This window comes from Corynebacterium glyciniphilum AJ 3170 (genome assembly GCF_000626675.1).
Lineage (GTDB): Bacteria > Actinomycetota > Actinomycetes > Mycobacteriales > Mycobacteriaceae > Corynebacterium > Corynebacterium glyciniphilum.
Window position 1 is genome coordinate 971540 of the sequence record NZ_CP006842.1, and the last position, 115343, is coordinate 1086882.

At 65.6% G+C, this 115343-nt stretch carries 103 protein-coding genes and 1 tRNA gene (2 of these 104 running past the window's edge); 69 read left to right on the plus strand and 35 right to left on the minus strand.

Annotation, left to right across the window (positions count from 1 at the left end):
- On the minus strand, window positions 1-162 hold the 5' portion of the coding sequence (locus CGLY_RS04525) for a TIGR03089 family protein (protein ID WP_038546669.1). Its footprint begins 549 nt before the window's first position; the window shows 162 of its 711 coding nt (coding positions 1-162); the start codon lies at window positions 160-162; its stop codon lies beyond the left edge, outside the window.
- Between the two features lie 19 nt (window positions 163-181).
- Window positions 182-769 (minus strand): VanZ family protein, encoded by a 588-nt coding sequence (locus tag CGLY_RS04530; protein ID WP_081803769.1) that lies wholly within the window; start codon window positions 767-769, stop codon window positions 182-184.
- Between the two features lie 34 nt (window positions 770-803).
- Here CGLY_RS04530 and CGLY_RS04535 point away from each other — a divergent pair, with 34 nt between their 5' ends.
- On the plus strand, window positions 804-2669 hold the full coding sequence (locus tag CGLY_RS04535; RefSeq protein ID WP_038546672.1) for a bifunctional ADP-dependent NAD(P)H-hydrate dehydratase/NAD(P)H-hydrate epimerase: 1866 nt from the start codon (window positions 804-806) through the stop codon (window positions 2667-2669).
- Window positions 2670-2684: 15 nt separating this feature from the next.
- Here the strand turns inward: CGLY_RS04535 and CGLY_RS04540 are convergent, their stop codons facing one another.
- Window positions 2685-4601, minus strand: coding sequence for an LCP family protein (locus CGLY_RS04540; RefSeq protein ID WP_038546677.1), 1917 nt, complete (start codon window positions 4599-4601; stop codon window positions 2685-2687).
- A 198-nt stretch (window positions 4602-4799) separates the two neighbouring features.
- Between CGLY_RS04540 and rfbD the strand changes: the two genes are divergently transcribed.
- The 4 genes from rfbD to CGLY_RS18030 all read left to right on the plus strand — a co-directional run bounded on the left by rfbD (window position 4800) and on the right by CGLY_RS18030 (window position 8463).
- Window positions 4800-5681 (plus strand): dTDP-4-dehydrorhamnose reductase, encoded by an 882-nt coding sequence (gene rfbD, locus CGLY_RS04545; RefSeq protein WP_227590375.1) that lies wholly within the window; start codon window positions 4800-4802, stop codon window positions 5679-5681.
- A 6-nt stretch (window positions 5682-5687) separates the two neighbouring features.
- Entirely contained in the window at window positions 5688-6566 is an 879-nt protein-coding gene (locus CGLY_RS04550; RefSeq protein WP_038546680.1) for a glycosyltransferase family 2 protein, read from the plus strand.
- A 36-nt stretch (window positions 6567-6602) separates the two neighbouring features.
- Complete coding sequence (manB, locus tag CGLY_RS04555; RefSeq protein ID WP_052539670.1) at window positions 6603-7733, plus strand: mannose-1-phosphate guanylyltransferase; 1131 nt, start codon at window positions 6603-6605, stop codon at window positions 7731-7733.
- Between the two features lie 442 nt (window positions 7734-8175).
- Complete coding sequence (locus CGLY_RS18030; RefSeq protein ID WP_139311863.1) at window positions 8176-8463, plus strand: WhiB family transcriptional regulator; 288 nt, start codon at window positions 8176-8178, stop codon at window positions 8461-8463.
- A 15-nt stretch (window positions 8464-8478) separates the two neighbouring features.
- On the opposite strand, the gene CGLY_RS04565 is transcribed toward CGLY_RS18030, so the two are convergent.
- Complete coding sequence (locus CGLY_RS04565; RefSeq protein WP_052540679.1) at window positions 8479-8880, minus strand: metallopeptidase family protein; 402 nt, start codon at window positions 8878-8880, stop codon at window positions 8479-8481.
- 223 nt (window positions 8881-9103) lie between these two features.
- Here CGLY_RS04565 and CGLY_RS04570 point away from each other — a divergent pair, with 223 nt between their 5' ends.
- From CGLY_RS04570 to manA, 3 genes are read left to right on the plus strand one after another with little or no spacing between them, the layout of a single operon-like run.
- Window positions 9104-9640: a DUF3499 family protein gene (locus tag CGLY_RS04570; protein ID WP_038546687.1), complete on the plus strand. Its 537-nt coding sequence runs from the start codon at window positions 9104-9106 to the stop codon at window positions 9638-9640.
- A 27-nt stretch (window positions 9641-9667) separates the two neighbouring features.
- Entirely contained in the window at window positions 9668-11044 is a 1377-nt protein-coding gene (locus tag CGLY_RS04575; RefSeq protein WP_038546692.1) for a phosphomannomutase/phosphoglucomutase, read from the plus strand.
- Window positions 11037-12278, plus strand: coding sequence for a mannose-6-phosphate isomerase, class I (gene manA, locus CGLY_RS04580; protein WP_227590376.1), 1242 nt, complete (start codon window positions 11037-11039; stop codon window positions 12276-12278). Before CGLY_RS04575 ends, manA begins: the two co-directional genes overlap by 8 nt.
- Window positions 12279-12329: 51 nt before the next feature.
- Here the strand turns inward: manA and CGLY_RS16670 are convergent, their stop codons facing one another.
- The gene (locus CGLY_RS16670; protein WP_052539671.1) at window positions 12330-13244 is read right to left on the minus strand and encodes a hypothetical protein; all 915 of its coding nucleotides are present in this window, start codon (window positions 13242-13244) and stop codon (window positions 12330-12332) included.
- Between the two features lie 344 nt (window positions 13245-13588).
- Here CGLY_RS16670 and CGLY_RS04590 point away from each other — a divergent pair, with 344 nt between their 5' ends.
- The 9 genes from CGLY_RS04590 (at window position 13589) to secA (ending at window position 25555) form a co-directional block, all read left to right on the plus strand.
- Window positions 13589-13975 (plus strand): DUF4259 domain-containing protein, encoded by a 387-nt coding sequence (locus CGLY_RS04590; RefSeq protein WP_038546694.1) that lies wholly within the window; start codon window positions 13589-13591, stop codon window positions 13973-13975.
- 125 nt (window positions 13976-14100) lie between these two features.
- Entirely contained in the window at window positions 14101-15609 is a 1509-nt protein-coding gene (ahcY, locus tag CGLY_RS04595; protein WP_038546698.1) for an adenosylhomocysteinase, read from the plus strand.
- On the plus strand, window positions 15609-16286 hold the full coding sequence (locus CGLY_RS04600; protein WP_038546701.1) for a dTMP kinase: 678 nt from the start codon (window positions 15609-15611) through the stop codon (window positions 16284-16286). Before ahcY ends, CGLY_RS04600 begins: the two co-directional genes overlap by 1 nt.
- 58 nt (window positions 16287-16344) lie before the next feature.
- On the plus strand, window positions 16345-17019 hold the full coding sequence (mtrA, locus tag CGLY_RS04605) for an MtrAB system response regulator MtrA (RefSeq protein WP_038546704.1): 675 nt from the start codon (window positions 16345-16347) through the stop codon (window positions 17017-17019).
- A gap of 15 nt (window positions 17020-17034) precedes the next feature.
- Window positions 17035-19332 carry an MtrAB system histidine kinase MtrB gene (gene mtrB / locus CGLY_RS04610; RefSeq protein ID WP_081803770.1) on the plus strand — a complete coding sequence of 766 codons (2298 nt, stop codon included), beginning with the start codon at window positions 17035-17037 and terminating at the stop codon, window positions 19330-19332.
- A complete protein-coding gene (lpqB, locus tag CGLY_RS04615) occupies window positions 19319-21064 on the plus strand; it encodes an MtrAB system accessory lipoprotein LpqB (RefSeq protein WP_038546707.1) in 1746 nt (581 codons plus the stop codon). Before mtrB ends, lpqB begins: the two co-directional genes overlap by 14 nt.
- 44 nt (window positions 21065-21108) lie before the next feature.
- Window positions 21109-21816, plus strand: coding sequence for a ComF family protein (locus CGLY_RS04620; protein WP_038546710.1), 708 nt, complete (start codon window positions 21109-21111; stop codon window positions 21814-21816).
- 170 nt (window positions 21817-21986) lie between these two features.
- Complete coding sequence (hpf, locus tag CGLY_RS04625) at window positions 21987-22658, plus strand: ribosome hibernation-promoting factor, HPF/YfiA family (protein ID WP_038546713.1); 672 nt, start codon at window positions 21987-21989, stop codon at window positions 22656-22658.
- A gap of 269 nt (window positions 22659-22927) precedes the next feature.
- The gene (gene secA / locus CGLY_RS04630) at window positions 22928-25555 is read left to right on the plus strand and encodes a preprotein translocase subunit SecA (protein WP_038546715.1); all 2628 of its coding nucleotides are present in this window, start codon (window positions 22928-22930) and stop codon (window positions 25553-25555) included.
- A 7-nt stretch (window positions 25556-25562) separates the two neighbouring features.
- Here the strand turns inward: secA and CGLY_RS04635 are convergent, their stop codons facing one another.
- Window positions 25563-26108 (minus strand): Rv3235 family protein, encoded by a 546-nt coding sequence (locus CGLY_RS04635; protein WP_144313627.1) that lies wholly within the window; start codon window positions 26106-26108, stop codon window positions 25563-25565.
- Window positions 26109-26148: 40 nt separating this feature from the next.
- Here CGLY_RS04635 and CGLY_RS04640 point away from each other — a divergent pair, with 40 nt between their 5' ends.
- Together CGLY_RS04640 and CGLY_RS04645 are read left to right on the plus strand one after the other, a co-directional pair.
- Window positions 26149-26559 (plus strand): HAD family hydrolase, encoded by a 411-nt coding sequence (locus CGLY_RS04640; protein WP_038546718.1) that lies wholly within the window; start codon window positions 26149-26151, stop codon window positions 26557-26559.
- 1 nt (window position 26560) lies between these two features.
- The gene (locus tag CGLY_RS04645; RefSeq protein WP_038546721.1) at window positions 26561-27067 is read left to right on the plus strand and encodes a DUF6912 family protein; all 507 of its coding nucleotides are present in this window, start codon (window positions 26561-26563) and stop codon (window positions 27065-27067) included.
- 76 nt (window positions 27068-27143) lie between these two features.
- Here CGLY_RS04645 and katG read toward each other — a convergent pair whose 3' ends face one another.
- Window positions 27144-29414: a catalase/peroxidase HPI gene (katG, locus tag CGLY_RS04650; RefSeq protein WP_407080808.1), complete on the minus strand. Its 2271-nt coding sequence runs from the start codon at window positions 29412-29414 to the stop codon at window positions 27144-27146.
- 4 nt (window positions 29415-29418) lie between these two features.
- Window positions 29419-29898 (minus strand): Fur family transcriptional regulator, encoded by a 480-nt coding sequence (locus CGLY_RS04655; RefSeq protein ID WP_052539676.1) that lies wholly within the window; start codon window positions 29896-29898, stop codon window positions 29419-29421.
- Between the two features lie 143 nt (window positions 29899-30041).
- On the opposite strand from CGLY_RS04655, the gene CGLY_RS18080 reads away from it, so the two are divergent.
- A complete protein-coding gene (locus CGLY_RS18080; protein ID WP_227590377.1) occupies window positions 30042-30431 on the plus strand; it encodes an elongation factor Tu in 390 nt (129 codons plus the stop codon).
- Here CGLY_RS18080 and CGLY_RS17350 read toward each other — a convergent pair.
- Window positions 30428-31171 carry a TetR/AcrR family transcriptional regulator gene (locus CGLY_RS17350; RefSeq protein ID WP_038546726.1) on the minus strand — a complete coding sequence of 248 codons (744 nt, stop codon included), beginning with the start codon at window positions 31169-31171 and terminating at the stop codon, window positions 30428-30430. The genes CGLY_RS18080 and CGLY_RS17350 overlap by 4 nt on opposite strands.
- Window positions 31172-31277: 106 nt before the next feature.
- Between CGLY_RS17350 and CGLY_RS04670 the strand changes: the two genes are divergently transcribed.
- Both CGLY_RS04670 and CGLY_RS04675 read left to right on the plus strand, forming a co-directional pair.
- Entirely contained in the window at window positions 31278-32276 is a 999-nt protein-coding gene (locus CGLY_RS04670; RefSeq protein ID WP_038546728.1) for a daunorubicin resistance protein DrrA family ABC transporter ATP-binding protein, read from the plus strand.
- Entirely contained in the window at window positions 32273-33127 is an 855-nt protein-coding gene (locus tag CGLY_RS04675) for an ABC transporter permease (protein WP_038546731.1), read from the plus strand. Before CGLY_RS04670 ends, CGLY_RS04675 begins: the two co-directional genes overlap by 4 nt.
- 24 nt (window positions 33128-33151) lie before the next feature.
- Here the strand turns inward: CGLY_RS04675 and rsgA are convergent, their stop codons facing one another.
- Together rsgA and aroA are read right to left on the minus strand one after the other, a co-directional pair.
- Window positions 33152-34174 (minus strand): ribosome small subunit-dependent GTPase A, encoded by a 1023-nt coding sequence (gene rsgA / locus CGLY_RS04680; RefSeq protein ID WP_038546733.1) that lies wholly within the window; start codon window positions 34172-34174, stop codon window positions 33152-33154.
- 8 nt (window positions 34175-34182) lie between these two features.
- On the minus strand, window positions 34183-35466 hold the full coding sequence (gene aroA / locus CGLY_RS04685) for a 3-phosphoshikimate 1-carboxyvinyltransferase (RefSeq protein ID WP_038546736.1): 1284 nt from the start codon (window positions 35464-35466) through the stop codon (window positions 34183-34185).
- Window positions 35467-35543: 77 nt separating this feature from the next.
- Here aroA and CGLY_RS04690 point away from each other — a divergent pair, with 77 nt between their 5' ends.
- The 3 genes from CGLY_RS04690 to rsrA all read left to right on the plus strand — a co-directional run bounded on the left by CGLY_RS04690 (window position 35544) and on the right by rsrA (window position 37293).
- On the plus strand, window positions 35544-36221 hold the full coding sequence (locus CGLY_RS04690) for an SOS response-associated peptidase (RefSeq protein ID WP_265101959.1): 678 nt from the start codon (window positions 35544-35546) through the stop codon (window positions 36219-36221).
- A gap of 112 nt (window positions 36222-36333) precedes the next feature.
- Complete coding sequence (locus tag CGLY_RS04695) at window positions 36334-36948, plus strand: sigma-70 family RNA polymerase sigma factor (protein ID WP_038551374.1); 615 nt, start codon at window positions 36334-36336, stop codon at window positions 36946-36948.
- A 15-nt stretch (window positions 36949-36963) separates the two neighbouring features.
- Window positions 36964-37293, plus strand: a complete 330-nt coding sequence (rsrA, locus tag CGLY_RS04700) for a mycothiol system anti-sigma-R factor (protein WP_227590378.1) — start codon at window positions 36964-36966, stop codon at window positions 37291-37293.
- A gap of 101 nt (window positions 37294-37394) precedes the next feature.
- Here the strand turns inward: rsrA and CGLY_RS18085 are convergent, their stop codons facing one another.
- On the minus strand, window positions 37395-37469 hold the full coding sequence (locus CGLY_RS18085) for a 50S ribosomal protein bL37 (protein WP_369803638.1): 75 nt from the start codon (window positions 37467-37469) through the stop codon (window positions 37395-37397).
- 99 nt (window positions 37470-37568) lie between these two features.
- Entirely contained in the window at window positions 37569-37832 is a 264-nt protein-coding gene (locus tag CGLY_RS04705) for a WhiB family transcriptional regulator (protein WP_038546744.1), read from the minus strand.
- A gap of 409 nt (window positions 37833-38241) precedes the next feature.
- Between CGLY_RS04705 and CGLY_RS04710 the strand changes: the two genes are divergently transcribed.
- Window positions 38242-38691 carry a hypothetical protein gene (locus tag CGLY_RS04710; RefSeq protein WP_038546747.1) on the plus strand — a complete coding sequence of 150 codons (450 nt, stop codon included), beginning with the start codon at window positions 38242-38244 and terminating at the stop codon, window positions 38689-38691.
- Here the strand turns inward: CGLY_RS04710 and CGLY_RS04715 are convergent.
- Window positions 38679-39983: an Rv3212 family protein gene (locus CGLY_RS04715; RefSeq protein ID WP_038546750.1), complete on the minus strand. Its 1305-nt coding sequence runs from the start codon at window positions 39981-39983 to the stop codon at window positions 38679-38681. The two genes, CGLY_RS04710 and CGLY_RS04715, sit on opposite strands and share 13 nt — an antisense overlap.
- Window positions 39980-41272, minus strand: a complete 1293-nt coding sequence (locus tag CGLY_RS04720; protein WP_407080804.1) for a DEAD/DEAH box helicase — start codon at window positions 41270-41272, stop codon at window positions 39980-39982. The genes CGLY_RS04715 and CGLY_RS04720 overlap by 4 nt, the downstream gene beginning before the upstream one ends.
- A 92-nt stretch (window positions 41273-41364) precedes the next feature.
- On the opposite strand from CGLY_RS04720, the gene CGLY_RS04725 reads away from it, so the two are divergent.
- The 7 genes from CGLY_RS04725 to CGLY_RS04755 all read left to right on the plus strand — a co-directional run bounded on the left by CGLY_RS04725 (window position 41365) and on the right by CGLY_RS04755 (window position 54087).
- On the plus strand, window positions 41365-41598 hold the full coding sequence (locus CGLY_RS04725; protein WP_038546756.1) for a DUF3107 domain-containing protein: 234 nt from the start codon (window positions 41365-41367) through the stop codon (window positions 41596-41598).
- Window positions 41599-41720: 122 nt separating this feature from the next.
- Window positions 41721-42737 (plus strand): DUF3152 domain-containing protein, encoded by a 1017-nt coding sequence (locus tag CGLY_RS04730; RefSeq protein ID WP_052539678.1) that lies wholly within the window; start codon window positions 41721-41723, stop codon window positions 42735-42737.
- A gap of 71 nt (window positions 42738-42808) precedes the next feature.
- Entirely contained in the window at window positions 42809-43831 is a 1023-nt protein-coding gene (locus CGLY_RS04735) for a TIGR02569 family protein (protein ID WP_052539680.1), read from the plus strand.
- A gap of 3 nt (window positions 43832-43834) precedes the next feature.
- Window positions 43835-47239: an ATP-dependent helicase gene (locus CGLY_RS04740; RefSeq protein ID WP_052539681.1), complete on the plus strand. Its 3405-nt coding sequence runs from the start codon at window positions 43835-43837 to the stop codon at window positions 47237-47239.
- A complete protein-coding gene (locus tag CGLY_RS04745) occupies window positions 47240-50812 on the plus strand; it encodes a UvrD-helicase domain-containing protein (RefSeq protein WP_227590379.1) in 3573 nt (1190 codons plus the stop codon). It abuts the gene before it with no gap.
- The gene (locus CGLY_RS04750; RefSeq protein WP_038551389.1) at window positions 50809-51882 is read left to right on the plus strand and encodes a potassium channel family protein; all 1074 of its coding nucleotides are present in this window, start codon (window positions 50809-50811) and stop codon (window positions 51880-51882) included. Before CGLY_RS04745 ends, CGLY_RS04750 begins: the two co-directional genes overlap by 4 nt.
- A gap of 69 nt (window positions 51883-51951) precedes the next feature.
- Window positions 51952-54087, plus strand: a complete 2136-nt coding sequence (locus tag CGLY_RS04755; protein WP_038546759.1) for an ATP-dependent DNA helicase UvrD2 — start codon at window positions 51952-51954, stop codon at window positions 54085-54087.
- Window positions 54088-54125: 38 nt separating this feature from the next.
- Here the strand turns inward: CGLY_RS04755 and CGLY_RS04760 are convergent, their stop codons facing one another.
- Window positions 54126-54992 (minus strand): TOMM precursor leader peptide-binding protein, encoded by an 867-nt coding sequence (locus tag CGLY_RS04760; protein WP_038546762.1) that lies wholly within the window; start codon window positions 54990-54992, stop codon window positions 54126-54128.
- Window positions 54993-55091: 99 nt separating this feature from the next.
- Here CGLY_RS04760 and CGLY_RS04765 point away from each other — a divergent pair, with 99 nt between their 5' ends.
- Window positions 55092-55676, plus strand: a complete 585-nt coding sequence (locus tag CGLY_RS04765; protein ID WP_038546766.1) for a M48 metallopeptidase family protein — start codon at window positions 55092-55094, stop codon at window positions 55674-55676.
- Window positions 55677-55682: 6 nt separating this feature from the next.
- Here CGLY_RS04765 and CGLY_RS04770 read toward each other — a convergent pair whose 3' ends face one another.
- Window positions 55683-57167, minus strand: coding sequence for a zinc-dependent metalloprotease (locus tag CGLY_RS04770; RefSeq protein WP_038546769.1), 1485 nt, complete (start codon window positions 57165-57167; stop codon window positions 55683-55685).
- A 218-nt stretch (window positions 57168-57385) separates the two neighbouring features.
- On the opposite strand from CGLY_RS04770, the gene CGLY_RS04775 reads away from it, so the two are divergent.
- Window positions 57386-58471 carry a YlbL family protein gene (locus CGLY_RS04775; protein WP_038551391.1) on the plus strand — a complete coding sequence of 362 codons (1086 nt, stop codon included), beginning with the start codon at window positions 57386-57388 and terminating at the stop codon, window positions 58469-58471.
- Window position 58472: 1 nt separating this feature from the next.
- On the opposite strand, the gene CGLY_RS04780 is transcribed toward CGLY_RS04775, so the two are convergent.
- Window positions 58473-59009, minus strand: a complete 537-nt coding sequence (locus CGLY_RS04780; protein WP_038546772.1) for a PPA1309 family protein — start codon at window positions 59007-59009, stop codon at window positions 58473-58475.
- A 161-nt stretch (window positions 59010-59170) separates the two neighbouring features.
- Here CGLY_RS04780 and CGLY_RS04785 point away from each other — a divergent pair, with 161 nt between their 5' ends.
- From CGLY_RS04785 to CGLY_RS04795, 3 genes are all read left to right on the plus strand, one after another.
- Complete coding sequence (locus CGLY_RS04785) at window positions 59171-62248, plus strand: UPF0182 family protein (protein WP_038546775.1); 3078 nt, start codon at window positions 59171-59173, stop codon at window positions 62246-62248.
- 155 nt (window positions 62249-62403) lie between these two features.
- Window positions 62404-62477, plus strand: a tRNA-Met gene (locus CGLY_RS04790).
- A gap of 192 nt (window positions 62478-62669) precedes the next feature.
- Window positions 62670-63980 (plus strand): acid phosphatase, encoded by a 1311-nt coding sequence (locus tag CGLY_RS04795; RefSeq protein ID WP_227590380.1) that lies wholly within the window; start codon window positions 62670-62672, stop codon window positions 63978-63980.
- A gap of 109 nt (window positions 63981-64089) precedes the next feature.
- On the opposite strand, the gene CGLY_RS04800 is transcribed toward CGLY_RS04795, so the two are convergent.
- The 3 genes from CGLY_RS04800 to CGLY_RS04810 are packed head-to-tail and all read right to left on the minus strand — an operon-like array spanning window position 64090 to window position 68041.
- On the minus strand, window positions 64090-66255 hold the full coding sequence (locus CGLY_RS04800; RefSeq protein WP_052539683.1) for a PTS fructose transporter subunit IIABC: 2166 nt from the start codon (window positions 66253-66255) through the stop codon (window positions 64090-64092).
- Between the two features lie 2 nt (window positions 66256-66257).
- On the minus strand, window positions 66258-67265 hold the full coding sequence (locus CGLY_RS04805; RefSeq protein ID WP_038546779.1) for a 1-phosphofructokinase family hexose kinase: 1008 nt from the start codon (window positions 67263-67265) through the stop codon (window positions 66258-66260).
- Complete coding sequence (locus CGLY_RS04810; protein ID WP_038546783.1) at window positions 67262-68041, minus strand: DeoR/GlpR family DNA-binding transcription regulator; 780 nt, start codon at window positions 68039-68041, stop codon at window positions 67262-67264. The genes CGLY_RS04805 and CGLY_RS04810 overlap by 4 nt, the downstream gene beginning before the upstream one ends.
- Before the next feature lie 260 nt (window positions 68042-68301).
- Here CGLY_RS04810 and CGLY_RS04815 point away from each other — a divergent pair, with 260 nt between their 5' ends.
- Window positions 68302-69111 (plus strand): S1 family peptidase, encoded by an 810-nt coding sequence (locus tag CGLY_RS04815; RefSeq protein ID WP_038546786.1) that lies wholly within the window; start codon window positions 68302-68304, stop codon window positions 69109-69111.
- A gap of 2 nt (window positions 69112-69113) precedes the next feature.
- On the opposite strand, the gene CGLY_RS04820 is transcribed toward CGLY_RS04815, so the two are convergent.
- A complete protein-coding gene (locus CGLY_RS04820) occupies window positions 69114-69407 on the minus strand; it encodes a chorismate mutase (RefSeq protein WP_038546789.1) in 294 nt (97 codons plus the stop codon).
- Window positions 69408-69475: 68 nt separating this feature from the next.
- Here CGLY_RS04820 and CGLY_RS04825 point away from each other — a divergent pair, with 68 nt between their 5' ends.
- A complete protein-coding gene (locus tag CGLY_RS04825; RefSeq protein ID WP_038546792.1) occupies window positions 69476-72223 on the plus strand; it encodes a UvrD-helicase domain-containing protein in 2748 nt (915 codons plus the stop codon).
- Window positions 72224-72311: 88 nt separating this feature from the next.
- Here CGLY_RS04825 and CGLY_RS04830 read toward each other — a convergent pair whose 3' ends face one another.
- Window positions 72312-73064, minus strand: coding sequence for a M23 family metallopeptidase (locus CGLY_RS04830; protein ID WP_038546795.1), 753 nt, complete (start codon window positions 73062-73064; stop codon window positions 72312-72314).
- A gap of 299 nt (window positions 73065-73363) precedes the next feature.
- Here CGLY_RS04830 and CGLY_RS04835 point away from each other — a divergent pair, with 299 nt between their 5' ends.
- From CGLY_RS04835 to purH, 3 genes are all read left to right on the plus strand, one after another.
- Window positions 73364-75169, plus strand: a complete 1806-nt coding sequence (locus CGLY_RS04835; protein WP_227590381.1) for a cell division protein PerM — start codon at window positions 73364-73366, stop codon at window positions 75167-75169.
- Between the two features lie 164 nt (window positions 75170-75333).
- Window positions 75334-75888: a phosphoribosylglycinamide formyltransferase gene (gene purN, locus CGLY_RS04840; RefSeq protein WP_265101965.1), complete on the plus strand. Its 555-nt coding sequence runs from the start codon at window positions 75334-75336 to the stop codon at window positions 75886-75888.
- Window positions 75881-77464 (plus strand): bifunctional phosphoribosylaminoimidazolecarboxamide formyltransferase/IMP cyclohydrolase, encoded by a 1584-nt coding sequence (purH, locus tag CGLY_RS04845; RefSeq protein WP_038546798.1) that lies wholly within the window; start codon window positions 75881-75883, stop codon window positions 77462-77464. The genes purN and purH overlap by 8 nt, the downstream gene beginning before the upstream one ends.
- A gap of 1 nt (window position 77465) precedes the next feature.
- Here the strand turns inward: purH and CGLY_RS04850 are convergent, their stop codons facing one another.
- Together CGLY_RS04850 and CGLY_RS04855 are read right to left on the minus strand one after the other, a co-directional pair.
- A complete protein-coding gene (locus tag CGLY_RS04850) occupies window positions 77466-79187 on the minus strand; it encodes an ABC-F family ATP-binding cassette domain-containing protein (protein ID WP_081803774.1) in 1722 nt (573 codons plus the stop codon).
- Window positions 79188-79489: 302 nt separating this feature from the next.
- Complete coding sequence (locus CGLY_RS04855; protein WP_038546813.1) at window positions 79490-80947, minus strand: phytoene desaturase family protein; 1458 nt, start codon at window positions 80945-80947, stop codon at window positions 79490-79492.
- A gap of 133 nt (window positions 80948-81080) precedes the next feature.
- Between CGLY_RS04855 and CGLY_RS04860 the strand changes: the two genes are divergently transcribed.
- Window positions 81081-82283: an acetyl-CoA C-acetyltransferase gene (locus tag CGLY_RS04860; protein WP_038551407.1), complete on the plus strand. Its 1203-nt coding sequence runs from the start codon at window positions 81081-81083 to the stop codon at window positions 82281-82283.
- A gap of 17 nt (window positions 82284-82300) precedes the next feature.
- Here the strand turns inward: CGLY_RS04860 and CGLY_RS04865 are convergent, their stop codons facing one another.
- The 6 genes from CGLY_RS04865 to rpmB form a co-directional block, all read right to left on the minus strand.
- Window positions 82301-83269: an AEC family transporter gene (locus tag CGLY_RS04865; protein WP_038546817.1), complete on the minus strand. Its 969-nt coding sequence runs from the start codon at window positions 83267-83269 to the stop codon at window positions 82301-82303.
- A gap of 82 nt (window positions 83270-83351) precedes the next feature.
- A complete protein-coding gene (locus CGLY_RS04870; RefSeq protein ID WP_052539685.1) occupies window positions 83352-84023 on the minus strand; it encodes an RDD family protein in 672 nt (223 codons plus the stop codon).
- Between the two features lie 168 nt (window positions 84024-84191).
- Entirely contained in the window at window positions 84192-84440 is a 249-nt protein-coding gene (gene rpsR, locus CGLY_RS04875; RefSeq protein ID WP_038546820.1) for a 30S ribosomal protein S18, read from the minus strand.
- A gap of 14 nt (window positions 84441-84454) precedes the next feature.
- Window positions 84455-84760: a 30S ribosomal protein S14 gene (gene rpsN, locus CGLY_RS04880; RefSeq protein WP_038546823.1), complete on the minus strand. Its 306-nt coding sequence runs from the start codon at window positions 84758-84760 to the stop codon at window positions 84455-84457.
- Window positions 84761-84763: 3 nt separating this feature from the next.
- Entirely contained in the window at window positions 84764-84928 is a 165-nt protein-coding gene (rpmG, locus tag CGLY_RS04885; protein ID WP_010187624.1) for a 50S ribosomal protein L33, read from the minus strand.
- On the minus strand, window positions 84928-85164 hold the full coding sequence (rpmB, locus tag CGLY_RS04890; RefSeq protein ID WP_038546829.1) for a 50S ribosomal protein L28: 237 nt from the start codon (window positions 85162-85164) through the stop codon (window positions 84928-84930). The genes rpmG and rpmB overlap by 1 nt, the downstream gene beginning before the upstream one ends.
- 425 nt (window positions 85165-85589) lie before the next feature.
- Here rpmB and CGLY_RS04895 point away from each other — a divergent pair, with 425 nt between their 5' ends.
- The 6 genes from CGLY_RS04895 to CGLY_RS17355 all read left to right on the plus strand — a co-directional run bounded on the left by CGLY_RS04895 (window position 85590) and on the right by CGLY_RS17355 (window position 89503).
- Complete coding sequence (locus CGLY_RS04895) at window positions 85590-85865, plus strand: type B 50S ribosomal protein L31 (protein WP_038546832.1); 276 nt, start codon at window positions 85590-85592, stop codon at window positions 85863-85865.
- A 5-nt stretch (window positions 85866-85870) separates the two neighbouring features.
- A complete protein-coding gene (rpmF, locus tag CGLY_RS04900; protein ID WP_038546835.1) occupies window positions 85871-86038 on the plus strand; it encodes a 50S ribosomal protein L32 in 168 nt (55 codons plus the stop codon).
- 171 nt (window positions 86039-86209) lie between these two features.
- Window positions 86210-86905, plus strand: a complete 696-nt coding sequence (locus CGLY_RS04905) for a response regulator transcription factor (protein WP_038551413.1) — start codon at window positions 86210-86212, stop codon at window positions 86903-86905.
- Between the two features lie 184 nt (window positions 86906-87089).
- Entirely contained in the window at window positions 87090-88517 is a 1428-nt protein-coding gene (locus CGLY_RS04910) for a S1C family serine protease (RefSeq protein ID WP_227590383.1), read from the plus strand.
- Between the two features lie 117 nt (window positions 88518-88634).
- Window positions 88635-89312 carry a MogA/MoaB family molybdenum cofactor biosynthesis protein gene (locus tag CGLY_RS04915; RefSeq protein ID WP_081803775.1) on the plus strand — a complete coding sequence of 226 codons (678 nt, stop codon included), beginning with the start codon at window positions 88635-88637 and terminating at the stop codon, window positions 89310-89312.
- Entirely contained in the window at window positions 89309-89503 is a 195-nt protein-coding gene (locus CGLY_RS17355) for a hypothetical protein (RefSeq protein ID WP_144313630.1), read from the plus strand. Before CGLY_RS04915 ends, CGLY_RS17355 begins: the two co-directional genes overlap by 4 nt.
- An 11-nt stretch (window positions 89504-89514) precedes the next feature.
- Here the strand turns inward: CGLY_RS17355 and mscL are convergent, their stop codons facing one another.
- Window positions 89515-89991 (minus strand): large conductance mechanosensitive channel protein MscL, encoded by a 477-nt coding sequence (mscL, locus tag CGLY_RS04920; RefSeq protein ID WP_038546841.1) that lies wholly within the window; start codon window positions 89989-89991, stop codon window positions 89515-89517.
- A 48-nt stretch (window positions 89992-90039) separates the two neighbouring features.
- Complete coding sequence (locus tag CGLY_RS04925) at window positions 90040-90696, minus strand: 5-formyltetrahydrofolate cyclo-ligase (protein ID WP_038546849.1); 657 nt, start codon at window positions 90694-90696, stop codon at window positions 90040-90042.
- A gap of 125 nt (window positions 90697-90821) precedes the next feature.
- Between CGLY_RS04925 and CGLY_RS04930 the strand changes: the two genes are divergently transcribed.
- The 6 genes from CGLY_RS04930 (at window position 90822) to CGLY_RS04955 (ending at window position 96477) form a co-directional block, all read left to right on the plus strand.
- Window positions 90822-91778 (plus strand): UTP--glucose-1-phosphate uridylyltransferase, encoded by a 957-nt coding sequence (locus tag CGLY_RS04930; RefSeq protein WP_081803776.1) that lies wholly within the window; start codon window positions 90822-90824, stop codon window positions 91776-91778.
- Between the two features lie 186 nt (window positions 91779-91964).
- Entirely contained in the window at window positions 91965-93215 is a 1251-nt protein-coding gene (gene glp, locus CGLY_RS04935; protein WP_038546852.1) for a molybdotransferase-like divisome protein Glp, read from the plus strand.
- Window positions 93216-93228: 13 nt separating this feature from the next.
- Window positions 93229-93828: a GNAT family N-acetyltransferase gene (locus CGLY_RS04940; RefSeq protein WP_081804027.1), complete on the plus strand. Its 600-nt coding sequence runs from the start codon at window positions 93229-93231 to the stop codon at window positions 93826-93828.
- Between the two features lie 126 nt (window positions 93829-93954).
- Entirely contained in the window at window positions 93955-95172 is a 1218-nt protein-coding gene (sepX, locus tag CGLY_RS04945) for a divisome protein SepX/GlpR (protein ID WP_038546855.1), read from the plus strand.
- A 43-nt stretch (window positions 95173-95215) separates the two neighbouring features.
- The gene (locus tag CGLY_RS04950) at window positions 95216-95626 is read left to right on the plus strand and encodes a DoxX family protein (RefSeq protein ID WP_038546858.1); all 411 of its coding nucleotides are present in this window, start codon (window positions 95216-95218) and stop codon (window positions 95624-95626) included.
- A gap of 5 nt (window positions 95627-95631) precedes the next feature.
- Window positions 95632-96477 (plus strand): zf-HC2 domain-containing protein, encoded by an 846-nt coding sequence (locus tag CGLY_RS04955; RefSeq protein WP_227590385.1) that lies wholly within the window; start codon window positions 95632-95634, stop codon window positions 96475-96477.
- A 10-nt stretch (window positions 96478-96487) separates the two neighbouring features.
- Here CGLY_RS04955 and CGLY_RS04960 read toward each other — a convergent pair whose 3' ends face one another.
- Window positions 96488-98077: a dolichyl-phosphate-mannose--protein mannosyltransferase gene (locus CGLY_RS04960; protein WP_052539687.1), complete on the minus strand. Its 1590-nt coding sequence runs from the start codon at window positions 98075-98077 to the stop codon at window positions 96488-96490.
- A gap of 72 nt (window positions 98078-98149) precedes the next feature.
- Between CGLY_RS04960 and rsmI the strand changes: the two genes are divergently transcribed.
- The 11 genes from rsmI (at window position 98150) to CGLY_RS17535 (ending at window position 112420) form a co-directional block, all read left to right on the plus strand.
- Window positions 98150-99067 carry a 16S rRNA (cytidine(1402)-2'-O)-methyltransferase gene (gene rsmI, locus CGLY_RS04965; protein ID WP_052540688.1) on the plus strand — a complete coding sequence of 306 codons (918 nt, stop codon included), beginning with the start codon at window positions 98150-98152 and terminating at the stop codon, window positions 99065-99067.
- 200 nt (window positions 99068-99267) lie between these two features.
- Window positions 99268-100920, plus strand: a complete 1653-nt coding sequence (locus CGLY_RS04970; RefSeq protein ID WP_038551433.1) for a BCCT family transporter — start codon at window positions 99268-99270, stop codon at window positions 100918-100920.
- Between the two features lie 93 nt (window positions 100921-101013).
- The gene (gene metG, locus CGLY_RS04975; RefSeq protein ID WP_038546861.1) at window positions 101014-102843 is read left to right on the plus strand and encodes a methionine--tRNA ligase; all 1830 of its coding nucleotides are present in this window, start codon (window positions 101014-101016) and stop codon (window positions 102841-102843) included.
- 5 nt (window positions 102844-102848) lie between these two features.
- On the plus strand, window positions 102849-103529 hold the full coding sequence (locus CGLY_RS04980; RefSeq protein WP_038546864.1) for a TenA family protein: 681 nt from the start codon (window positions 102849-102851) through the stop codon (window positions 103527-103529).
- 38 nt (window positions 103530-103567) lie between these two features.
- Window positions 103568-104410, plus strand: coding sequence for a TatD family hydrolase (locus tag CGLY_RS04985; protein ID WP_038546867.1), 843 nt, complete (start codon window positions 103568-103570; stop codon window positions 104408-104410).
- Between the two features lie 216 nt (window positions 104411-104626).
- Window positions 104627-105778 carry a resuscitation-promoting factor gene (locus tag CGLY_RS04990; protein ID WP_038546870.1) on the plus strand — a complete coding sequence of 384 codons (1152 nt, stop codon included), beginning with the start codon at window positions 104627-104629 and terminating at the stop codon, window positions 105776-105778.
- A 79-nt stretch (window positions 105779-105857) separates the two neighbouring features.
- Complete coding sequence (rsmA, locus tag CGLY_RS04995) at window positions 105858-106790, plus strand: 16S rRNA (adenine(1518)-N(6)/adenine(1519)-N(6))-dimethyltransferase RsmA (RefSeq protein ID WP_038546875.1); 933 nt, start codon at window positions 105858-105860, stop codon at window positions 106788-106790.
- Window positions 106787-107872 (plus strand): 4-(cytidine 5'-diphospho)-2-C-methyl-D-erythritol kinase, encoded by a 1086-nt coding sequence (locus tag CGLY_RS05000; RefSeq protein WP_038546878.1) that lies wholly within the window; start codon window positions 106787-106789, stop codon window positions 107870-107872. The genes rsmA and CGLY_RS05000 overlap by 4 nt, the downstream gene beginning before the upstream one ends.
- 43 nt (window positions 107873-107915) lie before the next feature.
- Entirely contained in the window at window positions 107916-109754 is a 1839-nt protein-coding gene (locus CGLY_RS05005; RefSeq protein ID WP_038546882.1) for an ABC-F family ATP-binding cassette domain-containing protein, read from the plus strand.
- A gap of 91 nt (window positions 109755-109845) precedes the next feature.
- On the plus strand, window positions 109846-111648 hold the full coding sequence (locus tag CGLY_RS05010; RefSeq protein ID WP_227590386.1) for an alpha/beta hydrolase: 1803 nt from the start codon (window positions 109846-109848) through the stop codon (window positions 111646-111648).
- Between the two features lie 628 nt (window positions 111649-112276).
- The gene (locus tag CGLY_RS17535) at window positions 112277-112420 is read left to right on the plus strand and encodes a hypothetical protein (RefSeq protein WP_158407372.1); all 144 of its coding nucleotides are present in this window, start codon (window positions 112277-112279) and stop codon (window positions 112418-112420) included.
- A 398-nt stretch (window positions 112421-112818) separates the two neighbouring features.
- Here the strand turns inward: CGLY_RS17535 and CGLY_RS05015 are convergent, their stop codons facing one another.
- Window positions 112819-113907 carry a type I restriction enzyme HsdR N-terminal domain-containing protein gene (locus CGLY_RS05015; protein ID WP_038546885.1) on the minus strand — a complete coding sequence of 363 codons (1089 nt, stop codon included), beginning with the start codon at window positions 113905-113907 and terminating at the stop codon, window positions 112819-112821.
- A 343-nt stretch (window positions 113908-114250) separates the two neighbouring features.
- Between CGLY_RS05015 and CGLY_RS05020 the strand changes: the two genes are divergently transcribed.
- Window positions 114251-114574, plus strand: a complete 324-nt coding sequence (locus tag CGLY_RS05020; protein WP_038546888.1) for a putative quinol monooxygenase — start codon at window positions 114251-114253, stop codon at window positions 114572-114574.
- Between the two features lie 18 nt (window positions 114575-114592).
- On the plus strand, window positions 114593-115343 hold the 5' portion of the coding sequence (gene ppk2, locus CGLY_RS05025) for a polyphosphate kinase 2 (protein WP_038546903.1). Its footprint extends 143 nt past the window's final position; 751 of the gene's 894 nt are visible here — the first part of the coding sequence; its start codon is at window positions 114593-114595; the stop codon falls past the right edge of the window.

A 115343-nucleotide genomic window follows, 5' to 3' on the forward strand; every position in this document is an offset into this window, starting at 1 on the left:
GTCGCCGGGAGATAACCCTAACTGGCCGGCCATGAGGTTGCCGCCTTTCGCGGCCCAGTTCGCCAGCGTTGCGGCGGACAACTCCATTCGTCCTGCGTCGGTGTACGTCGTCAGGCGCGGCGATGCGGCGTCGGTCTGGAGGAACGGGGACAGGAGATCCATGGCGACCAGACTAACCTGGTCAGCCTCCGACGACCTTGTCCGGGTCGCCGAGGGCCGGTCCTAGAATCACCAGCACGAGGAAGACGAGCACCGCGAGCCCGACCACCGTGGTGAGGACGGTCTGCCACCGCCGGGACCAGCTGGGGTTGCGGGAGAACCAGCATGCGATCCAGGCGCCGACGGCCGCCCCGACCGTGTTGCAGATCAGGTCCGTCACATCGGTGCGTCCCAGCGAGAAGATGTACTGGGAGACCTCGATACCGAGGCTGAACACGGCGGCGATGCCCACCGTCCACCACCACCGGCCCGACAGGATCATCAGCAGGATCCCGAATGGGACGAAGAAGGCGAGGTTGCCGAGGATGTCGAAGACCCAGCCGAAGGTGGTGGACGAGTCCGTGACGATGCCGAAAGGAACCAGCCGCAGCTCCCTGACGCGCTGGTTCTCCGGTTTCCACAGCAGCCCGATGGTGTAAAAGGCTTTCAACGTCGTCAGCGCGACGATCACCGCAGCGTAACCGACCAGCGTGACGGTGACCCACGTCCGCCACGGGGTGCGCACGGTCGGTGCGACAGGGGCGGGTGCGGGAGCGGTGGGAGTGTCCATGCGAACACACCCTAGCGGTCCGTAACGTGAGGGTATGAATAGCAGCACCATCGATACGCATCTCCGTGCCCAGGTGTACACGGTCGAACAGGTCCGTCATGCAGAACAACCCTTGCTCGATCTGCAGACCGAACCGGATCAGCTGATGCGCTCTGCGGCCTCTGCGGTGGTCGACGCTGCGGAGGTGATGCTGAAGCGTAAGTCCATCACCCCGGCACAGACGAAGGTTCTGCTCGCAGTGGGAGCGGGAGGCAACGGAGGTGATGCGCTCTACGCCGGTGCAGCGCTCGCTGACCAGGGCTGGCCGGTGGAAGCCGTGCTGTTGGGACGCGACAGGCATGCCCACGCCCGCGCTCTCGATGCATTCCAGGATGCCGGTGGCGTGGTTGTCGACCTCCAGGGGGTGTGGAGAACCCCAGCTCAGTACCTCCTTGTCATCGACGGCGTTCTCGGCATGGGGGGTGACGGCGGCCTGGGTGAAAACGCCGCCGTGCTCTTCTCTTTCATCTCCGCCTGGTTCATTCCCGTCCTCAGCATTGATGTCCCCTCGGGTATCGGGGCGGACTCCGGGAGCACCCCGCCGATGATCGACGTCGACGATCCGCTGGACCCCTATGCGACTGAAAAGGGGCTCCCGGGGATGACGGTACTGATGCGCGAGCGGGTTCCCGCGCACGTCATTGCTGATGTGACGGTGACCTTCGGGGGGCTGCGCCGGGCCCATGCGGTCAACGCCTACTGCGGCCAGGTGATGCTCGCGAATCCGGGACTGGAGGGTGGCCGCTCAGGGACGATCGGTGCTCAGCTCGCAGAGGAGTGGAAGCGGAATCGTCGGGGCAAGGGGGCGCTCGACGTCCGCGCCGGACGGGCCGTGGTGCCGCCCCGTGATCCCCGCAGTGATCCGGAAACGACGGCGGGGCCCGTTGATCTGGGAGGAGAGTTCGACTTCTCATCGACTGCTTTAACTCCTGTGCCCACGGCCCACGCCGGAACCGTGCGTGCGCCGGGCCCCTATGACGACAAGTACTCCGGTGGAGTGGTGGGGATCTGTGCGGGGTCGGAGACGTATCCCGGCGCAGCGATTCTGACGACCACGGCTGCCGTGCGCACGACCAGTGCGATGGTGCGTTATGTCGGCGGGGCCTCCGGCGATGTCGTCCAGGCGTGTCCCGAGGTCGTGTGGGCGCCGTCGGTGTCGCGGTCCGGACGTGTCCAGGCATGGGTCGTGGGGCCCGGTCGCGGAACCGGCGCCGAGGCAGCGGAGGAGGTGGAGACACTCCTGAAGCGTCCCGAACCATTGGTGGTTGACGCGGACGCGCTGACGGTGCTCGCCGAGCACAAGGAGCTCCGGGATCTGCTGGCGGAGCGAGGTGCCTCGGGATCGAACACCGCCCCGACGATACTGACGCCGCATGCCGGGGAGTTCCGGCGTCTGGCGGACGCCGTCGGTGGTGTCCCGGACCCGGATGACGACCGGATCGGCGCAGCAGCGTCGTTGTCGCGGGCGTTGAGCTGTGTGGTGCTTCTCAAGGGACGACACACTGTCGTGACGGACGGCGAGGATGTCCAGTGCACTGACGCAGGAACATCGTGGGCCGCTACGCCGGGATCAGGCGACGTCCTTTCCGGGATGATCGGTGCCCTGCTGGCGGAAAATGAGGCCCGGCACGGCCCCGATGCGGAACAGTCCGGGGGACGCTCCGAGATGCCGCAGCAGGAAGGGCGGGTGTCCTCAGCGAAGTTCCCCGCGAATGACGCGGTCGCCCTCCATGCCATCGCCGCGTCGATTTCGGCGCAGACTCCGGAAGGGGAGGCTCCTACGTCCGCCTCACGGATCGCGGAGGCTGTTCCGCGCGCGAGGGCCACGGCGGGCCGTCCGCACTCCCGGCGGGCGTACTGACGGAGTCCTCGTACCCTAGTTGATGCACATCGGGCCGTCGCCGCCGGCGTCGATCGCGCCCCGGTCGGTGGTGGCGGAGTCGGATTCTTCCGAGGTCCCTACTGCACCGACATCATCGCCAGATTCTCCCGACGCACCATCGGCGTTCTCGTTCTCCCCGAGAACGTCTCCACCGGTGGCATCCGTGCCCGGCGTACCGACATTCTCCGATGAATCGCCGGAAGAGCCCGAGCCAGATTCGCCGACCGCAGGAAGGGGCTCATCGATGCCGGATGTCGACGTCCCGGGGCCGTCGTACGTGCCGGACAGTGTGACCCGGATTTCCCCGGGTTCGAGACTGGAGTCCTCGACCACGCTAAGCCCACCGAGCTGCTCTGCCAGCCCACGCGCCGCAGGGTCGTCGGTGTCAGCGACATTGACCTGGCTCTCCGAAATACCGGTCTCCGTGGCGTTCCCCACCTCGCCCATGCCGTATCCCGCACCGGAGATGAGATCGCCAACACGCGAGGCGAGGCCCCCGATCTGGCTGGCGTTGTAGACCGAGACGGTGGACTCGGACGGCTCGTAGTCCTCGATGTCGCTGGAAGAGTCGGTGTTGTCGGAGTCGTCGGAAGAGCCGTCCTTGTCCTCGCTGTCCCCGTCGCCAAGGAGGTTCTCGAAGAAGCTGTGAACCTGCTTCTTGTCGATGGTCACCACGGACTCGCCCTGGTCACCAGTGCCGTCGATACTGGTCACCGGGATGGTCTGGAAGGTCACGTTGCCGCCGGCGAGGTTCTGCATCTGCGTCGCCAAACCCATGACGTCCCACCCTTCGTCGAGGACGACGGAGTCCTCGATTGCGCTCCGCAGCTTACCCAGGGACGAGGGATTGGTGAGGGTAGACGTGCTCAGCACCTTGTTGGCCAGGCTGGCCATGTAGACCTGCTGGCGGGTGATGCGGTCCAGGTCGCCGCGGGGGAGTTCGTGGCGCTGACGGACGAAACTCAGGGCATCCTGCCCGCTGAGGGTCTGTTCGCCGGCGGGGAACTTGGCACCGGACAACGGTTCGTCGACGGCGTTATTCAGGCAGACATCGACGCCACCGACGGCGTTGGTGAGCTTGACGAACCCGAGTAAGCCGACCTCCGCGTAGTGGTCGACGGTGATACCGGTGACGTCGGCGACGGAGCTGACGAGCGCTTCCCGTCCAGCCTGTGAAGACTCGTTCTCGATCTTCTTCTCGTCCGGAGTTTCCCCGGCCGCAGCGGACTCATCCTGAAGTTCCTGTGTTTTATAGAACTTCGTCTGCCCGTAGATCGAGTTGATCTTCTGGTTTCCCAGCTCAGAGCCTCCATCGACGTAGGTGTCGCGGGGCAGGGACACCGCTGTCGCCGACGAACCATCATCGGGGATACGGATGAGGATAATGGTGTCCGTACTGGTTGTCTCCTCCTCACCGGCCCGCAGCATGTCGATGTCGTCCTGGGAAAGAGCTTCACCATGGGCGTTGGTGCGAGAGTCGATGCCAACCAAAAGGATGTCTGTGGCGCCGTCGGACTGGCTGCCCAGATTCAGGCCACCTGCCTGGTTGAGGTTGGAGTCGAGTCGTCCGACAGACGAGTAGGCGTACGTCCCACCGGCGAGCATGATTGCGGACAACAGTGCGAGCACGACCTTGACAGGGGTGGAACCGATCTGACGATGACCGGATGCGGCCCCCGCCGCGGAACCGTGGACTGTCCGCGATGAACGGTTCGGCGTCCGACGTTGCCCGCCCGCTGCAGCAGCGCCGGACGGGCGACTGTGACGGGCACGTTGCGGTTGCTGCGACCTCTGCGGGGTCTGCCGTGGTCGCTCAGACCGCGGAGGAACGTCGTCGCGACGATGGTGTCGTCCGCCACGACCAGGCGTCTCTCCACGTCCGTTGCGCGGAGACCTGTCAGAATCGCTCATTCCAGACCTTTCGGCGGTGTTCGGGGTGACTGTACTAGATACCGGGACAGAGGGGACTCTACTAGTTGTCAGGGTGGTTACTGTGATCGTGGGACCCGTGGACGTGTGTGTCCGCGTAAAGTCGGTGCCGATCGCAATGTGGGGTCAACGTGCCGACACACCGGTGTCCACGCCCGGCAAGACAGGAGGTTGTCCATAGTGACCGTAATCGTGACCGGCGCGCATGGCCAGGTGGGACGGTGTCTCGTGGCGCTGGGCGGTGAGGGAATCACACGGGCAGAGCTTGACCTGTCGAGCGCGGGGACGGCGGATTTCAGGACTGCAGTCTCATCCCTCTTCGCTGACGGGCGACGGCCGGACGTGATGATCAACACGGCGGCGTGGACGGACGTGGACGGTGCGGAGGATGTGACAAACCGTCGCACCGTCGAGGCTGTCAACGCCATCGCCCCCGGGGAGCTGGCCCGGGCCGCCGCCGATGCGAGAACGAAGTTCATCCACATCTCCACGGATTACGTGTTCTCCGGGGCGGCTCCTGACGGCGGACGCGGCTGGCGTCCGGACGATCCCGTCCACCCCGCGAACGAGTACGGGCGGACGAAGAGTGAGGGAGAGCAGGCTGTTCTCGCAGCCGGAGGCGTCGTCGTGAGGACGTCCTGGGTCTGGTCGGGCCCCGAGGCTCCCGGACGGGATTTCGTCTCGGTGATGGCCACCCTGGCAGAGAACGGGGTGGATCCCCGGGTCGTCGACGACCAGGTGGGACGCCCCACCTATGCACCGGACCTCGCCGAGGAACTGTGGGCGCTGGCGCACGCCGATGTGGCGTCGGGCATTCTCAACGTCACCAACGCCGGCGAGCCTGTCTCGTGGTGCGGGCTCGCCAAAGAAGTTTTCCGGTTGAGCGGGCACGATCCGGCACGGGTGACCCCCTGTACCACGCGGGACTGGCCGATGCCTGCTGCCCGGCCCCCGTGGTCGGTCCTGGATCTGGAGCCCTGGTCTACCAGGGTGGGCCGGACGCCACCGGACTGGCAGGACAGTGTGAGACGGGGACTCGGGGCAGGTTTTCGGCTAGGGTGAACTCCCGTGAAACCGATCGCCGTCATCACCGTCACCTACTCGCCGGGGGAGTACCTCACCCGATTCCTGGACTCTGTGCCCGAAGCCACCGACCAGGGCGCCGTTGTGGTGATGGCGGACAACGGCTCCACGGACGGCGCTCCGGAAGCTGCGGTCGACCGGGACGGAGTCGAGCTGCTCCGTACCGGGGGGAACATCGGTTACGGAGCCGGGATGAACGCCGGGGTGGAGGCGCTGCGCGCGCGTCGGGAGGCCGGAGAGATTGACGGCGAGTTCCTGGTGATCTCGAACCCGGACGTGGTCTTCGACCCGGGGGCCATTGACCGGATGGTGGAGGCGGCGCGTCGTCATCCCCGCGCCGGCGCCGTCGGCCCGCTCATCCGGGAGGTGGATGGGAGCATCTACCCGTCGGCACGGTCGGTACCGACGCTCGGGGCGGGTATCGGCCACGCCCTGCTGGCACCAATATGGAAGAACAACCCGTTCACCCGGCGGTATCTGGCGGATGCGGTGATGGATGAAGAGAGGACGTCCGGGTGGCTGTCCGGTTCCTGCCAGCTCCTGCGGTGGGAGGCGTTCGACTCCGTCGGCGGCTTCGACGAGCGCTACTTCATGTACATGGAGGACGTCGACCTGGGCGACCGGTTGTCACGCGCAGGATGGGAGAACGTGTTCACCCCCTCCGCAGAGATCACGCATGCCAAAGGCCACTCCGCCGGTAAGCATCCTGAAATCACGTTGCCGGCACACCACGACAGTGCCTACCGTTTCCAGGCGGACCGTCTGTCGGCCTGGTGGCAGGCTCCCGTCCGTGTGGCGTTGTGGGCGGGGTTGAAGCTCAGGGGGGTCGTCGCCGTCGCGCTGGCGAAGCGGGCGCGCCGTTGACTGCCGGAGTGCGTTTCGTCCGATAACCTCCCAAGGGTGAACAGTGACGAACGAGACAATCCCTCACCCTCGACCCCTGACACGAATTCCGATCTCGCCGCCGAAACCGACGCCGTCATCCTCGTCGGTGGTAAGGGCACGCGGCTGCGACCCCTGACCAATTCCATTCCCAAGCCCATGCTTCCGGTGGCGGGCTACCCGTTCCTCCAGCATCTGCTGGCACGGATCCGGGAGGCGGGGATGACTCACGTCGTGCTGGGCACCTCCTTCAAGGCGGAGGTCTTTGAAGAGCATTTCGGGGACGGGTCCGAACTTGGCCTGGAGATCGAGTACGTTGTCGAGGACTCTCCCCTCGGTACCGGGGGCGGTATCCGTAATGTGCTGTCGCACCTTCGGCATGACAGGGCCATGATCTTCAACGGCGACATCCTCGGCGGGACAGACCTCAAGGCTGTGCTGCGGACCCATGTCGACAACGCTGCGGACGTGAGCCTCCACCTTCTCCGGGTGGCGGATCCGCGCGCGTTCGGTTGTGTGCCGACAGCGGAGGACGGTCGGGTGGAAGCTTTCCTGGAGAAGGCGGAGGATCCGCCCACCGACCAGATCAATGCCGGGTGTTACGTCTTCCAGCGCGACATCATCGAGTCGATTCCGGAGAACCGGGTCGTGTCGGTGGAACGTGACGTCTTCCCTGACCTCCTCGTCAAGGGGCACCGGCTCTACGGGCATGTCGACCAGGCGTACTGGCGGGATCTGGGGACTCCGGATGACTTCGTCCGTGGATCGTCGGATCTGGTTCGTGGCATCGCTCCGTCTCCGCTGCTGGCCGGGCGTAACGGAGAGGCGCTCGTGGACGAGTCGGCGGCCATTGCCGGCGGTGCGCTGCTGCTCGGTGGCACGGTGATAGGTCGTGGTGCTGAGATCGGTGCGGGTGCCCGCGTGGACACCTCCGTGGTTTTCGATGGCGTGGAGATCGAGGCGGGGGCAACGGTGGAGCGCTGTGTGGTCGCCGCCGGTGCACGGATCGGGGCGCGTGCCCATCTGCGGGATGCCGTGGTGGGTGAGGGCGCTGTGGTCGGGGCGCGGTGTGAACTGCAGGGTGGTGCCCGGGTGTGGCCCGGGGTGGCACTTCCCGACGGAGGATTGCGCTTCAGCAGCGACGTCTGACCCCCGTACGGGGCGGACCCGTGCCGAGTGAAAATATTTCGATATCTTGTGGCCCCGGGGCCGGAATGCCGGCCTCAACGTCTACATGTAGTGGTCTGGCCCGTGCATATCGGCTCATGTCGTGCCTGTCAGAACACTGTGAATGCGCGCCGGGTCCCGTATTGCGTAACTCGTGTGACTGATGTGACGCATGGGACTTTACTGCCTGGTCGAAAGGTTGACGCTATGGAATTACCCGTGTGTAATCTTGCGTGTAGGTAGAGGCCGGTGGGAACCCGGCACGGCGGATTTCAGTGAGGAGACAACGGTGGACAACCCGGCGGACGCCTTTCGTGGTCCCTTCTCGGAGGGGTCCGCAGCCGTGGACGGTGACGATGCCCGTTCCGGTCACGTGAGTGACTCCGGCACGTCCGGAGAGCTGCCCGACCTCCTCCGTGGCGGCATTGACGACTACACTCCCAGCGCTTTCTCCGATCTGACGGAGGATTTCGACCTCCTCTTCGACGCGGTCGAGCAGGACTGGCAGGAACAGGCGCTCTGCGCCCAGACAGACCCGGAAGCTTTCTTCCCCGAGAAGGGTGGCTCGACCCGTGAGGCGAAGCGGATCTGCCGCGCCTGCGGTGTGCGGGACGAATGCCTTGAATATGCCCTGGAGCATGATGAGCGTTTCGGAATCTGGGGTGGGCTTTCCGAGCGTGAACGTCGGCGCCTCAAGAAGCGCCTCGGCTGACTTTCCTCTGTTCCGTCAGTCCCAGCGGAAACCGGGGTCAATGACCTCCGGAGCCACGTTGAGATACGTCGCCACCAGCCGCGCGATGACGAACCTCAACCACTCCTCAGTGTCCATTCGGTCGGTGGAACGCTGTTCGATCGGGCGGCGGAAGATGATCAACCGTGGCCGGGTGGGGGATCCGGATTCATCGACACCGGCGGGGACAAGTCGGCCCAGCGGTACGGGGCCGTCCGCGGCAACTTCATCCGACCAACGGGCGGTGGTGGAATCCAGTCTCATCCGCGGTACGAGGTCGATCGCCACGTCGAGACCACCCAACCGGTCCCCGAACCGGTCGAGGACTGGCGCGTACACGTCCAGGACCGTGGCATCGAAGGTTTCTGCGCGGGTGGCGTAGCGCGGTAGTTTCGGCATCAGCACACCGCGAAGCCCGCGGCCGCGGGTGTCCCTGGTCAACGCCCTGGCCGGATGGCCGGGTGCTGCCTCGCGCCTGGCCGGCGTCGCGTCCGGTATGTCAGGACCAGCGGAGGAAGAGGGGGGACGGGTCATGGATCCGATCCTAGACCGCAGCATGGGGCGAGGCTGTGTCCGACAGGCGGCCGAGTCGTCCGGCACTCCGGCTGAGTCGCGGACTAGGATGGTGGCCGTGACTGACTACCGACAGTGTTCCAGGCCCGGCTGCGGCAACCGTGCGATCGCCACCCTGCGTTACAACTATGCCGCCCGCACGGCGACCGTCAACCCCCTGGAGCCCGGAGACGATCCGCACAGCTGGGATCTGTGCGACCGTCACCTCTCCAGGTTGACCGTCCCTGAAGGCTGGGGACTGCAGCGTACGGAGGATCCGTCTCCGGAGGTTTCTGTCCCGGTGGCCGCGTTCGCAGATCCCGGTATCCACATCGAAGGTATCGAGGACGAGGACTTCACCGACGAGGAGATGCAGGCCCTCGCCGCGGCACTGGAAGACGGTGCCGACAGTACCTACCTGACCGGCAGTGGTGTCGGCGGCGTCAGCGACACAGATCCGCTCACGTCGGCGCAGAGACGACCGGTGTCCCGGGTCGTCCGGCGCACTGACATCCCCCAACCGTCCGGCCATCACCCCTCACGGCGGAATCTGCCGGGACGAGCTCCGCAGCGCCATCTGCGCGCAGTGCACTACGACGGCGAATGATCCATACAGAACACCAGGAGAGTTGACATGACACAGCGCGACCGGGAGGCTATCGCCTCCGTCATCAAGGCCTATGACGTCCGCGGCGTCGTGGGGGACGGCATCGACGCCGACCTCGTCCGGGACACCGGAGCCGCCTTCGGACTGCTCATGAGAGGAGAAGGGGCGACCCGTGTCGTCATCGGCCACGACATGCGCGACAGTTCCCCGGGATTGTCTGACGCTTTCGCCGAGGGCGTGCGCAGTCAGGGGCTCGACACGGTCTCTCTGGGGCTGACCTCGACCGACGAGCTCTACTTTGCCTCGGGGACCATGGACTGCCCGGGCGCGATGTTCACCGCATCCCACAATCCCGCGCGCTACAACGGCATCAAGCTGTGTCGATCGGGTGCCCGCCCGGTCGGCCAGCAGACCGGCCTGGCGGAGGTCTCCGACATGCTCGTCGAGGGGGTGCCCTCCTATGACGGGACTGCGGGGACGGGGTCATCTCGTGACGTGCTCACCGACTACGCCGCATTCCTCCACGACCTGGTGCCGTTGGAGATCCGACCACTCACCGTCGCCGTCGATGCAGGCAACGGTATGGGCGGGCTGACGGTTCCTGCCGTGTTGGGAGAGGGCTCCGGCCTGCCGTTGTCGATCCGGGACCTGTACTTCGAGCTGGACGGCACCTTTCCGAACCACGAAGCCAACCCCCTGGCTCCGGAGAACCTCGTCGACCTGCAGAAGCACACGGTGGCCCAGGGAGCCGACCTGGGTATCGCCTTCGACGGTGACGCCGACCGCTGCTTCATCGTCGACGAGCAGGGCGAGCCAGTCTCGCCATCTGCGATCTGCGGCATCATTGCAGAGCGCTACCTGGACCAGCACCCCGGTGCCACGATCATCCACAACCTGATCACCTCCAAGGCAGTGCCCGAGATCGTGCGTGAACACGGCGGCACACCGGTGCGTACCCGGGTCGGGCACTCGTTCATCAAGGCCCAGATGGCCGAGGAAAATGCGGTGTTCGGCGGAGAGCACTCCGCCCACTACTACTTCTCCGATTTCTTCAACGCCGATTCCGGCATGCTCGCCGCACTCCACGTCTTGGCGACACTCGGCGGCCAGGATCGTCCGCTCTCTGAGCTCAAGCAGGCCTACGATCGTTACGAGGCGTCCGGTGAGGTCAACTCCGAGGTAGCAGATCAGCAGGGGCGGACCGCTGTCGTCGTCGAGGCGTTTGCGGACGAGACCGTGGCCACCGATGAGCTTGACGGGGTGACGGTGGAACTGTCGGACGGGGCGTGGTTCAACGTCCGTGCCTCCAATACTGAACCGCTTCTCCGCCTGAACGTGGAGGCAGCGGACGAGTCGCGGGTCGAGGAGATCCTCGACAAGGCACTGGCGGTGATCCGTGCCTGAGACGACGTCGTCGAACGAGGTTCGCTCCGTGGCCGGTGAAACGGACCGGGCCGGTGTCTCGCTCATGGAGGGACGGTTGAGGCCCTACCCGTGGGGTTCCAGGACGGCCCTGGCGGAACTTACCGGCCGGCCGTCGCCGACCTCGCGTCCCGAGGCAGAACTGTGGTACGGGGCCCACCCGGAGGCGCCCAGCACGCTGCCCCACGACGGGACCGACCTGTTGGAACGGATCTCCGTGGATCCACGCGGTGAGCTGGGGGACTCGGCACCGGATGGTCGGCTCCCGTTCCTGCTGAAGCTGCTCGCCGCAGACCAGGCGCTGAGCTTGCAGGCGCATCCCACCAAGGAGCAGGCGGCGGAAGGGTTCGCACGGGAGAACGCGGCTGGACTGCCGACAGGTTCGCCCATCCGCAACTACAAGGACGACAACCACAAGCCCGAGCTGCTTGTGGCACTGACCCGCTTCGAGGCACTCGCGGGATTTCGGCCGGTGGAAAGCACCCGGAGGCTCCTTCAGACGCTGAACGTGCCGGAACTGGGCCGTTACACCGAACTCCTGAACGGGGCGGCGGGAGATTCCGAAGGGCTTCGTGCGCTGGTCACGACCTGGATCTCGCTGCCGTCCCACCGCAGGCATGAGCTGATCGACGCGGTCCTGGACGCCTGCAGAAGGCTGATCGAGCAACCGGATTCCGGTGCGGAGGACTGGATGCGTGGGCCTGCCAAGGCTGCCCTGGACCTGTCGGACCAGCATCCGGGCGACGCGGGTATTCTCGTGTCCCTGCTGCTCAACCATGTGGTGCTCGAACCGGGGCAGGCGCTGTTCCTGTCCGCGGGCAACCTCCACGCCTATCTTCAGGGGACCGGCGTGGAGGTCATGGCGAACTCGGACAATGTGCTGCGCGGCGGTCTCACCACCAAGCACGTGGATGTGCCCGAACTGATGAAGGTCGTGGATTTCACGCCCACGCCTGATCCGGTGGAGTTGCCCAGGGAAGACGGGGTCTTTCCTGCCCCGGTGCCTGAGTTCCGGTTGCGGTCGGTTGAGGACGGGCAGGCAGTGAGCGTTGACGGGCCGGCCATCGTACTCGGTGTGCGGGGTGAGGTCGCGGTCGAGGGCACGGGTGAGGAGGATCTCCTCCTGTCACCCGGCCAGGCGGCGTGGGTACCGGCCTCGGCGAGGGGCATAACCGCCAGCGGGCGCGGGCACTTCTTCATCGCCACCGTGGGCTGACACCGTCGGTTGATCGGGGAGCCTGCGTCCCGCCGTCCGGTCGGCCGCCGATCAGGGCGTCGGGCCGGTGGTGTCCGTTACTGCCTCGTCCGGATCATGTGCACTGCCCGGGGCTTCGGTGGCGTCAGCGCCATCGCCCGGCGTGCCTTCCCCGGTGGGGCGGCCGGGGTTGTCCGACGCCGACGGATCAGCAGGCTCGGACGGCTCTGTGGGCGCGGCCGGGTCGGTGGAATCGGTCGGTTCCGACGGCTCAGTCGACTCGGGTGCTCCGGTGTTGTCCGGGGTGCCGTTATCGTCTGACCCGTTACCTCCCGGAATCGACGGCATCCCGGGAATGGACGGCAGTAGATCAGTGAGGGAAGGACGCTCCGGCGAGCTGCTTCCGTTGTCGCCGTCGGGTGTGTTTCCGGCGGAGTTCTCACTGTCAGTACCGTCATCGGCACCGTTCGTTGCGGTATCGGCCGTGTCATCCGGGGCCGCGTCCTCATTCCCGGCCGGATACTGGCCGGGGGTGACGAACTGGTCACCGCTCCACGCGTTCGGCGGTGCGTACTGATCCGCAGTCAAGGGGGTGATGTGGTCATCCCGGGAGTCGGGGGACCGGGTGGCTTCCCCACCGTCAGAATCCGTCCCGTCAGCATCGGGCGACATCGATTCGGTCGACCGGTGATCCTCTCCCGAGCCACGCGCCGAGGTCTCCTCGGAGGACGGCAGTGAGCCGCCCGCGGCGGCCTCCTCGACAGGGACCGGGCCATCGTCGTGGCTCGGTGAGACGTTCTGCCATGTGACGACGCCGACGATGGTGGCGGCGGCGAAGCCGGCGACCACAAAGGAGCCGAGGACCCGGTTGGTCCGGGAAGCACGGGCAGCCTCGGCGCGGAGCAGTGACTCGTGGTGTTCGGTGGAGCTGCCGTCGACGGCCGGGGGATTGTCCGTCGGCCGTTCGGGTTCCAGTTCGTAGTCCACGGTGACCCTCCTTTCATCCGAGGTCGTCGACCGGGTAAATGTCACGGTTAGATCACGATCAGTCGCAAGCCTATCATTCGTATCCAACGCAGTGGAAGACCTGAATGTTACTGAATTTTATGAGAACCCACGGTTGTCATGGGGTTTTGGTGGACATGTCAATGATGTCCGCGGCTGAGGGGGCGCCTCCGCGGTGACGTTGTAGGTCGGTAGATTCGGCGACATATTGAAATCAAACCGTGATTTTCCACGGGTTGCCGACCTGTCGGCGGGGAGCAGGGGAGACGTGTTGGTGGCGTGCCGACTATTCTCAGGTGAACGACACGAGCATGAGAGGGAACGACATGAGTACCTGGGATGAAACCGTCTTCGCGGACGACACCAACAGCGATTTCCTGGCAGACTGCGACGATCTGGAGGGTGAGGCACTCGTGGGGGCATTGCAGGATGCCTGCACGCTCGCACAGGACTCCGATGCAGGGGACGAAGGGAGGGCGGTGGACCCCGACTACATCAACGGTCTGTGTGCGGCGACGGTCGCCGCCATCTGGTCCGGGGCCCCGTTCACGTCCGCCACCGTCGCCGACGAGCACCCGTTCATCCGTGGAGGCATCGGTCAGTGCCCCGATGCCCTGCAGGAGGCCGCGCTCGCGCTGCTGGACGCGGAGCTCGAGGCCGCCGGTGACGAGGCGCCCGACGGCTTGGAGACCGCCGTGGAAGCCCTGAGCTGACTCCTGACCTGACTCGGGGTAAGCAGGCCCACCCTCTGTGAGCGGCTCTGCGGTGTCGGGGGATAGGGTTGACATAACGTCATCACAGTCGTCATCGTCCCCTGAAGTTTGAGGAGCATCACCCCATGGCAGATTTCGTCGCACCGACCGTCGACATCCACGACGGCACCGGTGCCAACGGCACCCCCCTCCAGTACAAGGTCCGGGATCTTTCCCTTGCGGAAGCTGGACGTCACCAGATCCGGCTCGCTGAGTACGAGATGCCCGGCCTGATGGAGCTGCGCCGTGAATACGCCGACGAACAGCCGCTGGCAGGGGCACGGATCGCCGGGTCGATCCACATGACGGTGCAGACTGCCGTGCTGATCGAGACCCTCACCGCCCTCGGCGCAGAGGTCCGCTGGGCGTCCTGCAACATCTTCTCCACCCAGGACGAGGCCGCGGCAGCGGTCGTCGTCGGTGCAGGCACCCCGGAGAACCCGCAGGGGGTTCCGGTGTTCGCCTGGAAGGGGGAGACCCTCGACGAGTACTGGTGGTGCCTGGAGCAGATCTTCGACTGGGGTGACACTCGTCCGAACATGATCCTCGATGACGGCGGCGACGCCACCATGGCTGTCATCACCGGCAGTGAGTTCGAGGGCAACGGCATCGTTCCGGAACCCTCGGCCGAGGACTCTGACGAGTACCAGGCATTCCTCGGGATGCTGGGACGCGTCTACAGCCAGGACGACACCCGTTGGACGGAGGCAGGCAAGGCCGTCAAGGGCGTCACCGAGGAGACCACCACCGGTGTCCACCGCCTCTACCACTTTGCCGAGCAGGGCACCCTGCCGTTCCCGGCGATGAACGTCAACGACGCGGTGACCAAGTCCAAGTTCGACAACCGTTACGGCACCCGGCACAGCCTGTTGGACGGCATCAACCGCGCCACGGACATGCTCGTCGGCGGCAAGTCCGTTCTCGTCTGCGGTTACGGGGACGTGGGTAAGGGCGTCGCCGAGGCGTTCAAGGGGCAGGGTGCACGGGTGAAGGTCACCGAGGCCGATCCGATCAACGCCCTGCAGGCCCTGATGGACGGTTACTCTGTCGTCACCGTCGACAACGCCATCGGCGAGGCGGACATCGTCATCACCTCGACGGGCAACCTGGGCATCATCACCTTCGAGCAGATGCGCAAGATGAAGAATCACGCGCTGCTCGGCAACATCGGCCACTTCGACAACGAGATCGACATGGCTGCTCTCCTGCACCGCGAAGATGTCGCCCGCACCACCATCAAGCCCCAGGTCGATGAGTTCACCTTCCCCCGCACTGACGGCGATGACAGCGATGTCGTCAGCATCGTCGTGCTTTCCGAAGGTCGGCTGCTCAACCTCGGCAACGCCACCGGCCACCCCAGCTTCGTGATGTCGAACTCTTTCGCCGACCAGACCATCGCCCAGATCGAGTTGTTCACCAACGGTGACCAGTACGACAACGAGGTCTACCGTCTGCCCAAGATCCTCGACGAGAAGGTCGCCCGGATCCACGTGGAAGCACTGGGCGGCGAACTCACCACGCTGACCAAGGAGCAGGCCGAGTACATCGGTGTCGACGTCGAGGGACCGTTCAAGCCAGAGCACTACCGGTACTGATGATCATCGCGTTTGAAGGGATCGACGGTGCAGGTAAGAACACCTGCGTGAGCGCCCTGGAAGCCGAGTTGCTGTCCCGCGAAATCCCGGTCGCCCGGTTGGCCTTCCCACGCTACGAGCAGTCCGTCCACGCACAGCTCGCATCTGCGGCGCTGCACGGGGAGATGGGTGATCTCGTCGACTCCGTCCACGGTATGGCGACCCTGTTCGCCCTGGACCGTGCGGAGGTCGGCGGGGATCTCGCCGACTTCGACACCGACGGATACGTGGTACTGCTCGATCGTTATGTCGCGTCGAATGCGGCCTACTCGGCGGCACGGCTCGGGATCGCAAGCCAGGACGTGCCCGCCAGCGACATCGTCCGGTGGGTCGAGGACCTGGAGTTCACGAACCTCGGGACGCCTGTACCGGACGTCCAGATCCTGGTCGACGTCCCCGACGATGTGGCTTCCGGACGTGTTGCGGAACGGGCGGAGCACGACGAGTCGCGGACCGCCGACGCCTACGAACGTGACGGCGGTCTTCAGTCGCGGACCTTGGAGGCGTACCGCTCCCTGGCTGCGGCACAATGGCGGTCCCCGTGGTGGACGTTGGACAATTCCGGCGAGCCGGCGGGGCTCGAGGCGGCGGTCAGTGACCTTGTCGACGCCGTGATCGATTCCAAGGACAACGGATAGCGGTCTTCCCGGGGAGGTCTTACCGCCTACCGGAAGCGTTTGTGACAGACTGAACCCCATGGCAGAGAAAGTTCTCGTCGTCGACGACGACCCCGCAATCTCGGAGATGCTGACCATCGTCCTGCAGGGCGAAGGTTTCGACACGGTCGTCGTAGGGGACGGGCCACAGGCCGTGGAGGCTGCGGAACGCGAGAATCCCGACCTTATCCTCCTGGACCTCATGCTTCCGGGCATGAGCGGCATCGACGTGTGCCGAGCAGTGCGGGAGTTCTCGGCGGTCCCCATCGTGATGCTCACCGCCAAGACGGACACGGTGGACGTGGTCCTCGGTCTGGAGACAGGGGCGGACGATTACGTGCCGAAACCCTTCAAACCCAAGGAACTCGTGGCGCGGGTGCGTGCCCGGCTGCGGCGGACACCCGAGGACGTGCCGGAATCAGTGAAGGTCTCCGACCTCACGATCGACTTCGGCGGGCACCAGGTCACCCGCAAGGGGCAGCCGATTTCTCTGACGCCCATCGAGTTCGAGCTGCTCACCACGCTGGCCTCTCGGCCTCGCCAGGTGTTCTCACGTGAAGAACTGCTCGAGCGGGTGTGGGGTTACCGTAAATCCAGTGATACACGCCTGGTCAATGTGCATATCCAGCGTCTGCGGTCGAAAGTGGAGAAGGACCCGGACAACCCGACCATCATCCAGACCGTCCGCGGGGTCGGTTACAAGACCGGGGAGTAGGGCGGACAGCGACCCATGGCATCGAGGTCAGGGGACGAGCGACAGGACGAGACGGGCACCGGCGCCGGGAGGCGCCACGGTGGCCGTCTCGGTCGCCCTGCGCTCCCGGTGGTCCGGGACGGCGACCGTCGGCGCAGCCGTAACCAGAATGGCCGGGCCGTGGACACGGACAGTGACCCCCGTCGGGCACCTCGGGGAGAGCTCGGGGACATCGGATTCCTCGACGGGCTGAGGATCTTTCTCCGGCGGCCGGTCCGGTTCGCCCGGAAGTTCTCCGAGAAGCTTGCCCAGCGCTGGCGGACGTCGATCCAGCTGCGGGTGATCGGCAGTGTCTTCGCGTCCTCGCTGCTGGTGATTATGGCCCTTGGTTTCGTGTTGACCAGCTTCGTCGGTCAGCAGCTGCTCGACGCCAAGTACAACGCCGCCACCGACGAGATCGACCGGGCCCGGGGCATTGTCGAGGAGCAGATCCGCAACACTGATTCCGCCACGTCGCCGCAGATGCGTATCAACAATGCCAGGGCGGCGCTGAGCGACCGCACCGCAGAGTCGGAACAGGGGTCGACGGGCACGGTGTACGAGCCGGTGATCATCGCCTCCGACCTGACCGGCGGTGACATCTCGAGCCCTGAAAACCACCCCGTCCCGGACTCGTTGCGCGATTTCGTGCGGCAGGGACAGGTGTCGGTCCAGTACACCACGGTTGAATCCCCCGGTGGCACCTACAAGGCGTTGGTCATCGGGTCGCCAGTGGCTTCAGACATCCAGGGGCTGGAGCTCTACCTGGTCATGCCGCTGGACAACGAAGAGTCCACGATGGCTCTCATGCGTGGCCTGCTGTTGGCGGGCGCGGTGGTGCTGATGGTGCTGCTTGTCGTCATCGCCTGGGTGTTCTCCCAGCAGTTGACCGTGCCGGTGCGCACCGCGTCGCGGATCGCCGAGCGTTTCGCGGCCGGGCACATGCGCGAACGGATGGCGGTGGACGGTCAGGATGAGGTTGCCCGGTTGGCCATCAGTTTCAATGAGATGGCGGAGAATCTCTCGTACCAGATCCGGCAGTTGGAGGAGTTCGGGTCGCTGCAGCAGCAGTTCACCTCCGATGTGTCCCACGAGCTGCGGACGCCACTGACCACGGTACGGATGGCCGCGGACCTGATCCACGCCAATTCCGAGGATCTTGATCCGGTGACCCGCCGTGCCTCCGAGTTGATGAACGCGGAGCTTGACCGTTTCGAGATGCTGCTCGGTGACCTGCTGGAGATTTCCCGGCACGATGCCGGTGTCGCGAACCTGTCCCGGGAACTGATTGACGTCCGCGGCGTGGTGAAGTCCACGATGGGGCAGTTGCGGGCCCTGGCGGAGGAGGTCGGCTGTGAGATCCAGCTCGACCTGCCGGACGAGCCGGTCATGGAGGAGGTGGACTCCCGGCGGGTCGAACGTATCCTGCGTAATCTCCTGGCCAATGCCATCGATCACAGTGAGAGCCGCCCCGTGCGGGTCACGATGCGGCGCGGTGCGGAATCGTTGGCGGTGACCGTGGTCGACCATGGCATGGGCCTGAAGCCGGGGGAGGCGGATTTGGTGTTCAACCGTTTCTGGCGGTCGGATCCGTCGCGGGAGCGCAAGACCGGTGGCACCGGGTTGGGACTGGCCATCGCCAAGGAGGACGCCCAGTTGCACGGTGGCCGACTTGAGGCGACCGGTGAACCGGGGCTCGGGGCGTGTTTCCGTCTGACCTTGCCCCGCAAGCCGGGGCAGGAGGTGCGTACCTCTCCGTTGCCACTGGAGGTCGACCGTGCTGAAGGGGCGGAGGTCCTTGAGTTGACCGGGCAGAGTGCCGGGATCCCCGAGACGATGGACGAGGCCGCTGACGCCGCCGATGAGCGGCAGCAGGATGATGCCGCGGTGGATGCGTCGGTGGAGGCGGCGTCGGACGGTATGTCGGTCGCGACATCGGAGGCGGAATCGGCTGCGGATACCGTCTACACCTCGGAGGGCGTCGATGGTGGCGAGGCCGGTGATTCCGCCGACGGGGTCGTCGCCGACGGACAGGACGAGATGAACGACAGCGCCGGGGGCGGCGACGCGGACGGTGTTGTGTCGGATGAACCTGTCGACCGCTTCGACTCCGTTGATGTCACGGCTGGTTCCGTGGAAACCTTCGGGGTCGACCTCAGCGCCTTCGAGGGGTTGACTGAGGAGGAACTGCGGACCGCTCTCCAGGAAGCGGAGGATATGGATTCGGCGTTCGATGCGGACAGTGACCCGGACGATTCCCGAGACGGTGAGGAGGGTGACGATGACAAGAGTTGACGGCGTACGTCAGGTCGGGGCTCTGCTCACGGCGACGGTGCTGGCGGGAGGACTTGTCGCCTGTACCACCCTTCCCGGTGAATCGACCCCTGAGGCAGTTTCGTCCTACGTGTCCGACCCAGACGCCGGCAACCTGCCGACCCCGTCTGAGGGGCAGCCGCCGGATCTCCTGTTGCGGGACTTTTACCTGGCGTCGACCCAGCAGGCCAACAATCGGCAGGCGGCCAAGGAGTTCCTGACGGACACCGCGGCGGACGAATGGCAGGACAGTGTGTCGACCCTGATCCTCGACCGGCTCGACCTCAACGCCACCGGTGGGGCCTCCGGCGACGAAGTGACCTACGTCGTGCGCGGCACCGTGGTCGGGCGTCTCGGTACGGGTGGTGTCTACCAGCCGGAGAACAGCCCCTATGAGGAGGAGGTCACCCTGGAGCGAGGTGAGAGTGGATGGCGCATCACCGACCTGCCCGACGGGGTCATCCTGGACCGAAGTGATTTCGTGGGCGCCTACCAGGCTCATGACCTCTACTTCCTGGACCCGACGAAGCGTTTCCTCGTCCCGGACCGGCGGTGGATCTACAACCGGCAGGACAATATCGGTTTCTCGCTGGTTTCCTTGTTGGCCGGTGGGCCGCGTAACCAGCTTCAGGACGCCGTGGAAACAGAGTTCCCCTCCGGTAACGGCATCCAGGCGGCGGTCGAGGAGGACGGAACGTTCACCGTCGACATCACGGGCATCGCCGACTTGTCGGTGGATGACCGTGAGGTGCTGGCGGGCCAGCTTGTGTGGACGCTCGCGATGTCTGACGTCCGTGGTCCGTACCGGATCCTGGCGGACGGCACATCCATCACCGACAACGGGCGGGAGGACTGGACATTGGCCGATGTCTCCGACCTCGACCCGCAGAAGACGTCCGATGAGCCGTTGCGGGCACTGCGGGATGGTGCGCTGGTCGAGGTCGAGGGAGATTCCGGGGTGACGTTGTCGGGGTGGACCTCGTCAGGTGAGCTCGAATCCGCGGCCTCCGGTGGAGCGGACGGGAGGATCGCAGCCGTGTCGGGGCGGGGTGACGGCCAACGGTCACTGCTTGTCGGGGATGTCGGTGGAGACCCCGTCACCGCGCTGACTGCACGTTCGCTGTCCCGTCCGTCGTGGAGTGGTGACGCACAGAACCTCTACGTCGTCGCCGACGGCAGGCGGGTCCACCGCCTCGAACCCACGGGATCCGGCATCCAGATGGACGAGTCCACGGTGAACACCTCGGCCCTCGACAGCCTCGACATCGACGATCCCAGGATCAGTGTGTTCACGGTGTCGAGGGACGGAACGAGGGCTGCGATGCTGATCAACGGCAGACTGTTCATCAGCGTCCTGCAGCGTGACGGTGATGGAGGAGGTTCGATGACGCTCGGTACCCCGATGGAGGTCGGTCAGCGGGTCGGCGACACCGCGTTGTCGGTCGACTGGCGTGACGACGGGACCCTGCTGGTGGGCACCCGGGCCAACGACGCGCCTGTGTGGGGCGTGACGGTCGATGGTTCGGAAGCGTCGCAGTTGTCCAGCCGTAATATCACCGCACCGGTGGTTGCGGTGGGGTCTGCCGGGTCTGTGCAGTACATCCTCGATTCCCGGGCGATGCTGCAACTGGATGACGAGGACCCTGAGGCACGGTTCTGGCGGGAGGTCCCGGCGCTCCAGGGCGCCCGGGCGGTTCCTATCCTGTCGAAATAGGAGTAGGCATAAGTCTGGGCAGGGGACTCACGGGGAGGGAGAGGATGGGCGCGTTTCGGGTGGGGGAACTCGCCGGTCTGGTGTGGCGTGACGACTGTCTGGCCTGCGGTACGGCGGACGTGGCACCGGCGGTGGTGGGGCTGTCGCTGTGTCGGAGGTGTGCGCATGAGCTACGCCGGGTGCCGTCCCGGGTTGCGGACACGTGGGCGCCACCGGTGTTCGCCGCAGGTACGTACGGGGGTGCGCACCGCGGCGTTGTTCTGGCGGCGAAGGAACAGCGGCGCACCGACGCCGTCCAGGTGGCGGGCGCTGTTATGGCAGGTACCGTACGGCACCTCGTGTCCCAGGGAGTGTTGGCGGATCCGAGATTGGCTCCGCTCGTTCTTCTTCCCGCTCCCACGACCCGGCGGGCGGCGAAGGACCGGGGCGGGTGCATCGTTGAGCGGTCCGCGGAGGTGGCCCGGCGGGAACTCGGTGGGGGTGTCCATGTCGTCGCCGCGGCGACGCTCGCGCCGGGGGCTCGGGATTCAGTGGGCCTCGGACGGGGTGAGCGGACGGCCAACATCGCCGCGAATCTGCGTATCGATCCGACGGACCTGCAGCGTGCCGTCCGGATCCTCAGGGTGCCCGGGGCGACGGCCTGTCTGGTCGACGATGTCAGCACCACGGGGGCCACATTGTCGAGATTCGCCGCGGCACTCGCGGCCCGTGGGGTGGTGACCAGTGCCGGAGTGGTGATCGCCCAGGCGTGACCGCCGGTGCTGATGAGCAGGGGGGTAGATCACCGGGGGCATGCCCGGTCACGGTCGCCCCCACGCCACGGGAACGTCGGTACTATCGGGAGGGAAGATGTCGCCAGTAAGTAGTCGGTGGACAATCCCGTTCACCGGTGACAGGCGGCGCGGAGACCGGGAGGATGAGTATGACCGTCCAGAACCAGCAGGACATCACGGCAGAGGGTGCTGCTCCGGAGGCGCAGGTGGAGATCACCGGCCGTAACGTGGAGATCCCCGAGCACTTCGCAGAGCGGGTGAACGCTAAGCTCGCCAAGGTCGAACGGCTTGATCCGACCCTCACGTACTTCCATGTGGAACTCCAGCACGAGCGTAATCCGCGGCGTGCAGACGAGTCCGACCGCATCCAGATCACCGCCACCGGCAAGGGGCACATCGCCCGCGCCGAAGCAAAGGAGGATTCCTTCTATGCCGCCCTGGAGGCGGCCATCGCCAAGATGGAGCGGTCCCTGCGCAAGGTGAAGGCCCGCCGTAAGATCTCCCGCTCGGGGCACCGCGCTCCGGTCTCCGTCGGCGAAGCCACGGCCGATCTCGTCCAGGAGGCGGAGCAGGAAGCCGCCGCAGAGCCCGGTCCTTTCGACGTGGACCCCTACGCCGAGCAGTTCCAGCCCGGGCGTGTTGTCCGTGAGAAGGAGCACCCGTCCACGCCGATCAGTGTGGATGACGCGCTGAGCGAGATGGAGTTGGTGGGCCACGACTTCTACCTGTTCGTCAACGAGGCGACGGGTCGCCCGTCGGTGGTGTACCGCCGTCGTGCCTACGACTACGGCCTGATCGCCCTCACCGAGGACGCAGAGTAGACGACGGAGACAAAAGGCAGTCGGTCGTGTACTGCCCGCACCATCCGGCGGTCGGCGCCCCGGGGACATCGTTCCCCCGGGGCGCCGACCGCATCGTGCGTACGGCATGTCAGCAATCTCCTGCTGTGCAAGCCACGGTGGCGGAGGTAGACTGAAAGACTGATCTCGCATGGGTGCAGTCGTACCGGTGCAAGACTCCGAGCAAGAACGTGAGCAAGAACGCCAGCAAGAACCCACAGGTGCAACACAAGGTAAGGGACGAGTAGCACGTGCTAGGACTTTCGAAGATTCTCCGCCTCGGTGAAGGCCGCGCCGTCAAGCGCCTGTCCGCGATCGCGGACCAGGTCATCGCCAAGGAGGACGAGTACTCCGCCCTCTCGGATGAGGAACTGCAGGGCAAGACCGCTGAATTCCGCGCTCGTCTTGAGAAGGGTGAGAGTCTCGACGACATCCTTCTCGAGGCTTTCGCCACAGCCCGCGAGGCATCGTGGCGCGTCTTGGGCCAGAAGCACTACAAGGTGCAGGTGATGGGCGGTGCTGCCCTGCACTGGGGATACGTCGCCGAGATGAAGACCGGTGAGGGCAAGACTCTGACCTGTGTGCTTCCGGCCTACCTCAACGGGTTGTCGGGCAAGGGCGTTCATGTGGTCACTGTCAACGACTACCTGGCCCGGCGTGACGCGGAGTGGATGGGCCGTGTCCACCGCTTCCTCGGTCTCGACGTGGATGTCATCTTGTCTGGTAAGCGTCCGGCGGACCGCCGTAAGGCTTATGCCGCCGACGTCACCTACGGAACGAACAATGAGTTCGGCTTCGACTACCTGCGCGACAACATGGCGCATTCGCTGGACGACCTGGTCCAGCGAGGGCACAACTATGCGATCGTCGATGAGGTCGACTCGATCCTCATCGACGAGGCGCGTACCCCGTTGATCATCTCCGGGCCGGTGTCCGGGTCTTCCCAGTGGTTCACCGCTTTCGCGCGCATTGTGCCGAAGATGACATTGGACATCCACTACGAGGTTGATCCGAAGAAGAAGACCGTCGGCGTCAAGGAGGAGGGCGTCGAATTCGTCGAGGACCAGCTCGGTATCGACAACCTCTATTCCCCGGAGCACTCGCAGCTGGTCAGCTACCTGAACAACGCCATCAAGGCCAAGGAGCTGTTCACGCGGGACAAGGACTACATCGTCCGTAAGGGCGAGGTTGTCATCGTCGACGAATTCACCGGCCGCATCCTTGACGGGCGCCGCTACAACGAGGGCATGCACCAGGCCATCGAGGCGAAGGAGGGCGTGGAGATCAAGAACGAGAACCAGACCCTCGCCACGGTGACCCTGCAGAACTACTTCCGTCTCTACGACAAGTTGGCCGGTATGACCGGTACCGCGGAGACTGAGGCCGCGGAGCTGAAGTCGATCTACAAGCTTGATGTCGCGGCGATCCCCACCAATAAGCCCAATCAGCGCCACGACAACATTGACTTGGTGTACAAGACCCAGGAGGCGAAGTTCGAGGCCGTCGCCGAGGACATCGCCGAGCGTGTCGAGAAGGGCCAGCCGGTGCTGGTCGGCACCACCTCCGTGGAGCGCTCCGAGTACCTGTCGAAGCTTCTGCAGGCTCGCCACATCCGCCACAATGTGCTCAACGCCAAGCAGCACGAGAAGGAGGCCGAGTTCGTCGCGCAGGCGGGTCGACTCAAGGCTGTCACTGTGGCGACCAACATGGCGGGTCGCGGTACCGATATCGTGCTCGGCGGTAACCCGGACATCATCTGCGACCTCACGTTGCGTGAGCGTGGTCTCGACCCCGTCGAGGACCCGGAGGCGTACCAGGAGGCATGGGACGAGGAGATCGTCAAGGCTCGCCAGAAGTCGAAGGAGGAGGCCGAGAAGGTCTGCGAGGTCGGTGGTCTGTATGTGCTGGCGACGGAGCGTCATGAGTCCCGACGTATCGACAACCAGCTGCGTGGCCGCTCGGCACGTCAGGGTGACCCCGGGGAGACCAGGTTCTACCTGTCGATGCGTGATGATCTGATGACCCGCTTCGTCGGACAGACGATGGAGAACCTCATGACCCGGCTCAACGTGCCGGACGACATGCCTATCGACTCGAAGATGGTCACCAACGCGATCAAGGGTGCGCAGTCGCAGGTGGAGAACTCCAACTTCGAGATGCGTAAGAACGTGCTGAAGTACGACGAGGTCCTCAACGAGCAGCGCAAGGTCATCTACCGCGAGCGGCGTCAGATCCTGGAGGGCGAGGACATCGCAGCCAACGTCCGCACCATGATGGACGACACCATTGCCGCCTACGTAGACGGTGCCACCGCCGAGGGTTATGTGGAGGACTGGGACCTCGACGAACTCTGGTCGGCCCTGGATTCGCTCTACGGCCCCTCGGTGACCTCCACCGAGTTGATCGACGGGACCGAGTACGGTTCCGCCGGTGAGCTGACTGCGTCTCAGCTGCTGCGTGCCCTGCAGGAGGACGCCCACACGCTCTACGACGAGCTGGAGGAGTCCGTCACGTCGGTCGGTGGCGAGGAGCAGATGCGCGGGATGGAGCGCGGTGTGGTGCTCAACGTCGTCGACCAGAAGTGGCGCGAGCACCTCTACGAGATGGACTACCTCAAGGAAGGCATCGGCCTGCGCGCCATGGCGCAGCGTGACCCGTTGGTGGAGTACCAGCGTGAGGGCGGCGACATGTTCGGCCGGATGAACGACGGCATCAAGGAGGAGACGATTCGTCAGCTCTTCCTCGTCCGCAAGCAGCTCAAGGCGAAGGAGCCGGAGCAGGCAGAGGGGCCGTTGAACGTCGACGACCCGGCCGACACCCGCACGTCCCAGGAGCAGGAGCAGCAGAAGTCGGTGCCGAAGACCATCATCGGCGGTTAGATCCGGCTCAGATCAGGGTCACCGTCTCGATGCGCCACTGCCCCTCGTAGCGCGCGAGGTGGCCGGCGACGGCGCGGACCCGGTTGCCGTAGGCGACGCTGGCGGTGAACGTCAACCGGTCGGGGTGAGTGGGCGGCAGGTGGACGCTCAGCACCCGCGACACCGTGCGTGGTGGGATGGCTCCGGGTGCGGGGCGGGCATCGCGGATCCGGCCACGCAGCTCGTCGGCCACACGTGGCGAGAACGGACCTTTCCGGAGGACGGACACCGGACGACGACCATCGAGGACCTCCAGCCAGACGTTCACGAGCATCCCCACGCGGGCACGCACTTCAGGCGCGGGTGGAACGCTCTCAGAAGGAGACAGCACCGTGCCGTCCACGGAGGACGGTTCCGTGTCCTCTGGTCGCCGACGCGGAACGGCGGAGTTCCGCACCGCCTCGACAGCAGGTCCCGGACGGCGGAGATAGACCAGCCCCGGCACCGCTTCATATCGCGTCCTCGCTGGTGTCGCAGGTGTCTTTTCGTCGGTGTTCCCCGGTACAGCCCCCATGCTCGACGATGATAGCGCCCAGCGTGGCACAATGTGAGATATGCGAGCATTGATTGTGGACTACTGTGGCGTCCTCGACGGAGCGGAGGAGGATCGTCGTCGTTGGCGAAAGGTCCTCACCGCGGCCAGGGACGCCGGTTATGGAACGGCGATCCTCTCGAACGATCCGGGTGGTCCCGGTGCAGACCCGATCCGTACGTGGCAGGAGGCCGGGTATGTCGACACCGTCGTGCTGTCCGGTGAGGTCGGTGTGGACAAGCCCGACCCCGAGATCTTCATGATCACCGCGGACCGGCTCGAGGTGGATGTGAGCGACTGCATCCTCGTGGATGACTCGATCCTGAATATCAAGGGTGCGGTGGAGTCCGGGCTGATCGGTGTGTACTACCAGCAGTTTGACCGTGCAATCGTGGAGATCTCCGGGCTGCTCGGGCTGGAAGGGACCTACTAGGATGCGCGTCTTCGTGCCCGCGACGTTCGACATGCTCGGCGCCCTCGCCCGTGACGGGAAGATGCCCGCGCGCTCAGGGATAGGCTTTGCCCTGACCCCCGCGCTGAGGGAGTTCTACACTGCCGGTGATGATGAGGAGATGTCGTATGCGGCGTTCCTCGAAGCTGCCCGGGCGTCCCTCCGTCTACTGGGCATCGGTGACGAAGAACGTTTCCCGCACCGGCGGGTCGTGGTCTCCGTCGATCTGGACGACGGCGCCGTCACTCCGGAGCCGGACAAGGGGGAGTCCGTCGTCAGGCTGGATTCACCGGTGATCTCGGTGGATGACCTGGCGGCGATTCATGTCGACGACGAGGGGAATGAACCCGCCACGGCGGCGGCGATCGAGGCCGTCGACGCTGCTGATCTCGGTGACGAGGATGCGGAGATCACCCTCGGTGACTGCGAGGACAACCTGATGAGCTGGTACGACTCGCGCGAGCTCGGGGTGCTTGTGGACCTGATGTAGGTGCACGCGGATGAAGGCCCGCCCCACCGGATAACGGGTGGGGCGGGCCTTCTGCGCGCCCAGCGGCGCTGTAGCGTCAGCCGTGCAGGTCGAAGCGGTCGGCTTCGGTGACCTTGACCCAGGCCGCGACGAAGTCGGCGACGAACTTCTCTGTCGCGTCATCGCTGGCGTAGACCTCGGCCTGGGCGCGCAACTCGGAGTTCGAGGCGAAGACCAGGTCGGCCCGGGTGCCGGTCCACTTCGCTTCGCCGGTCTCGCCGTCGGTGCAGCGGAAGACCGTCGCGTCGTCGTCGGTGGCGACCCAGTCGTTGCCGAGTTCCAGGAGGTTGATGAAGAAATCGGTACTGAGCACACCGGGACGGTCCGTGAGGACACCATGGTCGGTGGATCCGTAAGTGGCACCCAGGGCACGCAGGCCGCCGACGAGCACGGTCATCTGCGGCGCGGTGAGACCCAGCAGGTCAGCCTTGTCGATGAGCAGGTGCTCGGCGGGGATGTCGAGGTCGGTGTTCTGATAATTGCGGAACCCGTCCGCCTGCGGCTCCAGGTAGGAGAAGGACTCGACGTCGGTCTGTTCCTGAGTGGCGTCCACCCGGCCGGGGGTGAAGGGGACGGACACCTCGGTGCCGGCCTCGGCAGCGGCCTTCTCGATCGCGGCGTTGCCCGCCAGGACGATCACGTCGGCCAGGGACAGGTGCCGTGGGGCGCTGTCCACGTTGAAGTCGTTGCGGATCGACTCCAGCACCGTCAGCACCTCGGCGAGCTGAGCGGGTTCGTTGGCCTCCCAGCTGCGCTGGGGCTCGAGACGGATCCGGGCACCGTTCGCTCCACCACGGAAATCCGTCCTGCGGAAGGTGGACGCAGACGCCCAGGCGGTCTTCACCAGTTGGCTGACGCTGAGCCCGGAGTCGAGGACGGTCTTCTTGAGTGTCTCGATGTCCTTGGACGTGACGGGCTCGCCTTCGACGCCGGGCAGCGGATCCTGCCAGATGAGGTCCTCGGCGGGGACCTCCGGGCCCAGGTACCGTGACTTCGGTCCCATGTCGCGGTGGGTCAGTTTGAACCATGCGCGGGCGAAGGCGTCGTTGAGGGCGTTCTGGTCATCCTTGAAACGGCGGGAGATTTTCTCGTAGCTCGGGTCGACGCGCAGAGAGATGTCGGTGGTCAGCATGCGCGGCTCGCGACGCCCCGCGGAGTGCGCCATGGGAACCATGTCCGCTCCGCCGCCGTCCTTCGGCCGCCAGTGGAAGTGTCCGCCTTCACCCGTGGTGAGTTCCCACTCATAGGCGAAGAGGATGTGGAAGAACTCGTTGTCCCACCGGGTGGGGTGGTAGGTCCAGGTGACCTCAAGGCCCGAGGTGATCTGGTCGTCACCCTTGCCCTCGCCGTGGTGGTTCTGCCATCCCAGTCCCTGACGGTCCAGCGACGCTGCCTCGGGGTCGGGGCCGACATTGTCCTCGTCGTCGGGCGCCGCACCGTGGGTCTTGCCGAAGGTATGTCCACCGGCGATGAGCGCGACGGTTTCCTCGTCGTTCATGCCCATCCGACCGAAGGTCTCGCGAATGTCGTGGGCGGCGGCGGCCGGGTCGGGGTTTCCCTCCGGGCCTTCCGGGTTGACGTAGATCAGGCCCATGGTCGTGGCACCGAACGGCTTCTGCAGGTCGCGGGAGGTGTCGTTGGTGCCGCTGTACCGTGCGTCCGTACCGAGCCAGTCGGTTTCCGACCCCCAGTAGACGTCCTCAGGCTCCCAGACGTCCTCACGGCCGCCGCTGTAGCCGAAGGTTTCGAATCCCATCGACTCGAGGGCGACATTGCCCGCCAGGATCATCAGGTCGCCCCACGACAGGTTCTGGCCGTACTTCTTCTTCACCGGCCACAGGACCCGCCGTGCCTTGTCCAGGCCCACATTGTCCGGCCAGCTGTTCAGCGGGGCGAAACGCTGCTGTCCGGCGCCGCCACCTCCGCGGCCGTCATGCGAACGGTAGGTGCCGGCCGAGTGCCACGCCATCCGGATGATCAGGGGACCGTAGTGGCCGAAGTCCGCCGGCCACCATGACTGCGAGGTGGTGAGGACATCCTCGATGTCCTTCTTGACCTGGGGAAGGTCCAGCTGGCTGAATGCTTCAGCGTAATTGAAGTCGGCCGGCGTGGGGCGGACCTCCTGGGGGTTGTGGGCCAGCAGACGGACGTTTAGACGTTTCGGCCACCACCGCTGATTCGCGTTACCTTCGGTAGGGAGGGGGAGTCGGGAGCCCTGGGCCTCGCCGCGCTCGGCCTGGGACTCCTGCGGCGCGTGGCCACCTTGCGGGGTGTGGCCGCCGCCGTGGGCGACAGGGCAGCCGGACATCGGGTCAGTCATGGTTCTTCTCCTGGGTGTGGGTCGTGGAGCGGGTGTTCTCTGTGGCGGCGCAGTCCGTGCAGATGGCGCGGAACATGACCTCGGCCGAGAGCACGGTGTGCATACCGTGGCCGTCAGCCGGGGTAAGGCAGGGGGCATGGCCGACGACGCATTCGACGTCCTCGAGCCGTCCGCACACCACACACTGGATGTGGTGGTGGTTGTCCTCCCGGTTTGTCTCGAAACGAGCCGCGCCGGAGCCGGGGAGGTCGATGCGGCGGAGGAGGCCGCGCGCGCTCAGATCGTTCACGACATTGTGGACGGACTGCATGGAGACCGTGGGCAGCTCCGCACTGATGCCAGAGTGCACTTGTGCGGCGGTGCTGTGCGGATGGTCGTGCAGATACCGCAGGGAGGCGACGCGGCCCGGTGTGGCCCGGAGGCCCAGTTGTCTCACCTGCTCTGCCCAGGATGCTGTCGGATCTGTGCGCATGACTTCACCGTACCGTCAGTTTTTAACCTTCACAACTTTGAATTAATAAAAATAGATTGGTATTGGTTGCGCTGCTGGCCGGGGGTGGTGGTGCAGACTCGGACCTGGCGTCCGGGGAGACGTGCATCCTTTAAGCTCGAGTCATGGGATTGTTCGGCAAGAAGCCTAAACCTCTGGACGGGACCGTCGACCCGGCTGCTCCGTTCGTGTTCCGTGTCGGTGACGTGTTCACGATCACCGGTAAAGGGAGGGTGTTCACCGGGACCGTAGAGTCCGGTTCCGTCGCTGTGAATGCTCCCGCAACTCTGCTGGTCGGCGACCGCATCCTGTTCGGGAAGGTCAAGCGACTGGAAAGCCGGAGGGACAGGAATCCGGTCGTGCTCATTGCTGGTGATGTCGGCGCGATCGAGCTCGAGGGTATCGACACCAACGACCTCCCGCTGCGCGTCTACGGTGGTCAGATGATCGTGGACACCGGTGCGCTGATGGGGGCGGTGATCCGGTCTCGGCAGTCGTCCGGTGTTACGCCCTAGTGGCTGCCCTGTCGGCCGATGAGTGTGGCTGTGCCGTCCAGGAGCAGCTCCAGACCGAAGGTGAAGTTCTCCTCCCAGTCGGCGTCGAAAGCGTCCTCGGCGACCGATGCCGTTGTCGGATACTGTCCCGACTCCATGGCTCTGGCCAGGGTCGCGCCTTGGTGCCGCCAGAACTCTTCGTCACTGATGCCGGTGAGGGCGGCGCTGTTCGTGTAGAGCAGCTCCTGACGGACGGCGCCGTGGATGTAGGAGTCCAATGAGGTGGTCAGGTTCATCTTCTCCCGGTCGCTCAGGGGCAGGTCACGGACTCCCGACATGAACAGTTCCAGGTCGGCGAGGCTGTTGGGCCCCAGGACCGGACGGCTCCAGTTGGCCTGCAATGTCCAGGGGTGTGCCAGGTACATCCGGCGGGCTTCGTGTGCGGTGGTGGTGAGAAAGGTCCGCCACCCCTGATGGCGTGCCTGTTCCCGGGATGGTGTGGGGCCGACCACGCTGTCGAGCATCAGATTGAGGAGTTCTGTCTTGGAGGGGACGTAGCGGTAGAGCGACATTGTCCCGACGCCGAGTTTCTGGGCGAGTGCCCGCATTGACAGGGCGTCGACCCCCGCATCGTCGGCAAGTTCAACAGCGGCGGTCACGATCTGCGCGAGAGTCAGACTTCGCCGGGGGCCCTTCTCGCGTTCGGGAAGCCCGTCCCACAGGAGGCGGAGACTTTCGGCCAGGGGATTCGTGTCGGTCATGGGGCCTTCCGTGGGGGACTCTTGTCTACTGCAGACACTGTACGCTACAGTACAGGGTACGACGTACGCCGTACGTTGTACCCATATGAGAACAGGGTGGTGGACCATGGCGACGATAACGACAGAGCCGGCCGTTGAAGCGACGGGACTGGTGAAACGCTACAAAGATACGACCGCACTCGACGGGGTGGATCTCGTGGTGCCCCGGGGCACCGTTCACGGGCTCCTCGGGCCCAACGGTGCGGGAAAAACGACGATCGTCCGTGTGCTCACCACGCTCACCGACGCCGACGACGGCACGGCGACCATCGGCGGCTGTGACGTACGTACTCGGCCGCGGGATGTCCGACGGCGTATCGGGCTCACCGGCCAACAGACCGCGGTGGATGACCTGATGACGGCGCGCCAGAACCTCACGATGTTCGGGCGCCTGTTCCGTCTTGACAAGAAATCCGCAGGCCGACGTGCCGATGAACTTCTCGACATCTTCGGTCTCGCTGGCGCCTCCGGACGGTCCCCGAAAGGGTTCTCAGGCGGGATGCGGCGCCGACTGGATCTCGCTGCGTCGATGATTCTCGCACCCCAGGTGCTGTTCCTCGATGAACCGACCACCGGGCTTGACCCGGCAGGTCGCCGGGAGGTGTGGGAAGCGGTCCGTGCCCTCGCCGGCGAGGGCACCACCGTCGTGCTGACCACCCACTACCTCGACGAGGCCGACCAGCTCTGTGACCGGATCAGCGTCATCGACCGGGGCCGCAACTTCGTCGAGGACACCCCGGCAGGGCTGAAACGACGGATCGGCGATGAACGTCTGGAGATCCTCGTCCGGAACCCGGGTCAGATTTCTGCTGTTGAAGCACTTCTGCGTCGCGCCCTCGGCGAGCACGCAGGCGTCCCAGTCATCGACCGCACGGACGGCAGGATCAGCATGCCGGTGACCGACGGGGTCGACGCGCTCACCGCCGTCGCTGCAGAGATCAGGAACGACGGTGCCGATTCCCCGGACATCGCCGATCTCGGGCTGCGCAGGCCGACGCTCGACGAAGCATTTCTGCAGATCACCTCGACCCGGATGCCCGGCCCGAATGAAAGGCACGAACCATGACTGCACCGACTGCACCGACTGCACCGAACCTGCCCAGGGACCTGTCCCGCCTGCGGTGGTCGGCCCATGACTGCGGGATCATTGTGCTCCAGGAGTTCACCCACCTGCTGCGGCAACCCTCCACCGTGGCCTGGCAGGTCGGTTTTCCGGTCGTCATGGTCCTCATGTTCGTCTACGTGTTCGGCTCAGCGATGGACGTCACCGGCCGGGGTGCCGGCGAAGGCTACGTCGATTTCGCTATGCCCGGGATGTTCGCCATGACCATGGCGCTGGGGTTCATGGACACGGCCTACGCAGTGACCCACAACAAGGAGAAGGGTTTCATGGACCGGTTCCGGTCGATGCCGATGTCGGCCTCGGCACCGGTGACGGGGCGTGCGGTATCCGACCTGCTCCGTGCGGCAATCGACCTGGTGGTGATCGCCATGGTGGCCCTGGTGATCGGCTGGCGCTCAGGAGGAAGTACCGCAGAAACCCTGCTTGCTTTTGCACTGCTGCTCTGGTTACGTCTCGCCCTGATTTTCGTTGGGGTCTATCTGGGTCTGTGCATCAGGAACACCGAGACCGCTGGCATGCTCTTCGCCGTGGCGTTCCCTCTGGGGTTCATTTCCTCGGTGTTCACTCCACCGGAAATGATGCCGGGGTGGTTGGGCGCGGTCGCCGCATGGAATCCGGTCTCGTCGACTGCGACGGCGATCCGTGAACTCTTCCACACGCCGGGGATCGAAAACCTCACCCCGGCCTACTGGGTCGACGGCCATGCGGTGGCAGGGGCAGTGGTCTGGCCGGCGGTCATCATCGTGGTCTTCGTTCCACTTGCGGTCCGACAGTTCCGGACCCTGTCCCGATGATGACCGGTCCAGGTACGTCACCGGTCACATCTCCCAGTCATTGTTACTGCGCAGTGCGGTAAGCAGGGACCGCACGGCAGTCACGCGCCGGGCGCTCGCCCCGGTCAGTGTGTCGAGTGCGCATTCGGGGTCGGCCGGCGGCCCGGCGTGGGTACATCCCCGTGGGCAGTCCTCGATGACAGTCCCCAGGTCCTCGAACACGCCGATCACCGTGTCGGGATCCACGTGAGCCAACCCGAAGCTGCGGATACCGGGGGTATCCACGATCCATCCGGCGTCGGCGCCCCCGGGGAGACGCAGCGCCACCGACTGGGTGGAGGTGTGGCGTCCTTTGCCGACACCGGACACCACACCGGTTTCGCGGCCCGCGCCGGGCACGAGTCTGTTCACCAGGGTGGATTTCCCGACCCCGGAGTGGCCGATCAGTGCGGTCAGGTGTCCGGTGACCACGTCTGTTACCGGGTCGAGCACGTCGTCGACCCCGCCCAGGATGACCTCGACATCGAGTGCCTCGAACTCCGCGGCGAAGGCTGCGGGGTCGGCGAGGTCTGACTTGGTCAGACACAGGATGGGCCGCAGGCCACCGACGAAGGCTGCGATGAGTGCACGCTCCACGAAACCTGACCGTGGTGGGGGGTCAGCCACTGCGGTGACGATCAGCAACTGGTCGGCGTTGGCCACCACGATGCGTTCGTAGGAGTCGGTGTCGTCCGCCGTCCGGCGCAGGACCGTGGACCGTTCCTCCAGCCGGACGATGCGGGACAGCGTCCCGTCACGGCCCGACACGTCGCCGACGACGGCGACCCGGTCGCCGACGACGACGGGGGTCCGTCCCATTTCGCGGGCACGCATGCAGATCGCAGGAGGAGCCTCCGGGGGAGCCCCGTCGATGACCACCCCCCAGCGTCCGCGGTCTTTCGTGACGACCATGCCGGTTAGGGCTTCCTTGTGGTCCGGACGGTCTTTCGTCCTCGGACGGGTTCCTTTGCCGGGACGCACCCGGATATCGGACTCGTCGTACTGCCGCCTGCCGCTGGATCGTGCCATCAGTCCGCTCAGCCCTCGACCATCTGCGTCCACCGCAGGTCGAAGTCCGGCATCGTCTTGGAGGTGGTGGCGATATCTTCCACCAGAACGTCCGGGGTCACCAGCCCGAGAACGGCTCCCGCGGTGGCCATCCGGTGGTCCGCATAGGTGTGCCAGACACCGCCGGTCAGTGGTTGCGGGTCGATGATCAGTCCGTCCTCGGTCTGGGTGACGTCGCAGCCCAGCGAGGACAGTTCGCGCTGCAGGGCCGCAAGCCGGTCGGTCTCGTGGCCACGAAGGTGGGCGATACCGGAGAGATGGCTGCGTCCGTCAGCGACGGCGCACAGGGCGGCGACAGTGGGGGTCAGCTCGCCGACATCGTGCAGGTCCCAGCTGATGCCACGCAAGTGCCCTTCGGGCCTTCCGCTGACCTCGAGGACGCCGTTATGGGTGTAGTGCTCGACGTTGACCCCCATGTCCTGCAGAATCACCCGGAACTGGTCACCTGGTTGGGAGGTCGTCATGGGCCAGTCGGGAATCCGGACCGTGCCGCCCGTGACGGCGGCCGCAGCGAGAAACGGTGTGGCATTCGACAGATCCGGTTCGACGACCCAGTGGTGTCCCTTGACCGGGCCCGGGTGCACCGTCCACCGGTTGAAACCGGCGTCGACGTGAACGCCGGCGGTCCGCAACATCTCCACAGACATCTCGACGTGCGGAAGGCTCGGAATAGCGGTCCCGGTGTGGACCACGGTGACCCCCTCGTCGAAACGGGCACCCGCGAGCAGAAGTCCCGAGACGAACTGCGAGGACGCCGACGCGTCGATGTGCACCTCGCCACCGAGTAGCCCCCCGGTGCCCGTGACCCGGAAGGGGAGGGGACGTTCCGGGTCACCGGAGCCGGTGACCCGGGCACCCAGCGCATCGAGGGAATCCAGAGTGCCTCCCATGGGGCGCTTCTGTGCCGCATCGTCGGCGGTGAAGAGGACCTCCCCGTCCGCCAGCGCCGCCACCGGTGGGAGGAAACGCAGGACTGTGCCGGCGAGGCCACACTCGATCTCGGCACCGTGCAGGTCACCGGGCACCACGGTGAATGTGTCACCGTCGACGGTGATCGAGGCCCCCATCGCACGCAGGGCGTCCGCCATCAGGTCGGTGTCGCGGCTGCGCAGGGCACCGTCGATGAGACTGGGGCCGTCCGCGAGGGCGGCGAGCACCAGGGCACGGTTGGTGATGGACTTCGACCCGGGGACAGGCACGGTCGCGGACACGGGGGAGGAGGCCACGGGAGCAGGCCACAGTTCGGCGGTCATGGGCGCCATTATCCCACGCGACGGCCCGGTGGTGGTCGAACGGAGGTAGTTTCGGTGCCATGTGCGGACGCTATGTGATGTTCAGTACCACCGAGACGGTCCTCGCGGCGACGTCCCGCCTCGTCGGTGAGCAGGTCGGGGCGGTCGGTGGTGGGAGACCGCCGACGCCGAGCTGGAATATCGCACCGACCCACACTGTCGGCGTCCTGCGGCGTTTTTCCGGCGCGGTGACGCTGGGACCGGCCGCCTGGGGCTATCCGGCACCGTGGCGGGCCGGTACGGTTTTGTTCAATGCCCGCGGGGAGACCGTCTTCGACAAAGCCAGTTTCCGCGGGTCTGCTCCGTGCCTGTTCGTCATGGACGGGTGGTATGAGTGGAAGGATCGGCAGCCCTACTACGTCAGCTCCCGTTCTGACGCGGGGCACGAGCCTATGGTGGTGGCGGGACTGTGCCGTCCGGGGCAGGGGGCGGATCGGGGACGGCTGGAGGCCACGATGGTCACCGCGGCATCGGTGGCGCCGGTTGCCTGGCTGCATGACCGGATGCCGCGGGTGCTCGGAGTTGGTGAGGTCGGGAGCGACGAGACGGTGGCATGGCTCGACGGTTCGGACGGGGTCCGCCGGACCCTGGCTGCGTCACCACCGGGGGCAGGGATTCTGGGGACACTGGTGACTGGTGAAGCAGACCGGCGAGTCGGGAACGTGTCTGCGAACTGCGCGGACCTGATCGGCGACGCGGGACTGACTCGGGACTGACGCGGGACTGACGCGGGACTGACGCGGGGGAGTGACCCAGGGGACTAGGATGGATGGGAACAAGACCGACGCTGATGGCGTTGAGTCCGACAGGGTGAACGGGAAGGAGCCCATGAACAACCCAGTGAAGCGCACCGGTGACAGCGACGAGCAACTGCTCGCACGCTTCGAGGAGGATGCGCTGCCGCTGCTGGACCAGCTCTACGGTGCGGCGTTGCGGATGACCCGTAATCCCGCGGACGCCCAGGATCTGGTCCAGGACGCTTATATGAAAGCGTTTCAGGCGTTCGGCTCCTACAAACCCGGTACCAACCTGAAGGCGTGGATGTACCGCATCCTCACCAACACCTATATCAACCAGTACCGCAAGGCGCAGCGGCGTCCACGGGAGACATCGGATGAGGAGGTCACCGACTGGCAGTTGGCGGATTCGGCGTCGCACGACTCCACCGGCCTGCAGTCAGCGGAGATCGAGGCACTCCGTCGGATCCCCGACAAGCGCATCCAGGATGCGCTGATGGACCTCTCGGACGACTACCGCATGGTCGTCTACTACGCGGACGTTGAGCAGCTGCCGTACAAGGAGATCGCCGAGATCATGGACACGCCGATCGGCACGGTGATGAGTCGCCTGCACCGGGGGCGACGGCAGCTGCGCGCCAAACTCAAGGACGTCGCCGTCGAACACGGCATCGGAGCGGCGAAGCGGCCGGCAGGCAAGATCTGAGGAGTGTGACAAGGAATGTCTGACAACCCTGGGAACATGAGCGACAACCCGTGCAGCGCGTCGGGGAGGAGCGAGTGCGACGAGCTCGTCGAGGTGCTCTACGAGTACATCGACGTGAAGACCGGCGACTGTGAAGGCGAGCAGTACCGTCGTGTCCGGGCACGGCTCGAACAGCACGTGGACGAGTGTCCCTCCTGTCTGGAAGCCCTCGGTATCGAGCAGCAGGTCCGTGAGCTGCTGCGTTCGCGCTGTGGGGGACAGGCCCCGCAGGAGTTGCGGGGACGGATCGTGACCTCGCTGCAGTCGACGGTGACGACTTCGGTGAGGATCCGTTACTCAGAGTAGCGGGGCCGGGCTGTCCCCGGGAGCTTTCCGCAACCAGCACAATGAGGCCCGGCCCAGGACAGTGTGTCCTGGGCCGGGCCTCATCGGTGCTGTGCGAACGTTTAGGCGTTCGGACGGCTACGGTGGTTCGCCTTCTTCTTACGACGATCCTTGCGCTTGCGGCCACGCTTGCTCATGACGGCTCCTCATCGACGGTATGGATTGTGCAGATAACCGCTTCAGGATACCGGGGAGCACATCAGGTGGGAAATCCACCCCGGGCAGCGGACCGGTCGCTACGCGGTGGCGACGCGGGTGCGGGCGCGACCGCGGTTGTTGCGGCGCTTCAGGGCGCGACGCTCGTCTTCGCTCATGCCACCCCAGACGCCGGCGTCCTGGCCGGATTCGATGGCCCAGGCGAGGCAGGCGTTGGTGACGGGGCACTTGTTGCAGACCAGCTTCGCCTTGGCGATCTGGGCGAGTGCGGGGCCGGAGTTGCCCACCGGGAAGAAAAGCTCGGGGTCTTCGGAACGGCAGATGGCTTCGTGGCGCCAGTCCATGGTGATCTTCTCCTTCAACAGCGTTGTTGCAGTGTGGCAGACCGTTCTCCCCGGAATAGGTGGGCGGGCAGTCATGCCCGTCGCCGTGGGGGACGGTTCGAGTTCGTCGGTGGGATTCGGTGACACGCACCGGGTCACGGTAAGGTGAGTCACAGTGATCGTGTCGGGCAGAGAAGTAGGGCCGGGTTCGGTTCGTAACCTGTCCGTAACCTCGTGTCCCTCTCTCCGTTACATGTGCAATAGTGGCACGCCATGGTGGAGTCCGCTAGGGGGTCGGGCATTTTTGTGGTTAAGCTCACAAGCGGTCGATTTGGCTATTTAGGTAAGGGTGGGTTAACGGACAGCTTGGTCCGTAGCGGGCCTGTGCCAGTTGTCGCACGGTAGTTGACGCCCAGTACAATCTGCCCGTATGAGCCCCAGGAGCGCAGACGACGGTAAAGCACTTGTACTTCCCCCGAGCGTGCGTTGGGCTGGTTGGATCGGGATGGCAGAGGGGATCGCCGGGCTCGCTTTCGCGGTATATCTCGTGATCGGCGCGGTCCGGGGGGACGAAGACACCACCGCCCAGTTCGCCGGTGCGGGGGCGGAGTCGATCGGGTACGGGTGGGGGACTGCTGCGTGGTTCGGATTCTTCGGTGGGGTCATCGCTGTGGCCGGGTGGTGCCTGTCGACCGGACGCCGGTGGGGGCGTGGCCCCGTCGCGATGCTGCAGCTTTTCCTCGTGCTGATATCGGTCTACATGTTCTCTTCCGGGCGTCCGGAACTCGGTGCACCGACGGCGGCTCTCGGCGTCGTCGGCCTGGCGCTGATGTTCAACCCCAGTGCGGTGGAATGGGCGGCCCGACGCTACGGCCGTTGACGTAGTGCGACCATGTCGTCGCCGCGTTGCTCGACGACCACGTCGCCCTGCACCCGGAGACTGACCGGGCCGTCGTAGTCTCCGCGGTCGACAGGTACGGTGCGTTCCACGGAACCGGTGTCCCAGTCGGCCACGGCGATGCCGTCAGGCACCGGCACCAGGAGTGATCCTGCCATGGCAGCCCCGGAGCCGAGCGCGGGGACAGAGAAACGCGGTTCCAGGTTGGTCGGCCCGAATCCGATGAGGCGGTCGCCGTTGAACCACGTCATGTGGTGCGGCAGGTCCCCGGTCGCGGCGGTGAACGGGTCATCACCTTTGCCGTCGGCGAGGTGAGCCAGCGTGGGTGACGGGTCAGCAGGGTGCTGGTCAAATGATCCGTCGGAATGCAGGACCTGGAATCTGCTGCCTGCGTAGTCATCGGCGTCCGCGGCGCGACGGCCGTTGCCGTGCACGTAGATCACTGCAGCTTCCTGGGCGATCCCGACCAGCTCCGCGTCCGGCGGGACGGTGAACTCGTGAGTCGTCTCGGGTTCACTCGATTCCTCTGGATCGGCGACCTGCAGGCTGACGGTGCTTTTGCCGTCTTCACGGTCACAGTCGGCCAGGACGGCGAGCAGGTCCTTGCGGGTCTGTGCCGACGTGAACCGGCATCCGTCCAACGGCTGCACGTCCGCCTTCACAGGAGCCTCGACGTGTCCGGTCTCCACCGTACGGACGAGGTCAGAACGCCACAGTTCCGCCCGGTCGTCGCTGATCACACCAATGTGGTCGAGGGAGCGGAAGAACCGGACATCCGTACTGCCGAGTGCGGAGCGGGTGTCCTGGTAGCGGCCGGTGGAGGCGCTGAGGGACGTGACGTCCGAGCACCCTTTCGGTCCGCGGTAGACAACCACGACACGCCCCCAGTTACCCGCGACACCACAGAGCTCGCGGTCGCGGCTGTAACTCCATGCTTCCTGACCATCGTCGACGGAGACACCGCTCACCCGGTCACCGTCACGGACGACGGCGGTCCCGTCCACCAGGACAGGCTCACCGGAGTCGGACGGGAGCGAATGCGTGCGCCAGATCTCGTCGAGGTTCTCCGGCGGTGCATCGGCTGCCGACGGTGCCGCGACGGCCTCACCGGGGCCTGCTTCGGTACGGGATGTACCCCGGGAATCGGAGAAGAACCAGGTCCCCAGGACCAGGAGCAGTACGGTAACCGTGATCAGTGCGGTGACGATCAGATCGGTCCGCGACCGTTGTTCAGTGGGAACTCTGCCGCCCTGCTGGAGACGGAGCCGGTTCACTGCCGCGGCTTCCTCTTCGCCGGTGCTGTCGCCGATGCCGACCCCTGGACCTTACGTGGCGGCCCGACACGGTCCCGGACATCGTCGGGAAGGTCGAACTCGGCGAGAAATTCCGGGGACCCCGAGAACCACTGTGGTGGGTTATTCCGGCCGAGGTCCAGGGTTTCGTCGATGGCCCTCCAACGGGTCACTTCGTCCCACCCGACCAGGGTGACCGCCACGCCGGAGCGTCCCGCGCGTCCCGTGCGGCCGATACGGTGCACATAGGTCTTGTCGTCCTCGGGGACCTGGTAGTTGATCACGTGCGTGACGTCGTCGACGTCGATGCCGCGGGCGGCGACGTCGGTGGCCACCATCACGCTCACCCGCCCTTCCCGGAATGCGTTCAGTGAATTCTCGCGGTCCTTCTGCCGCATGTCCCCGTGGACGGCGCCGACGTCGAAACCGAGTTCGGCCAGGTCCCCGGCGATGATGGCTGCCTGGCGTTTGGTTTTGGCGAACACGATTGTGCGTCCCCGACCCGGTGTCTGCAGGATCCGGGCGAGCACGCTCATCCGGTCGAGCTTGTGGGACTGGAACACTGTCTGCCGGGTGGTGACGTGGGTAGCGCGGGCGTCGTCCAGGTCTGCACGGATCAGAACCGGGCGGTTCATGAACTCCCGGGTCAGAGCCACAATCGGCCCCGGCATTGTCGCGGAGAAGAGCATTGTCTGCCGCTCTTCGGCGGTCTGCGCCATGATCTTCTTGACATCGTCGAGGAATCCCTGATCGAGCATCTCATCGGCCTCGTCCAACACGAGGACCTCGACGTGGGAGAGGTCGAGGTGCCCTTGACGCGACAGGTCGAGCAACCGGCCGGGCGTGCCGACGACGAGGTCGGTCCCGCCGTCCAGCGCGGCGATCTGCTTCTCGAAGGGCACACCGCCGTAGATGGTCGTCACGGTGAAGGGACGTCCGGCAGCCGTGACGTGCCGGGATGCCGCGGCGAGGTCGCCTGCCACCTGGATGCCCAGTTCCCTGGTGGGAACCACGACCAGACCGCGGACGGAGCCGTCGAGCTCGCTGACCGCGGCATCGTCGAAGAGCCTGTCGAGTAGAGGAATGCCGAATCCCAGGGTCTTTCCCATCCCGGTGCGCGCCTGCCCGATGAGGTCCTTGCCGACCAGGGCGAGCGGCAGAGTGCGCTCCTGGATCGCGAAAGCCTCCGCGATCCCGTCTTCCTCGAGCGCATCGACGATCTCGGCGGCCACACCGAGATCCCGGAACGTTGGTCGCACCACGGGCGTCATCCCCTCCATCGTCTTATCTTCGTTCGTCGCTATGATGGTCCACGTTACAGTCATCGCAATGCGAGAGAGAAAGAAAGGCCTGAAGGCACCCTATGGACATCAAGGTCGGATTCGTCGACAACCCCCGCGATCTCGTCATCACCAGTGCAGATGAGCAGGACGCAGTCGTGGCAGAGGTGGAGAAGTTCCTCACCTCGGAGGAGGCCGGCTCGGCAAGCACCCTGACCCTCAAAGACAACAAGGGGTCGGTGTTCGTCATCGTGCGTAACCAGGTGGCTTACGTGGAGGTCGGTTCCTCGGCACAGCGTCCGGTCGGGTTTATCTGAGCCGGCCCATCTGATTCATCTGACACAGCCGAGTAAACTGCATGCCTTCCGACGGATCCCCCCACGACCCCACGCCCCGACCGGGGCGAGAAGACGGGCAGATTCGCCGGGAGCGCTTCAGTATGCCCAGATCGACCGGGGGGACAGCCCCTGGTGCCACTGAGCAGACCCGTGGGGCGGAACAGTTCCGGCAGCGTCAGCTACGCCGTCGCCGGTGGCTCAGCGCCGGTGGAGCCCTGGTTTTCCTGCTCACCGTCGCCGTTGTCGCGGAGCTCGTGGTTGCCGGGGGAAAAGACGACACGGCAGACCTCTCGGGCGTCTCGGAGGTGTCGGACGCAGGTGCGTCGGAGGATGTTGCCGACGAACCGCAGGACGGCCCCGTGCCCGGTGACGCGCCGGACGCGGGCGGTGTAGGCGAACTGCCCTCCGGGGGGACAGTGACGGCGCGGGGTGACGGGGACTACCGCGGTGTCGGGTCAGCGGGAATGACCGCCGGCGACCCGGACAGGGATGACGCAGACACCTACAGCTTCGTTGTGGAGGTCGAGAACGGGCTCGACGTCTCCTCATTCGGGGGTGGGGACGCGTTTGCTGCGGCTGTGGACGCGACGCTGTCTGATCCGCGGTCCTGGATCTCAGACGGTACCTTCGCCTTCCGGCATGTCAGCGTCACTGACCGGCGTGCGCCGGACCTGAGGATCCGCCTGACCAGCCCCGAGACGACACGGGAGGTGTGTGGTGCCCAGATTGAGCTGGAGACCAGTTGTTTCGTCCGTGGGCCGGACGTCGAGGGGGAGCGACGGGGGGCAGCGGCAGCCGGACGCGTCGTCGTCAATGCCGCCCGGTGGGTCCGTGGGGCGACGACGTTCGAGGGCGACCTCGGCTCCTACCGGCAGTACCTCCTGAACCATGAGGTCGGCCACGGGCTGGGGTTCGCCCGGCATCAGGTGTGCCCGGAGGACGGCGTTCTTGCACCGGTGATGATGCAGCAGACTCTGAGTCTCAACAACGGCGAACTCGAGGATCTCGAGGCCGGTGCGGAGTACGGGGAGGCAGGACGGGACGCGACATGCCGCCCCAATTCCTGGCCGTACCCGCACGGGCGTAGTGAGGGGGACCCGGTGGACGTCCGGGACTGAGTGTCCCGGGTGACCTGCGTGTTCGAACGGACACAGGGAACTGTCCGGATCGCGGGTTAAAGTGTGTAGCCATGATCGAGAACTCCACGCCGAATGCATCTGTTCCCGCGGCCGCTCCACCGGCGGCGATCAGGGCAGGTTTCCAGGTGTCCCAGGCCACACCGGTGGAACTCGGTGGTGCGTGGGGCGACGGGTGGCGTTGTGACCGTGCTGTGCTGGTGCCCTCCGAGGACCGTGCTCGGGCGACCTGGACGGCTCAGATGATGGACCGAGTACGTCCCGCCGGTGTTTCCGTCGCCCGGCCACTGCGGTCGACTGACGGCCGGTACGCCGTCGGCGGGTGGACGGCCCGCGGATTCCTCTCCGGTCACCGTGCTCCCCGGTTCGACGAGACAGCGGCCAGTGTCCTGCGGTTCAACGAGGCGCTTGACCAGGCGATGCAGGGGGAGGGTCGCCCACCGTTCCTGGACACGGCGTCGCGGTTGTCCGGCGCCGCCGTTCAGGAACGGGTCCTGAGCGAGACGGAGCTTTTCGCCGTGGCAGAGTCGGCCGCGTGGGCTGATGACCCTACCGATCTGCTCATGCCGGTCATGGACCTGACCGTCGTCCCGCGGGACGATGTCGCCGCAGCCATGGAGAAAGCCACCGGTCTGATGCTCCTCCGAGAGGCAGTCACTGCCCCGGACCAGCTCGTCCACGGTGATGCACTGGGGTGCACCGTCTATGACGGCTACGCGGATCCGGCGATTGTGGACTTCGTGCCTGCCTGGCGCCCCACGGGATGGTCTGTCGCCCTCCTCGTCGTCGATGCGATCGCCTGGGCGAATGCCGAGGACGGTCTGCTCGACCGATGGTCCCATCTGCAGGACTTCGACCAGCTCCTGCTGCGCGCGGTGATGTTCCGCCTGTTCGCCCATGCTGCGGTGCCGGGAACCCTGCCGCAGGCCTGGCCGGGGCTGTCACGGGTCAGTGACGTGGTCGCGGCCAGGGTCGGCGGAGTGCGCCGGGCGATGCCGGTGGACGATGCCTCTGCAGACTCCGCAGATGGAACGGGTGCTGATGCTCCGCTGGAGCAGGGCCCCCGGGGGAACTGAGTCGTGGCCGACGGCACAGGGACAGACAGCACGGCCACGAGTCGTTCGAGACAGGACGCCAGGGAGGACGCAGAGCTCCGGCGTCGCATCGGTTCGGCGGGAACCGTGGATGTGCGCCTGGATACTGACACTGACACTGCCGGCACGCAGGCTGACAGTGCCGGAGAGCCCGCGACACCCCGTCAGTGGGACGGCCTGGCGTCGGCGCTGGTGTCCGGCGACGAGAGGCTGGACACCCGCCTGCCGTACTCCGTGCTGGGTGGGCCCGGCACCGGCAAGACCTCACTGCTCGTCGACACGGTCGTCGATTTTCTCGACAGTGGGGGAACCGCGGACGAGGTCATGGTCGTGGCACCGTCGAAGGAGGCTGCCGGAGCGTTGCGTGACCAGATCGCTGACGCTGTACGGTCCCGGGACGACTACGCCACCACCGGAACAATGGTGCGCTCCGTGCACTCGTGGGCCTTCGCCTTTCTGCGTGCCGTCGCCCAGGAAGATCAGGCGGCGCGGGCAGCACAGCCCCGCCTGATGACGGGTGCGGAGCATGATCTCCAGATCCGCACCCTTCTCCGCGGTCATGCCGAGGACGGCACGGGCCAGTGGCCCGAGGACATCCGTCCGGCACTGCCGCTGGTGGGGTTCGCACGCCAGCTCCGTGATCTCCTGCTGCGCGCGGCCGAGCGGGGGGTCGACGCAACAGCCCTGGCCGAGCTCGGTGCCCGGTACGACGAGCCGATGTGGTCGGCTGCCGGGGATTTCCTCCGTGAGTACGGACAGATCCAGGCACTGTCAGCCACCAACAACCTCAATGCCTCCGAACTGCTGCACACCACCCTTGCTGTCCTCGATGAGCATCCGGAGGTCCTGGAGCGGCATCGTGGCACGATCCGGCTCGTACTCGTCGACGACGCGCATAACCTTGACCCGGCATCGGGCCAGTTCATCTCCCGGTTCATGGTCCCTGGCGTCCGTAGCCTTGTCGCCGGGGATCCGGACCAGTGTGTCTTTCATTTCCGTGGCGCGGATGAAACTTTCCTTACCGGCATCGCCGCCGATGAGGACCGACGGGTCGTGCTCTCCCGCTCACACCGTCTGCCCGGGGGGCTTGTGGCGGCCGTGAACCTCCTGGAGACCCGTCTGCCTGCCCAGCCGACACGGGTGACGGTGCGCGAGGGAAAGACTGCCGGGGGGCCTGCCGGACTGGCGGTGCGGCGTTCCCCGTCCCGGACGGCAGATACCCTCGTCGTCACCGACGAGATCAGGCGGGCACATGTCATCGAAGGCGTGCCGTGGGACGACATCGCCGTCGTCGTGCGTTCGACCGCAGACATCCCGGTCCTGCGACGGGCATTGCTCTCCCACGGAGTACCCGTCAAAGTCGACCCCACCAGTGTTGTCCTGGCGGACCAGCCGTTGGTCAGGGTGATTCTGCTCGCGCTCGACGCACTCGTGCGCCCCTTGAGTGGCGTTGAGATGCAGCAACTCATCGAGAGCCCCATCGGAGGGGCTGATCCGGTGATGCTGCGTCGCGTGGAACGTGCGGTCGCCCCGCTGCTGACCGGCACCGGGATGCGGGCGATGGATGCGGTGACCGCGATCGTCACGGGGCAGGCAGACGCCGAGGAACGAGAACTCTGGACCAGCCGATTCGGACCTCGCGAACAGCAGGTCATCGAGCGCGTCACCCAGGTCATCGAGGCCGGACGGGCTGCGTTGGATCAGAAGACGGCGACGTCACCTGTCGAGGCGGTGCTCTGGGCGGTCTGGCAGGCCGCGGACCTCTCCAGTTCCCTCCAGGTCCAGGCCTTGCGCGGCGGTACCCTCGGATCGCAGGCAGACCGTGACCTCGACGCCGTCATGAGCCTGTTCGACCTTGCCGGCGATGTCGTGGAACGCACGCCCACGGTCACCCTGGAGACTTTCCTGGAGGACGTGAGGTCCCAGGAACTGCCCACCGGAGGGCGCGACCGACGCGGTGTACGACCGGACGCCGTCGAGATCCTTCCCGCCCACGCGGCCGCGGGCAGGCAGTGGGGTGTGGTTGTCGTGGCAGGGGTCCAGGAAGACAGCTGGCCGGCGGGGCCGACCGTGGGGGGACTGTTCGGACAGCAGGAGCTCGTCGATCTCATCGACCGTGGGATCTCACCGCACATCCCGGTGTCCCGTGCGGCCGCTGCGCTGTCTGAGGAGCGACGCCTGTTCCTCCTGGCGGTGTCGCGAGCGCGGATACGCACCCTGGTGACCGCCGTTGACTCCGCAGGTGACGACACCAGCGTCCCCTCGCGTTTCCTCGAGGAGATCGAGGATGCCGCCACAGCCGGAGCGGAGCCGGAAGGCCGTCCGGAGGATACGACGGCGACCGCAGAGCCGTCGCCCGCGGCTGGTCCCGTTGTGTCGTCCATGGCGTCGTCCTTGGCGTCTGCTCTGGCCCCGGCGTTGCCGAGGGTGCTGGCTCTGGAACCGTTGATCGCCGAACTCCGCGATGTCGTCTGTGACGGCAACCGCGCCGGCCATGAACGCGATGCGGCGGCACACAATCTTGCCCGGCTGGCGGAGGCCGGTGTCTACGGTGCGAACCCTGATCAGTGGTGGGGGATCGCACCACCGTCGACCACCGGCCCGGCTGTCGCTCCACCCCGCGGGGACGCCGCGCCCACCGTCCGAATCAGCCCCACCACCCTGGAGTCCCTCGACGACGGTTGCGACACCGTGGCCTTCCTCCGTGGCCTCACAGGAGGGGCGTCCACCGAACAGATGAAGGTCGGCGTACTCATCCATGCTGTTGCCGAGGGGTTCGCCAACGGTCTCGGCTATGACGACGCCCGTGACATCGTCGCTGACGCTGTCCCGTACCTCGTTGACGGTCCGTCGTGGACGGCCGCCCCGCTGACGGACAGTTGTCTCACTGCGGTGGACCGTCTCTACACCTGGATCCTCGAACGGGAGGGGCTGGGCAGAACGGTGGAGGTGGAGCGCACGCTCGAGCGACGCATCGGGACCACCGACGGCGGACTGCCGATCGTCCTCGCCGGACGGGCGGACCGCGTCGAGACCGACGCAGCAGGCCGGTCGACGGTCGTCGATTTCAAGACCGGACGCAGCGCGAAGACGAAGAAGGAGGCTGCGGAAAGCCGGCAGCTGTCCGCCTACCAGCTGCTCATCGACGGGGAACCAGGCATGACCGCTGACGGAGCGATGCTGGTATACCCCCGCCGCGACACCACCACCGTCACGGTGCTGCAACAGGCAGCCATGAGCACCGAGGAGCTGGAGGAGTTCCGGGCGTTGGCCGTCGATGCCGCCACTAGAGTGACCGGCCCGGTGTTCCGGGCGACCGCGGAGAACTGTGAATCCTCCGACTACGCATGTCTGTGCCCGGCCTGCCGGGCAGGGGAGCAGGTGATCTAGGTGGGCACGATCGGCCCGAACGAATTGTCGATGATGCTGGGCCAGCAGTTCGGCCCCACACCGCAGCAGGCAGCCGTCATCGGAGCGGATCCAGGACCGACGCTTGTCGTCGCCGGTGCGGGTGCAGGAAAGACCGAGACGATGGCGGCACGCGTCGTCTGGCTCGTCGCCAACGGACTCGTCGCCCCGGAACAGGTTCTCGGGCTGACGTTCACGAGGAAAGCGGCGCGGGAACTGGGACAACGGATCCGCCGCCGGCTGCAGACACTGGCCGACTCGGGTTTTCTCGACACCCTCCCCGTGGACGATCCCCGCCATGAGGCGCTGCACAACATCATCCCCACGGTGTCCACCTACGACGCCTACGCCGGATCGGTCGTGCGCGAATACGGCCTTCTCCTGCCGATGGAGCCCGCCGGGCGCATCATCTCCGACACGGAACGGTGGATGATCGCCCGCGACGTCGTCAGCGACTGGCCGACCGGATTCACCACCTCCCGGTCACTGCCGTCGATCATTGACGACATGCTGGACCTCTCCGACGAGATGGACAACCACCTCGTCGGTGCCGACCGGGTCGCCGAGGAATGTCGTGTCACCGCTGCGGAGATCGACGGACTGCCCGACCGGGACGGCAAGGCGCTCAAGGGCGTCGACACCACTCTGGAGGCGATCAACGGTGCCCTGACCTACCGTCAGGAACTGTTGGGCCTGGTCGCCGCCTACCGGGACACCCTCAGTGAACGTAACCTGATGACCTTTGGACAGCAGATGTCCAAGGCGGCCCAGCTCGTCCAGTCCCATGACCGTGTCGGAGAGGCGCAGCGCCGCCGTTTCCGGGTTGTGATGCTCGACGAGTACCAGGACACCGGCCACGCCCAACGGGTGCTGCTGCAGAACCTCTTCGGCAATGGCACTGATCCCGCACTCACCGTCACCGCTGTGGGCGACCCGATGCAGTCCATCTACGGTTTCCGCGGTGCGACCGCCGCCAACCTCGCCCATTTCCGCACTGATTTCCCGACCGCCACCGGTCCCGCACCGACACTCGAACTCACCACCTCCTGGCGTAATCCCGCGCGGGTCCTGGACCTGGCGAACACGGTGTCGCGGTGGTCGATGAACACCGACAGCCCTATGGTGTCGCCGCTGTCGGCGCGTCCCGGGGCCGGCACCGGGGAGGTGAAGCTCGGCTGGTTCGACACCCGTGAAGAGGAACTCGACTGGCTCGCCGATGACCTGGCGGCCCGTTACCGGGAGCACCGGGAACAGAAGGCGGACGGTGGCGCACCGTTCTCCGCCGCTGTCCTGTTGCGGAAGAACGCCGACGCTCAACCGATCCATGACCTGTTGCGTGCCAGGGGCGTTCCCGTCGACATGACGGCCGGGCCCGGGCTGCTCGACGTCCCCGAGGTCGCAGACGTCTTCGCCACCCTCCGGGTCCTCGTCGACCCCGGTGACGACATTGCCGTACTCCGGCTGATTACCGGGGTGCGCTGGAACATCGGCGCGGCCGATGTACTCGCTCTAGCCCGACGCGTCGACCAGCTCTCACGACGGGACGGCCGCGCGGTCAGTGGTGACGCCGCCGTATCCTCGGACGAGTCGACCGGGGCGAGCGGCTTCACCGCCTTGGTCACTGAGCAGGCCGGTGACTCCCCGGCGTTGGCGACCGTGCGCCGCAGACTCGCCGAGATCGACCGCGACAGTCACAGAGTGTCGGTCGGCCTGGCCGAGGCATTGGCTGACCTGCGCGGTATGGAGGACTTCGGGATGTCCACCGAGGGCGCCCGACGTCTCGGCGAACTCGGGCGGGAACTGCGGTTCCTACGGCGGCATTCCTTGGCGAAACCGCTCACGGACCTCGTCGCCGACATCGAGAACATGACCGGGGTCCGCACCGAAGTCCTGACCCGCTACCACCGCAGTACCGACCGGTCGATCGGCACCAGTCACCTCGACAAGTTCGCCGAGGTCGTCCGGTCGTTCTCCGAACTCAGCGCATCGAGCCCTGCTGCCCTGGTCGACTATCTGCGCTCGGCCTCCGCCAGGGAGAAAGGGCTCGATCCCGGGGAAGTGGAGGTGCGGACCGACTGCGTCCAGCTGCTCACCGTGCACAAGGCCAAGGGGCTGGAGTGGGAGATCGTCGCCGTCCCCCACGCCACCCGGAAGACCTACGCCGACGCCGTCAAACGTCCCGGCGTGACGTCCTGGACGACCAATGCACGGATCCTGCCGTCAGGGTTGCGCGGGGACGCCGCCACTGGTCCGGACGACGTCACCGGTGCACCGGTGCTCGATCTCAGCGATGTCGAGGACCGTAAGGGCGTGGTTGAGGCGCAGGACAGGTTCAAGGTCGAGCTCGGTGTGCACGGTGCGCAGGAGGACGACCGCCTGTTCTACGTCGCAGTCACCCGCAGCGAACAGACCCTCCTGGTCAGTGGGGCGGCGTTCAACAACGCCGACAAGAAGCCCGTGGACCCCTCGGTTGCGCTCACCCTTCTGCGCGACCGTGCCAGGGCCAGTCACCCGGAGTCCATCGTCACCTGGTCTGACCTGGGCATGGAATACTCCAAGACAGAGCTCCGGCGCCTGGAGAACGGCCCGCACCACCGGGAAGACCAGGTGATGGTGCCGGACAACCCGGCCGCACGCAATGATCTCATCGCCGAGGTGCACCGTGACGCGCCTGCTGCGCCGACGGCGGTGTGGCCGCGTCCCGTCCTCACAGATCCGGAGCGGGAGGGGGCAGCGGCCGTGGCGGACGGCATCCGGAGGGTTCGGGCGGCGCGTGCAGGCATCGCCGCCGAGGAGCCGGGCCGACGCGCCCCGGACGCAGGCACGCTTGCGGACCAGTGGGAGCAGGAGACCAGCGTGCTGATTGACGAGTACCGTGCCGGTGCTGTCCCCGAGGTCGTCGTTCCGCTGGGCACCCGTCTCACTGCGACCGAAGCGGTCTCATTGTCTCGCGACCGTGCCGAGTTCGCCCGACGCCGACGGCGTCCGGTGCCGATGGAGCCGCGCCCGTACACGAAGAGGGGTACCGCGTTCCACAACTGGGTCGAGAAGCAGTACGGCGTCGCGAGCCTCCTCGACGAGGACGAGCTGCCCGGCGCCGCAGACGCGACCCTGACCGACCCTGCGCTGGACCATCTCAAGCAACGCTTCCTCGACAGCGAGTGGGCGCAGCGCACACCCGAGACCGTGGAAGGAGCCTACTCCGTCACCCTCGCCGGTCACGTGTTCGAGGGACGTATCGACGCTGTGTTCCGGGACGGGGACGGGTGGTTCGTCGTCGACTGGAAGACGGGACGCCGCCCCAGTGGTGCTGAACTCGCCTCCGCCGAGCTGCAACTGGCCGTCTACCGTCTGGCGTGGGCGAAAGTTCAGTCGGTCCGACTGGGACGTCCGGTGCCTCCGGAGTCGGTCCGGGCCGCCTTCCACTACGTGCTCGCCAATGAGACCTATGAACCGGGTACACTGCCGACATCAGCGCAACTGGCCGCACTGATCGGTCAGGACCACGGCGACGGTGCAGAGGGTAGCGGAGACAGGGAGGGGCAGCAGTGGTGAATGACAGGCTCAGAGACCGGTTCCGGTCCGACTCGGACATCGACGCCCTCCCACCACGGTCACTGATCAAGATCATCAACATCCCGGCCAGTGCGCCGGTCAGTCCGTGGTGGTTGATCAGTCGACGGATGATCTACGCCCTCGCTCTGATCTTCGTCTCCTCGGCCGTGGTCTACATCGACCGGGACGGTTATACCGGCGTGGTCACCTTCCTCGACGCTGTCTACTATTCAGCGGTGTCCCTGTCCACGACCGGCTACGGTGACATCACACCGGTCACCCAGTCTGCACGGCTGGTCAACATCCTCGTCATCACACCGATGCGGGTCATCTTCCTGATCCTCCTGGTCGGCACGACACTGTCGGTGCTGACCGAGGAATCCCGTAAGACCCTGCAGATCCGCCGTTGGAGAAGGCACATGCGCAATCACACCGTCGTCATCGGGTACGGGACCAAAGGCCGGGCGGCGACGACCGCACTGCTCGCCGACGGCGTACCGTCCTCGCAGATCGTCGTCGTCGACTCTGACCCCGAGGCGCTCACCCACGCGTCCTCCCGGGGTCTGGTCACTGTCCAGGGGCAGGCCACGCGCTCGGACGTCCTGAAGCTGGCGGGTGTGACCCGCGCCAGGGCCGTGGTCGTGGCACCCAACCAGGACGATACGGCCGTGCTGATCACGCTGTCGGTGCGGGAGATCGCCGCCTCGGCGACGATCGTGGCCTCGGTCCGGGAGTCGGAGAACTCCCACCTGCTGCGACAGTCGGGAGCGGACTCCGTTGTCGTCTCTTCCGAGACCGCCGGGCGCATGCTGGGACTGGCCACCGTCAGCCCGTCGGTGACCGGCATGATGGAAGATCTGCTCAGTCCGGACGAAGGATTCTCTGTCGCTGAGCGGGTGGTCGGGGAGGACGAGGTGGGCGGCAACCCCCGCAATCTCGAGGACATCGTCCTCGGTGTGGTGCGGTCGGGCGTGCTCTACCGGGTCGATTCCTCGGAGGCAGAAACCGTGGAACCTGGCGACAGGCTGCTCTACATCCGCCGCATCACCGGTGGCCCCGACACCAACTGAAACCAACTGACACCCACTGACACCCACTGACCTGAACCACTTCACCCGACGGAGGCGAGAACACCAACCGTGTCAGGACGACTCGACCAGCTCAACCTGGATGCACTGGACCCCGAACAGCTCCGGGCGGCTACCGCTCCCCGTGGTCCGGTGAGCATCATCGCTGGAGCCGGAACCGGCAAGACCCGGACGATTACCCACCGCATCGCCCACCTGGTGTCCGGGGGGTTCGTCAACCCCGACCACGTCCTGGCGGTGACCTTCACCAACCGGGCGGCGGCAGAACTGCGGGAGCGGCTCACCATGATGGGTGTGGCTCGGGTGCAGGCGAAGACGTTCCACGCGGCGGCGATGCACCAGTTGCGCTACTTCTGGCCCAAGGTCATGGGCGACACACCCTGGGAACTACTGGATTCCAAGTTCCCACTGGTCGCCAGGATCACCCGCGCCGTCGGGCTTGAACCCGACCGTACGCTGCTGGCCGACCTGCTCGGTGAGATCGAGTGGTCCAAGGCGTCGCTGATCGCGCCGACGTCCTACCCGTCACATATCGGCCCGGACCGCCGGGACTGCCCGGTCGAGCCCGAGAAGTTCGTGAAGATCTTCGAGGGGTACGAGCAGGCCAAGGCCACGCCGGACCGGGTGCTGCTCGATTTCGATGATCTCCTGCAGTCCATGGCAGGTCTGCTCGAGTCGGAGGTCGGTGTCGCCGATGAGTTCCGGGAGCGTTACCGCACGTTCGTCGTCGACGAGTACCAGGACGTGACGCCCCTGCAACAGCGGCTGTTGGACGCCTGGCTCGGTGACCGGGACGATCTCACGGTCGTTGGCGACGCTAACCAGACGATCTACTCCTTCAACGGTGCGACCCCGGACCACCTGCTGAGGTTCTCCACGAGGTTCCCTGACTCCACCACGGTCCGCCTGCACCGCGACTACCGTTCCACGCCGCAGGTCGTCGATCTGGCGAACCGGGTCATCGGTCAGGCCAAGGGCCGGGCGGCAGGCACCCGCCTGGTCCTGGAGGGACAGCGACCACCAGGCCCGGATCCCGAGTTCTCCGAGTACCCGGACGAGACCGTCGAGGCCGACGACGTGGCCCGTCGCATTGCTGAGCTCATCAAGCAGGGGGTGCCTGCTGCGGAGATCGCGGTGCTCTACCGCATCAACGCCCAGTCGGCGGCCTTCGAGTATGCTCTCGACCAGGCGGGTATCGCCTACCAGGTCAAGGGGGGCGACGGCTTCTTTCAGCGCGCTGAGATCCGACAGGCGGTGCAGGCGCTCGGTCAGGCGGCACGAAAGGTGCAGGCACGTGCCCAGGATGGATCGCAGGACCAGTCCACGGGGAACCTTGTCGACCAGGTCCGGGCCGTCCTGCTGCCCGTCGGCCTGACCCCGGCCGAGCCCGAGGGTGCCCAGGAACGTCAGCGGTGGCAGTCGTTGAGTGCTCTGGCGGATCTGGCCGGTGAACTGACGGCCACCACACCGGGGCTCGACCTTCCGGGGCTGATGGGGCTGCTCAAGGAACGCGCCCAGGCGAAGAATCCACCCCGGATGCAGGGCGTGACCCTGGCCAGTATCCACGCGGCGAAGGGGCTCGAATGGGACGCGGTGTTCCTTGTGGGCCTCGTCGACGGGACGCTTCCCATCCGGCACGCACTCAAGGGCTCGCATTCAGAGGATGCGATCGAGGAAGAACGCCGGCTCCTCTATGTCGGGGTCACCCGTGCCCGGGAACATCTTCACCTGTCGTGGTCACAGGCCCGGCAGCCTGGCGGCAAGGCGACCCGGCGCCGGACACGTTTCCTCGACGGCATGGTCCCCTGGGAGGCAGAACGTGCTGCGGAACAGAAGGCCCGGCAGTCGACCGCGGGTCAGAAAGGCTCGAAGTCGAAGCCACGGGATTCCTGTGACACCTGTGGGGCTCGCCTGACCACCCCGGAACAGCGCATCCTCGGGCTGTGTGACGCCCACGCCGGGGACATCGACCAGGTTCTGGTCACCGAGCTGCGTAGTTGGCGTAGCACCATGGCGAAGTCGCGTGACGTCCCCGCCTATGTCGTGATGAGTGACGCGACGTTGCGTGCGGTCTGCCACCGGGCACCGACCACGGCGCAGGAGCTCGTCCAGGTGCCGGGGATCGGTCCGATGAAGGTCGAGCAGTTCGGGGAGGACATCCTCGGCATCATCCGTAACTTCCGCTGAGCTGAGTCAGAACAGGTGTGCACAGGCCGGCCCCGAATTCACCGCGCAGGAGCCGCCTGGCACGACGGACATCCGGGGAGACGCAACGGAAGGGTCCTCGACGTGGTCAGATCCACCGGATCGAGGAACCGTCGCGTGCCCAGTCCCTCCGGTGTCCAGTCTGACAGTGACATCCCGGGCCCCAGCGCATCCCGGACGACGTCGGCGACGACGGCCGACGCGACCTCGGTCATCCCTGACCCCGGGCGACCGACGCTGCCGGGGGACTGGGCGCGGATGAGCCGCCAGTCAGGGTCTTCCCCCAGGAGCTGGGTGTCCAGGCACGTCAGACACGGTGTGTCTCCCGGACGAACCAGCGGACCGACCACCACGTTGCCGTCGACCACACCACAGGGCAGGTGTGGTACTCCCTGGACCATGAGCCGATGGGTGACGTCCTGCGGCGGGAACAACTGTCCGGCGAGAACCACCAGGGACGAGGGCCCCAACCGTCCGAAGGCCGGAGCCCCGGGGGTGACTGCGGCGGCGGTGACGCCGCGGCGCATCAGGTCCTGCAGGACGGTGGAGGCCATGGCGGCTGGGCCGGTGACATGGACTGTCGTGCCGGTGGCGGGGACAGGCCGGAGGAGACCGGCGGTCCTCAGGTCATCAACGACGCCGGCGGCGTGCTCGGCGGTGAAGCCACAGTACCCGAGCCGCGTCACCAGCTCGCCCGCCGCGACAGGTCGCATCGTCTCCCGGAGGACGAGCATGACCTGGTTGGCTGAGACCCCGGTCGGCATCGTGAGGACCAGAGAGTGTCCCGGCAACGTCCCGAACTGGAGGTGGTGTGGGGAGCGCAGGATCAGCGAGGTGGCGTCCCTCAGTATCACCATGTTGTCGCCCCCGACAACGGTCGATGTCATGTAAAATCCCCCTGACTGGCACACAAGCTCTCGACACGCACAGTGTAGCCTGCGCTCCGCCACTGTGCAGCGGGTCGACGAGACCACGGAAGGTGACACATGGCAGGACGGCGACGTACCCCCACAAGGGCTCAACTCGAGGTCGTCGATGATTTCGCCCCGGATGTCGAGATCCGGTTGTCCGCCCGTCGCGAGCGCACCATCGCCGGGAGGATGGAGCGGGGGAGAGTGATCGTGCTCGCCCCGATGTCCATGGATGCGACGAATCTGCGCCGTAGCACCTCTGACCTGGTCGAACGGGTGAGGCGGCGTAACAGTGCTGCGGCGGGCCAGGCATCCGACGATGACCTGATGCTGCGTGCGGCGGAACTCAACGACAAGTACCTGGAAGGACGTGCAGAGTTCCGGAGCGTGCGCTGGGTGGGGAACATGACACGGCGATGGGCCAGCTGTTCGGTCGACTCCGGCCGGATACGGGTCTCTGACCGGCTGAAGGAGGTTCCCGGCTATGTCCTTGACTCAGTGATCATCCATGAGCTGGTGCATACCTGGATTCCGGACCACGGACCTGATTTTCACGCGTGGGCGGCGAAAGCCCCACAGGCGGAACGCGCTGCGGGGTACCTGGAAGCCTATGGACGGTGGGGCGTCGGACGGGACGACGACTCCGGTGACGTGGACTGACTACGACTACTTGTCGTCGCGGTTCTCGTCGTCGTCTCTGTTGTCGTCGTTGTCACTGTCTTCCGGCGCGTCGAACCCCTTGTTGATCTCACGCTCGAGGCGCTCGATCTCGCCGATCGGATCGAAGCCGTCAACGTCCTCCTGGGAAGCCAGGATGGAGTCGATGAATCCGGCGGGTGAATCGAGGTCGCTGTCGACGGGAAGGAAGTCGGGGTGGTTCCAGACGTCGTCGCGGCGTTCGATGCCTACGGCCACGGTCAGTCGTCGCCACAGTTCAGCGGCCTCGGAGGCCTTCGGGGCAGAGAGGCTGATTCCCACCGTCTTCACCAGGGACTCCATCCCGGGCTGGTCGTTGTCACGGTAGACCGACCAGGCGGCACCGATGCTCGACGCGACGGGAAGCCGCTCGCCCAGTGCTTCACCGACGACGACGTCGACCCACCCCTCAATCAGCGACAGGCTGGTCTCGAGTCGGACGCGGGCGTGATCAGTGGAGGAGACGATGGTGGGGGAGAGGTCGGAGTTCTGCAGCTGTGACATCATCTCCTGGAGCTTCTCCGGGTCGCCCAGCATCTCCGGATTGAATTCCTGACTGGCTTCCTCGAGAGCGGAATTGTCCAGGCTCAGACCGGTGGCGAACTCCTCGACATCGAGGATCACCCGCTCCACCAGCCACGGAACATGCTGGAAGAGCCGCAGGTGAGCTGCTTCGCGGGCGGCGAGGTAGATCAGTGTCTCCCGGCGTTCGGCGCCGAGCTTCTTCGACAGATCGTCGAGCCGGTCGGTGGCGATGGCGGCGACTGAGCCTTCTGCGAGCGGGATACCCCATTGGGTGGACATCGCGACACTGCCGGCCAACTCACCCAGCGCGCGGCCCAGCTGCATACCGAAATTCATGCCGTTGACCTGACTGAAGATGCCCATCATGGGGCCCATCTGGGAGCGGATCTCCTCCGGCATCCCCTCCATGGTTGCATCGCCCAGTTTCTCGGCGAGTGGATTGATGACCCGTTTCCACCGTGGGAGAGTCTCGTCCAACCACTGGGACCCGGTGAAAGCGACGGAGCCCGTGGCCCCGGCCGGGAGGGTGGTGGCTTCGTCCAGCCAGAGTTCCACCAACCGCACGGACTCGGCGACGGCTTGGCTGTCTTTTGCGGCGGGGTGGCTCTTCGCCGCGCTGCCAGAGAGCTGTTGGCGTGCGATCCGCTCGGCGAGGGCGTAATTGACCGGCCCTTGCGCGTCCGGTGAGTTCATGTCTTTACCGAAGCCGCTCAGCATTGAGCCGAACTGACCGAGGATGTCTCCCAGACCCGGTCCCTGCTGGCCGCCCTGACCCCCCTGGCCACCCTGGGGGCCGAAGAACATGCCGAACGGGTTGGCTCCGAAGCCGAACGGATCGTTCCCGGAGTTTCCGTTCTCGTTCTCCCGCCGTCGACGCTCGTCGTCGGACTCATCGTCAGGACCGTTGAAACCGAATCCGAAATTGCTCATGCCACGAGCGTACCCGCGTGCTTCCGTGCTCCCCACCGTCATCCGTGCGCTGACAGCGAACACCGTGGATGTCGGTGCGGGGCTGTAAGGTGACCGGGGTGAGTTCCAGTATCCCTCCCCACAGTGACACCGGCGAGACCACCGAGACGACCCAGGCCACCGACACCACGACGTCGACCGCCGGTGGTCGACGCCGATTCCGGACTGTCGTCGTCGGGTTGCTTCCGGTGGTTGCACTGGCGGCGTTGCTCGCGATTCCGACGATTCCGGGAACCGATGTGAACCTGACCGTTCCTTTTGCGGCGGAAGGCGAGGGGCCGACCTACGACACGCTGGGTGAGGTCAACGGGACGCCCGTGGTGGACATCACCGGCACCGATGCGGAACTGGACGACGACCTGGCAGATTCCGAGGGCCAGCTCAATATGACGACCGTCGCGGTGAGGACCAAACTCAGTCTCGCTGAAACGATGAAGCGGTGGCTGGGCAGCGATGACACCATTGTTCCGGTCGAGCAGGTCATCCCCTCTGATTCGACACCGGAGGAAGTCGCCCGCCGGAACGCCGCCGCATTCGCGGCATCGGAGTCCAACGCGACCGTCGCTGCGATGGGCTACCTCGACCGGCCGCTGGAAACCACCGTCTACGAGATCGCCGACGATGCGCCGGCTGCCGGGGCGCTGCGTGAGAACGACGTCATCACCGCCGTGGACGACACGGACGTGACGCTGCCTGCCGAGGTCGCTGACGCCGTCGCCGAGCACGCCCCGGGTGACGACGTCGAGCTGACGGTACGGCGCGGGCAGGACGAGGTCACCGAATCCGTGACCCTCGGCGAGGTGCCGGAGGAACTGCGGACGAACTCCGCGGCGACAGCGGCTGAGGACGCCGGTGAGTCCGACAGGGCGTACCTGGGGGTCACGATGGTGGCCCAGCCCGCCGGGGACCTGAAGGTCCGTTACAACCTGAAGGATATCGGCGGGCCGAGCGCCGGGCTGATGTTCTCGCTCGCCGTCGTCGACAAACTCTCCCCGGGCGACATCAGTGGTGGGAAGTTCGTCGCCGGTACCGGCACGATCTCGGCGGACGGCTCCGTGGGGCCGATCGGCGGAATCACCCACAAGATCGCTGCCGCCCAGCACGCCGGCGCCGAAGTCTTCCTGGTTCCGTCCGGCAACTGCAGTGAGGCGACGGGGAGGTCCTACGACGGGGACATCGACCTGTTGTCGGTCGACTCCCTTGACGGCGCGGTGGACGCGATGGAGAAGTACAACAACGGGGGAGATGCGCCCACCTGCGGCTGACTCAGTCTTCGAAGGTGAAGCGCAGCATGGAGGTGACTCCCGGGGCGATCTCCGCTCCGTCCATGCCGCCGAGGAGTTCGACCTTATCTTCCGCGAAAGGGTCGGCGGCGATGTCGTCCTCGGACGGGCGCAGCTGGAGCAGTGTGCGGTCGGGCCCCCCGTCGACCACACCGGTGAAGATCCGTGCCTGACGCGGAGTGGCGTCCGGGTCCGCGGAATTGCGGAACATGATCTCCTGGGCGAGCACGGCGCCGACGACGACGTCAGGCCACCGCACGGTGGCGATATATTCGCCGAGCTCGTCAGAACCAGGGCGGATGTGGTCGGGGAGGCCGTCCTGGACGACCAGGGCGAGGGGAGAGGCGTCAGTGTCGTTGTCATGGTCCCCGGCGGCGATGACGTCCTGGACGAGTTCCGTAGGTACCAGTGCAAACAGCGTGGCCGGGCGATCCCATCCTTCGGCGTGCACGAAGTCGACGGCCTCGCGGAGAGCGGCGTTGAGCGGACGGATGTCGCTCGTGTGGTTACTGGCGTTCATCTTGGGAGGACCTCACGGTGACGGCGGATGGGTGCGGACAGTAGTCTAGACGTAGACAGTTTTGTCGTCGGAATCCGACAGCCCGCGCATCCGGTGCCATCCCCGCCGGAATCAGGGGTCGGTCCGACTCTCATGACCGACAGCAGGAGAGAACTGAACCCTTGAGCATCCCGGAGATTCCAAAACCCGGACGCAGAACCAAGATCCTCGGCACCGTCGCCGTCGTGATTGCTCTGCTCTTTTTCCTTGTCCCGGTCCTGGTCTCGAACTACACGGAACTACAGTGGTTCCGGTCGATCGACTTCCAGGCCATATTCCTCAGCGTTCTCGTGACCCGGGTGATTCTGTTCATCGTGTTCGGGCTCGTGGCCGCTGCCATCGTCTGGGGTGCGTGTTTCGCCGCGTTCCGGGCCGCGCCGAAAGAATCGGACTTTCCCGACGTCTCCGAGATCGGGCTCGGCGGTGATGACTCGCCGTTGACCGCGAACCGCGCGGAGATCCGGAAGGCCATCCGTCCGTTCCTCGTCATCGTCCCGCTGATCGCCGGTGTCATCACCGGCATGATCGCCCAGGGAAACTGGCGGACTGTCCGGTTGTTCCTCTCCGGTGGTGATTTCGGCGTCCAGGATCCTCAGTTCCAGATGGACCTCGGGTTCTACGCCTTCACCCTGCCTCTGCTGACGTTTGTGCTGGGCACGGTGTCCGTGCTGGTCATTGTGGCGTTCCTGGTGAACCTGCTGGCCCACTACCTGCTCGGGACGATCAGTACCGGCAACCCCCGGGCCGGTGAGAAGGCCCGCATCGGTGCTCCGGCGCGTCGCCAGTTGGTGATCATCGCCGGTATCTGGATGCTGCTCAAGGCAGTCGACTACTGGTTCCAGCGTTACGCGCTGCTGAACAACCAGCACGACACCTTCACCGGTGGTTCCTACACCGACATCAACGCGATCCTGCCGGCGAAGATCCTGCTGCTGGTCGTCTCCCTGTTCGTCGCTGCCATGTTCTTCAGCTCGATCCTGCTGAAGGATCTGCGTGTTCCGGCTCTCGCGGTCGGCCTGATGATCGTGGCGAACCTTGCCATCGGTGTGGGCTGGCCGGCAGTGATGGAACAGTTCTCGGTCAACCCGAACCGCGCCGAGAAGGAGCGGGAGTACATCGCCCGCAACATCGAGTCGACCCGTCAGGCCTATGGCATCGAGACCGCGCAGGACAGCGCCCGTGAGGGTTACGAGAACCCGGACGGTCAGGTGACCTACGAACGGAACTGGGGTGGACAGACCTCGGGCGATGCCAGTGAGCGTCGCTCCATCGCCGACGATGACGCGACTCTGTCCAATATCCGCCTGCTGGATCCGGACGTGTTGTCGCCGACGTTCACTCAGCAGCAGCAGCTGCGTAACTTCTACGGTTTCCCCGACGAGCTCTCGGTGGACCGTTACGAGGTCGACGGCGACATGCGGGACTTCGTCGTCGCCGCACGTGAGATCGACCCGAATGCCCTGTCGGGAAACCAGACGGACTGGATCAACCAGCACACCGTCTACACCCACGGCAACGGCTTCATCGCCGCACCGGCGAATACCGTGGACGAGGTCGCGCAGGACGCCGCCTCCGCCCGTGGTGGCTACCCGATCTACACTGTCGCCGACCTGCAGAACATGGAGAACGACCGGCAGACCGGCGAGCTGGACCTGGAGATGGAGCAGCCCCGCATCTACTTCGGTCCGGTCATCGCCGGTGCGGATGCGGCGAACGCCGACTACGCCATCGTCGGTGATGACGGGTCGGGTACTCCGCGTGAGTACGACACGGACAACTCCGAGTACACCTACACCGGTGAGGGCGGCGTGGACGTGTCCAACATCTTCCACCGGGCCCTCTACGCCGCGAAGTTCCAGGAGATGAACATCCTCCTGTCCGACGTCATCGGCGACGACTCGAAGATCCTCTACGACCGGGACCCGCGCGAGCGTGTCCACAAGGTCGCCCCGTGGTTGACCACCGACTCGAAGACCTACCCGGTCGTCATCGACGGCAGGATCAAGTGGGTCGTGGACGGCTACACCACCCTGGAGAACCTGCCGTACTCCGAGCGCACCCAGCTCGACTCCGCCACCGAGGATGCTCTGACCGAGGATCCCGCATCGCAGCAGCGTGCGGTCACCAACGACGTCAGTTACATCCGCAACTCCGTCAAGGCGGTCGTGGACGGCTACGACGGAACGGTCGACCTCTTCGAGTTCGATGAGGAGGACCCCGTCCTCAAGGCATGGGAGGGCGTCTTCCCGAATGTGGTGAAGCCGAAGGAGGAGATCAGCGACGAGCTGATGGAGCACCTGCGGTACCCGGAGGATCTTTTCAAGGTTCAGCGTGAACTGATCGCGAAGTACCACGTGGACGATCCCGGAACATTCTTCACCAATGACGCATTCTGGTCCGTCCCCGGTGACCCGACGGCGCCTGAGGGCGGCCAGGAGCTCAACCAGCCGCCGTACCACGTGGTGGCGACGGACCCGGAGACGAACCGTCCGAGTTTCCAGCTGATCACCCCGTTCCGCGGTCTGCGTCGTGAGTTCCTCGCAGCGCATATGACGGTCAGTTCTGACCCGGAGACCTACGGTCGAATCTTCGTCCGCCAGCTGCCGACGAATACGCAGACGCAGGGTCCGAAGCAGGCACAGGACACCATGATGTCCTCTGATGAGATTGCCCGTGAGCGCACGCTGTTGGAGGGCACCAACACCCTGACCAACGGCAACCTGTTGACACTGCCGGTCGGTGACGGACAGATCCTCTACGTCGAACCGGTGTACTCCCAGCGTGCCGATCAGGAATCGGCGTTCCCGAAGTTGCTGCGCGTGCTGGTCAGCTACAACGGTTCGGTCGGTTACGCGCCGACGGTCGGCGAGGCTCTCGAGCAGGTCGGTATCGACCCGGATGCGGTCACGGAAATCGCTGAGTCCGGCGGAGACGCCGCTGACGAGAACGCCGCAGCGGCCGGCGAGGACGGGTCGGATTCCGATTCGGATTCCGACAGCACCTCCACCTCGACCCCGTCGTCGTCAGCGGCCGAGACCCCCGGCACCGGATCGGGTGGAGGCAATGAGCCGTCGGAGGACCAGCTGTCCGCAATCCGTGACGCCATGGACCGGGTCAACGACGCCCGGGAGAACGGTACCTTCGAGGAGTTCGGTCGAGCACTGGATGATCTGGACGCGGCCGTGGAGGACGCCCAGTAAGAAGCGGTGAGACAGTCCAGCGCATCGGTGACGAAAACCCCGGTGCGCTGGACTTTTTCCTGTCAGTTGGTCGCGATTTCACATTTGTCGTCGACTGCGTTACGCTATGGGAGTCGCTGACACGGAGAGCAACGCTCTCCGGGACAGTTACCCGTCGCGGGGTGGAGCAGCTCGGTAGCTCGCTGGGCTCATAACCCAGAGGTCGTAGGTTCGAATCCTGCCCCCGCTACTAGATGGACCCCCTGGCCGGTGATTATCACCGGCCAGGGGGTTTTGCGTTTCGCGGTTGTACTGACGGGACCGGTGTATTCGTCCCCGGTCTACGCCGAGTTCACCTGGCGGTCATCGTGACGGCCTACACTTCTCCTGTCCGGAATGCTTCCGGTGGCCCGCAGGCCGAAGACTGACAGAGGAGATCGTGGTGTCGCCGTCCACCCGCCAGAACACTATCCGCCGTATACCCCTCATTGCTGTCTCACCAGTCCTCACGGTGGCCCTGGTGGCGGGGACGGTGACTGTTCCTGCACACGCACAAGCCGCTGGTTCGTCGGCGCTCACAGAGGCGGTGGGGGAGTACCTCCCCGCCATCTTGCCGGCGGTGCAGCACCACGGTGCTCCGGTACCGGAACCGCTGTCGTTGTCCGATTACGGCTGGTACATCTCTGACCTGAGTTCCTACGACGGTGGCATCTACTACGATGTCGTCAGCAGCTTCAGCGACCTCCGGGACAATCATCCCGAGGTGATGAAGGACAGTCTCGATACCGTGGTCGACGTCAACAACAGTGCGGATCCAGAGACCGTTCGTCGTGCCCAGGTCGACGCCGCCGCCGACGACGGTAATCTCCTCACCGCACTGTCTGATGCGTTCGGATCCACGCTCGGAGAGGCACTGCGCACGTCACTGCAGGAGCATCGGCTGCCGAAGACGCGCACCCTCATGGACTCCGGGTATCTGTCCCGCGCGGGTGGTCTGGCAAGCTCCACGCTGATTGAGAAGGAGATCTTCAACTACGACCGCCCCTTCGTCGTTGCTCCTGACCGGATCACAAAACACACTGGCGGGGGCAACGAAGGACTCTACGACCTCAGCGGGTCGGCGGCTTTCCCGTCGGGTCACACCAACCAGGCGAGCTGGACTACGACGCTGCTTGCTGTGCTCCTGCCGGAGTTGGCACCACAGCTGCTGGCCCGGGGCGCCGAGGCAGGGTACAACCGCATGGTGATGGGGGTGCACTACCCGCTGGACGTCGTCGGTGGACGGATGACGGGGCAGGCCGCGGCGGCTGACCGGTGGAATGATCCGAAGATGCGGACAGTCCTCACCCAGGCGGGCCAGGAGCTCCGCGCTGAGCTGGAGTGGCGTACAGGGATGCCGCTGGCCGAAGCCGTCGCCACAGACACGCCGTACCGCTCAACTGGCGTGGCTGTCGGAGAGTACACCTCGAGGATGACTCACGGGCTCCGTCGGGTAGGGGATCCGGAAGCACCGCTCACTGTCCCGCAGGGAGCGCCGGAACTGCTCGTGACTGCGTTCCCCGACCTGAGCTGGGGGCAGCGTGCGCGGGTCCTGGCGGCGACGGCGTTACCTGCCGGCTATCCGCTCGACGACCAGTCGCCGAAAGGGCGCGCGGTGGGAAGTTGGCAACGGATGAATCTCGCTGCCGCCTTCGCCGCCGATGTTGAGGTAGGGCAGGGTGCTGCCCTGATGGTCAACGGTCGCCCGGCCTGAGGCCTCTGAACGTTCGACACCCCCGTCCCTGGTTGGTCCGGACGGGCCGGGGCCAACCAGGGACGGGGGTGTCAGAGTGCGCGGGGGGTCGCGGGGGCCAGGGGCGGTATCAGGCGGAGGCCGTCGCTGAGTCCTTCGCTTCAGACTCGGAGTGTGCTCCTTCCGGGTCCTTTGTCGTCACCTGCTTGACCACGATCACGGTGATAGCGGAGACGACCATGCCGGCCAGGACGGCGATGATGAAGCCCCACCAGTTGTCCATCAGCGGCATGACCCAGATCCCGCCGTGGGGTGCCCGGCTGCCGACCTCGAAGGCCATGGACAGAGCGCCGGTGACCGCACCACCGACCATCATCGACGGGATAATGCGCAGGGGGTCCGCTGCGGCGAACGGGATCGCACCCTCCGAGATGAAGGAGGCTCCCAGCAACCAGGAGGACTTGCCGTTCTCCCGCTCGTCGTTGGTCCACATCTTCGGACGGACCGTGGTCGCCAGGGCGAGTGCCAGTGGGGGCACCATACCTGCAGCGATGACGGCGGCCATCACCTGGAATGCCGCGGTGTCGCCGGTGGACAGTCCGGCGGTGGCGAACAGGTAGGCGGACTTGTTGACCGGACCACCGAGGTCGAAGCACATCATCAGGCCGATGATCAGACCGAGGATGATCGCGGAGGAACCGGACATGTCGGCCAGCCAGTTCTGCAGGGCCTCCATCAGAGCGGCCAGTGGTCGGCCGAGCACCAGGAACATCGAGGCGGCGGTCACCAGGGTGGCCAGCAGCGGGATGATCACCACGGGCATCATGGAGCCGAGCCAGCGTGGGACCTTCCAGGACTGGATCCACATCGCGACCAGGCCGGCGATGATACCGGTGATCAGACCGCCGATGAAGCCGGCGCCGACGAGGACGGAGATCGCGCCGCCGACGAAACCGGGGACGATGCCGGGGCGTCCGGCCAGCGCGTAGGCGGTGTAGCCGGACAGCGCGGCGACGAGGAAGCCCATGGCGGTGTCACCACCGCCGAAGAACACCGCTCCCAGGTAGAGCAGGATGCCGGAGCGGTCGGAGTAGAGGATCTCGTCGCTGCCGTCGAGGGTGTACTGCATATTGTCCGGCAGGTTCCACAGGGAGTGGTCGATGACCACGTCCTGCCATACATTCGACACGTTGTAGCCGCCGATCACGAAGCCGAGGGCCATCAGGAGACCGCCGGCGGCGACGAACGGGACCATGTAGGAGACACCGGTCATGATCGACTGCTGGATACGACGTCCCCAGCCGACGTTTCCGTCCTCGTCATCGTCTCCGCCGGAACCGCCGCCGGTGGCCGCGACCCGTCGCGGGTTGTCCGCGGTGGAGGCGGTGATCGCCCGGTCGATGAGTTCGTCGGGGTCGGAGATTCCCTTCTTGACGGGCACGTCGACGACCGGCTTGCCGGAGAAGCGTTCGATGTCGCGGATGCCTACGCCGTGGGCGAAGATGACGGCGTCGGCCTCGTCGATCTGGGCCTTGGTCAGCTTGTCGCCGCCCGAGGACCCCTGGGTCTCGATGACGAGTTCGACGTCGTCGCGTGCATCGGCGGCCTGGGTGAGGGCGTCGGCGGCCATGTAGGTGTGGGCGATACCGGTGGGGCAGGACGTTACACCGACAAGCTTCACCGTGGGGGACGCCGGAGGTGCTGTCGGTGCCGCCACGGTCTCCGCCGGGGGCTCGGCTGGCGCCTCTGACATCGCGGCGGGAGCGGTGCTCTTCTTCGCCTTCTTCTTGTTCAGGACATCGGTGACGAGGGAGACGATTTCATCCTCTGACTGCGCCGAGCGCAGGGAAGCGACGAAGTCCTTCTTCACCAGCGCCCGTGCCAGGGTGCTCAGCACCTTCATATGGGCGCTGCCGGCACCCTCCGGGGCGAGGATCATGAAAACCAGGTCTGTTCCCAGTGGCTTGCCCTCGTCGTCGGTCTCGTCCGAACCGAAGTCCGTGGGGGTCTTCAGCCTGGCGAAACCGAGGGACGGTTCCTCGACGGCGCTGGTGCGGCAGTGTGGGATGGCGATGCCGCCGGGCAGTCCCGTGGCCGCCTTCTCCTCGCGGGCGTGGATGTCGGCGAGGAGTTGAGTGGTGTCGGTAGCGCGCCCGGCCTTGACCTGGAGATCAGCCAGTGCGGTGAGGACCGCGTCCTTCTCCGCCGGGATGTCGGCGTCGAGGGAGACGAGGTCGGGGATGATGACCGGGCGGTCGTCTGAACCGCCCGACGTGGTGGGGGGTGGCGTGGTCATGGTCATACTCTCCTTGCTTCAGGGAGGGTGGTGGGAAGGTCGTCGGGTCGGGGGAGGGTGGTCCCGGGCAGGGTGACGGCCGTGGATCCGTGGGCGACGGCGAGGGCGAGCCTTTCTGGCGCGTTCTTTCCACGGACGGCCCCGATCACGTATCCGGCGAGCGTCGAATCCCCGGCACCGACGGTGGACACCGCGGTGACGGTGGGGCTCGGACAGAACCACGACCCGGTGGTGCCGTCCACGTCGTCGCGGGTGACGAGCAGTGCTCCCGCCGCGCCGAGAGAGACGAGGGCGGCTCCGAAGCCGCGGTCGATCAGTGCGGATGCCGCTTCGACGACGGCGGAGAGATCGCCTTCGCCCGCGGCCTGCTCCATGGCGTCGCCGTCGCCACCCACGATCTGGGCCAGTTCGTGGGAGTTTGGTTTGATCAGATCCGGGGCTGCCGCCGGGTTGCGGTCGGAGAGGTCGACGAGAGCGGCCAGTGCGGCGTCAGAGGTATCGACCGCGACTCGGAACCCCTGTTCATGGGCTGTGGCCGTCATTCTCGCGTACCAGTCGTCCGGGAATCCGGGAGGCAGCGATCCGGCGAGTACCAGCCAGTGGGGGCCGGGGATGCCTTGACCGGAGACATCGGACAGCGTCTGGTCGACGGCCTCGGCCAACGCCCGGCCGTCGGCGGACGAGTCACCAGGGGAGTTGATTTTGGTGGTCACGCCGTCGCCGTCGGTGAGGGTGAGGTTCACCCTGACGCTGCCACCTCCGCCACCTCCGACGAAGCGCACGGGGATGTCCCCGGCACGGAGCAGCTCGGCGAAGTCGCCGCCGGAATCGGCGGGTACCACTGCGAAGACGTCGTCGCCGGCATGGTGGACGACGGTGGCGACATTGACACCTTTACCACCGGCCTGGTCGGTGCCGGAGATAACCCGGTTGACCCCGCCGACGTCCAGTGGCCCGGGGAGCCGCTGGGTGCGGTCGATGCTGGGGTTGGGTGTGACGGTGATGATCACGTGTGAATCACGTCCATTCCTTCATGTTGTAGGCCTGTGATGACGGGGTTGTCGGGCGGGGCATCGGTGATGAGCACGTCGATGTCGGCGGTGGTGGCGAAGGAACACAGGAGTTCTTCCCCGAGTTTCGACTGGTCGACCAGTGCTATCCGTCTTCGGGCTGCTTCGGTCATCGCGTACTTCGTCCGGGCCTCGGCCTGGTCCGGCGTGGAGAACCCGAAGTCGGGGGTGATTCCGTTCGCCCCGAGGAAAGCCACGTCCGCGCGCAGGCCACGCAAGGCGGTCACAGCTTCCGAGCCTACGACGGACTGGGTGATGCCGCGGACCCGGCCACCAACGAGGTGGAGACGGTGGGGTACAGCGGCGGGGACCTGGAGTGACAGTTGGTAGGCCAGAAGCACAGAGTTGGTGACGACCGTCAGATCGGGGCGCTCGGCCAGGTGGTGGCTGAGTACAGCCGTGGTCGTGCCCGAGTCGACGATGACGGAGCCTCCGGTCGGCGGGAAATGCCGCGCGGCGGCGGCGGCGATACGCGCCTTGGCGTCCCGCGAGGACGACGTCCGTGTGGCGATGGTGTTCTCATTGCCGCTGTGGACCCGGTACGGCACCGCGCCACCGTGGACACGGGTGACCCGCTGCTGACGTTCGAGCACGTCGAGGTCCCGGCGGATGGTCTCGGCCGAGACGCTGTAGCGTTCGGCGAGCTCCGACACGGAGATGCCGCCCTGGTCCTGGATCTCCCCGGCGATCACGTCCTGCCGTTCTGGCGCGTACATACTCCCAGTATCTGTGGGAATGTGTGGGAAGTCAACGGTTATATGGTCATGTGAATGTGGTTTTCCACGACAGTGGGCATAAACAGTCATCCCGGGTGATGTTTCGCGGTACCGGTCCAGGAAGAGGCGGGGGTGGCTGGCGAGGCAGCGGAGTGTCTTCTGCAGGTTGATTCGTGGACGGGAGGATAGGCTGAAGGCACAAACTGACGTGACGTGTCCATGCGCGGGCACGGCCTCTCACAAGAGAAGATGTGGTTCAGATGCTCCTCCGGTCCCTTCATCGACTGGCCGTCCTCACTGTCGCGGCCGCCGCCACAGTCCTCGCCGGGGTAGCGGTCGCGCCGGCTGCCAATGCACTTCCCTCTGCGGGCCAGGTGGTCGACGATGTCCTTACCGCTACCGGAGAACCGGGACCGCACCGCATCGAGGGTCAGTACTTCACCTCACCCGGCGTCCCCGCCGCCGCTGAGCAGGCTCGCCCGTCGGTGCTTGTCGGTCCGTCGACGCCGCTGATCGTCGGGCCTTCGGTGTGCACGACGACTGCCGCAGGGTACGACGCCGCAGGCAACGCAGTCGCTGTCACTGCCGGCCACTGTGGGGTCGCCGGTGACGAGGTCCGGTCCGCCGACGACCCTGAGGGCACCGTCATCGGTACGTTCCAGCGCAGTGGGGCAGTGGACAACGGCATTATCCTGTTGAACGCCAATGCGCAGGTCACCAGTTCCTACAATGCGGCGGTGCTGAGTAGCCTGGGCGGCCCGTTGCCCGGCGAGGGTTCCCAGGTCTGCAAGACCGGCATCGCGACCGGCACGACGTGCGGACCACTCGTGCTCACCACCGGCTCCGGGTTCGCGATGCACGTGTGCTCCTCGCACGGCGACTCCGGAGCGCCGGTGTACGCGGGCGGCCGACTCGTCGGGCTCCTCAGCGGCGGCTTCGCCGGTGTCCCGTCGTGCCGCACCCCGTTGCAGGGACCTGTGCACTCGCCGGTGATGGCGGTGACGTGGGACGCCGTGGCCGCTGAGATGAACGCAGCCGGCGGTGTCGGCGCGGGGTTCCGGATGGCCTGAGTTCAGGCGCCGAGCCGACCGCGGCCGAGCTGCAACAGCGAATTCGCGATGGCGATCCCTTCCGGGCCCAGTTCATTGCGGAACTGGTTGAGGATCGCGGTCTCCCGCGAGTACACCAGTTTCGTCCCGCCGGAGGCCGTCCTGGTCCGTCCGATCAGCTTCGAGATCTCCGAGCGGCGTTGGACCGCTTCGATGATCGTCCGGTCCAGCTCGTTGATCTCCTTACGGTAATCCTGGATCTGGGCATCGGACAACGGATCATCGGTCCCGCTGGAGAACTCCATGTCGTTCGTCATGGCCCTGATTCTACGTCCGTACGGGGTTGTAGGGTGAACATGACCCCTACCGACAGGAGAACGCGACAGTGAATCCGGGCCAATCCGACCCCTTCGACCAGATCCCCCTCCCCGCGGAACCCGCGACGGGGCCGTGGGGCGGTCAGGACGGCCTGTGGGAACCACCGCCTGATGAGGATGACCAGCCCCCGGAGGACGCGTCAGCGGTGCTCGCCGAGATGTCAGAGACGGCGTCCCATCTCGCCCCGTTGCCCTCTGTACCTCCGGTGCAGGCACAGGAACAGGTGGTGCCGTCGTCCGGGAGCGGCGCGCCGGGCAGGGTAATGAGCGCCCAGACCCGGGACCAACTGCTTGAGGGGTTGAATCCCGCACAGCGTGAGGCGGTCACCCATTCGGGCTCGCCACTGCTCATCGTCGCGGGCGCGGGCTCGGGCAAGACCAGTGTGCTGACGCGTCGTATCGCGTGGCTGTTGGCCGGGGGCGTGGCGCCGTGGCAGGTTCTGGCGATCACCTTCACGAACAAAGCCGCCGCAGAGATGCGTGAACGCATCGGCGGCCTCGTGGGTCCTGCCGCTGAACGGATGTGGGTGTCGACATTCCACTCGGTGTGCGTCCGTATCCTCCGGGCGAACGCGCAGCTCGTCGAAGGGCTGAACTCGAACTTCACTATCTATGATTCAGACGACATGAAGCGTCTGGTCACCATGATCCTGCGGGACCGGAGCCTGGATGCCAAGGAGTTCGCACCGCGGGCAGTGCTCAGCGTGATCTCGAACTGGAAGAATGAGCTTCAGCGGCCGGATGAGGCTCTGCGCGAAGCCCAGGAGGACGGTAACCGCCACCGTGAGACCATCGCGCAGGTCTACCGCGACTACCAGGTTCGGCTCCGCCAGGCGAACGCCGTGGACTTCGACGATCTCATCGGGGAAGTCGTCGGTCTGCTGCGGAATAACCGGGGTATCGCCGACCACTACCGTCGCCGGTTCCGGCATATCCTCGTCGACGAGTACCAGGACACCAACCACGCCCAGTACGTGCTGGTGTCCACACTGGTCGGCGGGGCCAGCGGGGCCAGCGGGGACAATGAGAGCAGCGGTGACCCCGGTGAACTCTGTGTCGTCGGTGATGCGGACCAGTCGATCTACGCGTTCCGCGGGGCGACTGTGCGCAATATCGAGGAGTTTGAACGCGACTACCCCCATGCGCGCACGATCCTGCTGGAGCAGAACTACCGTTCCACCCAGAACATCCTCTCCGCGGCCAATGCGGTGATCGCCCGGAATCAGGGGCGGCGGGACAAGAACCTGTGGACCGACTCCGGCGATGGACCGCTGATCGGCGGATACGTCGCCGACAACGAGCACGACGAGGCGAGGTTCATCGCGCAGACGGTGGACGAACTTGTCGACCGGGGAGAGGCCTCCTACGGTGACATCGCGGTCATGTACCGGACGAACAACTCGTCCCGCGTCGTCGAGGACATCCTGGTGCGGTCCGGACTGCCGTACCGCGTTGTCGGCGGGACGCGTTTCTATGAGCGCAAGGAGATCCGGGACATCGTCGCTTACCTCAAGGTCCTGGACAACCCCGATGACACGATGGGACTCCGACGCATCATCAACACGCCGCGCCGCGGAATCGGCGATCGGGCATTGTCACAGGTGCGGGTGCATGCGGAGAACGTCGGCGTGAGTTTCGCAGACGGCCTCGCTGCGGCTGGGCGCGGTGAAGTGCCTGGACTCAGCGCCCGGGGCCGCAATGCCATCGCCGGGTTCCTTGAGATGATGGACGCACTGCGGGCGGAGACGGAGTCTGCGGTGATGCGTACGTCGGACGGTGAGTCGCTGGGCATCCCGGATGTCGGTGCGATTGTGCGAGCCGTACTCGACGCGACGTCCTATGCCTCGGAGCTCGAGTCATCGAATGATCCCCAGGACGGGACCCGGCTGGACAACCTCAATGAGCTTGTGTCCGTGGGCCACGAGTTCTCCCAGGAGGCGGCGAACCTCGCCGCCTACGAGGCAATGCCCTCCTCGGCTTCCTCGTCGTCGGACGCGAGTGATAGCAGAGATGACTCCGGCGAGGCAGAGGACGCTGTCCTGGCGGAGGGTGAACCGGAGCCGGGGAGCCTGCAGGCGTTCCTTGAACGGGTCAGCCTCGTCGCCGACGCCGACCAGATCCCCGCCGAGGACCAGGACATGGTCACGTTGATGACTCTCCACACCGCCAAGGGGCTGGAGTTCCCGGTGGTCTTCCTGACGGGATGGGAGGACGGCCAGTTCCCGCACATGCGGGCGCTCGGCGATCCAACCGAGTTGTCCGAGGAACGCCGACTGGCCTACGTCGGCATCACCCGGGCCAGGAAGCGTCTCTACCTCACCCGAGCCATGACGCGGTCCAGTTGGGGCACGCCGCAGAACAATCCACCGTCCCGGTTCCTCGGCGAGATTCCCGGTGACCTCGTGGACTGGATCAGGGAGGAACCGGCGCCGGCGTGGTCGGACAGTTGGGGGTCGTCGGGAGGGTACGCCGACGGCACAAGCTTCGGCGGCGGGTGGTCTTCGGCCGGGACGTCCCGACGAAGTTCGCCGAAGAAGTCGTCGTCCGGGCCTTCACGGTCATCGGGTGCGCTGCGCTCGTCGGGTAAGCAACTTGAGCTCGAGGTCGGCGACCGGGTCAACCACGACAAGTACGGGCTCGGTACCGTCAAGAGCGTGGACGGCCAGGGGGTCCGTGCGACCGTGATGATCGATTTCGGCAGCAACGGCACGGTCCGGCTCATGCTCATCGGTGGTGTGCCGATGGAGAAACTGTAAGCGGACAGACACGAAAAAACCCGCTGTCCGGCCGTGGGAACGGTCGGACAGCGGGTTTTCACCCGATGTTGATGACGGAGGAGAGGAGTTAGACCTCGACGCCGCGCTCGCGGAGCCACGGCACCGGGTCCACGGCGTTACCCTCGGTGGGGTAGACCTCGAAGTGGACGTGCGGTCCGGTCGAGAATCCCTCGTTGCCGATGCCGGCGATCTTCTGGCCGGCCTGGACCTCTTGACCGACGGTGACGTCGATGGTGGACATGTGTCCGTAGACGGTGATGGTGCCGTCGTCGTGCTTGATGCGGACCCAGTTGCCGAACCCGGACGCCGGGCCCGCGTCGATCACGGTGCCGGCCATCGCGGCGACAATCGGGGTGCCGAGGGCGTTGGCGATGTCAATACCCTTGTGCATGGTGCCCCAACGCATGGCGAAGGGTGAGGTGTAGCTGCCCTCGGCGGGCTTGACGACCTCAGGAGCGCGGGAGAGCAGGTCTGCGGCAGCACGCTCCGCGTCGAACTCCAGGGCGCTGGACAGCTGACCGGAGAGGTTCTCGATCTGGGTGGTCTGCGGCAGCGCCAGGATCTGTGCTGCGGCCGTCTCGACGTCGGCGCCGGCGGCACTGCCCTCGGCACCCTGGGCGAGGAGTTCGGTGTTGGCTGCCAGGGAAATGTCACCGGCGCCCTGACCGTCCTGGTCGGAGGACTGGTGCACGGTGGCGGCGCCGGCTCCGGTGGCTCCTGCCGCGGCAACGCCGGTGGCGGCGATTGCGACGAACGCCATGCGACGCTTGGCAGCGGTGTCCAGTTTGCGGTGGGACCCGCCTCGCCGTGCAACAGTCATTCTCAGTGAACCTCTCCGTAGTCTTGCTGTCGTGCCGTCATCTGATCGGTCTCAAATCGTGACCGTATCGTTATCAACGAGTCGCAACTCTATCGGCATGCCCGGTCTCGGGCAAGCCACTTCGCGAAAAAGGTCACGAATCTATATCGGCGAGATCGTGTGGTGAGGGGAAGATTGTGGAGGTGACTTTCATAACGGCCAGGTCACGGACGGTGTGTGACGGGTGTGGCGGGGGTAGGTGTGATGTAACGCTCCTGAGTGGGCGTGCCTCCCGGGGCAGCGAGGCCGCGTTGTGCACAATGGGACAGGTGAGTAACGAATCCCAGCGACCGACTTCGAGACGACAACGGCCCCGCCGCGGGACCCGCCGGGGTCCGGATGCTCGGCGCCGCGACTCGAATCGTGGTGCGACAGCGTCGACCACCGGTACCGAGAGGTTCGTGGCAGGGGAGCACGGGCGGGTCCCGTCCCGCGCCACAGACACCTCTGACCGCCCGGCGACCGGTGTGCGGGGCGCTGCCGGTGTCGGCGCGGCAGACAGTACGGCCGCACCCGTGGCTGGGGCCCGTGGGATCCGCGGGAAACTGTCGTCCTGGTGGGCTCTGTGGGGGCCGCATGTCCGTCGGTTCGCGCCGACGATTCTGGTCAGCCACGCGGTCACCTTGGCCGTCGCCATCGCTCTTGCCGTGCTCATCGGGATCGGGGAGACTTTCACCGCGGTCCCGGCGATGGTGGGATCCTTCTGGATGGTCGCCAACCTGGCACCAGTCGGGTTCACCGGAGCACAACTCGGGATAGTCCCTCTGCTGCCTGCAGCTCTGATCGTGCTCGTTCATTCGCGGAGGATCCGCCGCACCTGCGGCACGCAGATCACGGTCCGCAACATCAGGGTTTTCGCCGTCCTGGCCGTCGTGGTCCCGATGGTGCTCACCGTGCTCGCGTGGCTGGCGCTCTGGGATGCGTCCCATGTTTTCGCCGTTACCCCTCCGAATCTTGCCGTTGCACTGTTGTCGACTGCGCTCCTGAACGGCTTCGTGTTTGTGGTGGGATTGGGTCCGAAGATCTGGCGGGCGTTGCTGCTTCGTCGGGGTCTGCCGACCTGGCCCGTGGAAGCGACACGACTGGCGGGTTCCTTCGTGCGGTGGATGCTTGCCGCAGGACTGGTAGTGACTCTCGTCCAACTGCTCCTCAATATGTCGGTTGTGGCGGATGCCTACTCGATTGCTCCCGATGCCTGGGGCAAGCTCGGTCTGAGTGTCCTGTCCGTTCTCTACCTCCCGAATCTGGCAGTGGGAGCATCCGGCATTTTGATGGGCAGCGAGATGCATGTCGGCGACGCATCGGCCTCACTCTTCGCCGTGACGAACGCCAATCTGCCGCCGCTACCGGCGTTGGCGGCGGTACCTCATTCCGGTCTGCCGCTCGGCGAACTGTTTCTCGTAGTCCCCGCGTTGGTCGCACTGGTTATCGTCTACCGGTTCTTCGCTGCGCGTACGTTCGTGGAATCGCCGGTGTTCACGGCTCTCGGCGCCGGCGTGGCGTCAGGCATAGTGGGCCTGTTGGTGAGCCTCGCGGCCGGGGGGACGCTGGGCGTCTACGGTTCGGCCGGGCCTTTGCTGTGGTTGACCCCGCTGGTATTCGCCTGCTGGATTGTGGTGCCTGCTCTCGTTGTCTTCGCCTGGGTATCGCGGAGGGGCGCCCGGGTCACGGAGACCGCCGGTGGAGACACGGAGGACATTGAGGACACTTCAGCTGTGGATAGCGCCGAGGACGGTACCCATGAGCGGGAGCGAGAGGATTTCCAGGAGCCGGAGCCGGAGACCGACGCCGAGGGTGCTGAGGATGCTGAGGGAGCACAGAATGCCACCGAGCCGGAGGGGCCCGGCGCGGGGGACGGTACGGATGACGCCGAGGACGACGGCGACACCGAGGACGACCCGACTGCGTCGGACGAGACTGCGGTGCCGGACGCCGAGGATGCCGAGGACGCCGAGGACGCTGACGGCTCCAACGCCGCTGAGGAGGCTGCCTCCGCTGAAGAGGATCAGGCTGGTCTGACCGAGCCGGAGGAGACCGACGTCGAGGATGAGGACACGACACAGTAAGCTGACTCACCGTGAGTGAGCCCGTAACCCCCGCACCGTCCGGCGAACCTGTCGGAGAAGATGCTGTGCGTCCCTCAACACCCACGAGCCACACTGTCCGGCGACCGGGTGACCTCCTCCGGGTCGTTGTTCTGGCGTCGGGCAGTGGCACTCTGCTCCAGGCTATGCTCGACGACCTGGGCCCGTCTGTGGAGATTGTCGCGGTGGGTGCGGATCGTCCGTGCCTGGCGCTGGAACGGGCGGAGCAGGCCTCCGTCCCGGTGTTCCGGGTGGACTACAACCCGGACCGTGTCGACGGTTACGACCGTGAAGGGTGGAACGCGCGCCTGGCGGCGGAGATCGCCGCATACGCGCCGGACGTCATCGTCAGTGCGGGGTTCATGCGCATTCTCGGGGCGGGCGTCGTCGAGAGGTTCCGCGGTAGGATCCTCAACACTCACCCGGCGCTGCTGCCGTCGTTTCCCGGCGCTCATGCCGTGGAGGACGCCCTGGCCTACGGTGTCGCACTCACCGGCTCCACCGTCCATATCGTCGACGACGGCGTGGATACCGGACCGATCATCGCCCAGCGCGCCGTGCCGGTGAGCCGGGAGGATACCGGGGATACGCTCCATGAGCGGATCAAGACCGTCGAACGTGCGTTGATCGTTGACGTGCTCCACCAGACCGCGGAGAGCGGTTACACCATCGAAGGACGAAAGGCCTGGATCAATGACTGAAACCACCCGCCCCATCCGCCGCGCTCTGATCAGCGTCTACGACAAGACCGGTCTGGAGGACCTTGCCACCGGCCTGCACCGCGCCGGTGTTGAGATCGTCTCCACGGGGTCCACGGCGGCGAAGATCTCCGACGCGGGGGTCCCTGTGGTGCGTGTTGAGGAGCTCACCGGGTTCCCCGAGTGTCTCGAGGGGCGGGTGAAGACGTTGCACCCGCGGGTCCACGCCGGAATTCTGGCGGACACCAGGAAGGATGACCACCTCGCCCAGCTGAAGGACCTGGGGGTTGAGCCGTTCGACCTGGTGGTGGTGAACCTCTATCCGTTCACGGACACCGTCGCGTCCGGCGCAGGTTTCGACGACTGTGTCGAGCAGATTGACATCGGGGGGCCGTCAATGGTCCGCGCGGCTGCCAAGAACCATCCGTCCGTCGCCGTGGTCGTGGATCCGGGCGCGTACGGGGATGTCCTCACCGCCGTGGACGCCGGCGGGTTCAGCCGTGCGGCGCGTACCCGCTTGGCCACCGAGGCATTCCGCCATACCGCGTCCTATGACGTGGCTGTGGCGTCGTGGATGACTGAACAGATCGAGGCGGAGGACGACGAATCCCGGTTCCCCGAGTGGATCGGTCAGGTCAACGAGCGGGTCCACTCCCTGCGCTACGGGGAGAACCCGCACCAGGCGGCGGCGGTGTACACCGCTCCGGGACAGGAGGGTGGTCTGGCCAATGCCGAGCAGTTCCACGGCAAGGCCATGAGTTACAACAACTACACCGACGCGGACGCGGCCTGGCGCTCCGCCTGGGATCACGAACGTCCCTGCGTGGCGATCATCAAGCACGCCAATCCGTGTGGCATTGCTGTTGCCGACGATGTGGCCGCTGCACACCGTTCCGCCCACGCCTGTGACCCGGTGTCCGCCTACGGTGGCGTCATTGCGGTGAACCGCCCGGTGTCGGTCGAGATGGCGGAGCAGGTTGCCGGGATCTTCACCGAGGTCATCGTGGCTCCCGGCTACGAGGACGGTGCTGTGGAGGTGCTGAGCCAGAAGAAGAACATCCGGATCCTGCAGACCACGCCGCCGGTGAGGGAAGGCGCCGTGGAGCACCGCGAGATCTCCGGCGGCGTGCTGGTCCAGGAACGGGACCTGGTTGACGCGCCCGGGGACGATCCGGCGAACTGGACACTGGCGGCCGGGGACGCCGCCGATGCCGAGACCCTCGCCGAGTTGGAGTTCGCATGGCGTGCGGTGCGTGCCGTGAAGTCGAACGCCATTCTGCTCGCCAAGGACGGCGCGACCGTCGGCGTCGGTATGGGGCAGGTCAACCGCGTGGATTCTGCCAAGATCGCCGTGGAACGGGCTAACACCCTGGCCGGCGACGACAAGCGGTCCGAGGGGGCGGTGGCAGCCTCCGACGCGTTCTTCCCGTTCGCCGACGGCTTCGAGACCCTGGCAGAGGCGGGTGTGCGCGCCGTGGTCCAGCCCGGAGGTTCCGTGCGTGACCAGGAGGTCATTGACGCGGCCGTGGCGGCCGGCGTGACCATGTACCTCACCGGAGAGCGCCACTTCGCGCACTGAGTCAACTGAGTGGGTTGAGTCTGCTGGGTGTGTCGAGGACACCTCCCGTGGTGGTTGGCGTGGCGGTGGCGTACCGGAGCAGACGGTCGGGGGTGACCCGGGCGGCATTGTTCAGCCACCGCCGGTCGTGGGTCACGGTCACGACTGCTCCGGCGTAATCGCGCAGGGCGTCCTCCAACTGCTCCACGAGGTCTGGCGACAGATGGTTCGTCGGCTCGTCGAGGAGGATGATGTCGCTGTCCACCGTGACCGCAACAGCCAGCTCGCGTCGTCTCTGCTGGCCGACGGATAAACGGTCGACGGGGGTACGGAGATCCCTCTCGGTGAACAGTCCGAGGGTGAGTAACCTGTCCGCCGCATCATCGGCAGCCATTCCGACGGCCTCGGCGAAGGTGTCCTGCAGCGTCCGGCCCCCGGAGGCCGAGATGTCCTGGCGGACATAGGCGACACGAACCCCGGGATGGGCCGTCGCATGACCGATTTCCCCGGCGAGTACCCGGAGCAGCGTGGTTTTCCCCGCTCCGTTGGGTCCGGTGACCAACCAACGTTCACCTGCCCTGATCTCCAGTCCTCCGGTGGTCGGGGCCAGTACGAGTGGCGGTTCGCCCGCGCCTGTGACGGCTCCCGGGGCGACGGAGACCAATGGTCCGGGCACCTCGCTGGGCGGGAAGTGTGGCGTGAAGACCAGTCGTTCGGCCGGCGGGGGTACCGGTTCGGCACGGAGCTGGCCTACCCTGTCTTTCGCCTGTCGGATGCGGCTGGTAGCTCCGTGGTCGCTACTGCGGGCACGGAACGCGCCGTGGCCGAAGGCGGCGCGTTCCTGTTTTCGGGGAATGGCGCGGAGTCGTACCGAGGTGGCGTCGACGATCCTCTGGTTCCTGGTGAGCTCCGCCTGCCATTCTTCGTGGTCGCGGCGTTGCCGTTGTCGATCCGACTCCCGGGCCCGCAGGTATCCCTGGTACCCGAGGCCGTAGCGGCGGAGCGAGCCGCCGTCGACACCGATGATGTCTTTCGCGACGGTGTCGAGGAGTTCGCGGTCATGGCTCACGATAACGAGGCTGCCGCGGTGGCCCGCCATCTGGCGGCTCAGCCAGTCGAGGGCTGTGTGGTCCAGATCGTTCGTCGGCTCGTCGAGGAGCAGGAGCTCGGGCTTGGAGGACAGCGCGACCGCGAGGGCGAGGCGGGCGCGTTGTCCACCGGAGAGCATGGATACAGGTCGCGTCCTGGCAACGTCGCCGAGCCCGAGTTCGTGGAGGGCCTTGTCGATCCGCAGGTCGAGTTCATAGCCACCGCGGGCCTCGAAGCGATCGGTGCAGTGACTGAGCAGGTCGAGGAGGTGGGGGAGGTCTGCTGGTGATGCCGCGGCGAGTCTCGCGGACACCTCAGCGATGTCCTGCTCGAGTGACCGCATGTCCCGGGCGAGATGATCGACGGCATCGTCGACGGACGCGTCCGGAGGAAACGTGGGATGTTGTTCCGCGAAAGCGCAGCCTCCGGGGATCTCGACGCGGCGTTCGCCGGAGTCGACGGGAACGGCACCGGCGAGGACGCCGAGAAGCGTCGACTTGCCGGCACCGTTGTCGCCGACCAGGGCGAGCCGGTCACCGGGTTGTACAACAAGGTCAACGCTGTTCAGGACCGTGTGGTCGGCGTAGCGTACGGTGGCGCCGCGCAGCAGGCATTCACGGTGTGCAGCAGTTTCCTGGGGGTGTCGAATGGACATGGGGAGTTCCTCTTCCGCGACAGGGCACGGCAGTACCGCGCAGCCGCAGGCTAGGACGGACGATGGGCCTCACACCCGCAGGTGTGCTCAGGACCCGCCACGGAGAACACTCGACGCGACGTCCAGACCTAAAGAATCAGAGTTCCCATGCCGCTCACTGTAACCGTGGACGAGATGAACCGCCAGAGGCAGCGGCGGGAAGCGGTTAGTATGCGGGTATGGGTGGGAAGTCACCCCGTACTTCCCGATGGTCTGGGGTGTCGCGTTGGGCGTCGGGCCGTGGTTGAGCCGGAGAGGCACCGTCACAGGACGGTGAGCGCCCGCCGTGCCGCCTGTACCCCACACATGAAGTGCACGCCGCCGCCTGGGGCCGCCGAGGAAGAGCACAGGTACACCCCCGGTACACCCGTGTCGTACGGATGAGGGCCGAGGCGAGGTCGTGCCACCAGCTGCCGGAGGTCGTTGGCACCCCCGGAGATGTCTCCGCCCGTGTAGTTGGGGTTGTGCTCCTCTATCACCGACGGGGGAGAGGCGACCCAGTCAACGACGGTGTCGCGGAATCCGGGGGCGGCACGTTCAATCTGCGCGGTGACCAATTCGAAAGTATCCCGGGCGGATCCGTCCCACCCGGCGGGAACATGGGCGTAGGCCCACAGTGGATTGAGACGACGTCCGTTGACGGTGCGGCTCCGGGACGGGTCAGCGAGATACTGCTGAGCGACCAAGGTGAACGGCCGGTCGGGCAGACGCCCGCCCCAGCAGTCCCGCTCGGCGGCGGCGATATCGTCCGCCGTTCCTCCGAGATGTACGGTGCCGGCGCGCCGGGCATCCCCGGACGACCAGGGCACGTCGCCGTCGAGCACAAAATCAACTTTGGCGACGGCAGGTCCCCGTCGAAAACGCGACCAGGCTCGCGCGATGCGGGAAGGCATCCGGTCGCCGAGGATGCCGGCCGCGACTTCCACGGAGGTGTCGAGGAGCACTATGTCGGCGTCCTCGACCTGGGAGAGGTCCGTGATCAAGGTGCCGGTGACGACCGATCCGCCGCAGCGTACGATCTCGGCGATCAGTGCATCAGCGATACGTTGTGATCCGCCGACGGCGACGGGCCACCCGTGCCGGTGGCCCGCGACGGTCAGCAACGTACCCGCGGCGGATGATGCAGGATGGTGCAGGGGAGTGAAGGCGTGGGCTGCGACGCCGGCGAACAAGGCCCGTGCGTCGGGGGACCGCCACCGTCGCCACGACCAGGAGGCGGGGAGAGCGGCGCCGGCGCCGAATCCTGCGAGCACCATCGGGTGGCGGGGTAGGTGCACCAGTGGCCCGAGGATCTCGTCGGCCACGGCGTCGGCACGGGCAGAAAGCGGCCCGAAGGTGGCCCGCCAGACCGGGCCGTCCTGTCCGGGGAGCCCGGCACCGGTTTGCGACGGCGAGGTGTGCAGGGTGGCTACACGGTTCGTAGAGAGGACGTGCACCATGTCCACCGGGGCGGTGGCGAACCTCAGGCCGCTCCGTTCCAGTTCCGGGCCGATGGACGGGTCACGGAGCAGCGGGCTGACCTGGGCGAGAGGGTGCACAGCGGAGCACAGGTCATGGATGAGCCCGGTTTCCAGCAGGTCGCTACTGCGGACACCGCCCCCCACGGTGTCGGCCGCCTCGACGACGGTGACGGACACGCCCGCCCGGGCGAGGACGAGTGCGGCCGCCAACCCGTTGGGGCCGGAGCCGACGACAACGGCGCTGCTACCAGATCCGGACATACCGCCGACCCTAGCCGCGTTGTCTCCACAGGGTGAAAGCGCCCCGGAAAGTGCGGGAACGACACGTCGTCGGGCCGACTGGCCCATAATGGAGGACGAAGACACATTCCCGCGAAAGGTGCAGAAAACAATCATGTCTAGCCAGCCCCTGACTCCGTCCCCCGACGACATCGTGATCGTGGGTGCCGCACGCACCGCACAGGGCAGGATGCTCGGTGCCCTTGCCTCGAAATCCGCCGTCGACCTTGGTGCGGCGGCGGTGACCGGTGCCCTGGAGAAGGCCGGCGTCTCGGCGGAGACCATCGACTACGTCTACATGGGCCAGGTCGTGCAGGCCGCGGCAGGGCAGAACCCCGCCAAGCAGACGGCCGTCGCCGCCGGCCTGCCGATGTCGACGCCGGCGGTGACCGTGAACAAGGTGTGTCTGTCAGGCTTGGACGCGGTGATCAACGGCGCCCGGATGATCCGGGTGGGCGACGCGCAGGTCGTCGTCGCCGGAGGTCAGGAGTCGATGACCAACGCCCCGCACCTTGCTGCCGGTGTGCGCGCCGGGGCGAAGTTCGGTTCCCTCGCGTTGCAGGACTCATTGGAACGCGACGGTCTGACCGATCCGGTACACGGTACGGCGATGGGTGTGGAGACCGAGGAGGGCAACACCTCCCGGGGAATCACCCGGGAACAGCAGGATGAGGTTGCCGCGCTGTCGAACCAGCGTGCGGAGGCAGCGATCAACGACGGGACCTTCGCCGAAGAGATTGTCCCGGTGGAAGTGACGAAGCGCCGCGAGAAGGTCCTCGTCGACACGGACGAGGGGGTGCGCCCGGGAACGACTCAGGAGGGCCTGTCGGCACTGCGCCCGGCGTTCGCGAAGGACGGGACGATCACGGCTGCCTCGGCGTCGCAGATCTCCGACGGCGCTTCTGCCGTCGTGCTGACCACGCGGGCATACGCGGAGGAGAACGGTCTTACCGTGTTCGCCGCGCTCGGTGCCTCCGGTGAGACCGCCGGCCCCGACACCTACCTGCACTCCCAACCCGCCCAGGCCGTGTCCGCGGCTCTGGGCAAGCAGGGGTGGGACACCGCTGACCTGGATTTCCTGGAGGTCAATGAGGCGTTCGCTTCGGTGGTCGTACAGTCGATCAAGGACCTGGACTACCCGCTGGAGAAGACCAACATCCACGGTGGTGGTATCTCACTGGGGCACCCGATTGGTGCTTCGGGTGCACGTCTTGTGGTCACCGCGGCCCATGAGCTGAACCGCCGGGGTGGGGGTCGCGCCGCGGTGTCGCTGTGCGGCGGTGGTGGCCAGGGGGATGCGCTGCTGCTCTGGCGCTAGCCGTACCTGCGGCGCCGTCATCCCAACAACAGCGTGATGACCGCGATGGAGGGGATGGACAGCATCGTGCTGACGACGGCGGAGTCACGTGCGAGGACGGTGTTCACGCCGAAGCGCTGCGAGTAGGTGAACACGTTCTGGGCTGTGGGGAGCGCCGCCACGACCACGAAGGCGAGCAACGCGGGCCCGGAAGCGTCGAAGACCAGTCGGGCTGCGGCGTAGGCGATGAGGGGGTGGCCGACCGTCTTCATCAGGGAGGCCATCCATACGCTACGGCGGGAGCTGGTGTCCCGGTCGAGGACGGTTACCTCGGCCATGGACAGGCCGAAAGCCACCAGGGCCGCGGGGACGGTGCCGGCGGCGAGTAGCGATATGGGCTCGGTGAGCATCTCCGGTAGTTTCCATCCGGTGTTGGTGTGCAACAGGGAGAGGATGATGCCTACGGTGGCGGCGAGGATTAAGGGGTTTCGGACGATACCGAGGATCAGCTCGCGGATCAGCGGGACAAGGGAACCGTTGCCGGGACTGTCAGTTCGGGCCCTCCGGGTTGTGACGTCGAGCAGTAGCACGGTGGCAGGACCGTACAGTGCGACCTGGAAGATAATCACGGGCAGCGATGCTGCGGGGTCGTCGAGCACGTGGGTGGCGATCGGGACGCCGAGGTTCGACCCGTTGCAGTAGGAGCAGGCGAGCATCGTGACAAGGCTGTCGGACACCGGGCGGCGAGCGAGGAACCGGTATCCCAGGAAACCGACAAGCCCGGCGGTAAGAGTGCTGATGACGACGACGGCGAGGTTGTCCCCGAAGACGGTGGCGAGATCGGCGTCGCGGAGGAAGTTGATGAGCAGGGCCGGAGTCGCGAGATAGAACACGAACATATTCAGTGCGTAGACGGCGTTCGGGCCGAGCAGCCCGCGACGACCCACCAGGTAGCCCAGCGCGATGATGATGACGACCACCATGAACCCGCTGAGAACGTTAAGCATGTGCTCTATTACATCAGGCCGGTCACCGTCCCGCGGACGCGGGGGAGGTGACCGGCCTGAAGCAGGATCGGATCAGCGGTGATCAGCGGGCGGTGACCACGTGGGCCTGTGCCCATTTGTCGCAGAGGTGCTGGTTCTGCGGGTCGCGTGCGATCAGAATGCCGAGCGTGGCGAGAACACCGAGTAGTGCAACCGTACCGATGAACGGAATGAGCCCGGCGACGGCGACGGCGAGTCCCCAACTGTTTCGGATGAAAGCCTGCTGGGTGGTGAGTTTCTGGCCGTCATCACCGACGACTGTGATCCCCACTGCCATCTTGCCGACAGTGCGACCGAACTTGCTCTCCATGAGGACACGGTAAAGAAACCAGACGATGAGCGACAGGAAGAGTCCGAGGTAGAAGTTCCCCATCGCCAGTTCAGGCGCGGGGCCGGTCTGTCCGGCTTGATTCCAGGTATCCGCGGCGTCGACGAAATCCATCATGTCTCCGGCAGCCGTGATGCCCACCAGAACAATGGCGACGATGATGTACAGGATCGCATCGATAGCGAAGGCACCCAGGCGCTTACCGGCACCTGGATTGCGGTTGACTATGAAGCCCTGGGCCGGGTCGTTGTAACCCGGGTAGCCGGAGGGCCCCGGTTGGCCGTAGCCGAAGTTCTGATCGAAAGTCTGGCCGTCCGATCCGGCGGAGTTGTAGTCACCGTAGGAGGGCAGGTCGTCGTGTGGCCGGTTGTTGTACGGGTTCGTCATCGTGCCTTTCTCAGGGTAGGTGCGCAGGCCGCCAGGTTATCACCGGAGAAGCCGTGGTGCGGGACGCAAGCGACGGTACGACTGAACCCCGCCGCCGGGGACCGGTGACGGGGTTCAGAAGGTCTTAGTTAAACGCGCGCTGCTGCAAAACGTGGAGTATGCGCAGGATCAGCGGCTGTGGAACGGCAGGAGAGCCATTTCACGTGCGTTCTTGATCGCGGTAGCGACCTCACGCTGCTGACGCGGGGTCAGACCGGTGACGCGACGGCCGCGGATCTTGCCACGGTCGGAGATGAACTTACGCAGCAGGGCGTAGTCCTTGTAGTCGACGGTCTCGATGCCCTCGGCCTTGAGCGGGTTCTTCTTCGGGCGGCGGGACTGCTCGAGCCGCGCCTTCTTGTGGTTGGTGCGCTTCATGCGTGTGCTCCCTTTTACCAGCTGGACTTGCGAACGCCGGGCAGCTCACCGCGGTGAGCCATCTCGCGGACGCGGACACGGGACAGACCGAACTTGCGGAGGTAACCGCGGGGACGGCCGTCGGCAGCATCGCGGTTGCGGATACGCACGGGGGCGGCGTCGCGCGGCTGGCGGTTCAGCTCGAACTGAGCCTCTGCACGCTGGTCGTCGGTGGAGTTCGGGTTCTTGATGATCGCCTTGAGCTCGGCACGGCGCTCAGCGAAGCGGGCGACGATTTCCTTGCGCTGCTCGTTCTTCGCGATCTTGGACTTCTTGGCCATAGATTAACGCTCCTCGCGGAACTCGACGTGCTTCCGGACGATCGGATCAAACTTCTTCAGAGTGATCCGGTCCGGGTTGTTCCGCTTGTTCTTGCGGGTCACGTAGGTGTAACCGGTGCCCGCGGTGGACTTCAGCTTGATGATGGGGCGGATATCGTTACGTGCCACTAGATCTTCTCCCCACGTGCGCGGATCTTGGCGACGACGGACTCGATGCCGTCTCGGTCGATGGTCTTCAGGCCCTTGGTGGAGACGTTCAAGGTGATCGAACGCCCCTCAGAGGGCAGGTAGAACGAACGACGCTGGATGTTCGGGTTCCAGCGACGGTTCGTGCGGCGGTGCGAGTGCGAGACGGTTTTGCCGAAACTCGGCTTCCGACCCGTGACCTGGCAATAAGCCGACATGGGTATCTTTACTCCTTCCGCCCGCGTGTCCGGTCCCTCGTGCCGCGCAGGCAGTGGGAGACACCACTGCAAAAACCCACATCTAGACGGGATGTGGGGCCGGGGCACTGTCTGGGGCCGATCGCGCGTGCGATGACGTTTACTAAGACAACAGCGTTGCACGACACTACCCCATGACAGGCGCTGCTCCTAATTGACTGACAGGGTCAGGGGAAAGGGGTGCACCGTCTCGACGATTTCCCCGTGGCACGGAGAACGGATAGACTGGCCGATCGTGTTGCGACCTGTCGTCTGTGTTGGTTACGGACGACCCGGTAGCGCCCGCACTCCAAACCCGACCCAGGCACGACTCGCCGTCCCGGTCGCCGACTACGGCGGTCAGGATGAGGGGGACCGACCTGGCGCACAACCCTGAGGGATTGAGAATGAAGAACGATATTCACCCCGACTACCACCCGGTGGTCTTCAAGGACGCCAGCACTGGCCACCAGTTCCTGACGCGTTCCACCGCTACCTCCGACCGCTCCGTGGAGTGGGAGGACGGCAACGAGTACCCGCTGATCGTCGTTGACGTCACCAGCGAGTCACACCCCTTCTGGACGGGTGCACAGCGTGTCATGGACACCGCCGGCCGCGTCGAGAAGTTCCAGCGTCGTTACGGCAACCGTGTTCGCCGTACCAAGAAGAACGAGGAGGGCTAAGAACAATGGCAGTTCCGAAGCGCCGACTTTCCCGCGCCAACACCCACCACCGTCGTTCCAACTGGAAGTCCGACAACGTCGCGCTCCAGAACGTCAAGGTTGACGGCCGTGAGGTCCAGATGCCCCGTCGTCTGGTGAAGGCTGCGAAGCTGGGCCTGGTCGATCTCGACTAGTCCACACCCGTGAGGAGGCCCCCGCCGATGTCATCGGCGGGGGTTTTCTCTGCGCGAAACTTTGCGTTTTTGTTTCCGGTGTGTTCACGTCGGGTGGTGATTCCCTGTCAGTTGACTGTGGGATCGGTTTTCGGGTGTCGCTATCGCGCAGTGCTGATGCAGAATAGCGGGATGAAGATTCTTGTTGTCGACGACGATCAGACGGTAAGGGACTCTCTCCGGCGCTCTCTCACGTTCAACGGCTACGATGTGGCCGCTTCGGGAGATGGCGATGAAGCCCTCCGCTTGATTCGTCAGGAGTCGCCGGACCTGGTGATCCTTGATGTCGAGCTTCCTGAGGTTGACGGCCTCACAGTGTGCCGTGACCTCCGGAGCGCCGGAAATGATGTCCTTATCCTCATGCTGTCGGACAGTTCCGATGTCGCCGACCGTGTCTCAGGGCTTGACGCGGGTGCGGACGATTTCATGTCGAAGCCCTATGCCCTCGAGGAGGTTCTCGCCCGCGTGCGGGCGCTGCACCGCCGGTCCGTCCGGACGGCAGTGGCGAAGAGTGTGGAGGCCAAGCCTCTCGCTTTCGAAGATCTCTCCCTGAACCCCGAGACCCGTGAGGTCAGCAGGGGAGACCGCAAGATCAGCCTGACCCGCACCGAGTTCGCTCTTCTGCAGCTGCTGATGAAGAACCAGCGCAAGGTGCTCAGCAGGACGAAGATCCTTGAGGAGGTGTGGGGATATGACTTCCCCACATCCGGCAACGCTCTGGAGGTCTACATCGGTTACCTCCGGCGGAAGACGGAAGAGGGGGGCGAGTCCCGGGTGATCCACACGGTTCGCGGGGTGGGCTACGTTCTCCGGGATGACGCGCCCTAGACTCGCTCCCTGCAAGGAAGCTGAGTACCGACTCCATGGTTGCCGAGTGTGACGCTCTTCCGTTCAGATGACACTGTCAGGTTATGCGGACGAGTTGCCAACTCTCGCCGACCACAATGGGTTGTGTCGAACACAGTTAAGTGAGTTGAGCTAGCCGGCGACTATGCCGGTGAAGGAGAGTCAGATGTCCGGGGAAGATCGGATCGGCAATGGCGACGACGGATTCAGCGACCCTCGGGACCCTCGGGATCCCCGGGGCGAGCAGGGCCACCAGGGGCCCGGCGTATGGGGGCGGGACGGACGGGGTTCCTCGTCTCCCGAACAACCCCCGCAGCAACCCGAGCAGCGGGCGCAACCGCAGTCGTCCGGGTTCTCCGATCCAGGTGCGCAGCAGCGTCACTGGGAGGCGCTGTCCAGCCAGTACCCCAGCAACGACGGGACGGCACCGTCTCCGGTCGCTGGTCCGGAATTGCCACCGAACTCCGCTGGCACCACCACCAAAGTGTCTCGTCGGTTCTCGACCCCGGCGGTCGCCGCGCTCGTCCTCGCTGTCGGTGTCGCCGCCTCGGCGGTGACCGCGGTGATCATCCAGGATGACGATGATTCGCCGGCGGCCACCACATCCTTGAATCAGGCGAACACCGGAGATCGTGAAAACACCTCTGTGTCTCAACCGGACCCGGGGACGGTGGAGGCTGTGGCGCAGAATGTCCTGCCCAGTGTGGTGTCCATCCAGGTCACCACGCGACAAGGTGGAGCAGAGGGGTCTGGCTCGGTGATCAGCGAAGATGGGCTGATCCTGACCAACAACCACGTCGTCGCAGGAGCCGAGGACGGCGGCGCGCAGCTGAGTGTGACGACCAACGACGGACGCCAGCTGGACGCCGATGTCGTGGCGACCGACCCGCAGACCGACCTCGCCGTCGTCAAGGCCACCGGCGCTGATGACCTGCAGCCCATCACCATCGGCGATTCCGACGGGCTTCAGGTCGGAGAAACCGTCGTCGCCGTCGGGTCGCCCCTGGGGCTGTCCTCCACGGTGACGACGGGTATCGTGTCCGCGATGAACCGGCCCGTGCAGGCCGGCGGCGAGGACGGCGGAGAAGCGTCGTTGATCGACGCGATTCAGACCGATGCCGCCATCAATCCGGGTAACTCCGGTGGAGCCCTGGTCAACCTCGAGGGTGAGCTTGTCGGTATCCCGTCGGTGATCGCCACTCTCGGTGGCGAGATGGGCGGTGAGTCGGGTTCCATCGGTCTCGGGTTCGCCATCCCGTCGAATCAGGCGGAGAATACCGCACAGCAGCTCATCGACAATGGCCGGGCAACCCATCCGGTCATCGGCGCGACGGTCAACACCGGTGCCGAGGCGACAGCCAACGGCGCCGAGATCGTCAGCGTCGCCGGTGGTGGGCCGGCGGCGGATGCGGGCCTGCGTGATGGTGACGTCGTGACGAAGGTCGGTGACCGTATCGTCGACAGCGGAGTCAGTCTGATTGCCGCGATCCGGTCCCACAACGTCGGTGACGAGGTCACCTTGACGGTGACTGACGGTAATGGGGGCAATGAACGGGAGATCGGCGTGACGCTGTCCGAGTCCGACGCGGACTGAGGGACCGGGTCGCCGACCTAATCCACCCCTGATCTATACAGCAGGCGTGTCCGCCAGTTACCGTTAACGTGACCCCGCACACCGTCGGGCGCCGAAGTTGCCGAGGAGTTCACCACAATGTCCCAAGACCCGTACGTCGACACCGATCAGACCACTGGCGATATCCAGGATCCGTCCGGCGTGATCACCGTGCCGGGCATCGACGATTTCGCCCGCGTGGAGAAGGAGTCCATCGAACGCCTGGATGCTGAGATCACGGAGCCCGGTGACGAGGTGTTCCGGTCGCTGGATATCCAGGAGAATGAGCGTGAGGGCGGCAATCCCCGGCACTCCCTGCTGCATGCCCTGGTCGTGATCGTCACAGATCACCCCGACGACGGGGACCAGTCCGGTGAACTCGTGGCGGAGCTCCTCGCCGAGGAGGACTACATGGTCGACGCGGTGCTGACTGTCGAATCCGGGAAGTCCGCGATCCGTCAGGCGCTCGAGACGGCCGTTGTCGGTGGTGCGGACCTGGTGATCACCGTGGGCGGAACCGGTGTGAGCCCGCGCGACAAAGCACCGGAAGCCACCAAGGCGGTGCTGGACAAGCGCATCCAGGGCCTGTCCCAGGCGCTGCGGTCGTCCGCTCTGGCCTGTAACGCCATCGACGGTGGGCTTTCCCGTGGCGTCGCCGGAGTGTCCGGGTCGACGGTTGTGGTCAACCTGGCGTCCTCACGTGCGGCGATCAGGGATGGCATGGCAACGTTGTGCCCGTTGGTCCGACACCTCATCACGGATATCAGCAGGGCATGAGGCCCCGTCGCAAGACAGGCGTGGTGGGACGCGCTCATATCCCGGACCGCGACCTGGACCTCAGCCGGGTCGGTCCGGCCAGAGCGAAGGCTGATGCCGTCGGCGGAGACGGGACGCAGGGGATGCAGGGCACCGCGGACGGGGGCTTCGCGGAGGATTTCTGGGAAGCCGAACGTCCTCCCCACTGGTGAGCGGGGCCGGCTCAGCGTGCAGAGTGCCGTCCACCGGCGTCTGCATCGGAGTCGTTGATTTCACCTGCAATGCCGTTGGAGGCTGAGGTGATGCCGTTCTGGTTCGCGAGCAGGTCGCGGATCTCGACGAGCAGGTCGACCTCGGAAGCGACGGTTTCTTCGGGGTCGATACCTTTGCGCCGCGCGTTGAGCTCGTTCAGCTTGTTCATCGGGGCGACGAGGATGAAGTAGACGACGCCGGCGATGATGAGGAAGTTGATCAATGCAGTGATGATCGCGCCCAGATCAATCTGGGTACTCTCCATGCCGCTGCGCAGCTGGAACTTCAGGCCGTCGACTTCCGCTCCGCCGAAGCAGTTGATCAGGGGCTGGATCAGGGAGTCCGAGATGGCGGTGACGATGGCGGTGAACGCGGCACCGATGATGACGGCGATGGCCAGTTCCATGACGTTTCCGCGGGTGATGAAGTCTTTGAAACCCTTGAGCATGATGCACTCCTTGTGCTGGTAGAACCTAGAGAGGGGGGTATGGTTCGGCTACCGGGGGGCCCGGTTGCCGGCGGACGTCGGGAAGATACCCGAGTTAGTCACGACGATCTGGACGGAGGCGTCGTGACCTGTCCTGGGGACGTCGACCCCGAACTCGCTGTGGTCGACGACTGCCACAAGTCTGCCAGGTTCCCCGCGCCCGGTCAGGATACTGAAGGTCCGGTCGTAGTAGCCGCCTCCCTGTCCGAGGCGGGTGCCGTCCCTGTCGACGGCGAGAGCGGGGATCACCAGGGTGCTGACACGCCCGGACAAGTCCACCGTGGATATCGGTGACGGGAACTCCGGTGTTTCTGACGGCTCTGCGATGCCGAAGGTGCCGCGTCGGATCGAGTGCGAGCCCCGGTAGGGAAGCCACGACAGCGGTCGGGCCGGACCGGGGACAACCGGAAGCCAGACCTCGAGGCCGGCGTCACGGAGGGTGTCCGGGAGCCCCGCACCGCCGGGCTCACCCGGCAGCCCGGCGAATGCGGCGACCGTCCGATCCGTGTGGCCTTCCAGCAGGGCAAGCAGGTGGTCGGCGATAGCGGCGTCTCGACGGGAGCGTTCGTCCGCCAGGACGGAGCGTCGCCCGGCCCGGATGCGTTGCCGCAGTTCCTGCTTGGCCTCCTGGACGGCCTGGGCGGCGCGATCTGTTTCGTGGCGCATATCCGTTGATCATAGAGGGGCCGGGGGTGCCGTCGGTTCGTTTTTCTCTCCCTGATTGTCCGTTTTTCGGGTGTCGGTGTGTTCTCACCGCGCCGCGAGGGGGTGATCCCTGTAGGATTCGAATTATGGCAACTACCAACTCACCTATTCCTTCCGGCTCTCCAGACGGCGTCACTGACGGCGTTTCCACCGGTGGGATACGAACTGTCGTGGTTCCTGCCGCCGGTCTGGGCACCCGTTTCCTGCCGGCCACCAAGACAGTCCCTAAAGAGCTCCTGCCCGTCGTGGATACCCCCGGTATTGAGCTCATCGCGAAAGAGGCTTCTCAGGCCGGCGCGTCCCGACTTGCGGTGGTTACCTCACCCCGCAAGCAGGGCATCATGGCGTTCTTCGACCGCGACGAACTCCTGGAGGAAACTCTCGAGTCGCGCGGCAAGACCGAACAACTCAACAAAGTCCGGGCAGTCAACGAGATGATCACGGCGGTGTCGGTGAACCAGGACCGCCCTCTCGGGCTGGGCCACGCCATCGGCTGCGCCGAGGACGCTCTGGACGAGGATGAGGACGCCTTCGCCGTCTTGCTCCCTGACGATCTCGTCCTGCCTTTCGGTGTGATGAACGAGATGATCGAGGTACGTAAGCGCTACGGCGGGACGGTCCTGTGCGGTTTCGAGGTCCCGGAGGACGAGGTCTCGAACTACGGTGTCTTCGAGATCGCCGAGGCCGACGGTGCTGATGACGCTGATGGCCAGGTCCGGCGTGTGACCGGCATGGTCGAGAAACCTGATGCGGCCGATGCCCCCTCAAATATCGTGGCCACCGGGCGCTATCTTCTCGACCGGTCGATTTTCGATGCATTGCGTCAGACCGAACCGGGCAAGGGTGGGGAAATCCAGGTCACTGATGCCATTGCCAGGCTCATCGATGAGGGCCATCCGGTGCATGTGTACGTGCACCGGGGAAATCGCCATGACCTCGGGAATCCGGGCGGGTTCATCCGCGCCTGTGTGGATTTCGCCCTCGACGATCCGTCCTACGGTCCGTCGCTGGAACGGTGGTTGTCGCGGCGACTGGAGAAGTGAGAGTGTACCGACGGTGGTGACGGTACCGGCGGTGCCGTCGGTACTGACACGAAACTGAGGTGGTGTCCGACATGGGCACCACCTTCTGCGGTTTCTGTGCCCGGAGACGGTAGAGTCTGCAGGGTCTGCACTCGTACAACCTGCATATCACCCTGAAACTTCCCGAGAACCCGTGAGGACGGCCACGTGAGAACTGTTGAGGAGCAGCTGGCCACGGTCAGCGCCGCGGCAGTAACACCGGAACCGGTGCGCACCGCGATTTCAGAGGCACTCGGGTTGCGGTGTGCCGAACAGGTGGAGTCGGAGACATCGGTCCCCGGTTTCGACCAGGCGGCGGTGGACGGCTACGCAGTACGTTCTGTCGATGTCCGCCACGCAGGCAGCGTCGACCCGGATGTCCCCTCTGCGAAGCTCCCGGTTGTCGGTGATGTCGGGGCGGGTTCACACCGTCCGGTCCGGCTGCAGCCGAGACAGGCGGTGCGGGTTCAGGCGGGGGCGCCGATTCCGACACTCGCGGACGCTGTCGTCCCTCTCGACTGGGCCGAGGACGACGGGCGTCGTACTGAGGCATTACGTCCGGTGGCCGCCGGACAGTTCATCCACCGTGCCGGTTCGGACGTGCAGCCCGGTGATGTCGTTGTCGAACAAGGCTCGGTGGTCGGGGCGGCACAGGTCGGGTTGCTGGCGGCGGTCGGACGGTCCAAGGTGCTGGTGTATCCGCGTCCGAGGATGGCCGTGCTGTCTTTCGGTCCCGAACTCGTCGACATCGACCGTGACCCCGGACTCGGTCAGGTCCATGACGTGAACTCCTATGCCCTGGCTGCTGCCGGGCGGGAGGCCGGTGCGGACGTCAACCGGCTCGGTATCGTCGGCGGCGAGGACCGTCGGCTCCGTGACATTATCGAGGGACAGCTCATCCGCTCGGAGATTCTGGTGATCGCCGGGGGAGTGGGCGGCTCCTCGAGTGACCGGCTTCGTGAGATCCTCGCCGACCTCGGTGACCTGGATGTCTCCCGCGTGGCGATGCACCCCGGTTCTGTACAGGGGTTCGGCATTCTCGGCGCAGACCGGGTTCCGACGTTTCTGCTCCCCGCCAACCCGAGTGCGGCTCTCGTCGCGTTCGAGGTCATGGTGCGTCCGCTGGTGCAGATCCTTCGTGGCCAGCGCCAGTCCATGCGTCGTATGGTCAAGGCCAGGACTATCGCCGGACTGGAATCTGCGCCGCACCGTCGTGGCTTTATCCGTGCGCAGCTCATGCGTGACCGGGAGACCGGGGAGTTCCTCGTTGACCCGCTCGGTGCAGTCGCCGGTGGTGAGCCCACCCATCTGCTCGGCAGCCATGGTCAGTCGAACGGTCTGATCGTTGTTCCTGGTGACAGCACTCGGGTCGAGCCCGGCGAGGTCGTCGACGTGATGTTCCTGACGAACCGGGTGTGAGCCACCCGTGCTGCTGACGAACCGCCACCCCGGGTGGCCGGCGAAGACTCCCACGATCGCGACCGGTGCCGGGCGGGTCCGGTTGCGTCCTCTGTCTCGACGCGACGGGCGGCACTGGTCGGAGTTCCGCAACGCTGACGAGCACCTGCTGCGTCCGGTGGAGCCGACGGTGCCCGGGCAATGGTGGGAGGCCCATACGAAAGCGATGTGGCGGCGTAACTATTCCGGCTTGACGGCCCTGGCGGCGCAGGGCGTTCTGCTTCCCTTCGCCATTGAGGTCGACGGGGCTTTCGCCGGTCAATTGACCCTGGGCAATGTCCAGCACGGTGTGGTCTGCAGTTGTTGGATCGGCTACTGGGTGTATTCCGGGTTCAGCGGAAGGGGAGTGGCGAGCAGCGCTGTGTCTCTCGGTGTGGATCACGCGATGACCGAGGTCGGGATGCACAGGGTGGAGGCGACGGTGCTGGAGTCCAATGTGGCCTCACGTCGGGTGTTGGAGAAGGTGGGTTTCCGGGAGGAAGGACTGCTGCGGCGTAATCTGCACATCAACGGCCAGTGGCGTGATCACGTCCTTGTTGGTCTGACGGTCGAGGAACGTCGCTCAGGCAAGTGACGGTCTGTGACACGGCACGGCGCGCCTGCGGCGCCCCCGCCAGCTCGCCACGTATCGTCGGGGCATTGTTCCATCGTGATGCGTCCTGATTGTCATGATTGTCGTCGGTGAAAGGAAAGGCCGCTAGTGTCCGGCTCCCTCAGCTCTCTGATCCTGATCGCGGTTGTCTGGCTTCTTCTCCTCGCGCCGTTGTTTCTCCGTAACCAGTCGCCGGTCCGGCGGACGTCGAAGGCGTTGTCCGAGACCCGCGTCCTGCATGAAGGTGGTGCGGAGATCTCGCGCCCCCGGAAGCGACCCCTGCCAGCGGAGTCGTTGTACCACGCGGATGTCGATGACGACATCGAACTGGTTGAGGCTGAGCCGGAGCAGGTGATCATCGACGACACGGGACGGGACGTGCCCGGCATCATCGAGGGTGAGGTTGTCGGCTACCGTCCCCTCGACGAGGAGGATACCGGTGAGTTCGCCCCAGTCGACCCGCTGATGGATGATGCTGAGGCCGTCGAGGACCCCGCCTTCGTCGTCGACGCGGAGGACGGTGGGAGCAGCGAAGACAGCTTGGCCGTCGAAGGCACAGAAGGCGCAGATGGTGCAGATGGCGAAGATGGTGCTGACGAGGATGCCGGACACGACGAACGGTCGGACGGAGCTCCGGTAGCGGCGGTCGGTGAGGCGGATCGGCGGTTCGCCGATGTCCCCGCGGCCTACCTTCGCGGTGGCGACATTGACATCACGGTGGGCACCGATGAGCAGTATGAGGCCGACTCACAGGTCGGTGTCGACGACGATTCCTCTGATGATTTCCTTGATGACGAGTACGGCGACGGAGAACTGACCGCGGAGGAGCTGGATTACGCTGCGGCCCGTCGTGGCCGCGGGTTCTATGATCCGGAGGCCTCCCAGCGACTGGTTGAACGCCGTCAGATGCGTCGAAAGCGGGTGTTGTCGGGGCTGGCGGCGCTGTGCGTGGTGTCGGTCGTCGCCGCCGTCATCCTGGGTGGTGCTGTCTGGTCCGCGGTGGTCGTGATGGTCGCGCTGTCCGGCGTGTACCTCTATTACCTGCGACGCCAGGTGGTCGAGGAAGCACGGCTGCGCCGGCGGAGGATCGCCCGGATGCGGCGCGCCCGTCTCGGTGTGCGTAACACTGACGACCGGGAACTCGGTGTCCCGGACCGCCTGCTGCGACCGGGTGCTGTGGTGCTGGAAAGCGATGACGCGGACCCGGAGTTCGCCGACCTCGCATACGCTGATTACGCCGGGTACTCCGGTTCCGGCGACTACGGCGACTACGGTGACTATGGTGATTACGGCGACTACGGTGACACCCACATCCGGGCGGTGTAGTGCCGCTCACCGCGTCTTCCGGGGGAGATAAGATGGGCTCATCATGAACAATCCTGCCTTCCGCGATGCTGCCCTGCTGATCCTGCGTGTCGCCCTCGGGGTCGTCTTCATCGCCCACGGGTGGGACAAGGTGTTCCATGTCGGGGCGGAGGAGACCGCCCAGCAGTGGGCGTCGATGCACATCCCTCAGCCGACGTTGTCGGTCTGGGTCGTCGCCGTCGTCGAGATGCTCGGCGGCGCACTGCTGGTCCTGGGGTTCCTCACCCCGGCCGCGGCGGGCGTGCTGGCGCTCGACATGGTCGCAGCCTTCTACTTCGTCCATCTGGGCAGCGGACTCTTCGTGGCAGAGGGGGGCAGTGAGCTGGTCATCGTCCTGTTCGCTGCATGCCTTGTTCTAATCGTCTTCGGTGCTGGACGTGCGAGCCTTGACAAAGCACTCTCCCGGTTCGGGTGATCCCGGTGGAGGACGACTCACGCGCCGATATCCATGCGGTGGTCCGCTCCGCCCTGTCGGCTCGGCTGGACGGGGAGAACGCGCCATCGGACGTTGACGATGACATGATCGACACCCACCTCTCGGCCTGCGAGGACTGCCGTGAGTGGTTTGCGGCAGCGAGTGATCTGAACCGGCGGCTGCGGATGTCGGTGGCTCCAGTGGCTCCCTCCGATAGCGCCGCCTCCGGTGGCCCTGCCGGCGATGCCCGCGCGTTAGCTGAGTCGATGCTGCGTGTCGCCGATGAGACCCCGCGCCTGTCGCACCGCCTGCGGAACAGATCGTTGCCGCTGGTGCTCAGCAGGGTGGCACTCGTTGCCGTGGCCGTGTGCTACATCATCTGGTCGCTGTTACTGCTCACCGGGGCTGCCGGTGGTGGTGCGGAGTCGGTGGACGGCGCCGGGCCGGGAGGAATGGTCGGCAACGCCGGTGATCCCGATGTGGCGTCGCTCTCGGTCGATGCGGCGGCTGTCCGGCTGGCGTTGGCGGCCGGGCTGCTGTGGGGGGCGGCGCGTCCCCGCTCAGCGCCCGGACTATTCCCTGTCTTCCTTGCCCTGTGGGGATTCGGCGCAGGGTTCGCAACCCGCGACATCGTCCTGGGCGTGCTAGGTGGGGGCACGGATCTGACGCTCATCGCGGGTCTGCTGCTGCACCTGGCTGCCTGTGCGGCGTTGGTGAGCGTGTGGTTGTCACGGAACCATGCCGTCGCCCCGCTTCGACAGTCACTGCGGGGCCTGTCGGCCCGCCCGGTGAGTTACAGTCCGGAAGATGTGCAGAGTAATTCGTCCTGGCGACCGGGGGACGATCGGTGAGCGTGACCGGTCAGGTCCAGCCCGGCAGCCACATCCGCCACTGCCACTGCGCGTCGGTGATCGGCATTCCCGTGAAGATCGGAAGGAAGAAGAGGAACATCCACACGACCAGGACGAGATAGCAGACCACGAGCAGCATGCCGGTTTTGCCGACGATGAGTCCGCGTGCGTCGGCAGCGACGGAATGCCCGCCGTCCGTCCCGTGTAGTGGTTCCTCGGGGCGTAGCGCCCAACCGGAGACCTGCCCCAGGGCGAGGGCCACGCCGAGGATGAGGAAGGGCGCGAGATTCGTGGCGTAGAACAGGTACATCTGGCGGTCCACGTTCAGCAGCCACGGCAGGAAACCTGCAGCGTAACCGACCAACGGCACAAGCCACCTCATGTCGCGACGGCCGATGATGCGCCACAGGCCCCACAGGAGCACCGGAACGGTCAACCACCAGATCGCCGGGGTGCCGATCAACAGGACGACCTCGCGGTGCCCGGAGTTGTCGCTGGATGAGTGGTAGAGCAGAGCACGGGTGGAGGCCAGCCAGTCCCACGGCTTGGACTCCCACGGGTGGTGGTGGCCGTTGGAGTTGGTCAGTTCCCCGTGGAAGCCCAGGACGGAGACGTGATAGTAGATGAAACTGAGCCAGCTGTCGGGCAGGAAATCGAGGCCCCATGAGGTGATCCGGTCACTGCCTGCAGCAGCTTCATGACGGAAGACGCCGGTCTCAGAGGCGAACCAGGACCGCCAGGACAACAGGTAGACCGCCAGGGGAACGAGGACCAGGGAGGCGAAAGCGGGGACGCAGTCCCGCACGAGCGTTCCGGAGAAGGGGCGGACGACGCCGAAACGGTGACGCCGCCACCAGTCGACGGCGACGACAGCGACCCCGAAGAACGCCATGTAGTACAGGCCGGACCATTTGACCGCGAGCGCACAGCCCAGCGCGATCCCGGCGCCGAAGCGCCACCAGCGGTACCCCACCCGGGGACCGAGCCCGTTGTCGGTGATTCTGTCCTCGGCGGCGACGCGGCGGAACAGTCGTTCCATCCGCCTGTGATCGTGCAGCAGCAGGTAGACCGCGAGCATCACGAAGAAGACCTGGAAGTGGTCCAGCATCGCCGAACGGCCGGTGACGAAGAGGATACCGTCACACAATGCCAGGATTCCGGCGGTGAGTCCGACCCAGTCGGAGTTGGTCAGGCGTCGGGCAATCGCCGCGATGAGCAGGATCACGCCCACCGCAAGGAGCGCGACGACGATCCGCCATCCCCACGGATTGTTCCCGAAGACCGCCATGCCGAGGGCTTCAAGGTGTTTGGCCAGCGGAGGGTGGACGACGAGCCCGTAGGCGGGATTGTCCTCGATGCCTCCGATGAGCAGATCGCCGCCACCCTCCGTGCCACGCAGTACCTGCCATGACTGCGGGACGTAGTGTTTCTCGTCGAAAACCGGGGTGCCGTCATCGGTGGGGTGCCACAGCCAGAGAAGCCGACTGACCAGGCCCAGAACCCCGAGTGCCGCCAGGATCGACCACCATCGGCGTGGCCGTTCCTGCAGCCCGGGTGCAGGACCGGGCGCTGTGCCTGTGGTGGCTGGAGTCTCCGTCACAGTGGCTTATCCTATACGTCTCCGGTGGGACCGCGGAGCGCCGCGGCCCCCGGCAGGTAGAGTCTGGTGACCATGCAGGACTACACCCAGCAGCGTCCCGAACCCGACACGGTCACACGCGCGCTGGAGCGCGCACGGGCTGACCGTCCTCTCCCCGGAGGTGGTGTGATTCTCGCGGCGACCCCATTGGGTAATCCGCTGGATGCCTCGATCCGACTCATCGACGCCCTCGGCAGCGCTGATGTCGTGGCCGCCGAGGACACACGCCGGACGCGCGCCCTGGCAGATGCACTCGGAGTGGAGATCACCGGGAAGATCGTCTCCAATTTCGACCACAACGAGGCCGACCGTGCCGCGGGGCTGGTTGCCCGGGCAGCGGCCGGAGCGCGTGTCCTGGTGGTGACGGACGCAGGGATGCCCGCAGTCTCTGACCCGGGCTTTCCTCTCGTCCAGGCGGCACAGGACGCAGGTGTCCCGGTCACGTGCCTGCCCGGGCCGTCGGCAGTGCCCACGGCCCTGGCGTTGTCCGGGGTCGGGGTCGGCCATTTCGCGTTCGACGGTTTCGCACCGCGGAAGGACGGTGCCCGGCGCCAGTGGCTGGAGTCGGTGCGCGACTCCACCCGGGCCGTGAGCTTCTTCGAGTCGCCGCACCGGTTGGCGGCGACGCTGTCCACCGCGGCTGAGGTCTGCGGGGCCGACCGCGAGGCGGCGGTGTGCCGGGAACTGACCAAGACTTTCGAGGAGGTGGTCCGCGGACCGCTGGGTGAGTTGGCGGTGTGGGCGGCCGATGGTGTGCGCGGCGAGATCACCGTGGTGATCTCCGCCTCGTCAGGACCGGAGGTACGACGTCCCGAAGAGCTTGTCGGCGAGGTCGAGCAGAAGGTGGGGGAGGGGATGCGGCTGAAGGACGCCACACGCGAGGTTTCCACTGTTCACGGTGTCTCCCGTCGGGAGCTGTACGAGGCGGTGCTCACCGCCAGGGAGGGCTGACCTCCCGGGTTTTTGGCGTTCAGCTGGCAGGGGGGCTCGGCTCTGTGTCCGGGGTGTATGGCAGAGTGGTCTGCATGTCCGTTTCAGAAGAGAACCCGCAATCTGACGATATCGGCCCCCCGGGCACCGACACCGACGGTGCCCCGTTCACGGATCCTGGCCTCAATCTGGAGAAGATCTCCCCGGTCGCCACCGAGGACATGCTGCCTCCTCCCGCCGAGGACGAGAACGCGAAGGTCGACAAGGCCGTCGTGTTTTTCGCGGCGCTGATCGTCCTCGCTGTTGTCGCCTGGGGACTGATTTCCCCGGATAACTTCTCGACGTTTGCCGACAACGCCCTGGACTTTGTTGTGACCGACTTCGGTTGGGTCTACATCATCGCAGGCTCTGTGTTCGTGTTCTTCATCCTGTGGGTGGCGTTGAGCAAGTTCGGCAACGTCCGGTTGGGGCAGGACAATGAGCGCCCCGAATTCAACGCGGCAAGTTGGATCGCCATGCTTTTCGCCGCCGGCATGGGCATCGGCCTGATGTTCTACGGTGTCGCTGAGCCGATGAACTTCTACCGCAACGGCGTGCCCGGCGAAGCGTCGGAGAGCAATCCGGTCGCATTTTCCACGACGTTGTTCCACTGGACGCTGCACCCGTGGGCGATCTACGCGATCGTCGGGCTTGCTATTGCGTACGGAACCTTCCGGTTGGGACGTAAACAGCTGCTGAGTTCTGCCTTCATCCCGCTGATCGGTGTACGACGTGCAGAAGGATGGCTGGGCAAGCTGATCGACGTCCTGTCGATCTTCGCCACCGTGTTCGGTACGGCGGCCTCCCTCGGCCTGGGCGCCCTGCAGATCGCATCGGGTCTCAACGCCACCGACCTCGTCCACGACCCGGGCACCGGGTGGCTGCTGCTGATCATCGGTGTGCTGGGAGTCTGCTACCTCATTTCAGCGTTCTCCGGCGTGAGCAAGGGAATTCAGTACCTGTCGAACTTCAACATGGTGCTTGCCGCCATTCTTGCGTTCTTCGTGCTGATTGTCGGTCCGACCGTCGTCATCGCGAACACGGTACCGACGGCGTTCGGCAACTACCTTCAGGAGTTCTTCGGCATGGCCGCCCGCACGGCGGACTCTGCGCCGGGGATGGACGAATGGCTCGCCAGCAACACCCTGTTCTACTGGGCATGGTGGATCTCCTGGTCACCCTTTGTCGGTACCTTCATCGCCCGGATTTCCCGCGGACGTACCGTTCGCGAGTTCATCCTCGTGGTGATGCTGGTTCCCACGGCTGTCTCGGTGGTGTGGTTCGCGATCTTCGGTGGTAGCGCCATTCACCAGGAGTCCGAAGGGTCGGAGATCTACGGCGACGGAACTGCGGAGAACATGCTGTTCAGCCTTCTGCACGATCTGCCGCTGGGTACCATCTCGTCCATGGTGGCGATGGTGCTGCTGGCAACCTTCTTCATTACCTCGGCGGACTCCGCCTCGACGGTGATGGGCACCATGAGCCAGAACGGTAAGCTCGTCGCCGACCGGAAGATCACCGTACTGTGGGGCCTGCTCACTGCGCTGATCGCCGTGGTGCTCCTGCTGTCGGGCGGCGATGACGCTCTCAACAGCCTGCAGACCGTGACCATCATCGCAGCCAGCCCGTTCGTGATTCTCATCCTGTTCCTGTGTCTGGCCATTTACCGTGGGTTGTCGCAGGACCCGATGTTCCTCGACGAGAAGCAGAAGCGTGCCTTCGCGCTTCGTCTCGGTCGCGAGCGACGGCACCAGGAAACTGCGGAAGCCCGTGCGGCCAGGGAACGTCGACGCAGCAAACGTGGGGCCACCGCGGACAAGGCGGAGTCACAGTAACTCGGCACCACCCGCACATAGGCGAACAGCGCGCACCAGTAGAAATATCCCCCTGGTGCGCGCTTCGTCTGTGCCATGGCTTAGTCTGGTCGCATGTCGAAACACGTGCTCACCGCCGTTGCCTGGCCCTACGCAAACGGACCCCGCCACATCGGACATGTCGCCGGATTCGGCGTCCCCTCGGATGTTTTCGCCCGGTTCCAGCGAATGTCCGGTAACAAGGTGCTGATGGTCTCCGGGACCGATGAGCACGGCACCCCGCTGCTCGTCCAGGCGGAGAAGGAGGGGGTCGGTGTCCAGGAACTCGCCGACCGCTACAACCGCGTCATCGTGGAAGACCTTGCCGGTCTCGGTCTGTCCTACGACCTGTTCACCCGCACCACGACGCGGAACCACTACGCGGTCGTGCAGGAGCTCTTCCGTGGGCTCAACGACAACGGTTACATGGTCCGTCAGACGACCACCGGTGCCATCAGCCCGTCGACCGGACGCACCCTGCCGGACCGGTTTATTGAGGGCACCTGCCCGCTGTGTGGTGCCACCGATGCCCGCGGTGACCAGTGCGACAACTGCGGAAATCAGCTCGATCCGGCAGATCTGATCGATCCCCGGTCGAAGATCAACGGAGAGACCCCCGACTTCGTGGAGACCGAGCACTTCATGCTCGATCTCCCGGCGGTGGCGGACGCGCTGGAGAGCTGGTTGACGACCCGCGAGGGGTGGCGGCCCAATGTGCTGAAGTTCTCGCTCAACCTGCTCAAGGACATGCGTCCGCGGGCGATGAGTCGTGACATCGACTGGGGCGTGCCCGTTCCGATCGAGGGATGGCAGGACAACAACGCCAAGAAGCTCTACGTCTGGTTCGACGCCGTCGTCGGCTACCTGTCCGCCTCCATCGAGTGGGCGTGGCGGTCCGGGACGCCGGAGGCGTGGCGTGACTGGTGGTCTGATCCGGAGGCTCTGTCCTATTACTTCATGGGCAAGGACAACATCACCTTCCACTCCCAGATCTGGCCGGGGGAGTTGCTCGGGTATGCCGGTAAAGGTGCCCACGGCGGAGAGGCCGGGGAATTCGGCGACCTGAACCTTCCGACCGAAGTCGTTTCATCCGAGTTCCTGACGATGTCCGGGTCGAAGTTCTCCTCGTCCAAGGGCGTGGTCATCTACGTGCGTGACTTCCTGCAGGAGTTTGGCCCGGACGCGTTGCGGTACTTCATTGCCGTCGCCGGCCCGGAGAACATGGACACCGATTTCACCTGGGACGAATTCGTGCGTCGGATCAACACTGAGCTGGCGAACGGCTGGGGCAACCTGGTCAACCGCACGGTATCGATGGCACACAAGAACTTCGGTGAGATCCCGGCTGCCGGCGAACTCGCGGCCGAAGACACCGAACTGCTCGAGGACGCCGCGGCCGCGTTCGACACCGTCGCAGAGTGTCTGGAGCACTCGCGGTTCAAGGCGGGGATCGCCGAGGCAATGCGTATCGTCGACCGCGGTAACCAGTACATCGCGTCCCAGGAGCCGTGGAAGCTGGCGAAGGACGAATCCCAGCGGGAGCGGCTCGCGACCGTCCTGCACACCGCCCTGCAGGTGGTGTCGGACGCCAATACGTTGCTCACCCCCTACCTGCCGTTCTCCGCGCAACAGGTCTTCGAGACTCTCGGCGGTACCGGCGTCTGGGCGGCGCAGCCGCAGGTCGTCGAGGTCACCGACGAGTCTCCGCGGACGCCGGTGGGCGTGGGGCTGCCGGCCGAGGGACGCAGCTACCCGGTCATCATGGGTGACTACGACGATCAGCAGGCGCACTGGGGCCGGACGACGCTGAGCCCGGGAACACCGCTGGCGAAACCGTCTCCGCTGTTCACGAAGCTGGACCCCGAGCTGGCCGAGACCGGTCCGTCCTGGGCTGCGGTGGAGTAGGCGCCGTGTCAGACGCACGATTCACCGATCAACTGCTCGACGACAACCGGGTTACCTGGGACGCTGCCGTCACCCATGGCTTCGTCCGGGAACTCTTCGCCGGGAGCCTCCCCGATGACGTGATGGTGGCGTACCTCGTTCAGGACTACCGCTTCGTGGACGGATTCATGGCGTTGATCGGTGCTGCGATCGCCAGCACTGACAATTTCACCTCTCGGCACCGGCTGGCGGAGTTCATCGGCGAGATCGCCGGGGACGAGAACACCTACTTCGTCGAAGCGATGGAGGACCTCGGTGCCGGGGAGCTCGACGGGATCCCCGACAAGGAGTCCACCGCGGGGTTCAAGAGGATCTTCGCCGAGGCGGCGGAGACCAGGAACTACGCGGCGATCGTCTCCGTCCTCGTTGTCTGCGAATGGCTGTATCTGGACTGGGCGACACGCCAATCGAACCGTGCCGAGGCACCGGTCGGCCACGGTGGTTACCCGGAACGGTACGTCCACGCGGAGTGGGTGCGGCTCCATGACTACCCGGAGTTCCACGAGCTTGTCGCTTTCCTCCGCGACGAGGTGGACCGGGTGGCGGTGCAGACCCCGGAGAACGAGGCACTGTCCCGTGACTTCTTCCGACGGACTGTGGATCTGGAACTCGCCTTCTTCGAGGAATCGCTGCCGCCGCACCCCTGAGGACGGCCTTTCCCCTGCGGCCAGCTAGCCTGGGCAGCATGTCACGGAAGAAACCACGTCCTACTCCTGTGCCTCCTGAACCGCTGGCGGAGGTGTTCGACGCCCACACCCACCTGGCGTCCTGTGGGGCCGGCGACGCCGCGTCCGTGCGGGCGATCATGGACCGTGCGGCAGCGGCTGGTGTCAGTGGCGTGTGCACAGTCGGGGACGGTATCGGGGAGGCGGAGCTGGCGCTGGAGGCAGCACACGCCGATGAACGTGTCGTTGCGGCCTGCGCCGTACACCCGACGAAGGCGCACGAGCTCACCGATGACGTGAGGACGCGTCTGCGCGGACTCGTCGCTGACGACCGGTGCGTGGCGGTGGGGGAGACAGGTCTCGACACCTACTGGATCACGCACGATCCTGAGGGGACTGCACCTCTGGGTGTCCAGGAGGAGGCGTTGCGCTGGCACATGGACCTGGCTGCGGAGTTCGGCAAGCCGCTGATGATCCACAACCGGGAGGCGGATGAGGATCTCATGCGCGTACTCGCAGACGCCCCGGCGGGGCTCACTGTGATGCTGCACTGTTTCTCCTCACCGTTAGATGTCGCGCTTGAGGCTGTGGACAGGGGGTACTACCTGAGTTTCTGCGGAAACGTCACCTTCAAACGCAATGAGGAGCTGCGGCAGGCGGCCGCCCGTGTGCCGGAGGACCGGATCCTCGTGGAGACGGATGCGCCGTATATGACTCCGGAGCCGTTCCGGGGCGCGCGCAATGAGCCGACGTTCGTCGGCTACACCGCTCGGCTTCTGGCTGAGGTGCGTGGTGTCGACCCCGACGAATTCGGTGTCGCGCTGTCACGGAACGCCCGTCGGCTCTACGGTCTGACGATGTGACGCATGGGGACGCTGTCTCATTCTGTCACTTCCTGTCACCTGCTGTTATCTCCCGTAGTGCGACCGGGTGTGATCATCGCGACAGAAACGGGGGCAGAAAGCCGAATTTCTTGATCGTGACCCAATCGTTACCGTATCGTGATCAACGTTATGTCGGTTGTCCCGAACCGTCGTCCCTGACCGCCAGGAATGACGCCACCGGAGGTAGAAGAGCGCGTGTCCCCCAAGAAGAAGTCCACCCTGCATCGCATCAACAGCACCAGCTCGGTCCCGCTGCGCGCGGCGACCGGCGGCATGCTGGCGGTGCTGGTTGTCGGCGGCACCGTCGTCGCCACCAACCACAAGGACGTCACCTTGGACGTCAACGGCGAGATCATGCAGGCCAGCGCGATGTCGGGCGACATCCGCGGCCTGCTTGAGGACAACGACGTCGAGATCGACGACCGTGCCATGATCACCCCGGGGCTCGACGAGAAGGTGGAGAACGACGGCACCGTCACGGTCCGCTCGGCACGCCAGGTCGCGGTCACCGTCGACGGTCAGCTCAAGGACGTCGACACCACCTCGCTGACCGTGGCCGACCTGCTGTCGGAGCTGGGCTACGAGGGCAACGACGCCTCCCTGTCCGAGGGTGTGGGCACGCAGATCCCGCTCGAGGGCATGGAACTGAACATCACCACCCCGCGGGACTTCACCCTCAACGACGGCAACTCCGGCGAGGAGCCCGCGCGCCTGTCCCTGGCAGCGGCCACCGTGGGTGAGGCGCTGGAACTGCGCGGCACCCCGCTGGGCAAGGACGACGTCGTCACCCCGCCTGCCGACACCCCGCTGACCCCCGGCACCCACATCGAGGTTCACCGTGTCAGCACCGACGAGGTCACTGAGGAACGTCCGTTCGACCCGCCGGTGAAGGTCCAGGAGGACCCCGAGAAGCCTGAGGGCGAGGAGGAGGTCCTCGAGGAGGGCTCCGCCGGTCGGGAGAAAGTCACCTTCAAGATCACGAAGACCAACGGTGAGGAGACCGACCGCGTGGTCGTCGAGCGCACGGAACTTGAGCCGGCGACAGAGCGGGTCGTGGTGCGGGGTACCAAGAAGGGCTCCAGCGCCGCTGCCGTTGCCGGGGGATCGGTGTGGGATGAGCTGGTGCAGTGTGAGGCGACCGGTGACTGGTCGGCCAACACGGGCAACGGTTTCTCCGGTGGTCTCCAGTTCACCCCGTCCACCTGGGCGGCGTACGGCGGAACCGAGTACGCACCCGAGGCGCACATGGCGTCCCGCGAGGAGCAGATCTCCGTGGCGGAGAAGGTCCAGGCAGCACAAGGCTGGGGCGCATGGCCCGCCTGCACCTCGAAGATGGGCCTGCGCTAGAGAACCGGTCGGGGGCCACGGCGCTGTCGATACGCTCCGGTTCGGGGACCCGGGCGGTAGACGACTAGGCTGGTGAACCGTGGAACCAGAGAACAGCACCGGTGTCCGTCTGCTCGGCCCCGGCGAGATCCGGGAGTTGGCGGCGGAGCTTGACGTCACCCCGACGAAGCGGCTCGGCCAGAACTTCGTCATCGACCCCAACACGGTCCGCCGGATCGTCTCCGCGGCGGTGGTCGGCTCCGATGACCACGTCATCGAGGTGGGGCCGGGGCTGGGGTCGCTGACTCTGGCGTTGTTGGAATCCGTCGGCAGTGTCACTGCGGTGGAGGTAGACCCGCGGTTGGCTGGACGGCTGGAACGCACCGTCTCCGACCACGCCCCGGACCGGGTCGCCGATCTTGCTGTGGTCACGGCGGACGCCCTGTCGGTGCACGGAGAAGATCTCGGCGCGCAGTCGGCTCCGACGGCGCTGGTAGCGAATCTGCCGTACAACGTCTCGGTGCCCGTCCTACTGCACCTCCTGGAGGCCTTCCCGAGTATCCGACGGGTGCTGGTGATGGTGCAGCTGGAGGTCGCTGACCGCCTCGCCGCCGCCCCGGGCAACCGGGTCTACGGTGTACCCAGCGTGAAGGCGGGGTTCCACGGACGAGTGCGCAAAGCCGGCACCATCGGCAAGAACGTCTTCTGGCCGGCTCCGAAAATCGACTCGGGCCTCGTCCGGATCGACCGGTGGGTTGACGCGGACCGCCCGTGGCAGTCGACGATCGATGAGATGGGGGAGGATGCTCTGCGCCGGGAGGTATTCGCCATCACCGACGCCGCGTTCCTGCAGCGGCGGAAGACCTTGCGCGCCGCCCTTTCCGGGTACTTCGGCTCGGGCCCGGCGGCGGAGAAGGTCCTGACCGATGCGGGAATCGACCCCCGGGAACGCGGCGAGAAACTTGATACAGCGGCGTTCGTGGATCTGGCGGTGGCGTCGCTGGCGTCGCGGTCGTCGGGAGGCGGATCATGACTGCCGTAGACAGTGCCGAGTTTTCGCTGCAGGGGCAGTCTGTCACAGCGACGGCGCAGGGCAAGGTCAACCTGCACCTGTCCGTCGGCGACGCCCGCGACGACGGGTACCACGAACTGGTGACGGTATTCCAGGCACTCGACCTGACTGAGACCGTGACACTGACGGTCGCCGACATTCACGAGGGTGTGCCCGCCGAGATGGCGGATCTCATCGGCTCCTTCACCGTCACCGGCCGCGACGCTACCAAGGTCCCGACCGGCGATGACCTGGCAGATAACCTCGCTGTCCGTGGCGTCCTGTCCGTCCTGGAGCACTACCGGGATAATCTGGCGGGCGTGCCGTCGGCGACGTTTCCCGTCCTCGACATCGTGGTGGACAAGGGTGTGCCGGTGGCCGGTGGCATGGCCGGAGGCTCGGCGGACGCCGCGGCGGCGATGGTCGCCACCCGTGAGATCCTCCACGGCACGGGTGCCGTGGACACCGGTTTCGACCGCGCACCGCGACCTGACGATGACACGCTGGCGATTCTCGCCGCAGGACTCGGTGCAGACGTCCCATTCTGTCTGGCCGGTGGCACCGCACTCGGCCACGGCCGGGGAGACGTCCTGGTTCCTGTACTGACCCGGGGCACCTACCACTGGGCGTTGGCGATGGACCCGCGCGGACTGTCCACCGCCGACGTTTTTGCACGCCTTGACGAGCAGCGGTCCGCTGCCGCCCGGGGTGAGCGTCCTGACCAGCGTGCCGGCGGCCCCGAGGACGCACAACGTGCGATCCTCACTGGGGACGTGGACGTGCTCGCCGCGCATCTCGACGGTGCGGTCGTCAATGACCTGCAGGCACCGGCGATCAGCCTCAGTCCCGACCTGCGCCGTACCCTGGCGGCCGGCAAGGACGCCGGCGCGCTGGCGTGCCTGGTGTCCGGGTCCGGACCGACTGTGGCGATGCTCTGTCGCGACCGTGATCATGCGGTGGATGTCGCGACGGCGCTGTCCTCGGAAGGGGTCGGCGGACGTGCCGTCCCCACCACCACCGCGGCGTCCTGCCGCCACGGCGCACGTATCGTGTCCCACGTCTGAACCCGACCGTCGTCACCCACCGAGAGGATCCCCCCGAAACGCCATGGCAACACCGGTCAACTTGATCAACCTGGAGAACGTAGAGAAGTCTTACGGCCTCAAAACCCTGCTGGACAAGGTCAGCCTGGGAGTGAACTCCGGCGACCGTATCGGTGTCGTCGGACTGAACGGCGGAGGTAAGTCCACCCTCCTGCGGATCCTGTCGGGCGCCGATACCGCGGATGCCGGACGGGTGTCGCGTAACAATGATCTGCGCATGGCGCGGGTGTCACAGGACGTCGATCTGGTCGGCGCCACCGTCGGCGAATCAGTCCTGGAACCACTGGGGCTGCAGACCTTCGAGTGGGCGTCGGATCCGCGGGTCCGTGAGGTGCTCCACGGCCTCGGAGTCGTCGACCTCGGCGAGCAGGGCCTGGACACCCCGGTCGCGGGGCTGTCCGGCGGCGAACGGCGTCGGGTCGGTCTTGCCGCCGCCCTGGTGCGTGACCTTGACCTGCTGATCCTGGACGAGCCCACGAACCACCTGGATGTCGAAGGTGTGCAGTGGCTCGCATCCCACCTCCTCTCGCGCCGCTGCGCACTCATCGTCGTGACCCACGACCGGTGGTTCCTCGACACCGTCGCCAACCACACGTGGGAGGTGCACGACGGTGTCGTGGACGTCTACGAAGGCGGCTACAACGACTGGACGTTCGCCCGCGCCGAACGTGCCCGCCAGGCTGATGCGGCCGAGCAGCGTCGCGCCAATCTCGCGCGCAAGGAACTCGCGTGGCTGCGTCGTGGGGCACCGGCCCGGACCTCCAAACCGCGGTACCGCATTGAAGCTGCTGAGTCGCTGATCAAGGATGTCCCGGCCCCGCGCGACTCCGTGGAACTGATGAGTTTCGCGACACGCCGCCTGGGCAAGAAGGTGATCGAGCTTGAGGACGTGACCATTACCACTCCGGACGGTCGCCCCCTCGTCGAGGACCTGACCTGGCGGCTCAACCCGGGTGAGCGCATCGGCCTCGTCGGTGTGAACGGGTCCGGGAAGACCACGCTGCTGCGGACTCTCGCGGGCGAGTATCCACTGGCCGGCGGCCGACGCATCGAGGGCAGGACGGTGAAGATCGGATGGCTGCGCCAGGAACTCGACGACCTCGACCCCGCCCGTCGTCTCCTCGACGCCGTCGAGGACGTCGCCACCCGGGTACAGATCGGTGACAAGGAACTCACCGCGTCCCAGATGGCAGAGCGTCTCGGGTTCTCCTCCAAACGCCAGCGCACCCCGGTAGGGGATCTCTCCGGAGGGGAACGTCGGCGCCTCCAACTGACCCGGGTGCTCATGGCGGAGCCGAATGTCCTGCTGCTCGACGAGCCCACCAATGATCTCGACATCGACACCCTCCAGGAACTCGAGAGTCTGCTCGACGGGTGGGCGGGCACGCTGGTGGTGATTTCCCACGACCGCTATCTCGTGGAGCGTATCTGCGATTCCACCTGGGCATTGTTCGGGGACGGGAACCTGACGAACCTGCCCGGTGGCATTGCCCAGTACCTCGAACGACGTGCCGAGCAGGCCGCTGTCGAGAGCAAGCACACCGGAAACATGGCACTCGGTGGGACGCAGGCTCCCCAGCAGCCCACCGGGCTGTCGGCCCAGGAGGACCGCGCCCTGACCAAGGAACTCAATGCGCTAGAGCGCCGCATGTCCAAGGTCCAGTCCACTGTGGAGGACCTCAACCAGCGTCTCGCCACGGCATCGGCACCCGAGGACGGCAACGTCGACACCGCACTACTCGCCGACCTCGACGCTAAGCTCACGGCAGCCAAGAACGAGCACGACGAGCTCGAGATGAACTGGCTTGAGGTCGCGGAGAGGCGGGAGACCGGCGGTGCCTGATATTGCTAGACTCACTAATCAACAGTGACTAATCGACAATGATGTGACGTGACGGACGGGAGGCGGTGCGGTGCAGGACGACTTTCCTGGCGTGATCGTCCGACAGGACCACAGCAGGACAAGCACCGCCGACTCGGAGAAGCCGGACCACACCGGATTCCTCCGGCGACTCATGGAACCCAGCCCCTGGGGGCTCGTCGTGGGCGCGTTGATGTTCGCGCTGTCGCTGACGCCCTCGCTGCTCACCCGTGACTGGTTGTTCCAGGGAGTGGCGGCGGGGCTGTCCGCGGCAACCGGTCATTTCATCGGGGTCCTGTTGCAGTGGGTGTGGGTGCTGTGGATCCGTGACCTGGTGGAGCCGTTGGTCACGGTGCTCACCCGCGGACGGTCGGTGCCGGCACGCTGGCAGCTGCGTCTGCGGATCGCCCTGATTGTCGTGATTGTCATTGCCCTACTGGTATGGATTCTCTTCGCGGTGCGCTGGCAGCAGGAGATCGCGGACATCATGGGGGACCAGGCGTACTCTGCCGGTGAGTTCCTGAAGGTCCTGCCTGTCGGCCTGTTGCTGTGGGTCGGTATCTACGTGGTGGGCAAGGTGGTGGTCCGCGGCACGGTGTTGCTGGCGCGAGCTGTGCCGGGGCAGCACACCCGCTACGGCCTGAAACTGCTCCTGTCGTGGTGCGTCGTCGGACTGGTGACCGTCTTCGTGGCGGACCAGGTGCTCCCCGGCACGATCCTCCGGGTCAGCGAAAGGATCTTCTCGGTCCGCGACGAGGAGATCCGTGAGGATCTTGTCCGCCCGCACGTCAGCGAACGGAGCGGCGGTCCCGGATCGTTGAATGAGTGGGAGGACCTGGGAGCCTACGGCACCCGGTTCACTGCGCTCGGTCTGTACAAGGATGAGCTGGAGCAGCTCACCGGTCGCGATGCGGAGGAGCCCATCCGTGTCTACGCCGGGCTGCACAACGGCGACACTGACCGGGAGCGTGCCCTCAATGTCGTTGAGGAGCTCGAACGTACGAACGCCCAGGACCGGCAGGCATTGATGATTGCCCCGACGACCGGCACGGGGTGGGTGAACCCGACGGCCGCGCAGGCGTTTGAGCTCATGTTCGACGGTGACACGGCTATCGCAGCCGACCAGTACTCCTACCTTCCCAGTGCGATCCAGTTCATCACGGACCGCAACCGGGTGCGCGAAGCGGGCAAGGAGCTGATTTCCACCGTGGCCGACTGGTGGAACAGGCTGCCCGAAGACAACCGACCGAAGCTCTACGTCTACGGGGAGTCTCTGGGTACCACCGCCGGTGAAGGCGGTTTCTCGGGTATCCGTGACATTGCTTCGACGGTGGATGGCGTTCTGTGGCTCGGTCCGCCAAACAGTAACGAACTGTGGCGCGATTTCGTGTCGCGCCGGGATCCCGGCACCCGGGAGGTCGACCCGGAGTATTCCGGCGGCATGATGGTGCGTTTCGCCGAGAACTCCGAGCAGATCCAGAAATGGATCGATGACCCTGAGGACGGTGGGACCTCCTGGGGCGGCAGCCGTGTGCTCTACGTCCAGCATCCGTCGGATCCCGTGGTGTGGTGGTCGCCGAACCTTCTGTTCCGTGAGCCCGACTGGTTGAAGGAGGCACCGGGCTTCGACCGATCACCGACGATGCGGTGGATGCCGATCGTCACCTTCTGGCAGGTAACCCTCGACCTTCCCCGCGCAGGTAACGTCCCGAACGGGCACGGCCACAACTACGGGACGTCGGTGTTGGACGGTCTGGTCGCGGTGGCGGGGGAGGACCGGTTCTCGGTGGCGGACGTCGAGAAACTGCGCGGTGAGTTGGATGAGGCGATGGAGAACCAGGGGCCGGAGAAGGAAGTCGGCGTCGACAACGGGTGATACATGTGCTTCACCTGTGATAGGTGAGGGCGCACACCCCCGAGTGTGACCCCTGCCATGCAAGGAGTGGCTTAGAATATGCGAAGGGCCTAGCATGGCCTATGCGGGGATTGGATGGCCCCAGCACCAGATACACCTCGATCATGTATCGCCTCTGGTTGAAACGCCCTACGGCCCTCATACGGTGGGCCGTGGGGCGTTTTGCCTTTTCTTCGCAGTTCGTGGTGTATAACTCACCATTATCTAACCCCATTTCGGGGTGGTTAGTATCGGTTGCGTAACGGCCAAGGGGACTGAATCGGTAGAGTGCGTGGCGCGGCACGGAGTATCCGCGCCGCTGACACGTGTACTTCAATCGAAAGGACGATCATCATGATCGAGACCATCCAGGGCATCATCGACACCGTTTCCACCGCTATCGTGGACGTCTTCAACTCCATCGTTTCCTCCATCAACGAGTAAATGATGCTCGTCGCATAGGCGGCGATGCTGACCCCCGCACCGTGGTGCGGGGGTCTTCTGCGTGTCCGCTCTCTGCTGGTATCCGTGAGTGGTGCGGCTGCTACCCCCGGGGGTAAATATGTTCGTTATGGTAACTACGGTCTCATATAGCTGTAACGTGTCTGTCGTGACAGGAACACCCGTCGCACCACATCACGCCTTCAAGGAGATCTCCATGATCGAGACCATTCAGGACATCATCGACACCGTTTTCGGCGCCATTGCCGTTGTCGCCATCAACGTCGTCAGCTCTCTGCAGGGCGCACGCTAACCCTGGCTCGGATAGCGCCCCCGCACTTCGGTGCGGGGCTTTTTGTGTACCGTGACCAGGCGCTGATGTCCCGGGGGAGGATCGCCAACGGCAGGGGCCCCGGATGTGCCAGAATGACACCTCTTCGATGCCGATGTGCAGCTCTCATACGAGGCATACGGCGAGGTGCGAGCACGGAGTGACTAGGTACTGATGAACATTGGTCACCTGGGAATGATTTTCGGTAGTATTGATTCAGCCTCTCCAGTCCCATGGGGAGCGCTCTGTGGAACGTTCCTGGTGTCAGCCGACTCTTACGCCAGGAACAGTACGGTGGCCCGCCCAGCGTGGTCTCCGGCATCGAGTCCCCATCGCCGGCGTGACGATGGGGACTCTTCGGTGTGCGGCAACCGCCGAGTTTATCCGGCTACTAGCGACCTGACGCGAGAACGCAGGTGTTCGGCATGACTGTAGATGCCCTCGACGGAGTCCAGGTCGTGCGGAGTTTCATTCTTGTTCTCATCGAACAGGACGATCCGGGGGACTTTGCGGTCGAACAGTAGGCGTGCAATCGGCTTGCGGTTGTTGTCCTGAAACAAGATCGCACAGTAGGTCTTCGCGTCTCGCATCGTGATGTCGGTGGCGGGGACGTCGGAACAGCAGATTGCGCGGATGATGCTGTGGGCTTGCCGTTCTTCTTCGGTGGTCACCACGCCGTCTTCTGAGGCTGTCACTTCGGAGACCTTCTCTTCGGCACTATCGGCGGGGGTTGCGACCGCTGTGGTGGGTTCCTCAAGGTCCTGGGCGGAGCGGAGACGACGGTTCGTTTCGTCCCGCAGGTACTGGCTAGCAGCAGTCGCAGCGAGGCGGGTGAATAGGTCGAGGTTTGCCGCGGTCATTCGGCGGGAGGTGACTCGGGCGGCCAGCAACTTGACCCATTCCGTGGATGGTTCCTTGAGCTCCGCTGCGATGCTCTTCCTCAGCTCGGAGACATACTTCAACTCCTCTGCGCTTGCTGCGATCGTTTCAGAGTCGAACTGGGTTTTCGTGCACATCTCGAGGTGCGGGAAGATTCGAGCGTCGACGGAGGAGAGGTCGAGGGTCATGAACGGCTTTTCGTCCATACGGTTGACGGCGTCGAGCTGAGCGTAGAACTGGTAGACCTCGCCGTTCGTGAGAATCGCGAACTCGGTGTCGGTGACGTTGAAGTACCGGACGAGCTGGGTAGCGTGATTGAGGTCGAGGGGCTCACCGATCTTCTTGCATTCGATGAGGAACCGGAAGTCGTCACCGGACTTGATGGCGAAGTCGACCTTCTCACCCTTCTTCTTTCCGATGTCTGCGGTGTACTCGGGGATCACTTCACGGGGGTCCGTGACGTCATAGCCGAGGACGTTGCTGATGAAGGGGATGATGAACGCTGTCTTGGTGGCTTCTTCGGTCTCGATGATGGGTTTGAGTTCATGGACTTTGGTTGCGAGTGCGCTGATTGCCTGGTCGATGCTCATGGTTGACTCTCTTGTCGGGGAATGCGCGCTGGGAGGTGGAGAGTCCTTCCCTGAGCGTTTAGGGATGAAGATAATAATACATCAGGCAAAAGCTTTGGGGTGGGTGTTCTGATGCTGCACCCCTTTTTCGTGTTCCCACTGAAGCATCCTGAAATGGCGGGCGCGGATTAACCTCTCAGGAGGACGTGACCGGCGCCTGGTTGTTGAGCGTCGTCCGCCGGGCATACCTTTGAAGTGCCCATCGGTATCCATCCGGCGGGTGAAACGTTCGCCATACCTGCTGTGACTGACACCGTCTGACCTGCTACAACACAAGGTCTGTACCTCGCGTACCCTGGTTGCCATGATTTTGATCAACGTGCGATTCCGCCCGCTTCCTGAGTATGTCGAGAACTTCCGTGAGGTCGTCGCGGACTTCACCGAGGCCACGCGGGCCGAGGGAGGAAACCTCTGGTTCGACTGGTTCCGCGGCACCGATGACCCCTCCGAGTACTTCCTTGTCGAAGCCTTCGAAGACGGCGCGGATGGCGCTCACGTCAACAGCGACCATTTCCAGGCCGCGTGCAAGCTGTTCCCGACGGTGCTGTCGGAGACCCCGCAGATCATAAACACCTCTATCCCGGGTAAAAGCGAGTGGGACCGGATGGCAGAGTTCTCCGTCGAGTAGCAGGTAAACTCGGTTCCCATGACGTCACAGAACGCTCCGGGACCGACTGTCCCCGCCGAGAATCCGACGGGGACTCGTCCGCCGAAGTTGGACAAGAAAGCCTATGAGAAGGAGCTCAAGAAGCTCCAGGCCGACCTGGTGGACATGCAGCAGTGGGTCCGGGAGACCGGAGCCCGCGTGGTGGTCATCATGGAGGGGCGCGACGCGGCCGGCAAAGGCTCAGCGATCAAGCGGATCACCCAGTATCTGAATCCGCGATTCTGTCGGGTGGAGGCACTGCCGGCGCCGACGTCACGGGAGCAGGGGCAGTGGTACTTCCAGCGGTATGTCGAGAAGCTACCCACCGCCGGGGAGATCGTGATCTTCGACCGTTCCTGGTACAACCGTGCCGGGGTCGAGCGGGTCATGGGGTTCTGTACTGCCTCGGAGTACCGCCGGTTCCTGCACCAGGCTCCCATCTTCGAGCGACTGCTCGTCGAGGACGGCATCATGCTGCGCAAGTACTGGTTCTCCGTCTCCGATGAGGAGCAGGTGAGCCGGTTCACCTCGCGTCGCGAGGATCCGCTGCGGCAGTGGAAGCTGTCACCGATGGACCTGCAGTCGATCACCCGGTGGGAGGACTATTCGCGGGCGAAGGACGAGATGTTCGCTCACACCGATACCCCTGCCGCACCGTGGTACACAGTCGAGAGCGAGGACAAGAAACGCTCCCGGATCAACGTGATCAACCACATCCTCTCCTCGGTGCCATGGGAGAAGGTAGAGCACA

Excerpts from the sequence above, each read along its gene's own strand:
- mtrB (WP_081803770.1), top strand. The coding sequence starts at position 17,035 with ATGGCATCGAGGTCAGGGGACGAGCGACAGGACGAGACGGGCACCGGC.
- rpsN (WP_038546823.1), bottom strand. The coding sequence starts at position 84,760 with ATGGCCAAGAAGTCCAAGATCGCGAAGAACGAGCAGCGCAAGGAAATC.
- hpf (WP_038546713.1), top strand. The coding sequence starts at position 21,987 with ATGACCGTCCAGAACCAGCAGGACATCACGGCAGAGGGTGCTGCTCCG.
- CGLY_RS04800 (WP_052539683.1), bottom strand. The coding sequence starts at position 66,255 with ATGACCACGCCACCCCCCACCACGTCGGGCGGTTCAGACGACCGCCCG.
- CGLY_RS04670 (WP_038546728.1), top strand. The coding sequence starts at position 31,278 with ATGGCGACGATAACGACAGAGCCGGCCGTTGAAGCGACGGGACTGGTG.
- CGLY_RS04570 (WP_038546687.1), top strand. The coding sequence starts at position 9,104 with ATGGTGGCCGTGACTGACTACCGACAGTGTTCCAGGCCCGGCTGCGGC.
- CGLY_RS04835 (WP_227590381.1), top strand. The coding sequence starts at position 73,364 with ATGGGACAGGTGAGTAACGAATCCCAGCGACCGACTTCGAGACGACAA.
- CGLY_RS04760 (WP_038546762.1), bottom strand. The coding sequence starts at position 54,992 with ATGACATCGACCGTTGTCGGGGGCGACAACATGGTGATACTGAGGGAC.
- purN (WP_265101965.1), top strand. The coding sequence starts at position 75,334 with ATGCTCGACGACCTGGGCCCGTCTGTGGAGATTGTCGCGGTGGGTGCG.
- CGLY_RS04565 (WP_052540679.1), bottom strand. The coding sequence starts at position 8,880 with ATGCCGAAACTACCGCGCTACGCCACCCGCGCAGAAACCTTCGATGCC.
- CGLY_RS04655 (WP_052539676.1), bottom strand. The coding sequence starts at position 29,898 with ATGCGCACAGATCCGACAGCATCCTGGGCAGAGCAGGTGAGACAACTG.
- CGLY_RS04695 (WP_038551374.1), top strand. The coding sequence starts at position 36,334 with ATGAACAACCCAGTGAAGCGCACCGGTGACAGCGACGAGCAACTGCTC.
- CGLY_RS04705 (WP_038546744.1), bottom strand. The coding sequence starts at position 37,832 with ATGGACTGGCGCCACGAAGCCATCTGCCGTTCCGAAGACCCCGAGCTT.
- CGLY_RS05020 (WP_038546888.1), top strand. The coding sequence starts at position 114,251 with ATGATTTTGATCAACGTGCGATTCCGCCCGCTTCCTGAGTATGTCGAG.
- CGLY_RS05000 (WP_038546878.1), top strand. The coding sequence starts at position 106,787 with ATGACTGCCGTAGACAGTGCCGAGTTTTCGCTGCAGGGGCAGTCTGTC.
- CGLY_RS04620 (WP_038546710.1), top strand. The coding sequence starts at position 21,109 with ATGGGCGCGTTTCGGGTGGGGGAACTCGCCGGTCTGGTGTGGCGTGAC.
- CGLY_RS04910 (WP_227590383.1), top strand. The coding sequence starts at position 87,090 with ATGTCCGGGGAAGATCGGATCGGCAATGGCGACGACGGATTCAGCGAC.
- CGLY_RS04645 (WP_038546721.1), top strand. The coding sequence starts at position 26,561 with ATGCGCGTCTTCGTGCCCGCGACGTTCGACATGCTCGGCGCCCTCGCC.
- CGLY_RS04600 (WP_038546701.1), top strand. The coding sequence starts at position 15,609 with ATGATCATCGCGTTTGAAGGGATCGACGGTGCAGGTAAGAACACCTGC.
- CGLY_RS04970 (WP_038551433.1), top strand. The coding sequence starts at position 99,268 with ATGCTGCCTCCTCCCGCCGAGGACGAGAACGCGAAGGTCGACAAGGCC.
- CGLY_RS04930 (WP_081803776.1), top strand. The coding sequence starts at position 90,822 with ATGGCAACTACCAACTCACCTATTCCTTCCGGCTCTCCAGACGGCGTC.
- CGLY_RS05015 (WP_038546885.1), bottom strand. The coding sequence starts at position 113,907 with ATGAGCATCGACCAGGCAATCAGCGCACTCGCAACCAAAGTCCATGAA.
- CGLY_RS04915 (WP_081803775.1), top strand. The coding sequence starts at position 88,635 with ATGTCCCAAGACCCGTACGTCGACACCGATCAGACCACTGGCGATATC.
- CGLY_RS04635 (WP_144313627.1), bottom strand. The coding sequence starts at position 26,108 with ATGGGGGCTGTACCGGGGAACACCGACGAAAAGACACCTGCGACACCA.
- CGLY_RS04815 (WP_038546786.1), top strand. The coding sequence starts at position 68,302 with ATGCTCCTCCGGTCCCTTCATCGACTGGCCGTCCTCACTGTCGCGGCC.
- CGLY_RS04690 (WP_265101959.1), top strand. The coding sequence starts at position 35,544 with ATGTTCAGTACCACCGAGACGGTCCTCGCGGCGACGTCCCGCCTCGTC.
- aroA (WP_038546736.1), bottom strand. The coding sequence starts at position 35,466 with ATGACCGCCGAACTGTGGCCTGCTCCCGTGGCCTCCTCCCCCGTGTCC.
- CGLY_RS04720 (WP_407080804.1), bottom strand. The coding sequence starts at position 41,272 with ATGACGCCCGTGGTGCGACCAACGTTCCGGGATCTCGGTGTGGCCGCC.
- CGLY_RS04860 (WP_038551407.1), top strand. The coding sequence starts at position 81,081 with ATGTCTAGCCAGCCCCTGACTCCGTCCCCCGACGACATCGTGATCGTG.
- metG (WP_038546861.1), top strand. The coding sequence starts at position 101,014 with ATGTCGAAACACGTGCTCACCGCCGTTGCCTGGCCCTACGCAAACGGA.
- CGLY_RS04830 (WP_038546795.1), bottom strand. The coding sequence starts at position 73,064 with ATGACTGTTGCACGGCGAGGCGGGTCCCACCGCAAACTGGACACCGCT.
- CGLY_RS04770 (WP_038546769.1), bottom strand. The coding sequence starts at position 57,167 with ATGAGCAATTTCGGATTCGGTTTCAACGGTCCTGACGATGAGTCCGAC.
- CGLY_RS04905 (WP_038551413.1), top strand. The coding sequence starts at position 86,210 with ATGAAGATTCTTGTTGTCGACGACGATCAGACGGTAAGGGACTCTCTC.
- CGLY_RS04820 (WP_038546789.1), bottom strand. The coding sequence starts at position 69,407 with ATGACGAACGACATGGAGTTCTCCAGCGGGACCGATGATCCGTTGTCC.
- mtrA (WP_038546704.1), top strand. The coding sequence starts at position 16,345 with ATGGCAGAGAAAGTTCTCGTCGTCGACGACGACCCCGCAATCTCGGAG.
- CGLY_RS05005 (WP_038546882.1), top strand. The coding sequence starts at position 107,916 with ATGGCAACACCGGTCAACTTGATCAACCTGGAGAACGTAGAGAAGTCT.
- CGLY_RS04985 (WP_038546867.1), top strand. The coding sequence starts at position 103,568 with ATGTCACGGAAGAAACCACGTCCTACTCCTGTGCCTCCTGAACCGCTG.
- CGLY_RS04855 (WP_038546813.1), bottom strand. The coding sequence starts at position 80,947 with ATGTCCGGATCTGGTAGCAGCGCCGTTGTCGTCGGCTCCGGCCCCAAC.
- CGLY_RS04865 (WP_038546817.1), bottom strand. The coding sequence starts at position 83,269 with ATGCTTAACGTTCTCAGCGGGTTCATGGTGGTCGTCATCATCATCGCG.
- CGLY_RS04725 (WP_038546756.1), top strand. The coding sequence starts at position 41,365 with ATGGACATCAAGGTCGGATTCGTCGACAACCCCCGCGATCTCGTCATC.
- CGLY_RS17355 (WP_144313630.1), top strand. The coding sequence starts at position 89,309 with ATGAGGCCCCGTCGCAAGACAGGCGTGGTGGGACGCGCTCATATCCCG.
- CGLY_RS04780 (WP_038546772.1), bottom strand. The coding sequence starts at position 59,009 with ATGAACGCCAGTAACCACACGAGCGACATCCGTCCGCTCAACGCCGCT.
- rsrA (WP_227590378.1), top strand. The coding sequence starts at position 36,964 with ATGTCTGACAACCCTGGGAACATGAGCGACAACCCGTGCAGCGCGTCG.
- rpsR (WP_038546820.1), bottom strand. The coding sequence starts at position 84,440 with ATGAAGCGCACCAACCACAAGAAGGCGCGGCTCGAGCAGTCCCGCCGC.
- CGLY_RS04530 (WP_081803769.1), bottom strand. The coding sequence starts at position 769 with ATGGACACTCCCACCGCTCCCGCACCCGCCCCTGTCGCACCGACCGTG.
- rpmF (WP_038546835.1), top strand. The coding sequence starts at position 85,871 with ATGGCAGTTCCGAAGCGCCGACTTTCCCGCGCCAACACCCACCACCGT.
- rsgA (WP_038546733.1), bottom strand. The coding sequence starts at position 34,174 with ATGGCACGATCCAGCGGCAGGCGGCAGTACGACGAGTCCGATATCCGG.
- CGLY_RS04735 (WP_052539680.1), top strand. The coding sequence starts at position 42,809 with ATGATCGAGAACTCCACGCCGAATGCATCTGTTCCCGCGGCCGCTCCA.
- CGLY_RS04850 (WP_081803774.1), bottom strand. The coding sequence starts at position 79,187 with ATGTCCATTCGACACCCCCAGGAAACTGCTGCACACCGTGAATGCCTG.
- CGLY_RS04590 (WP_038546694.1), top strand. The coding sequence starts at position 13,589 with ATGAGTACCTGGGATGAAACCGTCTTCGCGGACGACACCAACAGCGAT.
- mscL (WP_038546841.1), bottom strand. The coding sequence starts at position 89,991 with ATGCTCAAGGGTTTCAAAGACTTCATCACCCGCGGAAACGTCATGGAA.
- CGLY_RS04950 (WP_038546858.1), top strand. The coding sequence starts at position 95,216 with ATGAACAATCCTGCCTTCCGCGATGCTGCCCTGCTGATCCTGCGTGTC.
- CGLY_RS04640 (WP_038546718.1), top strand. The coding sequence starts at position 26,149 with ATGCGAGCATTGATTGTGGACTACTGTGGCGTCCTCGACGGAGCGGAG.
- purH (WP_038546798.1), top strand. The coding sequence starts at position 75,881 with ATGACTGAAACCACCCGCCCCATCCGCCGCGCTCTGATCAGCGTCTAC.
- CGLY_RS04870 (WP_052539685.1), bottom strand. The coding sequence starts at position 84,023 with ATGACGAACCCGTACAACAACCGGCCACACGACGACCTGCCCTCCTAC.
- CGLY_RS04765 (WP_038546766.1), top strand. The coding sequence starts at position 55,092 with ATGGCAGGACGGCGACGTACCCCCACAAGGGCTCAACTCGAGGTCGTC.
- ahcY (WP_038546698.1), top strand. The coding sequence starts at position 14,101 with ATGGCAGATTTCGTCGCACCGACCGTCGACATCCACGACGGCACCGGT.
- CGLY_RS04925 (WP_038546849.1), bottom strand. The coding sequence starts at position 90,696 with ATGCGCCACGAAACAGATCGCGCCGCCCAGGCCGTCCAGGAGGCCAAG.
- lpqB (WP_038546707.1), top strand. The coding sequence starts at position 19,319 with ATGACAAGAGTTGACGGCGTACGTCAGGTCGGGGCTCTGCTCACGGCG.
- CGLY_RS04710 (WP_038546747.1), top strand. The coding sequence starts at position 38,242 with ATGAGCCCCAGGAGCGCAGACGACGGTAAAGCACTTGTACTTCCCCCG.
- rpmB (WP_038546829.1), bottom strand. The coding sequence starts at position 85,164 with ATGTCGGCTTATTGCCAGGTCACGGGTCGGAAGCCGAGTTTCGGCAAA.
- katG (WP_407080808.1), bottom strand. The coding sequence starts at position 29,414 with ATGTCCGGCTGCCCTGTCGCCCACGGCGGCGGCCACACCCCGCAAGGT.
- CGLY_RS04810 (WP_038546783.1), bottom strand. The coding sequence starts at position 68,041 with ATGTACGCGCCAGAACGGCAGGACGTGATCGCCGGGGAGATCCAGGAC.
- CGLY_RS04540 (WP_038546677.1), bottom strand. The coding sequence starts at position 4,601 with ATGAGCGATTCTGACAGGTCTCCGCGCAACGGACGTGGAGAGACGCCT.
- CGLY_RS04575 (WP_038546692.1), top strand. The coding sequence starts at position 9,668 with ATGACACAGCGCGACCGGGAGGCTATCGCCTCCGTCATCAAGGCCTAT.
- rsmI (WP_052540688.1), top strand. The coding sequence starts at position 98,150 with ATGCAGGACTACACCCAGCAGCGTCCCGAACCCGACACGGTCACACGC.
- CGLY_RS04895 (WP_038546832.1), top strand. The coding sequence starts at position 85,590 with ATGAAGAACGATATTCACCCCGACTACCACCCGGTGGTCTTCAAGGAC.
- CGLY_RS04730 (WP_052539678.1), top strand. The coding sequence starts at position 41,721 with ATGCCCAGATCGACCGGGGGGACAGCCCCTGGTGCCACTGAGCAGACC.
- CGLY_RS18080 (WP_227590377.1), top strand. The coding sequence starts at position 30,042 with ATGGGATTGTTCGGCAAGAAGCCTAAACCTCTGGACGGGACCGTCGAC.
- CGLY_RS04675 (WP_038546731.1), top strand. The coding sequence starts at position 32,273 with ATGACTGCACCGACTGCACCGACTGCACCGAACCTGCCCAGGGACCTG.
- CGLY_RS17350 (WP_038546726.1), bottom strand. The coding sequence starts at position 31,171 with ATGACCGACACGAATCCCCTGGCCGAAAGTCTCCGCCTCCTGTGGGAC.
- CGLY_RS04535 (WP_038546672.1), top strand. The coding sequence starts at position 804 with ATGAATAGCAGCACCATCGATACGCATCTCCGTGCCCAGGTGTACACG.